This window comes from Anaerovibrio lipolyticus LB2005 (genome assembly GCF_000621545.1).
Classification (GTDB): Bacteria; Bacillota; Negativicutes; order Selenomonadales; family Selenomonadaceae; genus Anaerovibrio; species Anaerovibrio lipolyticus_A.
Genome location: NZ_JHYA01000002.1, coordinates 115343 through 230685, shown reverse-complemented (window position 1 = coordinate 230685; position 115343 = coordinate 115343). Strand labels below are relative to the sequence as shown.

The following is a 115343-nucleotide window of genomic DNA, read 5'->3' as shown; positions in this document are numbered from 1 at the left end:
TCAAGGCCATGAAATTTACAGAAGCAGCCTTAACGCCATTAACCTTATTGGCTGCATCCTCCATCTTAGCAGCACAGTTTGCACAATCCACATCAATTTTATAGGTCTTTTTCATAATAATATTCCTCTCTTTCTTTTCCTGCATACATCCAAATAATTGTCAGTCAATAGTACGGACAATTAAGTAGTTATTTAATCGTTCTCTATGTCTATATATTAAACAATTGCTTAATCGTTGTCAAGTGAATAATTAAACTTTTGCTTAATTGTTAATTTCTGCTATAATTAATTAAAATACAATATATAAGATCGTTATTCCAGCATAAGGAGTGCTTTATCCATGACTACACTTCCCCATAACCACCATAGCCATGAAGAAGAACAATATATAGTTGAAAATATGCCAGCAGAATGTACCATTGCCGCTGTAGCAGAAGCCATGAAGCAGCTTGGTGATCCTACAAGATTACGTATATTTTGGCTGCTTTGTCACACGGAAGAATGTGTGGTGGATATTGCGGCCTTTATGAATATGTCTTCCCCGGCCGTATCTCACCATCTACGGGTTCTTAAAAACACTGGTCTGGTAACCACACGCCGTGAGGGCAAGGAGGTATACTATACCGCTGCTGATACCCCCATGGTGAATAAACTGCACCATACCATTGAGGAAATCGCAGAAATCAACTGCTGCGACCAGTAAAATAATACTTATGAAAAGCAACGACCATGTAAGAGCTTACCTCTCCTACATGGTCGTTTACATTTCAACGAGACTGTATATACCGTTGAACTCTTTACAATATATCAATTATTTCCCCGGCCAGGGCCTTGTTCATGGATCTCACGGCGCAGAATTTTCCGCACATGCTGCAGGTATCTGCATGGTCATCCTCAGGAGCACGGGAGTCGCGGATAGACTTGGCTGTTTCCGGGTCCAGAGCCTCCTTGTACTGGGCATCCCAATCCAGCTTTCGTCTGGCATCTGCCATACGGTCATCCTGATCGCGAGCCCCCGGCAAGCCCTTGGCAATATCTGCCGCATGGGCTGCTATCTTACTGGCAATAATACCTTCCCTTACATCATCCACGTTTGGCAGGGCCAGATGCTCTGCTGGGGTAACATAGCACAAAAAGGCTGCGCCACTCATGGCTGCTATAGCACCACCAATGGCAGCAGTAATATGATCATATCCCGGAGCAATATCCGTAACCAATGGTCCCAAAACGTAGAACGGGGCACCCTTGCATATTGTCTGTTGCACCTTCATATTGGCGGCAATCTGATCCATTGGCACGTGACCCGGCCCCTCCACCATAACCTGTACATCCTTGTCCCAGGCCCGCTGAGTCAGCTCACCCAAGCGAATAAGCTCCTCTATCTGCACTCCATCGGTAGCATCAGCCAGACATCCTGGACGACAGGCATCTCCAAGGCTTACCGTTACATCGTATTCACGGCAAATGTCCAAAATCTCATCATAATATTCGTAGAAAGGATTTTCCTCCCCCGTCATGGACATCCAGGCAAAAACTAGAGAGCCCCCCCGCGAAACGATATTCATCTTCCGCTCACCCTTGCGAATCTGCTCAATAGTCTTTCTGGTAATACCGCAGTGGAGAGTAACAAAATCCACACCATCCTCAGCATGAAGTCTTACAACATCCACAAAATCCTTGGCCGTAAGAGTTGCCAAATCCCTCTGATAGTGAATCACCGCATCATAAACCGGCACAGTCCCCACCATGGCAGGGCATTCCCGGCACAGCTTCTGTCTGAAGGGCTGGGTATTCCCATGGGAGGATAGATCCATAATAGCCTCTGCTCCCAGATTAACGGCGCTCATAACCTTTTGCATTTCTATATCATAGTCCTTGCAGTCCCTTGATACACCAAGATTAACATTTATCTTGGTTTTCAGCATACTGCCTACCCCATTTGGCTCAAGGCTCTTATGATTTACATTGGCAGGAATGGCTACCTTCCCCTGGGCCACCATATCCATAATAAAGGAAATCTCCCTGTTTTCCTTTTTGGCTACAGCCTCAATCTCCGGGGTAACAATTCCCTTTCTGGCCGCCTCCATTTGTGTTGCATACTCTCTTTTCATTTCTTTCTTACCCTCCATAAATAAAGCAAGCAAGATGAAAGCATACTGGCTTTCATCAGCCCTTACACGAAATCTAGAGCTCATCTTCATCTTTCAGATTCGATTCGCTAAGATTTCATAGTAAAAGACAGTGCCCGTTTGGACACTGCCTTACTTGTTTATATATGGATCAGAGCAAGGCCACATCAACCCTATATGCTCTGTAAGCATTCCTACGTTGGCATTATCCAAATCAGGTTCAGTGTCGTGTGTCTTTTCATACACACCTCTCAGCATTTCCGCTCCCCTCGCTATTCTGTTACCTCTTAAATATATCACTGTATATAGATTATGACAATTATTTTTCATAATTAATCATAATTTGCCTTGTTTTTTAAGCCTCATTTGACTGCTTGATATAAGCCTCCATGGTTTTATATGCCTTGCCACTGTCGATCATTTCAGCCGCCAGTTCAATACCAGCCTGCATGGTTGGTGCCTTCTGAGCCACATAAAGGGCCAGTCCCGCATTCATCAGCACAGCATTTCTCTTGGTTCCCTGAATTTTACCAGACAAAACGCCTTTGGTAATCTCAGCATTTTCCTCGGCAGTGCCTCCCACCAGTTCATCCTTGCTTCCACGCACCAGACCGAAATCCTCAGGACAAATCTGGGTAGTACGATAATAGCCATCCTTAAGCTCGCATACAGTGGTGGGAGCACTTGGAGATACCTCATCCAGACGATCCTTACCGTGAACCACCACAGCATTGGCTACACCTAGCTTATCCAAAACCTTGGCTACCGGCTCCACCAAATATTCATCGTAAACACCCAGCAGGAAGTAGTCCGGATTGGCTGGGTTTGTCAATGGACCAAGAATATTAAATACTGTTCTAAAGCCCAGCTCCTTGCGGATAGGACCAACATACTTCATAGCACTATGATATTTCTGGGCAAAAAGGAAGCACATGCCACAGCCGTTAAGCATCTCCAATGCCTTTTCAGGACTCTGCTGAATATTTGCTCCAAGGGCCTCCTGCACATCAGCAGTACCGGATTTGGAGGAAGCCGCCCTATTTCCGTGCTTTGCCACCTTTACCCCAGCTGCAGCAATAACAAAGGCAGAGGTAGTGGAAATATTAAAGGTATTGGAACGGTCACCGCCGGTCCCCACAATTTCCAGTACCTTAAGGCCAGGGTGTGGAACCGGGGTTGCTAGTTCACGCATAGCTGCTGCACAGCCGGAGATTTCCGCTATGGTTTCCGCTCTGGTGCTCTTGGTGGAAAGAGCTGCCAAAAAGGCTGCATTCTGGGTTTGGGAGGTCTGGCCCTTCATAATTTCATTCATTACAGTGTACGCCTCATCATAGGTCAGGTCCTCTTTTCTTACGATTTTTTCAATTGCTTCTCTAATCATTTTTTTGGCTCCTTTCAAACAGCAAAACATTTTTTTGAAAGCTCTTAACTGCTTTCCTTCCAGCAGCCTGACCGAAGTGTGGGCAAATAATAAAAACGCCCTCAACGATAAAAACTATCGTCAAGGGCGAGAATAAACTATTCCCGTGGTGCCACCTAGATTTGCGACTTCACACACTCAGCAGGATACCATCATATCCCCGGCAACTAACGTATGCCTTCACGTCATGAGATACTCTGCCATGTACAAAATCCATTGCATTTCATCATGCCCTCTGTGGTCCATTTACAAATCAGCGTTCTGTCCGGCTCTCAGCTTCCCGGACTCTCTGTGAGTGCCCCTTTTGCTTGATCTCCACATCATAGGTTTGTTCAATATTTTTTTGAACCTGTTAGTATTAAACTGCAAAAATCAAAAAATGTCAAGGTAAATGTTACTTTACATTTTGCTGGTATCGATAGTACAGTCACATTGTCCTTCCACTGTGCACACTGAAAAATACTTTTCCTCCAGGGGAATCCAGCGTGACTCAAACATTTTTGCTCCTTCAGCACCATTTCTCCTAATAATACGCTCCATCTGCTCATCAGGAGACACCGTCATAAATATGCGATAATCATATATATTCACCAGTGAAGGATGGCAGCTATAGGAGCCCTCCACAATGCATAGGTTACCTGGACGGATAATCACCGCTTCCTGCAAGGACTGGCTTTTGCAGTCAAATCTCTGATACGGAAGCTCCAACGCACCTTTTCGCAAAGGCTCAAGTACCTCCGACAGGAACCGTTCATGGTCCACATTTTCCCCTGGCGTACTCAGTCGTGCTGCAGTACGTTGCTCCGGACGCAAAAAAAAGTCATCCATGTGAAAGACCGTGGCCCCGGTCTGTTCCTTCAAATACTGGGCCAATGTAGTTTTTCCGGCACCACATCTGCCATCGATAGCTATAATTACCCGTTTATTCCTGTTCCTCTCCACCAGGGAATAAATTTTATTCAATATGCTTGTTGACGATATACTATATTTTTCTTTCAAAATAAATCCCCCACTTTACTACCCGTATAGTATAACATAAGCGGATGGCAGGTGGGGGAATATTATACTGTTATTGTGCACCCATTACTGCTGTACCTCTCCCAGAGAGAATTTCAATTTCCAGAAATCATCCACTGGGCGATTTTCATTAATGAGCTTTATTACCTTCAGCACCCCGCCATGGGATACCACCACGGAATCACCGTCAAAGGCGTCTATTTTCCGTTCAAGACCCTTCCAGCACCATTCAACACGCTGATAAAATTTCTTGAAGCTCTCTCCCTGAGGAAATCGGAAATTAATCCAATCCTCCTGCCATTCAAGGCATTCCTCCGGATATTTCTCCTTTATTTCCTCGTAATCCATGCCTTCCCAACGGCCAAAATCTATTTCCGTCAGATAAGGCACCACTTCTATTTGGCAGGGAACATCCAGATTTTCCTCCAAAATACAGGCTGTCCTAAAAGCCCGCTGTAAAGGGCTGGTGAAAATGGCCACCTTATGGGCAGAATTATCCTTCAGCAACTCTGAAAGCTCTTGTGCGGCCTCTCTTGCCTGAGCCCTCCCCTGCTCTGTCAATAGGGTATCCAATCTGCCATAGTAACCCCTATGGCAATTTCCCTCAGATTCTCCATGTCTTACCAAATAGGTTGCCATTGTTCTCACCTACTTATCAAATTAATTATTTTTATGACGATTTTGCCCGACAGGCTTCCATAGCTTCAGCCTCCAGATGGGCCATCTGATCAATATGGGCCACTGTATAAAGCATTGTACGCAATATATTCAGCTCCAAAATAGCACCTGTACCCTCACCCAAAGCCAAACCAGCTCTAATAGGCACCTCATCTTCATTAATGCCCCCCAGGGCCAAAGCGTATTTCATCCCCGGCTCCTTGGAAAGATGAGAAGGTATCATTGCACGGGCAACATCAGGATGAATTTTGGCAGCACAGGCAAAGGCCACTGCCGTAATAAAGCCATCCAGTACAAATGGAATACGCAGCTCACCGCAGCGAACCATGGCACCACATAGGGCTGCAATATCGAAGCCACCCACATAACGAATTATATCCTGTGGTGTTCTCAAAAATTCCTTATATTTCCTCACTGCATCAGCTATAACCTGTCGCTTGCGCTGTATAACCTCCGGAAAAGCTGGATTGGCTCCATATCCCACAATAAATTCTGCGGAGATACCAGAAAGGGCATGAAGGACCGCAGAGGAAGTGGTAGTATTTCCTATACCCATTTCCCCAAAGGACAGTATATTGTGTCCCTGTCTTACAGCCTCATCCACCTGTTCATAGCCAACGTCATAGGCTCTTTGAAACTCCTCTGCCGTCATGGCCGGTTCCTTCAGAAAATTTCTCGTTCCCTGACGAACCTTGCGGTTAAGTCCTACAGATTCCTCGCGCTTGATCCCCACATCCACTACCAGCCAAGGAATGTTATTGGACTGGCAAAAACAGCTGATGGTTGACAGCCCCAGCATCATATTTCTGGCCTGCAAATATGTTATGTCCTGAGATTGGCGCACTACACCTTCTTCCACTATACCATTATCTGCCGCAAAAATAAAATGAAAAGGCCTAAGATCAAACTGTATTGTCTTCCAAGCCCGCATCAATTTCTGTATCTGAAGCTCCAACAAGCCCAGACTCTTTTTAGGCACTGCCATCCTTGAGGTTAATCTTGCTGCTTCATCCATCTGTACCATAATTTTGCCTCCTTAGATTTTCAGTTCAACACCACTTTTCTTCTCCCGCATGAGGATTTCCGTCAAATGAACTACCTGGGCTCCGGCCTCAATGGGTGGTATACCATTGCTGTAAATGTTTGATACCACTGTGCGCTGGGATTCTGGCTTCTTTGGACTGGATTCATAAGCCATATATACACTCATGCTTTCCCCAGTGGCCAGTCCCGGTCTTTCCCCAATTAGTTGTATTGTAACCTTGGCTCCCAGGGCCTCACTGATTCTGTCCATGGTGGCTACACGGCTATAGCGGACAAATATGGGGGTTCCTACCTTGTATTTTTTCTCTCTGAAGCCATCCATCATAATGGCATACATATCCTTCAGATTGGCATTTATAGCAAATCCGCTAAGACCATCCGCCACGATTATCTGCACATCAGGCTGGTGAATGCAGTCCCTCTTTATGGCCTCAGTAGTTTCCTCAGAGAAAATACGCCCCAAATCCGGCCTTCTGACATATTCCTCCTTGTTATTGACCATGGTCTGAACCTTGTAAAAGCCCATTTCGTCCACCAGAGATTCATCTATCTCCGTCCAAACTGCATCCTGGGCAATAGCATGGTCGGCCCGAAATTTCAGCAATGTTTCAGTCTTGAAGCGGTCACCAGCTCGCCCTACCCCCAGTCGGGCATTAGTGGTCTTTTTCAGGCGCTTTACCAGCTCCAAGCTTTTCGGGTTATCAATTAACACCTTATCCTTAACCTCCGGCAAGGATACATCAGGTACAAATTCTTCTTTCATCATACGGCACTCCTTAAATGCATTTCCTGCTCTCTGCTGATGAACAATGACGGATCACCGGCGATTTGTGAAAGATTTCCCAGCTCATCAAAAATCCCCAGCTCCTTCATACGCTTCTCAAATGGAGCGATTGTCTGCTTTCCGCTTAATCTGCGTAACGCTGCTGCATCATGGTAGCTGGTGGTCTGATACATGAGCATTACATCGTCCCCTGCTGGTATTCCCATAATGTAGTTGCAGTCAGCCATGGTCAACATCATGGCCAAATTTTCCAAGTCATTCTGGTCTGCCCGCATGTGGTTGGTATAACATACATCACAGCCCATAGGAATACCGGTGAGCTTGCCCATAAAATGATCCTCTAGCCCCGCCCGAATCATCTGACGGCCATCATAGAGATACTCAGGACCAATAAAACCAACCACTGTATTTACCAAAAACGGATTATACCGCTTGGCGAAGGCATAGCAACGGGCCTCCATCACCAGCTGGTCAGCACCATGATGTCCATCAGCCGACAGCTCAGAGCCCTGGCCTGTCTCAAAATACATGAAATTAGGGCCTGTTGAACTTTTTCTTTCCTTCATGATGGCGTAAGCCTCGTCAATCAGGGCAACATTTATGCCAAAGGCACGGCTGGCCACCTCAGAGCCTGCAAGACTTTGAAACATTAAATCCATAGGGGCCAGATTCCTTTCCAGAACCTTCATCTGGGTGGTAACATGAGCCAATACGCAATTCTGGGTTGGAATATCCCATTTATACATGAAATCCTTAAATTCCTTAAGTATATCCGCCACGCTATCTATGGCATCCACTGCCGGATTCAGTCCTATAACCGCATCCCCTACGCCATAGCTGATACCTTCCATAACTGAGGCCATTATTCCAGCCACATCATCGGTGGCATGATTTGGCTGTAATCTGGAGGATAAAGTTCCCGGCTTACCAATAGTAGTATTGCAGGTGGCCTCCACATGCATTTTCTTGGCAGCATATACCAAATCCATATTTGACATGAGCTTAGCCACGGCAGCAACTATTTCAGAAGTCAAAGCCGGACGAATAGCAGCGATTTCCTTCTCCGAGGCTGATAATAAAAATTCCCGGAATTCTCCAACAGTCATTGCCTTAATACGGCCAAAGACCTCCTCATCTACTGAATCCTGATCCACTCTGGTTATGTCATCATCTTCATAGGGAACCACTGGATTATTGCGCAAATCCTCTAAGGTCATATCAGCCAATACTGTCTTGGCGGCAATTCTTTCCACTGTAGACTCCGCAGCCACTCCGGCCAATATATCTCCCGATTTTTCCTCATTTGCTTTGGCCAAAACCTCCTTCACATCCTTAAAGGCATAAGTGTGACCAAATAATGTCGTTTTTAATCTCATATAACTAACCTACCTTCAGCTCTTGAATATCAATGTCTTCACCGCCACAGGAACTATGCCGGATACAGATTTTCCCACATCCACATAATCTCCATCCGCAGCATGAATACGATCCAGGCAAATAACATGATGCTGACTGGCAAACTGTCGAAGCAGCATTCCCAAGGCCTTTGCAAAATCCTGTTCCACAATAACCAGCAGAATATCCCCCTCATTTCTTGTGATATCCGCTAAAGCCTTGGCTACAGCCTTAACTGCACTGTATTCAGGGGATCTTTTCCCTGCAAAGGCTATGGCCACCTGCTGAGACTGAGGATAAAAACGCCTCTTTCTCCTATATTCCTCCTTCAGCTCATGCCCCTGTTCCGTATGGTCAAGATGTAACACCGGGATATTTGTCAATGGCACACAGCCATCATCCATAATCACCGTACTGCCACTAATTCGTACAGAATAACTGCCAGCACCAATGACAGTGGCTCTAATCTTTTCCCGTGGCTCCAATAAAGTTATCCCGCACTCCCGACTGAATATACGGCGAATAGAGGCTCCCAACAAAGGACCAATATCCCCGTATTTATTTACCTCCCGGATATCAACATAGCCTCCATCCCATGAGCTGTCATAAATACATTCAGCCACACCACCGGAAAACATCACCCTTTCAAATTTCTTATACTCTATACCATGATTGATGAATAATTTTTCCTCAACAGCAGTTAATTCCTGTCCCTGACAAATATGCAGAAGTACCATGGCCAATGCATCAGTAAGCTGCCTAAGATAATTCAGCTCCACCTTGTCACCTATTTTCAGGGGCAGGGACATTTCATTAATCAGCGGTATAAGGCGGTCAGAAATATAAGTAATTTTCCCATTCTCATCCAAACGCACCAGGCGTCCACCAATATCCAAAGCAAAGGAATCCTGTATTTCCTCGTTGGAAAATACCGCAGCATTGGTGGTACCTCCACCGATATCAAAATTTATAACCGCTCCTTCCCATACCCTTGAAGCAGCTGCGGCCCCAGAGCCAAAGCCGGCCAAAACAGATTCCAGATCCGGACCGGCCTCGGCCACCACGAAGTCACCTGCCTCTGCTGATAGTCCTTGAAGGGCTTGTCGGGCATTTTCCTTGCGGGAGGTTTCACCAGTTATAATCACGGCTCCCGTGGAAATATCCTGACGCTTTATGCCCGCCAGATGATATTCCTTTTGTAATATAGAAATTAACGCAGGGATATCAATACGGTTATCCTCCATCATAGGTGTAAAGTATATCTTGCTTTTATAAATTATCTCTTTTTCCTTGATACGGATTTCGGGAACCGCCGTATATGATATATTTTCCAGCTTTATGCGGCTGAATATCACCTGTGATGTGGTGGTTCCCAAATCAATACCGGCACTTAGAATTTCCTGCTCCATAATTTATTCCTGATCCAAATCATCCATAACACCAAATTCTTCTTCGTATGGACGGATATGCTTATTGCCATGGATAAAGTAATATGCAATAGCCACTATATAAATACCAGCCACATAAGGAAGAGCAGCACTAGAAGCCATTACCAGACTTACTACACAGAAAATAGCCATTACCATGCTGATAATTGGAATAATAGGATAGGACACACGGAACGGGCGCTTCAGATTTGGTTCCTTGTTACGCAAAATAAACAGGGAAATCAAAGAAGTAACATACATAACAACGGAGCCATAGCAAGCAATGGTGATTACCAAATCAGTAAGACCTGTAAGTGCTGTAAAGAGACATACAATACCTGGCAGGATCAGAGCCCATACAGGGGTATGATGCTTTTCATCAATATGTGCCAGGAACTTTGGCAGATAGCCGGTACGGGCCATAGCATAGGTCTGACGGGAATAGCCCACGATAATACCATGGAGAGATGCAACCAAACCGAAAAGGCCAATACCACTCATGAGAAGAACCGGCATGGAACCATCACCATATACAGAAGCCAAAGCCAATGGCAATGGGAAATCAACAGCAGAAACAGCCTCAACGTTACCAAGGCCGGCGGTAAGGAACAAAGTTAACGCAGCCATAACCAGCAGAGTAGCCATACCACTAAGAAAGCCCTTTGGAAGATCCTTCTGAGGATTTACCATCTCCTCAGCACTCATGGCACCGCCCTCAATGGCCAGATAGAACCAGATTGCAAAAGGAACAGCTGCCATTACACCGCTGAAACCGTTTGGAAGAAGAGGCTCAGCCATTACCAGTGCAGGATCAAAATGAGGAGCTGCCAGGAACCAGTACACCACCAAACCAAGGAGAGCAATTACTGTTACAGCCAGCTCAAAGGTGGCAGAGGTTTTCATTCCCAAATAATTCAGGAAGATGAAGAAGAAAAATGCAGCTACAGTTGCCACCATTGGGTCAATTATCGGAAGCAGGGCATGTACGTAACCACCTACAGCCAAGGCAATAGCCGGTGGAGCAAATACAAACTCTATAAGGCAGCTGATACCATTAAGATAGCCGCCAAACTTACCCAGCGCACGGCGGGCATAGGCTGAAGGACCACCAGCATGTGGAATTGCTGTTGCCAGCTCCGAATATGACAAAATAAAGGTTACATAGAAAATAGTTACCGGTATAAGAGCCAATGCCAGGCCCATAACACCGCCCTCGGCAAAGCCATAGCTCCAGCCGAAGTAATTACCGGATATAACAAGGCCTACTGCCAATGACCACAAATGAATAGGCTTTAATACACGACTTAAATCTTCTTCCTTCTTTGGTACTTCCATTACTGCAGTACCACTATAATTCATGCTCATACATATTCCTCCCTTACTACTTTGCTTTAAACAAAAAAGCCGCCAAAGCTTCTCGTCAGAAACTTCGACGGCCCCATTGCCAAGCATATAAATATAATACCTAGATAACTACACTGACAGAAAAAGCTTCGCCTTACAGTGCCAAGGGCACTGGGGCGAAGCTTCATTGCTAGTCAGTATCAAGTTATGGGCTTAATATAAACTATTATTTTATTTTTGTCAACACTTTAAACAAAAGATAATTTTTATTCTTCATTGTCACTGGCTGCCAGCTTCTCCTGATATGCAGCGATAGCCTTGGACTGTACATCCTCAGGAGCCTGATCGTAGCGGGAGAATTCATAGGAGAAGTCGCCCCGGCCACCAGTCATAGAGCGAAGCACCGTACTGTATCCATAGAGCTCCATCTGCGGAATCTCCGCTTCAATAATCTGCTTACCATTCATCGGGGTCATGCCCATTACACTGCCCCGACGCTTGTTCAGGTCACCAATAACATCACCTATATAGGAATCAGGCACCGTTACCTTCAGCATTACAAATGGCTCCAAAAGGACTGCTCCTGCCTCCATAATCCCCTTCTTGAAGCACTGCTCTGCAGCAATCTTAAAGGAATTCTCTGAGGAATCAACGGAGTGATAAGAACCATCATAAAGGGTGGCATGAACGCCAACTACAGGATAGCCTGCCAATGGTCCCCGCTCACAGCCTGCGGCAATACCCTTTTCAACAGCAGGGAAGAAATTCTTTGGTACTGCACCGCCTACAACCTCTTCATCAAATACATACGGATCATTGGTGCCAGATGGACCAAAGCGCATCTTTACATGACCATACTGGCCGTGTCCACCAGTCTGCTTCTTGTACTTAAACTCCACATCAGAACGCTTCTTTATGGTCTCACGGAAGGCAACCTTCGGTTTCTCTGTCTTAATCTCAGCCTTATACTCATTGAGAAGTCTGGACTGGATAATTTCCAGATGCAGGTCACCCATACCATAAATCAAGGATTGACGGTTGGCATTATCACGTTCAAACTTAAAGGTCTGATCCTCTGCGGCAATCTTCTGCATTGCCATAGCAATCTTATCCACGTCACCCTTCTTAACCGGCTTCCATCTCATGCAGGTATAAGGTGTCGGCAAATCCATCTTGGCATATACCACTGGATTATTCTTTGTAGACAAGGTATCACCAGTCTTAACCGCCGTCTGCTTGGCCAAAGCACCCAAATCGCCAGCATGAAGCTCAGGAACCTCAGTAGCCTTGTTACCACGCAGTACGTACAGCTTACCAATTTTAAACTCATTGCCGGTACGCACATCATACATTATATCATCGGCCTTAACTACACCAGAGCGAATCTTTATCAAGCTGTAAAAACCAATAAATGGATCCGCGATAGTCTTAAACACAAATGCAGTTTTTGGCTTAAGAATATCAAAGTTTGCCTCGAAAATCTCATTTGTCTGGGCATTAATACCAGACATTTTGCGATTATCAGCGGATGGCATATACTTTACAATGTCGTCCAGCAAGGTATACACACCGCGCTGAGCAATACCAGATCCTGACTCCACAGGAATGATGGAACCATCGGAAATAGCACTTCTTACTGCCGCACGAATCTCTGCCTCTGAGAAAGAGTCACCTGACAAATAACGGTCAAGAAATTCTTCAGATGTTTCTGCAACGGCCTCCATCAATGAATCATTATACTGATTGAGGTAGCTTACGGAATAGTCCGGAACCTCCTCCTCCACGGCCTCTTCCCCCTGATAACGGAAGGCCTTTTTCTGAATTACGTTGATATAGCCTGCCAGCTTTTCATCCTCACGCAACGGCATATTGAAAGGTGCAATCTTCTTGCCGAACATAACATTGAGATCATCCAGCACCTGACGATAGGAAACAGAGTCAATATCCATATCTGTAATAAAGAAAATTCTTGGCAGGTGATACTTCTCGCAAAGATCCCACGCACGCTCTGTACCTGCCTCCACTCCGGCCTTACCGGAAACCACAATAATAGCACCGTCCGCTACGCTCATGGCCTCATTGACCTCGCCCTCAAAGTCGAAGAATCCTGGAGTATCAAGAACATTAATCTTAAAATCGTCCCATTCAACAGGAACAACAGAGGTAGATATGGAAATCTGTCTTTTAACTTCTTCCTTCGTACAATCGGAAATAGTGGAACCATCCTCTATCTTGCCCGGTCTTGACACTATACCGCTCAGATAAGCCATTGCTTCAGCCAAGGTTGTCTTTCCGCAGCCACCATGGCCCAGCAAAACCACATTACGAATTTTGTCAGTAGTATAAACCTTCATGTTAACCCCTCCAAATTCTCTTAGAAGCCTCTCTCGATATCTTATTTATGATTCTTTAATTGTTCCCCTAATTATCGAAGCCTCCTCACAAAAAAATCCTATGCTTTTAATATTCTCTAATTATGGTCAAATTCCTCTAATTGGAAATATATTATTAAATTTTAGTCAATAAACTGTGTAAAATTCCCCTTATTTTTTGAATCCAACATCATGCCTACTGCTTAAAAGAGTATTTTTTTACCCATAAATGCGTTATAATTAATACCAAATATAGTACGAGAAGGGTGAACTTACATGGAGAAAACTAGTAAAACCTATCAGGCATATATTGAAATACTCAAGCGGGAGCTGGTGCCAGCCATGGGCTGCACGGAGCCTATTGCCATTGCATATTGCGCTGCCAAGGCCCGTGAAGCGTTGGGAAAGCTGCCGGATAAAATCACAGTAGCTGCCAGCGGAAACATCATAAAGAACGTAAAAAGCGTTATTGTCCCAAATACTGATGGCCGTAAGGGTATCGAAGCCGCAGCAGCCATCGGAGTGCTGGCTGGTGATGCCAATGCCGCGTTGGAGGTAATAGCCCATGTAAAACCGGAGGATAAGGAAAAAATTGGCAGCTACATGGAAAACACCGAAATCCATGTGGATGCCGCCCAATCTGAGCATGTATTGGACATTATCGTTACTGTATGGAGCGGAAGCGATACCGCTGAGGTGCATGTAGTAAATGAACACACCAATATAGTTAAAATTTCCAAAAATGATGCGGTTATATTTGAAAAGGAAATTGTAGACTCCGTTGATACTGGCAAGCCAGATTATGAATGCATGACAATTGAGGATATTTACGATTTTGCCATGACCTGTGATCTTAACGACATCAAAGAAACCATTGATCGTCAGATTGCCTACAACACCGCTATTTCCGACGAGGGACTGAAAAACAACTATGGTGCCAATATAGGGAAAACCCTTCTGAAGGCTTATGGAAATGATGTTCATGTTCGTGCCCGGGCCCGGGCTGCTGCTGGCTCCGATGCCCGCATGAACGGCTGTGAAATGCCAGTGGTTATCAACTCCGGAAGTGGCAATCAGGGGATGACTGTTTCCCTTCCAGTTATTGAATATGCCAAGGAGCTGGGCAACTCTCAGGAGGAGCTGTACCGTGCCCTTCTGCTATCCAATCTTGTCACCCTCCACGAAAAGGAGGGTATTGGCCGTCTTTCTGCCTACTGTGGAGCTGTAAGTGCCGGAGCCGGGGCAGGAGCTGGCATTGCCTGGCTGTGCACCAAGGATTACAGTGCCGTAATCCACACCATCGTCAATGCTCTTGCCATTACCTCCGGTATCGTCTGTGACGGTGCCAAGGCCTCCTGTGCAGCCAAAATATCCGCTGCCGTGGATGCGGGCATTATGGGATTCGAGATGTTCCGCAACGGACAGGAATTTTACGGTGGCGACGGTCTTGTTCTGAAGGGTGTGGAAAACACCATCAGAAACATCAGCCGCCTAGGCCGCATTGGCATGAAGGAAACGGACAAGGAAATAATCAAAATGATGATCGGACAATAAGTCTTTCCCGTAGAAAAGCAGGGCTGTCAATGACAACCCTGCTTTTTTTGTTCCTACACTAAGGCGTTTTTGAGTTTAATATTCCGTTGGTGTTTTCGGGTCAGGCATTCTGCCGCCGTATGTAACTCCCTGGCCACCATTGTATTTCTTCAAAAGCTCATGGGGCAGCTCCCGCCATTTGTGGAAATTATTAATGGCATTTTTCTCCAGAGCAGCAGCGAACTTCTCCCGACTGTGGCCCTTGTAAGACTTGACCAATCCCAAAGATGTTTTCTCCGAATCCTCCACGGCCTTGCTGACCATCGGTGACATAATATTGAAGAACCCCTGATTCAGGGCCATAACCTCGTTGGAGGCCCAATACAGTTTGTCCGGATTGTAGGTATCCCGCAGGGCCTTGTCATAGACCTTTGGAAGCTTGCCCACAGTAAGAGGTATGAATGGATTTTCATACGGAGCATTGGTGGAGAACCATACCACCGGTGATGGCAGGGACTCATTGAGCTGCACAATGTGGGTATAAGACGTCTTGGCGGAAAGAATGGAACGCTGTCCCTCCTCCACCTCATAATGATAAGGTGAACCATAAAGCCCGGACAGAGGGCCCCTGGACTTATCATATTCTGTGCCGGCATAATAGTTGCGATACAAACGGGCCAAATCCTCCACTCCTAATTTCCTCTCAGGATGAATGGACAAAGGATATGTCTTGGCATCCCAGTCCGCCACTCTTGATGGCAGATTACGGGATGGAGCCACATCGTTCATGGCACTCCATACACGGCGCTGGGAATAGTATGGATGGTGGAATTCTCTTGACTCCATGGAGCGTACCCAATCCAGATTTCCATTTTCATCATAGGCTGCCCATTCGGCATCCTTAATCATCTGAGGCAGCTTTGGATTAAAAATCTGGTCAGGATTTCCCTCTTTAATGGCACGAATTCTCAACTGATTGGCGGCAATGAAAAAATCTCCGTCAGGAATCCTCTCCGCAATCCAAAAGCCTCCCTTTCCCCCGGGAGCTGGCTGCATTTCCAACACCCAGCACTCATTTTGGTCAGCCACCGCCAAGGTTTCTGCAGTACCCCATAAACCATACTCATCAATTAGACTGCCCATCAGTTCTATGGCTTCCCGGGAAGTCTTGCACCGTTCCAAAGCAACACGGCTCAGCTCTGCGGCGTAGAAAATACCTTCCCCTTCCCTATAAGGTGCCTCCGGCAAGTGAGCGGACATATCGGTGCATTCACCAAAAATCAGCCCGTGCTCATTGGCCACGCCATAAGCCGCATCCATATAAGCATAGGTGTGCTCCACCTCCGGGATGTAGCCAATAGGCTTTGTCTTTGGACGTCCCGGGTAATTATAGTCATCGCTGCGCTCCGGGGCCACCAGATTTGGCTGGGCAAAGCAGTTGTAGTCCGGCATTTCAGTCAATGCAGCCGCTGATGGATACACTGGCCGCATACTGCCGCGTGGATGGTCCTTGGCTGGTACAAAGGCAAGATTCATATCACTGCCAAAGGCATCATTGGAGTGTGAAACAATCATGCTCCCATCCTCGGAAGCCCCCTTGGTCACCACCATTACCGTACATGCTTCCGTACTGGCTCCCAGAAGCATAAGTGCAGTCATTCCTGCTGCAATAGTCTTTAACAATATGGCCACCTCCCATAAATTTAATCCTAGAAATCCGGGTACATATGCTGTATACGGGTACACTTCTACACGGGAGGTAGTATTCCTGCAATAAAATAAAAAAAGCGTCCTGCTTGCACAGGACGCCATGTTTCAATATTACCAATACATATTTAAGAAATTGCCCATATAAGCATAGCCATTCATGCGTGTCATGGCACTGCTGGTATAAACCTGAGCCGTCTTCAGCTCCTTGCCAAAGAGGGACTCAACAGATGGGAACAGCTGATCCTTCTGGGCATTAGCGGCACTGATGTGTGACTCGGTCTTGCCTGCTAAGCCATCCTTGCCCATGATACGGGATACCTTATCCGGAGAATTGGTAATGGCATTAGCCAGCTTGTCCTCATCTACGGTAAGACTGCCATCCTTGCCAACACTAATACCAATGCTGTTATAATTTGAAGCACGATAAGAAGTATCAGCAAACATCTCACTTACCCGGCCCATACGCTTGGAAATAGCAGCATTGTCCTTCATAAAGCTAACAGTGTCATTGTAGCTGCTTACGAAGTCCTTTACGTTCTTCAGGGCAGTCTTCAGACCATCGCTCATCTCGGTCTGGGTGCTGGTAGTGGTCTTGCCGTCCTTATCAGTGGTGGTAACATCCTTCGTTGTCAAAGCATCCTTACCCACATTAAAATCAGTGGACTTCAGAGTCTTTAAGGACTTGGAAAGGTCATCCATCTTTGAACTGAAGTCCTCGTTGAAATCCTTTCTGGTGCTTTCGTAGGAAGAAAGCAGCTCCCGGGCACTTTCCTTTACGCCATAGATATCAGCAGCATTAAAGCCAACCCCGCTGCTGCTCTGATTATTGGCATAATTGTTCCACATTGTGGAAATGGCATTATTCTGATTTGCAGACTTTTTGCCACCGGAAGAAATGCCATAATTCTGAGTAAATTGGCTAAAACTGTAATTATTGTTAATCATAGAATTAATTGTCATAGCCATAAGTCATCCACCTTTCATCCTTGAAACCTCATACATCCTATATAGCAATAACAAAGCGCACAATTTTCCTATTGTGATTTTATCATATTTTAGCCTTTTTGTCACTGTATTTATATAAGAAGGAAGTGGTCATATTTCTGCCCATTCAGCTTCTTTAAAGCCTACCGACACCTTATCCTCGGCTACTAAAAGAGGACGCTTTACCAGCCTACCATCCGTTGCCAATAATTTTAGCTGTTCCTCCTCACTCATAGAAGGCAACTTATCCTTCAGCTGCATTTCCCTATATATCATGCCACTGGTATTAAAGAATCTCTTTAATGGCAGTCCGCTCTTTTCATGCCACTCCTTAAGCTCATCATAAGTAGGATTGTCAGTAGCAATATTTCTTTCAGTATATTGTATTTTATGTTCCTCCAGCCACTTCCTTGCCCTCTGACAGGTGGTACATTTTGGATAACATATAAATAACATATTTACAGCCCCTTTATGTTATATATCAACATTAAGTCATAATTTGGCCCCTTCTGGTTGGACGTGACCTTTTTTATAATGAACATTTATCATAAATTACATCTTTTTTGACTTATAAATAAACGATCCTACTAAAGCTATTATACCGACACCAAGTATAAAAAACAAAACAGCAAACACATTCTGATGGGTCGAATAAAAATCATCACCATATATTCCAGGTATCATTATGTTAATAAAAAGCAAGAAAGAAAAAACTTCACTAAAGTACCTACGCTTCGTTATTTTTAATCTATGTAACGCAACAACTAACGGAATAAAAAAAGGAACCACTAATGTTAAAGACCCCAAGGCATGAAAAATTAATCGAGCAAAACCTTGAATATTAATAAAAAAATTAACCACAGAAACATTTTTAGGAATCATAGGTATGCACAACAAAGCCGCAGACAAAACGAGCCTGTGAAAAAATCTCTGTAAATAGAGTCTTCTATGGCAATAAAAACTATATATTTCATAATTTTGCTGGAATTGGTTGAAACCGGTTCCAGCATTTTTCTTAGCTGTAATTTTAGACAACTCAATAAACTGAGGACTGGCTCCAGGCCTCAATTTCAATAAAGTTGCAACAAGAAATAGCCTAATATTCAAGCCGATCTTCGTACATAATGCTTAATTCGCCGTATACACGGCCCCAATTACGAATCGGCATAGTCCATTTTTTAGTGGCTTCCAGAGTAGCAAGATATAGTGCCTTCATTAAGGCCTGTGAATCCGGGAAAACGCTGCGCTGGCGGTTAAGACGCCTGTAGCTGGAGTTGAGGCTTTCAATAGCGTTAGTGGTATAAATTACCTTCCTGACCTCCGACGAAAATTTGAAAATTGGCGTTATTACATCCCAATTTGTCTTCCAGCTCTTCATGGCATTAGGATATTTATCCTTCCATTTTTCAGTAACGGCATTGCGGTTTTTTCGGCCCTGTTCTTCGGTAACGGCGTGGTAAATGCTCTTTAAGTCAGTAGCAAATTCCTTACGGTCTTTATCTGCCACATATTTTAATGTGTTGCGTACCTGGTGAACAATGCAGCGCTGGTATTCGGCTTTGGGGAAGGCTGCTACAACAGCCTCCTTCATGCCGGTCAGGCCATCGGCACAGATAATTAAAATATCCCTAAGGCCACGGTTTTTAAGTTCATTGAATAAATTGAGCCAATACTTGGCACTCTCATTTTCACCAATGTAGATGCCCAATACTTCTTTTATGCCGTCTCTGTTTATTCCAAAGATAACATAAGCTGCCATTTTCCTAATGATGCCGTTATCCTTTACAGAGTAATGAATTGCATCAACAAATACCACAGGATAGATGCTGGATAAGGCCCTATTTTGCCAGTCCTGTATTTCAGGCAACAATTTATCCGTAACATCAGAAATAAAGCCTTCAGAAACATCGAAGCCGTAAATGTCCTCTATGGTATCCGAAATCTGTCTGGTGGTCATGCCTTTGGCATACATGGATATAATTTTCTTGTCAATGTCCGAAATGTCCTTCTGGCGCTTTTTGACAACCTGTGGTTCAAAGGTGGACTGCCTGTCCTGGGGAACATCAATCTGAAAACTGCCATAACTGCTGTTGACAGTTTTCGTCTTGTAGCCGTTACGACTATCCTCGTTGTCTGAACGCTCAGATTTCTGGTAGCCAAGATGGCTATCCATTTCCGCCTCCATCATCTCTTTGATGGTTCCACCAAGTAGATCTTTCAAAGCATTCTGAATGTCTTCCGCTGTTTCAATCTCATATTCAGACAAGAGCTGCTGAATGATCTGTCGCTTACCTTCTGTCATCTGAACATGGTGAACAGGTTTCTTTGATTTTTTTGCCATAGTAAAAGGCCTCCTATGATTCTATATTTTACCATAGAAGACCTTAACTGTTGCTGTTGTTATTATTTACAGAAAAACTTTCACACTCTCGACAAAACAGCAACAAAAATGCACTTAGCTAGATGGATTACCACGTCTTTGCCTTTTTCATGATTAAAAGTTTTATTATCAGGACATTCCTGGTGAGTATAAACGATTTTGTTATTATTTTGGACTGTATTACCGGCATAAATTTTATGATTCATTATCATATCTGTTTTATGATTGCAACTTGATGTAGTACGCATACTTGAATCATCTACAGGTAATTTATATCCACACTTTATACAATATACGGAATCATCAGGAAGTTTTGTGCCACATTTCATACAGAACATGATTGCTCAGCTCCTTATTGATATGTAATTATTATTCATAAGTCGGCTTTACACTTTTTATAATTTTATTTGCCAATTCATCTGCCTTCTTATCGGAATCATCATACTCTATGTAAACTAACCACATTTTATTTTGATCGCTGACAACCAGACACTGTATTTTATGTGTTATATTACCTTCTAATGTCTGTCCAATAATTTTACTTCCATCCCAAGTACCGTATTTCTCTGATTCTTTCTTAGTTATCACAAAACTTGGCCTGGTTGTTTTTAATTCTTTTACAAATTCCTCTAAATATTGATTTCTATCCTTTTCACTCAACATGAGAAATACTTCTGTCCAATTTACTTTAAATACAAACCTTTCAGAGGTTCCAGCTTGCCAAAGGGAATAAGCTGTCAGCTGACTAACTCTACTATCTCCAGTCTTACTGCTTTTTTGCTCTAGTTCTTTTAGTTCAACTGGGGACAATACTGTTAATTTTGTATTAGCATATTTAATTGTTGTTTCATGTAAACCATCAGAGGAAAACATAAACCATACAGCAAGAAATAAAAATGCTATTACACCTGCAACTGCAAAACCTTTTATACTAATCCTATTTTTTGCGCTTTGCTTACTATTACAAACTTGTTCACTGACTGCAGTATTAGTTGAATCTTGTAGCACAGGATCAGGTGATTCTGGTGTTTGACTGCAATAATCATCATTTTGACTATTTGTATCTATCCCTTCATTTGCAGTTGGTGACAATATCTCTACTTTTATTCCACATTTTGAGCAAAACGTAGCATACTCTGGTAACTCTTTTCCACATTTTCTGCAAAACATATTTATTCCTCCTAGTATAATAGTCACTCACACGAGAATTCTATACATGGTAATATTATTCCTTTAAATTCGTTAAAAAAATTAAACAAGAATTATATAATGGAGTGGTCTATATGTTTGGAATTGGAGTACCAGAATTAATAATACTATTACTGCACTTGTAACAGGATTACCTATATACCTGGCAACAATAATAGACATTATCAACATATTCCTCTGCTCGCTAATAATCTTGAGCCTTAAAATCTGAGTTTCCTCGCTCAATAATAATTGCCAACCAACTAGTCATACTTGTTTGTTGACGAAGTTGAATAGTGCACTTCAATAACATCCAACAATACTGGGATATTGTTAAAGTTTTCACGAAAGTTGAAACAAATTTAATTTCTATAATGTTCGTATGATGCTAATCAATCCGTGATAAACACAACTTTATATTGGGCAGATATACTTATTCGATATACCACTTTTCTGATATTTTAGCATTATCACTGTCCGTTGTCGGATTAGCCTGTGCAAATTTGGTAAGGGTCGGCAAATTAATTGCACTACCAAACACCAACGCGTTTCCAGTTTGAAGGTAAGTAAGCCTTTCTATCATATTCTGATTAATATACGGCACCATCCTTGAAATATACTGCAAATCGTCAGGATTTTGCACACGATGAACTATAAAATTACTACACTGAGATACAACTGTTTTTGATAATTCGCTGGGACGCTGAGAAGATATTCCTAAAAGCATACCATACTTACGTCCTTCTTTAGCAATTCTCTCAAAAATATTATACCCAACCGCGCCATAATTTGTTTCATTTCTAATGAATCTGTGCGCTTCTTCTATAACAAAATTAATCGGTGTTTCTGCTTTTACTTCCTTTTTCTTCAAATAATCCAATAACAATTTAGCTAATACTTTAGTTACAACTTCAGCGGAAACATCATCTAACGAACTAAGGTCCAAATCAACGATTTGATTTTCACCAAGCAGCATTCTGATGTAATCATCGACATTACTGTAACCTGTTTTAGAAAGAATACGTCCTTGAGGTCCTTCTTGAATGCTTTGTAAACGAGTCATCAATGTTGCAGTATATTCTTGTATTCTCTGAGAACTGACACTTCCTTCATACAAAGTTGCAAATTCAACCGCTTTAGCAAAATCGTCAAGACTATACGGGATCATAGCTCGCGTAGCATTTTCAACAATAGCATCTGGATTTAAATGATTTGTCAGAAATGAAATAACATCTTCCTCATCCGACATTGAGCCATAATTTATAGCTATAGCCTGCCTCAAACGCTTTCCCGTTGATAAAGTAGAATCCATATTAATTTCATTGGTTCCAAATTTAGTGATTATTGCTTTTAACTTGTCCGACTTAGATGGAGACGAATCCGAGCTCTGAATAATTCCTAATAATGTCGAAGCTAATATATGATTCTTTAATTCAGTATTAGACATTTCAGTATTATAAAATACACGCGCTATATCTAGTGCCCGTTTTAATACAGGCATTTGCGTTTTTTCAGATGCGTGCAACAATGTTGCCCAATCATCAACAGATAAAGCCCACACAGGTATTTCAAACTTATTCTGACTATCTTCATCGGTCTCCATAAGTGAATGCTTAATCTGGTGATTAACCTCCTTTAGTTTTGAGAACGCCTTATTATATTCTCCATTGGAATCTATTATCACAAATTTAGCTCCCTTGGCAGAATAATTACTCTTTTCAAAAATATTTTGTAACACTCTAGCAACAGTATTAGATTTTCCTGCACCAGTATTTCCAAATACAGCAAAATGAAATCCAAAGAACTTATCGATATTGATTTTCACATCGTAATCCGGGAAAATAACGGATTTACCTATTGTAAGTAAAACTGCCCGGGTTTTATCAGAATCCTCAGCAACCTTTACCACCTCTTTACCGACTTCAAGCATCGAAACAAGTTCCTTTTGGGAAATCATATACACTGCAGAAAAAATAAGTGGCATCTTCGATACGCCAAAACAAAACTTATCCTCTACTATTTCTCCAATAAGATTTAAGTACACTTGTCTTTTACTATTGGGCTTAACTAATTCATCTGAATTAAAAGGCTGTGTTTTCTCATCGACCCCAACTATTTCAGCAATAACGGTTCTACCGATTTCATAAATAGATACATACGATCCTACTTCTCCCACAAATAAAATCCCATCAATTGTATTTATATAGTTTCCGAGATCAGAATTTACATCCGCAATTACTCCATGAATTCCCACAGATGTGATCTTTCCTATTTCACGACTACTCATTTTTTGCTCCCTCAAATACTTTTATCAAATCAGAGACCATAGGCAACTCTATCTGCTCTTTTATATCAGTCTGAACATCAGGCATTACTTTTTCTACAAAATTTTTGAAATAATGAATCTTATCCTCCGAATTAATAACTATAATGCGTGAATCATTCATTTCAATTAATTTTGATATTGCATCACTTTGGCCAAAAACTACAAGTTTAAATGTCGGTATTGCTAATGAATTTAGGATCAACCTATTAATGTGATCATCACCAAAACTATATCCTAACGTTATTAACACACTATTTTTCTTAAGTAACGCTGTTTCCATTGCTCTAAACAAATCAGAGTACGGCGTCATTAATGTAGTTCTATCTTTTAATGGTGTGGGGTAGATCATTACTGTCTCATCATCATTTATATGCTCACAGTCTATTTCATAAATCTTATTATCTTTTTTTATCCACGAGATAGATCCATGAATCTTGTATAAATTATAGAAATTCGGTACTCTTTCCCATACATTTTTTGAAATGTTCATATTCTCGACGTATGCATATTTATAACTAACCGGATTAAAAGATCTTTTATATTTACCAATGAATCCGTTATTGTATGGAAAAGACAACGAATCTAATGCCTGTTCATTATATAAATCATAGTTAGTTGTAAAGATATTAATAGGATTTTTTCTTCCTCTAGAAACTGTCTTCAAATAAAAGTTATGATAAAATCTTAAAACTTCTGCACCATGCAACCCTTCTGTAATACGTCTCCTAATAAATTTCTGGACCATACAAATCTTATTCTCAATATCTTTCTCGATGGATTTCACTTTTCCCGCAACATAAATTGCCCCCATTGTTTCGAGCATTTTCTCGAGGTTTCCCTCAAAAATATGTTCAACTTCAGATTCAGCTATTGTAAATCCAGGATTTTCTTCAAAAAAACCTTTATATAGAGTTGCCATCCCAGGTATTCCTTGTTCTTTATTATTAACTATATGACTTGAGCAACCTGCGCCCAGAAAAAAATTCAAATTATCCAACTGGAGAAACTGAGCCACCTCATTTTTAAGGCATTCTAAATCTATTATTTTTTTATTTTTTCCTCTAAAATAAGATATATTTTGAAACCTTTCCATCCCTAACTCCTCCCAAGATTATAATTAACATAGCTTATACTTCGCGTATTTTCCGCCGCAATACTTGTATATCTTTCCTGTCTCAACCAGCTTCTTTATTTCGGAATATGCTTGATCTGGTGTTATCTTCAACAATTCAACCACATCTTTCTTTGTGATAATTCCATCTTGTGTACGAGCTAACTTAATAATCATTTCAGGATATGCCACTCTATCTATACCTGTTTGTCTAACATATTGGATGCTTTTATTACTTTCCTTATATACTTTCCCAGATAGAATATATGATCTTGACTTGCCACTTCCGACTCCTTCAACCAGGCCATCCTCAATTAAGTTTTCTAAAGCTCCAAGCAGTTTCCCCTTTGCCAAATGTGTCATTTCTACAATGCGTTCTACCGTAAGTCGTTTCTCATTCTTTAATAACGAGAGAATCATTAGAGCATATATTGACAATGGGCTTCTTCGTCTATTTTGCTCATCTGATATAAATTTCGTAAACATATCATCTGCTTTGGCTCTTTGAATGAACAGCCTAACATTGGTACTTGTAGTGTCAGAATAGTCCGGCCAAGGTCTTCCATAGATTATAGAACCTTCATATATACGATCTATACCGCGCCCTGTTTTCTCTGCAAGTCCTATTCGCTTTAAAGCATCTGCAAGAGCAGGGTTTTTACCATGTGGTTCTACTGTTAGTAGATTATCCAATGTAACCCCATCGATAAAGCCCCCTGGACTACTTATAGTCATTCCTTCATCATCGATTAGTACACGAACCGTACCCAGCATAGTATAATCTCGATGACAAAAAGCATTAATCAATCCTTCACGAAATGCCGCTTTATCAAATTCCGGTACCGCAACCCTAAATAAACCATCTTCCACTTCGCGTTCAGGATTCCAAGCGTCTGCATATGTTTCGAATTTTTCAAATACTTCAAGTAAAGGTGCCGAGGTCTCCGTATTTATTCTAACTTTCGTACCCTCCAATACCTGAAAAGCTGCCTTTACCGTAGGCATCAGCTCAGCAATTCGATTTTCTTTCCCTAAAATAAGCATCCCCGTGACTGTCGGATAAACTTTGCCATCCACTTCTGTAGTAAATCGCAAAGCCTTATCTAACTCTTCATCCGTTAGGCTAAGCAGATTTTTCTCCCCTCCTGGTTTTGTCTGTATAATATTTCTTAATCTAGTTCTTTGATTTGGATCAAAATCATTTACCGTAGCACCTGCGAGCGGTCCTGCTGAAAAGTCCAACAATGCCAATTCTGACAATCTTGTAACAATTTCATACGAAAACATCGGAATAACTTCCGGAGTCCCGTCTGCTTTTAATCTACGCTTTAACATTTTTCCCGATCTTGTTGAAACCACCGTTCTGCTTACAGGAATTTCAATCTTGAGTACATCTTTTTCATCCTCTGTTACTACTTCAGCACGAACAGATACAGATGGTACCGTATTATTTGCAATAAGAGCTGTTACTCCTATTGTATCTTTATGTATTTTGTGAATTCCAGTTATCCGTCCATCATCCTCTACTCCTAAATACAAAGTTCCCCCCTTTGTATTAGCCATACCAACAATTTCATCAATTAATTCGTTATCAGGATACCTTTTTAAATCACTTTTAAATTCAATTATCAAGTCCTCTTTATAGGGAACAGTACGCATTTTTAATCCCTCCCCCACTATATTTTAACTCAATTATAATTCGGTATATTATATTTGTCGAGTTAAAATCGAGTTAAAATCGAGTTAAACCATATAAGTACAACAGAATAAACGCCAATGCCAATAAAAAAATCCCTACAAACCGCTAAAAATCACGTTTTGTAGGAATTTTTGCATTTTATTCAAACTCTATAGTAGCAGGTGGTTTACTGGTGCAATCATACATTACACGGTTTACACCCTTTACCTCGTTTACGATGCGGTTGGTAACCTTGTGAAGAACCTCCCATGGAATCTGTGCGCTTTCAGCGGTCATAAAGTCGCTGGTCATTACAGCTCTAAGGGCAATAGCATAATCGTAGGTTCTGAAGTCACCCATTACGCCTACAGAGCGCATATTGGTGAGTGCTGCAAAATACTGGCCCAAGTTCTTGTCCACCCCAGCCTTTGCAATTTCCTCACGATAAATTGCGTCAGCATCCTGAACGATTTTTACCTTCTCAGCAGTTACCTCGCCAATAATACGGATACCGAGGCCAGGACCTGGGAACGGCTGACGATTTACCAGATATTCTGGAATCTCCAGCTCACGGCCAGCCTTACGAACCTCATCCTTAAAGAGAAGACGAAGTGGCTCCACAATTTCCTTAAAATCTACATAATCTGGCAAACCACCCACATTATGATGGGATTTTATAACAGCAGATTTTCCAAGTCCACTTTCAATTACATCCGGATAAATAGTACCCTGTACCAGGAAGTCAACAGCACCAATTTTCTTGGCCTCTTCCTCAAATACACGGATGAACTCCTCACCGATAATCTTACGCTTTGCCTCTGGCTCAGTTACACCCTTGAGCTTTTCATAGAAGCGCTCCTGGGCATTAACCCGGATAAAGTTCAAATCATAAGGACCATCTGGGCCAAAGACAGCCTCCACCTGATCCCCTTCATCCTTGCGGAGAAGTCCGTGATCTACAAATACGCAGGTAAGCTGCTTGCCAATAGCCTTTGACATGAGAACAGCTGCCACAGAGGAATCTACACCGCCGGAAAGAGCACACAGTGCCTTGCCGCTACCGATCTTCTCCTTCAGCTGCTTAATTGTAGTTGCCACAAAGGAATCCATGCGCCAGTCACCAGCGCATTCACAAACCTTGTAGACAAAGTTACTGAGCATCTTAGAGCCTTCCACGGAATGAAGGACCTCTGGATGGAACTGTACAGCATAAATCTTACGCTTCTCATCCTCCATACCAGCTACAGGGCATACAGGAGTATCAGCAGTAATCTCAAAGCCCTCAGGAGCCTTGGAAATATAATCGGTATGACTCATCCAACAGATAGTCTTGCTGGAAACGCCATCAAATAATTTTGAAGAAGAACTCTTGATAGCAACCTCTGTCTTGCCATACTCACTAACAGGGGCGGTGTCCACCTTGCCTCCAAGAAGATGGGCAATGAGCTGGGAACCATAGCAAATACCCAGAACAGGCACACCCAATTCAAATATTTCAGTGCTAATGGTAGCAGACTCAGGTTTATATACGCTGTTTGGACCGCCAGTAAAAATAATGCCTTTAGGGTTCATTTCCTTAATCTTCTCGATGCTTAAAGTATTAGGGTGAACCTCACAGTATACATTACACTCACGAACACGACGGGCAATCAGCTGATTATACTGACCACCAAAATCCAATACCAGTATCATTTCGTTTGCCAAGAGCTTTAGCCTCCTTCAATTTTAGTCTAGAACATTATACCCCAGTTATACAAATTTTTCCATCCTAAATGGAAAAATAAAGGAGACTGCCTAAGGCAATCCCCTAAAAATCATTATTCATCTTCCTCAGGCCACTCCTGGCGATAATCATCAATGGCATCTCTGGCAGCACTGTAGTCAAATCCCTTGCCATACATATACTGCTGCATTTTCCGAAAATCTGCCCCAGGCTTAAATCTGCTCCTTACTACTCTGCCCGCCTTTTCAAGCTCCCTAGCATATATGTCATCAGGGACACAGGAACGGACCAGGCTACTGTCATAACCCTTTTGCATCAGCTTTGCGCAAATCTGCTTCACACTATAGCTGGAGGACTCATAAAGGTATTCAAAGCGCCTTCTGCAGCCCGCCTCGTCATCTATATAGTGCTTGTCCCGAAGCCACTCTATAGTCTCCTTAATCTCATCCTCACTGTATTCCTTCCTTGTGAGCTTTTCCGTAAGCCGTCTTACGCTTTGATCACTTCTGGAGAGTAAATCCACCGCCTTGGCCTTTGCCGATGGCTTAGGTTTATTTTTACCACGGGAGGTTTTATTAATCATCACTGCCAGCCTTAGACTTCTTGCTTGGTGAAGTCAGCTTCTGCAAAACAGCTTCATCCTTCAGCATTTCATGAACCTTACCTTCTATTTCCTCAAAGAGCTCTGGCTGATTTCTCAAAATCTCCTTAACAGTGTCCTTACCCTGACCCAGGCGAGTATCATTGTAAGAATACCAGGAGCCGCTCTTCTGGAGGATTTCCAAATCAGCTGCGATATCTATAAGGCTGCTTTCACGTGACACACCTTCACCATACATAATATCAAACTCAGCAACCTTAAACGGTGGAGCCACCTTATTCTTTACAACCTTGACTCTGGTTCTGTTTCCCAATACATTGGTTCCCTGCTTGACAGTATCATATTTTCGTACATCAAGACGAACAGAGGCATAGAATTTCAATGCACGACCACCAGTAGTAACCTCAGGGTTACCATACATAACGCCGACCTTCTCACGAATCTGGTTAATGAATATAGCCGTAGTACGGGACTTACTGATAACGCCTGTAAGTTTGCGCATAGCCTGACTCATAAGACGAGCTAAAAGTCCCACATGGGCATCACCCATTTCGCCTTCTATTTCAGCCTTTGGTACCAAAGCCGCTACGGAATCCACTACAATAATGTCAATGGCACCACTGCGAACAAGGGCTTCAGCAATCTCCAGTGCCTGCTCACCAGTATCTGGCTGGGAAATCAGCAGGTTATCGATATCTACCCCCAGCTTCTTGGCATATACAGGGTCCAAGGCATGCTCCGCATCAATAAATGCCGCAATACCACCATTTTTCTGTGCCTCGGCAATCATGTGCAAAGTAACTGTGGTTTTACCAGATGATTCCGGACCATAAATCTCAATGATACGTCCACGAGGAATACCGCCTACACCTAAGGCTATATCTAACGGTAGGATACCTGTAGGAATAACCTCCACGTTCATGTTGTTGGCAGCATCGCCAAGACGCATAATAGCTCCCTTACCATAATCCTTTTCAATCTGCTTCAAAGCACTTTTTAACGCTTCTTCCTTCTCCATTAACACTAAACTCCCTTCTATGTTAACATGATTATTTTTAGAATATCCATTCTATATTTTCGTTTCACTGCTATGTATTATACCAAACAAAAGTTTTTAATACAATACCTATTCTTACACTGGTAAAAATATTATCCACCTATTTATTACCTTTACATTATACCTCTTTATAACTAAAAAATGAAGCTATTTATTAAAAATAGCTTCATTTTATTAAATGGTATTATATTTTATACAAACCTCTTATCATGTTCATTCTTTTTCTTCTTGTTCCAGCCCACCATATCGGCAAACCGAACAGTGATAATGTAGAAGGTTGGAATAATGAAAATACCAATAAAGGTTGCAAATAACATACCACCAACTACGGCAACACCCATACCATTACGAGCCGCTGCACCTGCACCAGAGGCTACTGCCAATGGCAGACAGCCGATGATAAATGCAAAGGAGGTCATGAGAATAGGACGAAGACGGAGTCCGGCGGCTTCAATAGCTGCCTTCAGAGGATTCATACCCATATCAGCACGGGCCTTGGCAAATTCTACGATCAAAATCGCATTTTTGGCCGACAAACCGATGAGCATGATTACGCCGATCTGCATATACACACTATTCTGAAGGCCTGCATTAGGACCCACAGTCAAGGTCTCCAACAAGCTGACAGCCAATTCAGAGAACAGGGCACCAAATATACCTACCGGTACGCAAAGAATAACGGCAAATGGTACGCTCCAGCTTTCATAGAGAGCTGCCAGACAAAGGAATACAAAGACGAGGGCCAATGCCAATACTTTACCAGTGGAATCGCCACTCTTGATTTCCTCACGTGCCTGACCGGACCACTCAATATGATAGCCGTTAGGCGCAACTTCATTTACAATTTCTTCCATTGCAGCAATAGCCTGACCAGAAGAATACCCACTAGCGGCATTACCCTGGAAGGATACAGCCTTGGAAGCATTGAAACGATGTACAATAGAAGGAGCTGTACTCATTCTAGGAGTAAGTAATGACTCCAAAGGAATCATCTCTCCAGAGCTGTTGCGGACAAACATAAACCGCATGTCATCGGCAGCAGTACGATATGCCTTATCCGCCTGCAACATAACCTTGTAGCTTCGACCAAATTCATTAAAGTCATTTATCTGATTACCACCATAGAATACCTGCATGGTATTAAAGATATCAGACAGCTGAACACCAAGGCTCTTGGCTTTATCACGGTCAACATCATACTGTACAATAGGAGAATTAACCTTAAATGTTGAACGGACACCCTGCAACTCGGGACGCTGATTTGCAGCAGCCACGATTTTCTGGGAAACCTCATTTAATTCTTCATCGGTATGTCCAGACAAATCCTGAAGCTCCATCTGCCAACCACCTACGTTACCAAGACCTGGCAACGCCGGCATATTGAATGCTACAACTTGGGCCTCTGGGGCAACCTTAGCACCTACAGCAAAGGTTTTTCCAATAAGGGCATTAATGGACAAATCAGGTGTGGTTCGGTCATCCCAATTTTTCAAGCCGACGAACATAGTTCCGGCATTTGATTTAGTACCAAAGGAGAAAATATCAAAACCAGTGATGGCAATAACATTTTCAATACCATCCATTCCCTTTACTGCAGTGGATACATTATCCATTGTAATGGATGTCTGATTAATAGATGTACCCTCTGGCAGGGTTACGGAAATCGCATAATACCCCTGGTCCTCATCAGGAACGAAGGTACTAGGCACAATCTTATAAAGCAGGCCCGTAAGACCCGTTATAATAACGATTAGTATTACTGCATACTTGGCATTTCCAATGAACCAGCCAACTACCCCCTGATAGCTGATGCGAATTTCATTGAACTTATCATTAAACTTTTTAAAGAACCGGTCTAATACACTGCTATCTCTTTCCTGCTTGGCATCATAATCCACTGGTTTAAGAATCATTGCACATAAGGCCGGTGTAAGAGTCAACGCCACAAAGGCTGACAACGCCATGGAGATAGCAATGGTCAAAGCGAACTGTCGATACAATACACCCATCATGCCACCCAGGAAAGCAACTGGTATGAATACGGCAGCCAATACAAAGGCAATGGCTACTACCGGTCCCTGAACCTCATCCATAGCACGCTCAGTGGCATCAATAGGGGTAAGGCCGGTACTCATGTGATGCTCTACATTCTCGATAACAACGATAGCATCATCAACTACCAGACCTATGGCCAATACCATAGCAAACAGGGTCAGAGTATTAATGGAGAAGCCCAAAATTATAAAGGCAATAAAGGTACCAATAAGAGATACTGGAACAGCCAACAATGGAATCAAGGTTGCCCGCCAGTTCTGAAGGAATATAAATACAACCAATACTACCAGCAAGAGCGCCTCTACGAAGGTCTCAACTACTTCCTTGATGGAGGAACCGATAAAATCTGTCGTATCTACGATATACTGCAGCTTTAAATCAGGAGGGAAGGATTTTTCCGCTTCTTCCAAAATCTCACGTACCTCGGCTACAGTAGTCATGGTATTAGCATCTTCTGTCAGCTGTATACCAAAAGCGACTGTATTAGGAGCACCATTCATTTTGGAGAAAACCGCATACTGCTTGGCACCCTTTTCTACCCTGGCCACATCCTTCAGATGCACCATGGAACCGTTATGATCTCTCTTGATTACAATGTTACCAAATTCTTCAGAGGTAACCAGTCGACCGTCAATTTTACCGGTGAACTGCTTTTCCTGCTGGTCGCGAATTGGCAACGCACCTACGGTACCAGCAGGGGCCTGAAGATTCTGCTCATTAATAGCAGCGGTGATATCGCTTACAGTAAGATTCAGCTCTGCCAAACGATCCGGATTCAACCATATACGCAAGGCATGGTCAGCACCAAAGGCCTGTACCGAACCTACACCATCAACGCGCTTAATTCTATCAATCAAATAGATATCTGAATAGTTTTTTATCCAGGTACTGTCGAAGGTTCCTTCAGGAGATACCAGTGCCGCCATAAGGGCCATGGTATTTGAAGATTTAGATGTTACAACACCTACTGTTTTTACAGTATCTGGCAACGTAGGATTTGCAACAGCTACAGCATTCTGTACCTTAACTGCGTCCATGTCACCATCAGTACCCAACTCAAATACAACAGATAAGGAGTAATAACCGGAGTCAGAAGCATTGGAATTCATATAATCCATCCCCTGAACACCGTTAACCTGCTGCTCAATAATCTGAGCAACAGTTTCATTTACTACCTTGGCATTTGCACCTGTATATGTTGTACTTACAGATATGGTTGGCGGTGCAATCTGCGGATATTGGGCAATAGGAAGCTGAAAAGCAGAAATCAAACCACCAATTACAATAATAAGGGATATAACTATCGCAAATATTGGTCTATGTATGAAAAATTTAGACACCAGTCTACCCCCTTATTCGTGCTTTTCAACAAATGAGAAGCCCATGTCATCTGCAGAAACCGTAGTAACTGCCATCTCTACACCCTCAGTAAGATTTGTAAGTCCCTCAACCACAACCTGCTCGCTGCCGTTGAGACCACTCTTAATTACATAATAACTTCCAACACTTTCGCCAAGTTCTACAGGGACAACAACGGATTTGTTGCCTTCTCCAACAACTATAACAAAGGATTTACCCAAAAGCTGTTGTACGGAACGCTGAGGAACCAAAATGGCATCCTTGATGGTATCACCCACCAAACGGGCACGGGCAAACATGCCTGGAATCAGGACACCCTTGGAATTATCAAACTGTGCCTTAAGCATAAGGGAAGATGTGCTACCCTCCATAGCGCGGTCAACAGCCACAACATTACCAAGGCCTGGATATTCCTTACCATCAGAAAGAACAATGCGAACATTTTTAGTTGGCAGAGCCTGACCTGGAACTACAGAATTATCAACATACTTAAGATATTCAGCCTCGCTGACACTGAACTGTACCATCATAGGATCACTGGTACCAATAGTAACCAGAGCCGTGGTACCAGCAGCCGCATAAGTACCAACTGCCACATCATCAACAGACAGCTTACCGCTCATTGGAGCATAAACTATTGTATCATCAAGATTCTGCTGTGCTGTCTGAACCAATGCCTCCATTGCGGAAACATTTGCTGCAAGGGCATTCACCTGAGCCTGCTGATTAGTCAGGACCTGCTCAGAAATAGCCTCAGCGGCAAAAAGCTGCTGATCTCTGGCCAAATCAACTTTAGCATTATTAAGATTTGCCTGAGCCTGGGCGAGATTAGCCTGAGCATTCAAAAGAGCAGCCTGATATGTTCTGGAATCTATTCTGTACAAAGCCTGACCAGCCTGAACCTGATCACCACCCTTAATGTACTTTTCCACAATAGTACCAGAAACCTTGGAAGTCACCTTAGTGGTGTCCTTGCCAATAACAGTACCCGGATATTCCAGAGTAACAGGGGTATCACGCTTAATAACATTCATCGCCTTAACCTGAGGTGCTCCCCCACCCTGCCGCTGGCCAGCCATCTGTGACATAAGGAACATGTAGCCGCCTATAACTGCTGCAATAACAGCAACGACACATATTACAATACCTTTTTTAGATAACAAGTCATATTCCTCCTCATATAAATAATAAAAAACTTGTGTAACAATATTAAATAAAACGAACTTCCGCTATAATATGCTACAGCAGAAGAAAAACATTGTCAACGCAAACTAGGTACGAACTATACGCTTTTATATAACTCGTACCTAGTCTTACTAGCCTATTATATGTTTTTTCAAAATGTATACGGTTAGAATAAGATTAAATTTTGATTAGAATTCGATAATTTCAAGATCATCAGGAACGAAAACATTGCCATCAAAATACTGCTTTGCCTCTGCCGTATATGCAGCTTTGCGGGTATCGATTGTCTTGTCCTCAGTGTGGTACAGGATCAGATTCTTCACTTCGAGTTTTTGGCCCAGTTCAGCAGCCTCCTTGCAGGTGCTGTGATGCTTCTCATAAGGCTTGAAAATCTCCCTGTCCCCATATTTGCAGAATGCCTCAGATAGCATCCAATCAGCCCCCTTGGCATATTCCTCACAGCCTTCACTAAATGGCTCATCTCCCAGACAGGTCATCATAAGATTATCCTCCTTAAACTGGAGTTGATAGCCAAACTGCTTTGCCTTGGTGGAATAAATATCAAATACATTAATATCAAAATTAGGAAGCTCAATAACCTGACCATCCCAGATCTCATGAATAATAATATCATCACCAATGTGTTCAAAATCCTTGCGCTTCAGCATCATTTCACACATGCTGAGAAGGATGTCCTTCACCTCATCATGGCAATAAACATGAAACTCACCATCATATTTACTGCTGTTCATCAATGAAGCAATCTTTCTGATAACCCAAACTGCCCCCATAATATGATCAGTATGGGCATGAGTAATATACATGTGGTGAAGCTTATTATAGTCCGCCCCTGCCATCTCCAGCTGGCGAAGTATTCCGTTACCGCCACCAGCATCAGTCAAAAACAGCTGCCCATCTGACGTCTCAATCAGAAAACAGGTGTTAAATACCTTGGTAACCATGGCATTACCAGTACCTAAAAAAATAAGCTTCCTCATATTATTACCTCCCATAATGCAATATATTAGAATAATCGCTCATATAGAAATATTTAACCGTGTTCTCTTACCTCTAATAATAAAGGACTGTTGCCAATAACGCAACAGTCCTTTAATTATTTATTCATTTTTTCTAGAGCTTGCTTGGCAGCCTGCTGTTCGGCGGCCTTTTTGCTTGGGCCGGTTCCAATTCCTAAAACTTCATCATTAAGCCTTACTTCAAATTTAAACACTTTGGCGTGATCGGGACCATCTGAGCCAATCATGCAGTAGGAGATTTTATTTTCTCCATGTCGCTGAACCAGCTCCTGAAGCATCGTTTTATAATCCTTCACTGTGGATACACCATTTTCCACCTGTTCAAGGTGTTCCTCCAACTGACGGATGACGTAGGCCTGGGCACAAGCCCATCCCTGGTCCATATAAATTGCCCCAATTACTGCTTCAAAGGCATCCTCCAAAATAGAAGCACGTTTGCGGCCACCGGAGCTTTGTTCTCCGTGACCCAAAAGCAGATAATCACCCAGATTAAGCTCAGCTGCACGACTGGAAAGACTTGCCTCACAAACGACAGCTGCTCTGGATTTAGTAAGATCTCCCTCAGGAAGTTCTGGGAAATGTTTAAAAAGATAGGTGCTGATAGCAAGCTCCAGCACCGCATCTCCTAAAAACTCCAAGCGTTCATTATGCTCTACACGAATGCGAGACTCATTTGCATAAGAGGTGTGGGTAAGGGCCTGATGAAGCCAACCAATGTGCCTAAAGCGCACACCCAGCTGACCTGCAAGTCCTTCCAAGCGCCTCCTGCGTTCTGCAGTCACACGCTCAACCATAATAAATCACTCAACTTCTTACTTAGAATATTTTTTTAATACAATACAAGCGTTATGTCCGCCAAAGCCAAGATTATTGGACAATGCAGCGCGAACAGTCTTTGCCTTTGCCTTGTTAGGTACATAATCGAGATCCAGGCCCTCATCTGGAGTCTCATAATTGATGGTAGGTGGAAGCATATCATTTTCTACAGACAAAGCAGTAGCAATACACTCAATTCCACCGGCAGCACCAAGAAGGTGACCAGTCATGGACTTAATGGAGCTTACGGAAACATCCTTTGCATGCTCGCCCCAAACAGCCTTAATAGCCTGAGTTTCAGTCTCATCATTTAAATGAGTGGAAGTACCATGAGCATTGATGTAATCAACCTCAGCTGCCTCCAAGCCTGCATCAGCAAGAGCCTTAGCCATGCACTTTGCAGCCACTTCACCGTTAGGAGCTGGGGAAGTGATATGATAAGCATCATTGTTGGAAGCATAGCCCACAATCTCAGCATAGATATGAGCACCACGTTTTTCAGCATGCTCAAGGGTCTCCAGTACTACAATACCAGCGCCCTCACCCATGATGAAACCGCTGCGGTTAGCATCAAATGGTCTGGAAGCATGTGCCGGATCATCATTGTGGTCACTACACAGTGCCTTCATGGAGCAGAAACCTGCTACAGCTGCCTCAGAAATACTTGCCTCAGTACCACCAGCTACCATAACATCTGCCTCGCCACGCTGAAGAACGCGGAAAGCATCACCAATGTTATTGGTACCAGTTGCACAAGCAGTTACAACACAGCTGCTTGGGCCGCGTAAACCCAAAGCGATGGAAACATGACCAGAGGCCATGTTGGCAATCATCATTGGAATAAAAAACGGACTAATCTTGCTAGGTCCCTTTTCGAACAATTTCTGATACTGCCCATGCATGGTTTCGATACCACCAATACCACTACCTACGAAGGTACCGATACGGTCGCAATCCTCAGCCTCAAGATCGAGCTTTGCATCCTCTACAGCCATCTTTGCTGCAGCAACTGCAAACTGGGCATAGCGGTCAATGCGCTTAGCCTCTTTCTTATCCATGTAATCAGCTGGATCAAAATCTTTTACCTCGCCAGCAATCTGAGACTTGTACTCAGATGCATCAAAACGAGTAATTTTATCAATTCCGTTTTTGCCTTCCAGCAGGGAATTCCAAAAAACATCCTTGCCAGTACCAACTGGGCTGATTACGCCAAGGCCGGTAATTACAACGCGATTAGACAAAATTAACACCTCACAATTCAATTAATAGCAGCAAGTTCTGCCTTAAGCTGCTGGAAAATTTCTTCTACAGTCAATATTTTATCTATAGTCGGTAAATATTCACCAGTAAACACAAGACCTGTTTCAACATCCCCCTGCTGAGCACGGCTAAGAGCTCTTATAATGCAGAAGTTATGCTTGCAAGCCTTAAGACAGTTATCACATTTAGTTGGCGGTACAGGACCATCCATGATTCTAGCAGCCCATGGATTTCTAACTGCACGGCCTGGCAAGCCTACTGGACTATGGATAACCACAACATCCTCTGGCTTTGCCTTTAAATAATATTCTTTCAAGGCTGGGGCACTGTTAGCCTCAACACTGGCAGCAAAGCGGGAGCCCATCTGGACACCACTTACGCCCATTTTTATTAAATCAGCAATATCCTGGCCATGGAGGACACCACCTGCAGCAATTACAGGAATGTCCACAGCATCAACGATATCAGGAATGATCGTCTTGATAGACTGATCAGTTCCAAGATGACCGCCTGCCTCCTTGCCTTCAACTATAATAGCTGCGGCACCAAGACGCTGAGAAATTTTCGCTAATTTTACTGATGATACAATTGGAACAACTGGAGTTCCAGATTTCTGGCCAAGGCCAAATATATCACGGGAAAAGCCTGCACCAGCAACCACAAGGTCAATACCTTCATCAATAGCAGTGTTTACGATCTCTGCAAATTTCTTTGCGGCAAACATGATATTGATACCGATAATACCCTTTGACAGTGCACGGGCCATCCTGATCTCATAACGAAGCTCATCATTGGTCATGCCAGATGCAGCAATCAGGCCGATACCGCCTTGATTTGCAACGGCTGCAGCCAGTCTGCCAGTAGATAAACGTATCGCCATGCCGCCTTGAATAATTGGCATCTTTGCAATTTTATCGCCAATTTTAAGTTCAGGAAGCTTCAAAATTACTCCTCCATTCATGGGGCGGTACTTACCTTCTTTAGAAAATCCCGCGAAGTAACTTCACGGGACTTTCTTAAAGGTAAGACGCAAAAAGCTTATTTGTTCTGGTCAATGAAAGTTACAACGTCCTGAACGGTCTTAATCTTTTCAGCTGCGCTATCTGGAATTTCGATGCCGAACTCCTCCTCAAAAGCCATGATGAGCTCAACAATATCAAGAGAATCAGCGCCTAAATCATCGATAAAAGTGGACTCGATTGCAACATCATCAGCATCTACACTTAACTGATCAACAACGATATCTCTTACTTTCTCAAAAGTAGACATGTATGGTTCACCTCCTCAAACAAGTTTCATCTATAGACTATGTTACATAACCATGCCGCCATCAACATTGATGACCTGGCCAGTAACATAAGATGCATTATCAGACACCAGGAACAGAACTGCATTGGCAACGTCCTCTGGCGCGCCAACTCTGCCCAGTGGAATACCTGCTACCATAGCCTCACGAACATTCTCTGGAAGTACGGAGGTCATGTCGGTATCTATATAGCCTGGTGCTACCATATTTACGGTAATACCACGGGAAGCAAGCTCCTTTGCCATGGTCTTGGAAAAACCAATAACACCAGCCTTGGCTGCAGAATAGTTCGCCTGACCGGCATTACCAGTAAGACCAACTACAGAAGCCATATTTACAATGCGGCCTGCCCGCTTCTTCATCATGAGCTTGGAAACGGCCTTGGTGCAGTAGAATACGCCCTTAAGGTTAGTATTAATAACTGCATCCCAATCCTCTTCCTTCATTCTCATAAGAAGACCATCACGGGTAATACCAGCATTATTTACAAGAATATCAATGCCACCGAATGTATCAACTACTTCCTTAATCATAGCATCAACGGACTCGCCGTTGGATACATCGGCCTGTACAATCATAGCCTTGCCGCCAGCTGCTTCAATAATGGACTTAACTTCTTCAGCAGCCTTTGCGTTGCCAGCATAATTAATAGCAACTGCAGCACCCTCAGATGCCAGCTTGATTGCAATGGCACGGCCTATACCACGGGAACCGCCCGTAACAAGGGCAGACTTTCCATCTAAAAGCATATTAGCGAACCTCCTTGAAATAGTCAAGCGTTTTTTCTAAGGACTCAACATCTTCAACATTAAGGCTCTTAATGGCCTTATCGATTCTACGATTGAAGCCACAGAGGGTCTTACCAGGGCCTGCCTCCAAGAGGGTATCAGCACCAAATGCCTGCATCTGGGCTACACAATCCTCCCAGAGAACTGGGCTTGCAGCCTGGGCTACCAAAGCTGTCTTAATCTCATCAGCATTGGTAAGAACATGAGCATTAACATTTGCTACTACAGGGATCTTGGCATCAGACATGGTTACCTTATCAAGCTCTACAGCCAGCTTCTCAGCTGCTGGCTTCATAAGTGTGCTGTGGAATGGAGCACTTACTGGCAAAATAACGGCCTTCTTGGCACCAGCTGCCTTCAGCTCCTCAACAGCCTTCTCTACGCCTAAGGTTGCACCAGCAATAACTGTCTGACCAGGGCAGTTCAGATTAACAGCCTGTACAGGGCTCTCAGCATTGATAGCCTCACAGATTTCAATAATCTTGTCACGATCTACGCCAATAATAGCAGCCATGCCGCCTTCACCTACTGGAACAGCCTCCTGCATGAACTCGCCACGCTTATGAACCAAAGCAACCGCATCCTGGAACTTCAGTACACCAGCGGCAACCAAAGCGGAATACTCACCTAAAGAATGACCGCCAGTAATATCAGGCTGAACACCATTTTCCTTCAGAATCTCATTGGCAATACAGCTAATGGTAAGAATTGCTGGCTGAGTATTTGCAGTCAGCTTCAAATCTTCCTCAGGACCCTCGAAGCACATCTTCATTATAGAATATCCAAGTGCCTCATCAGCCTCTTTAAAGAGCTTCTTTGCCACATCGTAGTGATCATAGAAGTCCTTACCCATACCAACCTTCTGTGCGCCCTGTCCAGGGAAAACAAAAGCAAGTTTACTCATTTTATATTCTCCATACTATTATATTATCACATTATTATTTTGAAAAAGCCACAACTCTATCTCTTGCAGCTGCAAGACCGGAAACAAGTTCTTCCATAATAACAGCAACTGGCTTAATTTCATCCAGCATGCCAGAAATCTGACCAATCATAACGGAACCATTTTCAACGTCGCCCTTATGGGTTGCAAGGTTCAGACGGCCAGCACCAAACTTCTCCAGTTCCTCCACAGGAGTCTGCTTAGCCTCAAGCTCCGCGTACTCACGGGTCATCTTATTACTGATTACTCGTACAGGATGACCAGTGGAACGTCCAGTAACAACAGTGGAACGATCCTTTGCCTTCAGCACAAGATTCTTGTAGTTTTCATGAGCAATACACTCCTCAGATACTACAAAACGGGTACCCATCTGAACGCCAGAAGCACCAAGAGCAATCGCTGCTGTAATTCCACGGGAATCACCAATACCACCAGCTGCAATAACTGGTACATCAACAGCATCTACTACCTGTGGAACCAAAGCCATAGTGGTAATATCACCGATGTGGCCACCAGACTCAGTACCCTCGGCAATAACTGCATCAACTCCAGAACGAACCAAACGCTTGGCAAGTGCAACAGATGCAACTACCGGGATAACCTTGGTACCAACCTCTTTAAGAGCTGGCAAATATTCAGCAGGGTTGCCCGCACCAGTTGTTACAACAGCTACACGCTCGTCCACAACTACCTGCATAACCTCCTTAACAAAAGGAGACATGAGCATTATATTTACACCGAATGGCTTGTCAGTCCATTTCTTAGCCTTCTGAATCTCTGCTCTCAAAATATCCGGAGGCATGTGACCTGCGCCAATAATACCAAGACCGCCTGCATTGGATACTGCGGATGCCAGCTCTGCTGTACCAATCCATGCCATGCCGCCCTGAAAAATAGGGTACTTGATATTCAATAACTTACAAATTGGATTTTCCTCAAACATGTTAATCCTCCTTAGACCATCTGATTATGCATGATGCCCAGGTCAGGCCAGCGCCAAAACCAGACAGTGCTATTATATCGCCTTTTTTAAAGCGCTTCTCAGCAGCAGCTTCGGCCAATGCTATTGGAATGCAAGCCGCTGACATATTTCCATATTTCTGAACAGTTAATATCACCTTATCCATAGGCATTGCCAATCTTTTGGCTGCGGACTGAATAATTCTGATATTAGCTTGATGAGGTACCAGCCAATCAATCTGCTCCTGTGGCATATCAATCTTTTCCAGGGAATGCTTCACAGTATTGCCCATAGCCTTAACGGCAAACTTAAAGACTTCCTTGCCATTCATGTGAATCAGATTAAGTCGCTGATCTATTGTTTCCTTGCTGACAGGTAAACGGCTGCCACTGGAAGGAATCTGAATTGCATCCCCGCCGGAGCCATCACTGCCCAGATCAAAGCTAAGAATACCATAACCATCCTCAACTTGTCCCAGGACTGCCGCACCTGCTCCATCACCGAAAAGTACACATGTGTTGCGGTCTTCCCAGTTAATATACTTGGAAAGGGTTTCCGCACCAACAACCAAAGCCTTTTTATAGGCACCAGTCTCGATAAACTGAGCTGCTACACTAAGCCCATAGGCAAAGCCGGAGCAAGCTGCTGATAAATCAAAGGCTGCTGCTTTCTTGGCACCTAAACGTGTCTGGAGCATACAAGCCGTGGACGGAATAATTCTATCGGATGTAAGAGTACATACAATAATAAGATCAAGCTCCTCCGGAGACACTCTGGCATCGGCCAAGGCCTGTTCTGCTGCCTTCATGGACAAATCAGAGGTTGCCTCATCATCAGCTGCTATACGGCGCTCCTTAATACCAGTGCGTTCCGTAATCCATTCATCACTTGTATCTACTATTTTTGATAAATCATCATTAGTTAATATTTTCTCTGGAACATAAAAGCCTGTTCCCAAGATGCCTGCATTATTTTTCTTCATCGTTGTCATTCGCCAGCATCTCCTCCTTCTCTATGCTATCCCTAATGCGGTCAACCACATTATTTTTAACATATTCGTTGGCAACGTTAATTGCACTGCAAATTGACTTTGCATTGGAAGAACCATGGCATATTATACAGCAGCCATTAACACCAAGTAAAGGTGCGCCACCATACTCTGTAACATCAAGTCGTTTTCCCAGCTTTTTTAGTGCAGGCATAACAAGCACCGCACCAAGCTTGGCGAAAATACCACCATTTTTAATGGCATCCTTAATCAAATCCAATAATGTTACTGCCAAACCCTCAGCAAATTTTAACACAATATTTCCAACAAATCCATCGCAAATTACAACATCTGCCATTCCCGTAGGAATATCGCGTCCTTCCACATTTCCGATGAAATTTATGGAGTTCATGCCCTTAAGCATTGGGTATGTAGCCTGGACTTTTTTATTTCCCTTGGTTTCCTCTTCACCAACGTTGAGAAGTCCCACCTTAGGATTATCTATACCATATACATACTGACTATAAATGGAACCCATAAGAGCCATCTCTGTAAGGTCCTTTGGTTTACTGTCAACGATTGCCCCAGAATCCAAGAGGAGAACAAGCCCATCCTTTGTAGGAAGCGGAGTAGCTATAGACGGCTTATCCACGCCCTTAATAGTACGAAGAAACAGGGTAGCTGCTGTAGTTGCAGCACCAGTACTGCCAGCTGACAGTACTCCGTCACATTCACCAGTTTTTACCAGCTTAGTTGCCACCACCAGACTGGAGTCCTTCTTTTTTCTGACAGCCTCCACAGGATGCTCTCCCATTTCAATAACCTCAGTGGTATGGTGAATAGTCAATCTATCGAGATTCTGTGCATTATTTGCCTTTATCTCAGCTTCTATTTTCTCCCGGTCGCCTACCAGGACTATTTCACAGTCATATTTTTTAACGGCCTCAATTGCCCCCATGACTATCTGCTTTGGAGCGTAATCACCGCCCATTGCATCTACTGCAAGTTTCAATTTTGAGCCTCCTATTAATTCTCAGTCAACGAAACCACAATGAATTTTGCCCGAAAAACTTCTTCCCTGTCATTTCTGGTCTTAACCCAGACAAAGAATTTATTGCTGCGCTGACGAATAATTTCCGCTTTGGCCACAAGCATCTCCCCCAGCTTAACAGGGACCTTATGCTTGATGTTAGCCACACCGGTCAACGCCATTGGTGCGTTAATTACAGCCACAGCCAATGAACTAGCTTGGGCAAAGATATAATGCCCCTTGGCAATCTGGTTCTTGGAAAACACCATATCCTCAGTAATCTTCAAAAGAGATATACCGGAACGTCCGGGCTGAAGATCTATGAGTTCACCTACAAGATCATCCTTTTCAATAGTGGTTACTTTTTCACGAGCCTCTTCTGCTACCCTGCGGATGCGCTCACGCACCTCAGGAATGCCCAGCTCCATACGGTCCAGCCTTATAGTCTGGATACTTACCTCTAAAAGTTTGGCCAATTCTTCATCAGTGAGAAAAGGTTTTTCGCTGACCTGACGCATTAAGAGTGTATGTCTTTCTTTCTTTTTTACCCGCGCCATTGTACTCACCTTTAAAACAACATAACCATCATATCACAAAAATCATTTCATTCCAAACAATACAAATTGTCAGGTTAACAAATGAATTAATCCCTAAATACATCAATCCCTTTGGTAATCTGACACTTCATAAACGGTTGAAATAACCGTGGATTACAAAAATTAGTACCAAGTCCTACTAACTGCTTATGATTATATTAATTTTCCAATGAAAAGGCAAGAAAAATATTATCAACTACTAAATGTTTGAATTGTGTGTATAATTAAAACATTTATCAAGAAAAAATTAAAAATGAGCAGGCCCTGAAGCCTGCTCATTCAGCAGTCAATTATTCAGCTGCGGAAATAACTTCCTTGCCATCATAGTAACCACACTCTGTGCAAACATGATGAGGCATCTTTGGCTCGTGGCACTGTGGGCACTCTACGAAACCAGGAACCTCTAACTTCCAGTTGGCACGACGGGAATCACGACGAGCCTTAGACATTTTACGCTTTGGTACTGCCATTTCAGGATACACCTCCTTAACGAAACATTCACTAATGAATAGAATTATTTCTTAATCAATAATTGCTGCAATGCCGCCAGTCTTGGGTCAATAACAGTACGGTCACAGCCACAATCGCCATGATTGAGGTTTGCACCACACTTAAGGCACAGACCGCGACAATCAGCGTTGCATATATTATTTAACGGCTGATCAGACAAAAGTACATCCCTAATCATAGGAGATATATCCACCTGCTCGCCATCAAAATAATTCACATCTTGGTCATCTTCAGCATAACCCTGGCCTCTTCTCTGATAGGCCTCATCAAAATCGTGAACCTGCTGCTGGGAGGACTGCTCCAAACAACGATCACAGACAAATGACTTGGTGCAGGAAATCTGGCCACTTACACGATATCCCCTGCCTGTAGCCACGAACTCACCCTTGACAACGATATCGCCATCAAAACTGTAGTTTTCGTGAACGGCATCCAGCTCCTGAGCATTGGAAACAAACTCAAAAGATACGGGGGAACCAAGGTTTTCATTGGCTTCAATTATATTAATTTTCATCATATAGATATCAACCTCATTTATTATAGCGACAGCTATATTGTTTGTCAAGAGAATTCCCTTGACAAAAAACAATTAAAGATTCTCCAGCATCTCAACAGCCTTTGCTGCAACTTCCGCCTTTGTAGCGTTTACCATTTCACCATTACGGCGAATCTTTAATTCTATGGAATCCTCCTCCACGGATTTTGGACCTACGGTGATACGCAGTGGATAACCAATCAGATCAGCATCCTTGAACTTGACGCCAGCACGATCCTTGCGGTCATCCAGAAGAACATCCACACCCTTAGCCTTCAGTTCCTCGTAAATATCCTCAGCTATCTTTAACTGATCCTCATTCTTGGCATTAATAGGAACAATTACAACCTCAAATGGAGCAATGGCTTTTGGCCAGATGATACCATTTTCGTCGTTATTCTGCTCAATGGCAGCCGCCATAGTACGGCTTACACCAATTCCGTAGCAACCCATAACCAAAGGCTTCTCCTTGCCGTTTTCATCAAGGAAGGTTGCATGCAAGGACTGAGAATACTTAGTCCCTAAGGTAAACACCTGACCAGCCTCGATACCACGGGTCATCTTTACAGGAGCACCGCAATGAGGGCAAGCATCTCCTTCCTTGATCATACGGATATCAGCCACAATGACATCCTTGAAATCGCGCTTAGGATTTACATTAATGTAATGCTTGTCCTTTTCATTTGCACCGGCACAGGCATTGAACATTTCCATAACAGTGGCATCCACCACCACTTTGGTACCTTCCTTTAAGCCAATAGGGCTCATAAAGCCTGGTACACCGCCTGCGGCAATGATGGATTCATCTGTTGCCATGTGAAGCTCAATGGAATCCTCAAAGAGATTTACAACTTTAACATCATTAACATCATGATCACCACGAACGAAGGCCAAAATAAGTTCATCCTTATCATCCTGGAAGGCAACAGCCTTAATGGTCTTGTCCAAAGGAAGATGCAGGCACTCTGCCACAAGCTCAATAGTATGGGCATCAGGAGTGGAAACCTTATCCAGCTCCTTCATGGCTTCCTCAGTCGCCTTAATTACAGTGAGCTCTGCCTTTTCATCAGAGGCGGCATAATCACATTTGGTGCAATATGCGATATTGGACTCACCAGCCTCAGCCAATACAGTGAACTCATGGGAGTGTCCACCGCCAATAGCACCGTTATCAGCCTCTACAGGGCGGAACTCCAACCCCATACGACTAAAGATGCGAGTGTAAGCATCATACATAATCTTATATGACTCATTCATGCCCTCCTCATCCTTATCAAAGGAATAAAGGTCCTTCATGATAAACTCCCGGCCACGCATCAGGCCAAAGCGAGGGCGAATCTCGTCACGGTATTTGTTCTGAATCTGATACAGCATAAGAGGAAGCTGCTTGTAGGAGCGAACCTCATCCCGAATAAGGGTAGTAACCATTTCCTCATGAGTTGGCCCAAGGCAGAACTCCCGGCCATGACGGTCAGAAACTCTGAACATTTCATCCCCATATACTGACCAGCGACCAGTCTCTTTCCAGATTTCAGAAGGCTGTACGATTGGCATGGCAATTTCCTGACCACCGGCTGCATCCATTTCTTCCCGAATAATCTGCATAATTTTCTTAAGACTTCTCCAAGCCAATGGCATGTATGTATAGAGGCCTCCAGCGGCCTTTCTTATCATACCAGCCCTAAGCATAAGCTGATGGCTCTTTACCTCTGCCTCTGCTGGTGTTTCTCTTAATGTTGGTGCATAAAGTCTTGTTGCGCGCACTATCTTAGTCCTCCTGTAAAATATTATCTATTTCTTTGAATAATTCCTCAACAAGTTCAGTTTCCTTTACCTTGCGAATTATTTCACCTTTTCTGAATACCAGGCCTTCGCCGTTACCGCCGGCGATTCCCACGTCAGCACCCTTTGCCTCTCCCGGACCGTTAACCACGCAGCCCATTACAGCCACGGAAATCGGCTTAGTAATTTCTTGCAGTCTTTTATCAACCTCGTCTGCAATACCAGCCAAATCGATGCTGGTGCGTCCACAGGTTGGACAAGAAATAAGTGTTGGACCATATTCTCTCATACCGAGGGATTTAAGGATTTCATTGGCCACCTTAACCTCCACCACTGGATCACCAGTAAGGGAAATGCGGAAGGTATCACCAATGCCCTGAGCCAGCAAAGCGCCAATACCTACGGCTGATTTTATCATGCCAGTACGGGCAGTACCAGCCTCGGTAATTCCCAGGTGTAACGGGTAATCTACAGTTTCCGACATAAGCTGATAAGCAGCTAAAGTCAATGGTACATCATGGGCTTTTAAGGAAATCTTCATATCGTAAAAATCCTGTGCCTCCAAGATGCGGACGTGTTCCATCGCTGATTCGACCAAAGCCTCCGCCGTTACACCACCGTATTTGGTCAACAGCTTTTTATCCAAGGAACCGGCATTGACTCCAATGCGAATTGGAATATTATTCCTTTTAGCTTCAGCTACAACCGCTTTAACATTGGCCTCTCCGCCAATGTTTCCAGGATTCAGCCTAAGGGCTGAAATCCCCTGATTAATTGCTTCCAAAGCCAAACGATAATCAAAATGTATATCCGCCACCAATGGCACATTTACCTTTTTAATTATATTCCCCAGATTGAGGGCTGCATCCATATCAGGCACTGCCAAGCGAACAATATCACAGCCTGCTGCCTGCAGGGCGTTAATCTGCGCCACAGTAGACTCTGTATCCGTGGTTTTTGTATTGGTCATTGACTGCACGGAAATAGGAGCCCCGCCACCAATAGCAACATTGCCAATATGAATCTGTCTTGTTTCTTTACGCTTTATCACTGAAAATCCCTCCGTTATCTGGTTACATCATTGAATGTAGCGAAAATCATAAGACTTATAAGAAGTACCACTCCCACAGTCTGGATGTAATACATTACCTGCTTGCTCATCTGCTTGCCACGTACGGCCTCAATACATAGTGTCACAAAATGACCGCCGTCAAGAGCTGGAACCGGAAGCAAATTAACGATACCAAGATTGAGGCTTAAAAATGCTGCAAAATTAAGTAATGGAATAAATCCATGCTGAGCCACCTCGCCGGCCATCTGAGCAACGCCAATAGGACCGGAGAGCTCTGCAGAAGCCCCCTCCTGAGTGAACAGCAATACAAGAGCGCCTAACATACTCTTTATAATAGTCACTGTTTTTTCCACGGAAAGACTGGCGGCTTCACCAATGGACACATTTTGAGTCACAAGAGTACCCTGAATACCGATTACAACGCGCTTTGTAGCTTCATCCTCCATAGGAATCACAGTGGTTTTTCCGATATCTTCACCACGCTGGTAGGTGACCTCATAGGGCTTGCCTGCTCCATCGCTAAGAAGAGTTGATATATCCTTCCACTCTGTTACCTGCTGTCCATTAATGGTGATAATTTTATCCCCTGCCATCAGTCCTGCTGATTCTGCAGGAGCCCCAGTCATAACTCCTCCCACAATAGGCTCTGTATTAGGAGTCTGAATACCGGCAAAAGCAAAAATCAAAAAAAACAGTACAACAGGCAGCACAAAGTTCATAAATGAGCCAGCCAAAATAACAATCATGCGGGCCCAAACAGGTCGCCTATAATATGCTCTTTCACCAGCATCATTTTCTTCCTCATCAAGGTCCATACCAGCTATTTTGTTATAGCCACCCAAAGGAATTGCCCTAATAGCGTAGAGGGTTTCCCCCTTCCTCCAGTCCAGCAGCTTCGGGCCAAAGCCAATGGCAAACTCATCAACCCGCATACCAGTCATCTTGGCGGTGATAAAATGCCCCCACTCGTGGACCAGCACAAGAAGCCCAAATACAAATACCGCAGATACTATAGTCAATAACATAATGTATACTCCCTTTATAACTTAGAAAGTTCCTGGCGGGTAATCTCACGGGCCCACTTATCAGCCTCAAGAAGCTGCTCCAAAGTAGGATTATAGACAACCTCAGCCTTATTCATGGCATTTTCGATAAGATCATAGATTTTAAGGAAACCAGACTTACCCTTTAAAAAGGCCTCCACAGCTACCTCGTTGGCTGCATTCATAACACAAGGCATGGTACCACCGGTTTTTCCAGCCTCGAAGGCCAGCTTCAAGCCACGGAAAGTATCCATATCAGGCTTTTCAAAGGTGAGCTTCCCCAACTCGTAGAAATCAACCCTTGGAAAACGGGATTCCACTCTTTCAGGATATGTCAAAGCATACTGAATAGGAAGGCGCATATCTGTGCAACCAAGCTGTGCCATTACAGTGCCGTCACGATACTGCACCATAGAATGAACAATACTCTGTGGGTGAACCACCACCTGAATCTGATCGTAAGCTACGCCATAGAGCCACTTAGCCTCAATAACTTCAAGCCCTTTATTCACCAAAGACGCAGAATCAACGGTTATTTTTTGTCCCATATTCCAGGTTGGATGGGCCAATACATCGGATTTAGTAACTTCAGTAAGCTCACTTGCCTGTTTTCCTCTAAATGGACCACCAGAAGCAGTAAGAATCAGCTTTTCCACAGCATTTCGGTCCTGACCCTGTAAACACTGGAACAGAGCGCAGTGCTCACTATCTACTGGCAAAATAGCACAGCCCATTTCCTTGGCCTTGGCCATTACCAGTTCACCGGCTACTACCAGAGTTTCCTTATTGGCAAGAGCAATATTTTTTCTGGCTTCCAAAGCTGCCATAGTAGGCTCAAGGCCTGCAAAGCCCATAAGGGAAGTAACCACTGTATCAGCCTCTTGGAAAACCGCAGCTTCAATAACAGCCTCACGGCCTCCCATTATTTTTGTTTTTCCGGAATATCTGCTTTTTAAACGCTTAGCAGCATCCTCATCAGACAACACAGCCAATTCGGGTTGAAATTCATTTATCTGCTTTTCCAAAAGCTCATCACTGCGATTAGCTACGAGGACAGACACATGAAACAACTCAGGATTATCACGGACCACATCAAGGGTCTGGGTACCGATGGAGCCGGTGGACCCTAAAACAACTAAATTCTTCATACAACATACTCCTTAAAATCCACTTAAAGAGAAATAGGCAATAAAGCATTTTTGCTTTACTGCCACTTTTTACGCCATCAATAATAATTGTGGCAACTTAACCAGCAATTCTTGCACAATACATGAAATAATAGACGAAAGGTACAGTATAGATTACACTATCAAATCTATCCCATATTCCGCCATGGCCGGGAATAATATTTCCGGAATCCTTAATGCCTGTATAACGCTTTACCACAGATTCAACCAAATCCCCCAAGGTGGCTACAATACAGATAAAAAAGCCCAACACAGCCATCACAACCACATCAAAGCCGAAAAATACGCCTAGCCCCGCCACAGACGCGGTGGTTCCAATCAGGCCGCCGATAAAGCCCTCAATGGTTTTCTTTGGACTGATTGCTTCACATAGCTTGTGCTTTCCCAGAAAACAACCAGCAAAATAAGCAAAGGTATCACTGGCCCAAGTTCCAATCAAGGCCACCCACACCAATGCACAGCCCAACTGAAAATCCCCAAGGCTGGTAGAAATATAGGCTTCCTCACCTATAAAACGAAGCATAATCAAGTGAACAAAGGACAAACCTATGTAGAAAATGCCTGCTACTGAAATCACAGCAGATAAAACATCAAATTTTCCGTGATTTAAAACAGTAAGCAGCATAATAACCAATGCTGAAAACATCACCGAACATACAAGCAATCCATTGTTTCCCAAGAAGCCCCCTGCCCACATAATGGAAATCAGCACCATTCCTGTAACCAAAGTCGGCTTGTATCCCTTTTGTTTAAAGGCATTACAATATTCATACCAAGCACCAAAGGCCAGTAACAAAACAGCACCGGCAAACACACTTCCACCAGTCTGAATAACCAGAGCAGCCAGTACTATACCAATGATTCCGGTAATTATTCTAGTAAGCATCCCTTAGTTTCCTCATTTCTTCTTATTTAAACCACCAAACCGTCGGTCCCGCTGACTGAAATCAAGCAAGGCCTTTGCCAGATCATCTTTTGTAAAATCCGGCCAGTTGGTATCCGTAAACCAAAATTCTGCGTATGCCGTTTGCCAAATCAGAAAATTACTGAGACGAATATCGCCACTGGTACGTATTACCAAATCAACTGGTGGCAAATCCTTGGTATCCAACCGTGATTCCAGCAGCTTACTGTCAATATTTTCCGGATCCAGGCTGCCATTCTTTACATCCTGGGCCAAAGACTGAACTGCCCGCACCATTTCGTCCTGCCCACCATAATTAACAGCAACATTAAATTTAACACCAGTATTATTGACAGTCCGCCTACGGGCATCATCTATCTGCTTCTGCAGTGCCGGGGATAAGCCATCCAGCCTGCCTATAAAATCAATACGGACATTTTCACTGTCCATTTCTGCAATTTCTTTTTCAAGATATTCTGAAAACAGCTTCATGAGGAAATCTACCTCTGCTGTTGGTCTTTTCCAGTTTTCTGTTGAAAAGGCATATACCGTCAAAGCCTCCAAATGAAAATCTGAAGCAGCCTTTAAGGTTCTTTTCAAGGCCTTCACGCCAGCCGTATGTCCGGCAGAACGAACCATACCCTTTCCATTGGCCCAACGGCCATTGCCATCCATAATGATAGCCACATGTCGTGGCAAACGGGTTCTATCTATATTTTCAAGCAGGGATGTATACGTATTAGAATTTTCATCTTTAGTATTGCCAAAAATCTTTTTCCACATATCTTACACCTACTCACAAACAAAGAAAATAAGCCCCTCAAATATTGCATATTGAGGGGCCTTTTGACACTTTTATCAGTCACTTACGGCTGCTATGTGTCTTATTCTGGAGCAACAATTGCACCTACAGGGCAGCCTGCTGCACAAGCACCGCACTCAACGCAAACATCTGCATTGATTTCGTACTTGCTGTCGCCCTCGGAAATTGCCTCTACAGGGCAAGTGCCTGCACAAGTACCGCAAGAAATGCAACCATCTTCAATCTTGTAAGCCATTACTAGAAACCTCCTTCAGCAGCCTAGCTGCTATCCTAATGTCTAACGTGCCATCAGAAAGCTGACGCTGTCTGATAACATAATACCCTTCAGGCTCAAGCTTAAAAAAATCCTTAGTCGGTCGGGTTACCGTTACATTATACATTATATGGGCATCATTAAGCAAGGTTTTGGCTAAATGCCAAGGTCTGCCTACAACATCAATTTCCATATTATACTTCCATAATTTCTTTTTCTTTGGCTTCCTTTAATGTATCCACAGTCTTAATGAAGCCGTCAACAATCTTCTGGAACTTTTCCTGTCCCTTCTTGGACTCGTCCTCAGTGATTTCCTTGTCTTTTTCCAGCTTCTTAATATGCTCATTGGCATCACGACGGATATTGCGAATAGCCACCTTGGCCTCCTCTGCCTTCTTGCTGACAGTCTTAACCAGCTCCTTACGACGCTCCTGGGTAAGCTGAGGAATAGACAGGCGAATGGCAGTGCCATCAGAGTTAGGGGAAAGTCCCAGCTCAGACTTCATAATAGCCTTTTCAATTTCATGTAGCATAGTCTTTTCCCAAGGCTGAATCATAATCATACGAGCCTCTGGAACAGAAACCTTTGCCACCTGATTTACAGGAGTTGGGGTGCCATAATAATCTACCATAACCTTATCCAAAAGAGAAGGAGTGGCACGGCCTGCACGTAGGGAACCAAATTCTCTCTTAAGTGCATCAATAGACTTATTCAAACGTTCCTCGCTGGAAGATACAATGTCGTTAATCATGATTATTTACCTCCTACAGTAGTACCAATATCTTCGCCAATGGCTGCACGGTAAATATTCTCAAAATCATCAATCTTGAATACAACCAATGGAATATCGTTATCCATGCACAGACTGGTTGCAGTGGAATCCATTACACTCAGGCTGCGGAGAAGAATCTCTTTGTAGCTGATATTGTCAAATTTCTTGGCATCATCATTCTGATTTGGATCCTTATCGTAGATACCCTCTGTACCCTTCTTGCCCATGAGAATAACATCTGCCTCAATCTCGGCAGCTCTGAGAGCTGCAGTGGTATCAGTGGAGAAATATGGATTGCCGGTACCAGCACCAAAAATTACTACGCGTCCCTTTTCCATGTGACGGGTAGCCTTACGACGAATATAAGGCTCAGCCACCTGACGCATCTCGATAGCAGTCTGTACACGGGCAGGAACATTCTGCTGCTCCAGAGCATCCTGAATTGCCAATGCATTAATAACAGTAGCCAGCATCCCCATATAGTCCGCCTGGGCACGGTCCATACCCTTGGCACTTCCTGCAAGGCCTCTCCAGATATTGCCGCCGCCCACAACGATAGCCACATCAATACCAGCATCATGTACGCGCTTTATCTGCTTTCCGATAGCTTCAACCACAACAGGATTAATGCCAAATCCCTGATCACCTGCCAAAGACTCGCCACTAAGCTTTAGTAGAACGCGCTTGTATTTTCCCACTGTAACAACCTCCAAATCCGAGAATAACTAAATCTTTAATATATTTTTATTTTCAAAAACAATATTTACCATTTATATCTTAAAGAAAAGGGACCGCGTCTGCAAGTCCCTTTTTCTATGAGAATAAAATATTTAATTACTTAATCTGAGCTGCAACCTCTGCTGCGAAGTCCTCGTTCTTCTTCTCAAGGCCCTCACCCATCTCAAAGCGGGTAAAGCGGAGAACCTTAACATCACCGAGGATGTCCTGAATGGTCTCATGATCGGAAGACTTGAAGAATTCCTGCTCAACCAGGCAGATTTCCTTATAGGTTTTATTGAGACGACCCTCAACCATCTTGTCAACGATGTTCTCAGGCTTGCCCTCTTCCAGAGCCTGTGCACGGAGTACAGCACGCTCATGGTCAAGATACTCAGGATCAACGCCACTACGGTCAATGCTCTGTGGCTTCTGAGCAGTAATCTGGAGAGCGATGTCCTGTGCCAGCTCATCGCTGCCGCCGGAAAGCTCTACAACTACACCAATCTTACCACCCATGTGGATGTAAGTAGCCAGCTTGTTCTCGGAAGTATATACAACGAAACGACGGAGGGACAGCTTCTCACCGATGGAAGCAACAGCCTCAGTCATAACATCAGCAACAGTCTTGCCATCCAACATGGAAGCGTTGAGAGCATCAATATCAGCAGGCTTGGTTGCAATGATGTGCTCAGCAATCTTCTTAACCAGTGCCTTAAAGTTATCATTCTTTGCAACGAAGTCAGTCTCGGAGTTAACCTCAACCAAGCAAGCAGTGTTAGAGGCAGCATCGTAAGCAGCAGCTACAACACCCTCGGAAGCAATGCGGCCAGCCTTCTTTGCAGCCTTGGAAATGCCCTTCTCACGGAGGTAATCGATTGCCTTGTCCTTATCGCCATCGCACTCAACGAGAGCCTTCTTGCAGTCCATCATACCAGCGCCAGTAATCTCGCGCAGTTCTTTAACTAATGCAGCAGTAATCTGTGCCATTGTTTATTTCCCCCTATTAATTCGGATATAATTTCAAAAAAACAAGGGATAAGGGATATCCCCTTACCCCTTTTAAGGTTTATATTACTCAGCGTCCTCAGCTGGAGCCTCTGCAGCTTCGCCCTGACGACCCTCGATAACAGCATCTGCAATCTTGCCGGTAATGAGCTTAACGGCACGGATAGCATCGTCGTTACCAGGAATTGGATAATCGATTTCATCTGGATCGCAGTTGGTATCGATAATAGCCACGATAGGAATGTTCAGCTTGTGAGCCTCTGCTACAGCGATTCTTTCCTTGCGTGGGTCAACGATGAACAGAGCACCTGGGAGCTCCTTCATGTCCTTGATACCGCCGAGATACTTCTCGAGCTTCTCCATCTCATGCTTCAGACCCTGTACTTCCTTCTTGGTAAGAACCTCGAAAGTACCGTCCTCTGCCATAGCCTCAAGCTCCTTCAGACGCTTAACGCGAGCCTGAATAGTCTTGAAGTTGGTCATCATACCGCCCAGCCAACGCTCGTTTACGAAATACTGGTCAGCCTTCAGAGCCTCTTCCTTAATAGCCTCCTGAGCCTGCTTCTTGGTACCAACGAAAAGAACGGACTTGCCAGACTCAGCTACGCTGCGTACGAAGTTGTAAGCCTCCTCAGCCTTCTTAACGGTCTTCTGAAGATCAATGATGTAGATACCATTGCGCTCGGTGAAGATGTACTTAGCCATCTTAGGGTTCCATCTTCTGGTCTGATGTCCGAAATGAACACCAGCCTCTAATAACTGTTTCATAGAAACAACTGCCATAGTGGTGCACCTCCTGTTTTTATTTCCTCCGCCAGCCTCATCCGTTTAAACCACCACTTTGGGCACAGGTTAAACGTCCTCTGGCGTGCGTTTTTCTAATTACACCGTGAAATACTATACCATATACAAATACAGAATGCAACTATAAATATTATTATTTTTGTGTAAGGATATAAGTCCCCGGCATTACTTCCCGTGAGGACTCCAAGGAAATGTCTACCCCATATTCGTCCCTAAGCCGTCTAAAGCTGTCCATAGCCTTGATTTCATTGGCCGTCTGGGGATTGAGCTGAAGTATATAGCCATCAGCCGCATGCTTTCTGACTTCTATTCGGCGAATGTTACGGCATACCTTCACTGCCAATGACTCTGGTGACAAAACTCTGCCATTGCCCTCACAAACAGGACACTGGCAATACAGCATACTTTCAATATTTTTCCGTGATTTTCTTCTGGTGATTTCCACCAGCCCCAAAGAGGTAATATCCACTATGTTGGTCTTGGAGCGGTCGCGCACAGCCAGCTGCCGCATTCTCTCTAACAGAGCATCATTTTGCTGCTGTGTTTCCATATCAATGAAATCCACCAGTATTATGCCACCAATATCCCGCAAACGAAGCTGTCGCATAATTTCATCGGCCGCTTCAATATTCAGCTTGTACACCGTATCTGCCAGATTCATATCACCTACGAAGCTGCCAGTATTCACATCAATAACTGTCATGGCCTCGGTCTTATCTATTACAAGGAAGCCACCGGACTTCAGCTGGACCGTGCGGCCCTTCAGCTGCTCCAAAGCCTCGGTAACGCCATTATCCTTGAAAATATTTCTGCCGTCGTACAATTCAATTCGCTGCAAGACATCTGGAGAAGTAACCTTTATAAGGTCACAGACTCTTTTATACATCTTTGGATTGTCAATAACCATCTTGTCCACATCATCAGTGAGATAGTCCCGGACAATCCGAATCACCAAATCTGCATCACGATATAATAGGGAGCTGGTGGCGGACAGCTTTGCCTTGGCCAATATCTCGTCCCATATTTTCATTAGGTATTGAATATCCCTAACAATATTTTCCGCTGGCTGTCCCTGAGCCGCAGTACGTATAATACAGCCCATGTTCTTCGGTACTTCAGCCCGAACAATATCATGGAGACGCTGGCGTTCCTCATTATTCTCTATACGATGGGATGTTCCAATATATGCAGAATTAGGCATCAATACCACATGGCGGCCAGGAATAGACAAATGCATCGTAGCCCGTGGTCCCTTGGTGCCCACCTCATCCTTTATTATCTGGACTATGACATTTTGCCCCACCGTAACATTTTCCCGGGGAGAATTGGCCTGGGCCGTGGAAGCTATTTTGCCATTTCCTACATAAAGGAAGGCATTCTTTGCTTGACCAATATCCACAAAGGAGGCCTGCATACCCTTAAGGACATTCTGAACCTGCCCCTTGTATATGTTGCCTACTAAATGGGCATGGTCCGGTCTTTCCAGCTCCAAAGCCATGAGCTGACCATTCTCAACCACAGCCATACGAGTTTCCTCCGGCATAACATTCACATATATGTTTTTCATTGCAAATCCTCCTTTCTGTGAATATGTAGCATTTAATTTATACTAAATCAATAAGGTCTTTTCCTTGCCCCATGAGCTTGCAGCGATTGATTAATGCCCGGCCCAATGCAACTGGCAGGCCGTATTCATTATATAACAGCTCCAATATTTCCGCTGGCTTTATACTACCGGTCTGGGTAATGGAAATATTCATGGTAAGCTTCACCCAGTCACCACTCATACCAATTTTCACTGGCTCAATCATGTACTGCTTAACCTCAATATCACGGGTCTTTTTAGGGGTAACACGATGATAATTAACCTCTGAGGCAGCATTATATCTTTCCACAGCCTTAACTGCAACATCCCAGTCACCTATAAGAGGTGCTACCACCTCATAGATGCCCTGCTCCACCTCAGCCATCAGTGCCTTATGCTTTTTCCCCTCACAAGGCTTTGGTTCCTTTACTGGCTTTAGCTTGATAAGTCTTATCCCCGGAGGCAGGGCTGCTGACAGCTTATCAAAAATCTCCGGCTGGCAGAGGGGCTTTGTCAGTTCAAAATCCATATACTCCGCGTCACTGGTTACCCCCAAGGACAATGGTGAAGCAAAGGACATCTTCAGATGAGGATTAAATCCCTCAGTATAAGCAGCTGGCAGCTTGGCACGGCGAATAGCCCGCTCCATAACTCCCGCATAATCCAAATGGGAAATATATCTGATTTCATCCCCCTTGGTTAGCTGAGCACGATACTTATACATTTGCCTTCACCTCCCCTTCTTTGCGCTTCCAGTCTACAATATCCACCTTAAGGGATGGGCAGACCCCACAGCCGGAGCACTTACCACGGCGGCAATCCTCTGTCAGCTGCTCCGCAACAGCCTTGTTCCATTCACGCTTAAGGAAATCCTTGGAAACTCCTGGGGTAGTATGCTCCCATGGTAATGGTTCATCGAAATCGCGGGTGCGCTCACTGTATTCCTTCATATCAATGCCGCACTTTCTGAAGGCTTCGTGCCAAACATCTTCCTTAAAGAGGTCTGTCCAGCCATCAAATTTAGCCCCATCCTTCCAGGCCTGATAAATCACCTGGGAAATACGACGGTCTCCACGGGAAATAGCCCCTTCAAGAACGCTGACTCTGGCATCATGGTAATGGAACTTTACAGCTCTTTCAGTAATGCTGTCCTTTAAAAGACGCTGACGACGTTCAAATTCATCCTTTGGTAGCTGACCAAACCACTGAAAAGGAGTATGAGGCTTTGGTACAAAGCAGGATACACTGATGGTTACAGTAACACCCCACTTGCCCTTAACCTCCTTGTACTTTCTGGCTACCTTCTCCGCCAGTCTGGCAATACCCACAATATCCTCGTCAGTTTCCGTAGGCAAGCCCATCATAAAATACAGCTTAACCTGCTTCCAACCCTGTTTAAAGGCGGCTTCCACAGCTGTCATAAGATTTTCCTCAGTAACACCTTTGTTAATAACATCACGAAGGCGCTGAGTTCCAGCCTCCGGGGCAAAGGTAAGACCGCTTTTGCGTACCTGCTGCATCTTGTGGGCCAAATCAATGGAAAAGCTATCTATACGCAATGATGGCAAAGAAAAACTAACCTTTTCTCCTTCAAAATCAGCGAATAAATCATCCACCAGCTCTCCCAGACAGGAATAATCTGCAGAGCTAAGTGAAGTAAGAGACATTTCATTATAACCGGAGGAATCCACCAGCTTACGGGCCAATTCCCGGAGATATTCACGACTTCTCTCGCGTATAGGACGATATGAGGTACCCGCCTGACAAAAACGGCACCCACGGGTACAGCCTCTAAACAGCTCCAGCATAATTCTGTCATGAACTATACCAATATAAGGCATTACAGGCTTTTCCACGAAATGAACACTGTCCAAATCCCTAATCACCCGTTTATAAATCTTGTCCCTTGCCTCAGGCTCTTTTGGTTCTATAGAGGAAAAATACCCTTTTTCGTTATATTTAACGTTATAAAAAGAAGGTACATAAATACCCTCCAGCTTTGCTACTTCCTTCAAAAATCCTTTTCTGCCACCTGGCTTTCCTTCCCTTTTCCATTTCACAAAGGTTTTCGCCACTTCAGAGATAACTTCTTCTCCTTCTCCCAAAATGAAGAAATCAAAAAAATCAGCAATAGGCTCCGTATTATAAACGGTAGGGCCACCGCCTACTATAAAAGTATCCTCATCATTGCGGTCCTTGGTCCAAATTGGAATCCCAGCCAAATCCAGCATATTAAGAATATTGGAATATATCATTTCATACTGGAGAGTAAATCCCAGAAAATCGAAATTCTTAATTTCAGTAAAGCTCTCCAACGAAAATAAAGGTATGCTTCTGTCCCGCATGATTGCTTCCATGTCGGTCCAAGGAGCATACACTCTTTCACAGGCAGTGTCCTGACGGTTATTCAACACCTCATAAAGGATTTTCAGTCCAAGATTGGACATGCCAACCTCATAGGTATCGGCCATGGCCAGGGCGAAGTGGCAATCCACTTCGTCCCAGTCCTTATGTACAGCATTTAACTCATGACCTGTATAACGGGCAGGTTTTTCAACGGCCTGCAGGATTTCAGGTTCTAATTTAATCATTGCTCAAGCTCCTCTATTGATTCAAAACAGAAACCTTAAAATTGGAGTTTTTGGTTTCTCAGATAAATATTAAGTAAAATGGCCACAGCGAACATATTGGTGGTAAGAGCACTGACACCATAGCTCATAAACGGTAGTGGTATACCGGTTACAGGCATTATACCAGCTGTCATGCCCACATTAACCAGCACATGGAAGGCCAGCATGGAGGTTATACCCACAGCCAACAGCATGCCAAAGCTATCCTGGGCCTGCTGTGCTATTTTGATACCCCGCCACAGCACCACAAGATATAACAGAAGTAAAATAGTCGCTCCTATAAAGCCCAATTCTTCTCCTACTACAGCGAAAATAAAATCAGTGTGGTTCTCCGGCAAAAAATTAAGCTGACTCTGGGTTCCTGCAAATAGACCCTTGCCAAATAACATTCCGGAGCCTATAGCAATTTTGGACTGAATAATATGATAGCCCGATCCCAATGGATCCACATTAGGGTCCATAAACACCATAATTCGCATTTTCTGGTATTCCTTCAGCACAAAATGCCACATCAACGGAGCACAGGCCATGGCTACACCAAACATCCAGGCCAATAGCTTCAAATTAACTCCACAGGCAAAAATCATACCAAGAAAAATAGCCATAAACACCAGAGATGTCCCCAAATCCGGCTGCTTCAGTACCAGTAAAAAAGGAAGCCCCACATAGCCAGCCAATGGGAGTAAATCAGACCACTTGTTTATCTGCCCTATCTTATCCTGAAAGACAGAGGCCATACAGATGATCATAATTATCTTTGAAAACTCCGATGGCTGAATGGATATTGGCCCCAACTGAATCCACCGCTGGGCACCAAGAGCAGACTGACCCAAAAACATTACGGCCAGCAGCATAATTATGTTAAAAATATACAGTTTCTTGCCATAAGACTGTAGTGCCTTGTAGTCAAAATTCATAAAGAAGAATATAACTCCCACATTCAGAAGGGTGAATATGCCCTGTCTAAGTACATACCAATATCTATCCTCAGATGGGGTATTTATATGAGTGGCACTACCAATGGTGATAAGGCTCATAATGATTATACCGGCCACCCCGGCAATAAGCTCCACATCTATTTTTCTAAATTTTTTATTTAAAATCAAGGATCCTTCCTCCAAATTTAAATTCTAGTATAGCTTATATATGTTATCACGAACCATGTGAAAGAACAACCAAGTATAGCAAAAAAATACAGTGACACCCACTAGGACCATCACTGTATTTTAAATCATCTTTTAAAAAGTTTGGAAGGGATACATCAGGAACACCCCTTCTTCAGATGAACACTGCCACACTATTATGCAACAGCTTCGTAATTCTTATCTATGATGTCTCATGTTCTGAACCGGAATATTTGCTACCAGTGCTACAGAATCATCAACATTCTCCAGAGAAATTTCCATATCCGTCTTATCTATGATCATATATTTGGATAATACCTGAATGATGTCATCACGAATCATGCCCATCACTTCCGGTGAAACGCTGGCCCTGTCCTGAATGAGCACCATCTGGAGGCGTCTTTTGGCCACCTTGCCAGATTTCTCACTCGAAAAGATGCGCTTTATTGAATCAAGCATTTACAAGTCCCCCTCAAAATTTAAATGCTTTCTTCAATCTCTTGAAGAAGCCTTCTTTCTCAAATTCCATAAACGGGATATCTTCACCCAGGAGACGTCCCACAATATTCTCATAAGCCTTGCCGGCCTGAGAATCACTCTCACCAACAACTGGCTCACCGCGGTTAGCAGAGGTTACAACCTTAATATCATCTGGAACCTGACCAATGCACTTGATGGCAAGTATATCATTGATGTCATCCATATCCATCATCTCACCGCTATCTACCATAGCAGGTCTGATTCTGTTAATGATGAGTTTAATATTATCCTTTTCAGAGCGACCCAGCTCGCCAATAATCTTATCGGCATCACGAACAGCGGAAACCTCCGGCATGGTAACTACAATAGCAGTATCCGCACCAGCAATTGCAGTCTGGAAGCCCTGTTCAATGCCTGCTGGACAGTCAATAATCACAAAATCATATTCCTTGCGAAGCTCATCACAAAGAGCCATCAGATCGGCAGGATTTACCGCAGACTTATCCTTCACCTGAGAAGTAGGCAAAAGCTGCAGATTTTCATATTTCTTGTGACGTACCAGGGCCTTCTTAATTTCTACACGTCCCTCAACCACGTCAATCAAATCGTACATAATGCGATTTTCAAGACCAAGGAGCAAATCCAAATTGCGGAGGCCGGTATCGGTATCAATCAGAACAACCTTCTTGCCTCGCATAGCCAGACCCACACCAAGGTTTGCAGTAGTAGTGGACTTACCTACACCACCCTTACCGGAAGTAACAACAATAACCTCACTCATTCTTATAAATCCTACCTTTCTATCGGTTCAATAATTATTTGTCCATCTTTGATAGATGCCCGTTCAGCAAAATCACTTTTCTCCATTATATCAGGAGAACGGGCAATCATGTTGGCTATACGAATCTGCGTTGGCATAAGCCTGTCAGCAATAACCACGGCACTAATATCACCCCAAGCACCGGCGTGAACCATGCCACGACAGGTTCCCCGCACATCTATACTGCCCCCGGCAATAATCTGAGCACCGGGATTAACATTCCCCATAACCAGCACTGAACCCTGGCTGGTGACCTCCTCACCACCACGGACAGTGTGCTCCACCACAGTCATTTCCTGAGCTTCCACATTTCCATCATGCTGAATAAAATACTGAGGTGGCATCTGTGATTGTTCATCTGATACTGGTGGCGGATCTTTCTTTGCAGACAGCTCCACGCCCAAGCCATGCTGACTTAATATTTGATTAATCCCCTTCTTGACGGAGCGGTCCAAGTCAGCTACCTCCAGCTCAAACTTGGTTCCCTCCGGGAAAAAGCCTGGATTTTCATCGAGCTTCTTTTTAATTTCAGCTTCGATTTCCTCCATGCTGGCTGAACTATCCACCAATAAACGGAAGCCATCCTTGCCCCCTTTTATGGTTACCAAATCCCTGCTCATATTCTCCCCACCTATCTTATATTAAGATAAAATGATAAAATTATCGTTTGCTGTTTGCAGCACCATATTCCTTGCCTGCCACCGGGGCATTATTTACAACAGCGGGCTGCTCCTGGGCCTTGTTATTGGAATTGGAATTATTCTGCTTATTCTTCTGGGCCTGCTCTGCTTGTTTTCTCTGGCGTTCCAGCTCTGCCTGCTTGGCAGGGTCCGGAATATTAAAGGCCGCCTCCAAAATCTTTCTGCCGATTGGAACCGCTGAAGCAGCACCATAACCGCCCTGCTCCACGATAACTGCAACAACAACACTTGGATTATCAAACGGTCCATAGGCCACAAACCAACCATGATCACGTCCATGAGGGTTCTCCGCAGTACCTGTCTTACCAGCTATTTCAATAGGAAAGCCTCTAAAAACAGATGCCGCAGTACCATATTTTGTTACGCCCTTTAAGCCCTGCTGAACCAGTCTTATATGCTGAGGCTCAACTTCCAGTTGCCCCACTACTTCCGGCTTGAATTTCTTTACGGTTTTGCCATCTGGATCCACAATCTTGTCCACCAGATATGGCTTATACCGCTTGCCATCAGCAGCAATTTCGCCCATTACCATGGCCGCCTGAATAGGCGTAACATTGTTAAAGCCCTGTCCAATGGCAGCATCAAAGGTTTCCGCCAAATACCAGTCCTCATCAAATACCTTGCGCTTGTACTCCTGAGACGCCACCAGCCCCTCTGCCTCAAACAGCAGATTTATACCAGTAGGCTTTCCAAGGCCAAACATGCGGGCATATTTTTCAAGGCGATCAATACCGAGACGGTTACCCATCTCATAAAAATATACATTATCGGAGTGGGCCATGGCCTCTTCAAAGTTTATATAACCAAGAGCCTCTCCGTCTGCATTTCCCTTATCTACTATCCAATGCTTACCAGAGTCAAAGATTTTTTCCTCCGGGGTAACCACATGCTCTGCCAGAGCTGCAGTACCAGTGACAATTTTAAAGGTTGAGCCCGGTGGATATTCACCAGTAATAGCCTTATTGTCCATTGGATGATTTGGATTATTATTAATGGCATTCCAATTTTTAGAGGAAATACCACCTACAAACAAATTAGGGTCAAAGGATGGACGGCTGACCATGGCCAGCACCTCTCCAGTCTGTGGATTCATAACCACCACAGCTGCTGCTTTGGCACCTACAGCCACCAGCTGTTCATCCACAGCCTTTTCTGCGGCTGCCTGAATATCCTTGTCAATGGTCAGATAGAGATCAGAACCAGGAACAGGATTTTTCTTACCAAGGATTTCCACAGGCTTACCAGTAACATCTACCTCCACCTGCTCGCCGCCGTCTTCACCGCGCAGCTCCAAATCATATACCCGTTCCAAACCGGCCTTACCAATAATATCTCCCATCTTGTATTTGTGAGGAGAATCTTTTTTGGCCTCCAGCTCAGCATCGTTAATTTCACTAACGTAACCAAATACGTGTACAGCCTGTTCCTTGTAAATATATTCCCGGATTGGCAGAACCTCCACCACTACTCCGGGATAAAGATCCTTCTGCTCAGCGATAATACTGAGAATTTCAGGACCTACATCTGTCTTTATACGAATAGGATCAAAGCCTATATGGGCATCAATCTTTTCATTTATAGTCCCCGTTGGAACCTTCAGAAGCGCTGAAAGGCGATTTATAACCTCATCAGAAATTGGCTCCGTCAATGGCAACAAAGACACTGCAAAACCTGGTCTGTTGGTGACCATCATATTGCCATTTCTGTCATAAAACGTACCACGAGGAGCTACTGCAGGTACTATACGAATGCGATTACCATCTGCAAGGCTTGCATAATAGTCGCCATCATATAGCTGCAAATAACCAATGCGGCCTATCAGCACTGCAATAACCAGCACAATAATATAGCCAATTACCCGCAGGCGGCCGCCAAACTCTATATTATTTGTGTTTGTGTTCACTCAAAAAACTCCCACACTCGTTATTTCTTATCTGCTGTTTTTTTATGCAGCCATCTTACGGCACAATGTATCGGCCAAGCAAACACTAAATTGTAACAAATAAGAGGACCAAGCTTAGTATATAAATGCGTGAATATATTAAACCGGTACCCCAACAGCAGCATTATAGCCTCAGTCATAAGGAAAACTGCCGCCGTATTCAGGACTGATGCCGTAACTGGCAGTCCAAAGCTGTCCTTGAGCACCCTGGTGGAAAAAACGCCACATACATAACCTACAATGAGCTTGGTAAAGGCATTTAATCCAAAAAAAGTCCCTGTGGCCAGATCTTCAAAAAGACCCAGCAGAAAACCAGCAAAGCTGCCTACTTTTTTTCCATTGAGGAAGCCTATAGAGCTGGTCATCAATAATATTAAATCCGGCCCAATACCATAAAAATACACCAATGGCATAAAGGCGGACTGAAATGCATAAACTGCTAAAACAAATAATAGCCAGGCCAGAAAATTCTTCATCACTTTCCATCCCCACCTATTGGATTGCCGTCCTTGTCAGTCTCCGTTCCAGGTGTCTGTTTAGGAGCAGTCAAAGGCTCTGGTGGTGCTTCACGGGAAGCCGTAATGATAAGTACATCCTCCAGCTTCTGGAAATCTACAGCTGTGTAAAGATAAGCTATCTCCAAAAGGCCACCGTCATCATTCTGAATATTGGCTACAGAGCCTATCAGCAATCCCTTTGGATAAACACCGCCAAAGCCTGAGGTAACAATAACATCCCCCTCAATTACATCTGCATTGCGGGGAATGTTAATCATCTGAGGAAGCATAGGGTCACTTGGATTACCCTGAACAATGCCGGCAACCCTGGACTCCGGACGCTGCACCAAGGTACCCACAGATGAGCGTGGATCAAGGATTAACTGAACCTTGGAGGCATTTGGAGACACCTCAGTAATCACACCTACAAGGCCCTTTTCCGTTACCACAGGCATATTTTTTGCTATACCATCAGAGGAGCCACGATTAATTACAATCATACTGGTCCAAGTGGAAGACTCCCGACCAATAACCTTGGCCGGCATCAAATCAAATTGAACAGCTGTAGTCTTGTAATTAAGCATTTCCCTTAGACGCATATTTTCAGCTGCGTATTCATACGCCTGAAGATTCTGCTGGCGAAGGGTAATAACCTCTTCACGCAACTCCTTGTTCTGATAATATACAGTTGCAACTTCCCATACAGTTGTAGCCACACCGTTGACCTGGGACCCAGCCCAGGAAATGGCCCGCTGAAACGGAGCCAAAGCCGAAACTACAGCAGGACTGGTCAAAACAGGTGTCATACGGCCACGGGCGGCGAAAAAAATAATCACAAAAATACTTAGAGCTACCACCACGAGCATCCAAGTTGTCTTCCGTGCATTATTATCCCGTCTAATCCTGCTCATCTTATCTCAACTTCTTTGTAGTCATAACAACACGCTTCAGGAGCTCAATGTTCTCCAGGGAACGGCCAGTACCTTCACCAACACAGGAAAGAGCATCCTCAGATACCAATACCGGCATACCAGTTTCATTGCTAAGGAGCTTATCCAGATTGCTGAGGAGAGCACCGCCACCAGTCATCATAATACCATGATCCATTACGTCTGCTGCCAATTCAGGTGGAGTCTTCTCCAAAGTACCCTTTACAGCATCAATAATCTTGTATACAGGCTCACTGAGAGCATCACGAATTTCACTTGCTCTGATGGTAAGATTCTTAGGAAGACCGCTTACCAAATCACGGCCACGGATATCCATGGTCTTATCAGCATTTGGATTTACGATAGCAGAGCCAATAGTAATCTTGATCTCTTCAGCAGTACGCTCACCAATCATCAGATTATATACGCGCTTGATGTACTGTATAATCGCAGAATCCATCTCGTCACCACCGATACGGATAGAGCAGCTGGTTACAATACCACCAAGGGAAATTACAGCGATTTCAGTAGTACCACCGCCGATATCAACTACCATGGAGCCAGTAGCCTCTTCAACTGGAAGGCCTGCACCAATAGCCGCAGCCATAGGCTCCTCAATCAGATATGCCTCACGGGCACCAGCCTGCTGGGCAGCATCGATTACAGCACGCTTCTCAACCTCAGTAACGCCGGAAGGAACTCCTACAACCACGCGAGGACGAACAAAAGACTTGGTGTTCATTGCCTTGCGGATAAAATATTTCAACATAGCCTGAGTTACATCAAAATCAGCAATAACGCCATCCTTCATAGGACGAATTGCAATGATGCTGCCTGGAGTACGACCCAGCATACGCTTAGCATCATCACCTACTGCCAGTACCTCACCACTATCGCTCTTTATCGCAACAACAGATGGCTCACGAAGAACAATACCCTTGCCCTTAACATGTACCAAGGTGTTTGCAGTACCCAAATCAATACCCATATCATGGGATAAACCACCAAATAAACTCCACATAAATAAATAACTCCCTTCAATATAAGTGGTAGGCATTTCGATTAATTCAAAGGCCTATATATTGTTTCTTTTAATTTGGCCCAAAAATAATGAGCCACATGTCATTGTATCATACCTTCCTCTTTAAGGGAAATATATTTATTATCTCCCAGGACAATATGATCTAGTACAGGTATATCCATTAGCTTTCCAGCCTCCATTAGCTGCCTGGTAATGTTCAAATCCTCCTTGCTAGGAGAGGGATCTCCGCTGGGATGGTTGTGAACCAGTATCATAGCCGCCGCAGAATTTTGGACAGCTGCCTTAAACACCTCCCGTGGATGAACCACTGAAGCTGTCAGACTGCCTATGGATATAATTGGCATGGACAAAATATGATGTTTGATATTCAACAGTATGATAGCAAAATGCTCACGCTGCTGAAAACGCAGCCTGGGCATTGCATAATCCGCCGCATCAGCGGGACAACGCACAACAGGTTTTTGAGCTGTGGTATTTAACCCCAGTCTTTTACCAAGCTCCACCGCTGCAGCCAATAATGTGGCCTTAGCTGAGCCAATACCCTTGTACTCCATCAGCTCCTCTACAGACATTGTAGCCAGAGCCAATACCCCGCTCTCACGATGCTGACTCAGAATATCCTGAGCCAACTGCATTGCCGACTTTTCCTTGGATCCACTTCCTAGCAATATTGCCAGAAGCTCAGCGTTGCTGAGAATTCCCGGGCCATAGGCCATAAGCCTCTCCCGTGGACGGTCATCAACTGGAAGATCCTTCACCATTGTCATATAAATCAATCCCCGCTTTCCGGGCAAGACCATCAAGACAATGGAGCGGCAAACCTACGACATTGGAGTAAGAACCTCTGATTCCGTCTACAAACACAGCCGCCCTGCCTTGAATAGCATAGGCTCCAGCCTTGTCAGCCGGCTCTCCAGTGGCTATGTAAGCATCAATCTGATCTGCGGATAAAGGAGAAAACACAACCTCTGTCGTTTCCCATGCCTGCCAGAACTTACCCTTCCAAGCAAGAACAATACCAGTTATAACCTGATGAGTTCTTCCGGAAAAAGCTTTAAGCATTTCTCTGGCATGCTCCTTATCCCGAGGCTTACCATATATATGTCCATCAAGGCTTACAACTGTATCTGAGCCCAGCACCGGATATTCCGGATGCTCAGCTGCCACAGCTGCTGCCTTTAAATGCGCGTTTTGTACTACCAGCTGGTGAGGCTCCAGACCGGCATCTGTAATTTCATCGGCGTTGCTTGTTATAACCTCAAATTTACAGCCGATTTGCTCCAAAAGCTCCCGCCTGCGGGGAGATGCTGACGCCAATATTATCATCATGCACCTCTTAATAACGGCGGAACAAAATAATAGCAATTACCATACCTAAAATACTCATAAGGTTTGGTGTAAAAGCCAAGCCAACAGTCAGCTTGATCACATAAAGATTCAATGTGGCCGGAGTCATATCCAGCACCGGATATGTATGAACCAGGTACGGCATTACGCCGGACAAGGCATCCACCCCTGTCAGCAAATCGCCAATTATGCCACCAAGAATGGCACCAATTATTACAAACACGATTAACGTGCCATAGCTTCTTTTCATTCTGTTAATAAACCTCCATTACACAATTCTCCGCTAATAATTATACAGAGTAATACAAAGCAAAATCAAGATTTTTCAAAGGTCTGGCCACGTTATTTCTTAATGGCGAAGAACGGAAGAAACATCAGTATTCTGCCTACTACATAGGTAACCACCAAGCCCAATATACAAGCAAAAATGTATTTTACATACACTGGCAAAGCCACCCCCATAAGAGCCCATACCACCAGCATAACCAATCCCATGTGAGCGTAATACATGGTATATGAATTATCACTGACTGCCTTCAAAAATCCATTGGTATAATCCAGCTTGGACTGGAACAATGCCAACAAACCAAATACAGAGGCCATGGCAAACAAGCTATGAAGGGCTGACTTAATCACCATAAATGTTACAGGAGAAGCTGTCAGCTGACCGAACAAGGCATATCCAGTATAAAATACTCCCGTAAAAATAAAGGCCGGTATCCAGACAGTGGGATCCAGTCTGAACCCCTTTTCCGTGAACCACTGCTTTCTCCAGGCATATACGCCGGCAAAGAAATATATTACATAAAGGGAAATCCTTGTGGGCTGATAAAGGAAAATCGGCCATACCTTTGACCAATTATCGTTGTTGCCACCCACCAAATAATAAGCTCCCACTGTCAAGGTATACGACAGTATGGCAATTATCAAAAAGAACGCCTTCCCCGGAGCAGCTGGTGTGAGTTTTTCCTTAATAACTGGCTTGATTTTTGCCACAACAAATAAAAGAATATAGAGATAAAACAGAGTCCCCAAAAACCAATACTGAGTGTGAGAAAAAAGAGGTCCGAAGAAAAACACCTTATTCAAAAATTCCATAAAAGGAAGTGGCACATGTCTGGTCAAAAAGATTAGATACGTAACAGCAGGTGCCAGTATAATAACACCGAGCACCCAAGGAATAAATATCCGCATCAGCTTTGATGTCCAGAATTTTTTTGCTGGTTGTCGGGAAAGGGACATGATGCCAAAATAACCGGAAATAAAAAACATAACCGGCATTATAAAAATGTCCGCCCAGACGACAAACACAGTAAAGGACATTTGTGGATCACTTTTATCCACTGCATACCACCATTCAGGGGCATACTGCATATAGCTCATGGCTATATGAAACACTATCATCAGGCAAATAATAAATGCCTTTAAATTATCCAGAAAAAATATTCTTTTCATGACTCGTATCATTCCTCAACATTCTGCTGTTTTTTCTTGCGCTTTTCATAAAGGAGAAAAGAGCCTACCACCACCACAGCCAGCACAATATTAAATACCAGGCGATATGGATTTTCACTGGCAGTTACCGCATCATGACCAATCATGGCCTCAATGGCAGTGGATGGCAGCTTGCCGATAAGGGCCGCCAGCGTGTAATCCTTCAGGCTCATTTTGCTGAGAGCACCCACTGCATTAAGCAGGCCTGATGGAAGATATGGCACCAAACGGGCAATTAGCATTATTTTAAAGCCCTCCCTGCCACTCATATCATCTATTTTCTTTAAATAGGAATATTTGGCAATAACTTCCTCTGCCGCATCCCTAAATAAAAATCTCAGCAACAAAAAGCTGATGACCACTCCTACTGTTTCAGCCAGCCAGGCCAGAATAATTCCCGGTACTATGCCAAAAATCAGTGCATTAGCCGAAGAAAAAATAATGGCTGGGGGAAATCCTATGGCATTGACGCACAGCACCAACAGAAAGCTGAACACCATGGCCCAGGGGCCAAAGGAATTTATATAATCTGCCACCTGCTTCATATCACCGCTGAGACATACTCCCCACAGCTCATTAAAGAAGGCGGGATTTATCAGGTATATTATCAAAAACAAAACCAGCATTATTAACACTGCACCTATTTTTATAGTGGATGCAGAACGTTTCCTTTGCATAAAATACCTCCTAAACATAACTCAACCGATTTATTATAACGCCATTGTTAAAATTTTGCTACTGGCAAAATATTATTATAAAGCAAACCATTGACGAAAGCCGACTCTGGTAGTAATATTTTAATGGTCTTTAAATATATTAAATATATATCATAAGATTCAAAATAAAATGAAAAGTTGGTGAGGAAAAATGGATACTGATTATCCTAGTCCGGAACCCCCGGGTGAATTAATAAAAAATACTGAGACCGTATCCCTTTTCTCCTGCCATTATTTTATAAAATAACAGTATTCTGCAAGGGCTTATGGTCTCTTTCAAATGGAAAGGAGTACCATAATGCTCAAAATTTACAAATCACACGAGAATGGTCCTCTCACTGAATTAAGTCTGAAAACCTTGGAAAACGGTGCCTGGATTAACATTGTTGCCCCTACACCATACGAGTTGAAAGTGGTAGGCAACCTTACCGAGGTTGAGCCTGATTTTCTCCGTTCAGCACTTGATGATGAGGAACGCTCCCATATTGATATTGAGGACGACAGTGTCATGATTTTGACCAATGTTCCTGTTATTCGGGAAGAAGGCGGCTACGATACTCTGCCTTTGGCCATTATTGTCACTGAAGAATATATCATTACCGTATGTCTGGAAGAAACCCCTGTGCTTTCATATTTCAACGAAAAGAATGCCCGTTTCTTCCGCACCTTCAAAAAGACCCGGTTCCTGTTCCAGATTCTTTATCGGTCTGCTACCTTCTACCTTAGCTATCTGCGTCAGATAAGCAAACAGTCCGATGAGATTGAGCGCAACCTACGTCATTCCATGAGAAATCAGGAAATTCTAAAGCTCCTGGAATTACAAAAATCACTGACATTCTTTAACGCTTCCCTGCGATCCAATGGTGCAGTGCTGGACAAGCTCATGCGCCTAAGGACCAACTCCACCATGCAGCCTATGCTGAAATATTACGAGGAAGACGAGGATTTGCTGGAGGACGTTATCATCGAGAATAAACAGGCCAAGGAAATGGTTGAGATGTACAGCAAAATTCTTGCCCGTCTGGCAGATACCTTCTCCTCTATTATTTCCAACAACCTGAATCAGGTCATGAAATTCTTGGCTGCTGTCACCATTTTGTTGGCAATACCAACGGTTATATCCAGTTTCTTCGGCATGAATGTGCCTGTGCCAATGTCAGAAAGTACTTGGGCTTTCAGCTATATCTTTGGCATTGCCGGTATATTGGTGGTTATCTGTGGCTATTTGCTGTGGAAACGGGATATGTTCTAAAATAAAGGAGGTTCACCATGGCCACAATGACTGAATCACAGCTTAGGGCTGGCGTAATCTTCGGTGACAATGAAACGGCAGAATTCGTCTACATGCCTGCCAGTGAGCTTGGCGTGGAGCATCCCATATGCGTATATGAGTACGAGGCTGTCAGAGAGGATATGGACCTTGAGGAAGCCATCAAAACCATTCGCCTCAGAAGCCTGCGACCTACCAGCCATCCAAGGCTTGGAAAAACCTCATGCTAAAAGGAGGGGTTATATATGATAGCTGTTCCATCATCTGATTTTCTGAAGGAATTTACCATCTATGCTGATAAAGCCACAGATGAAAAAGAAACAATTTTCGTACAGCGCTCCAATGACAAAAATCTGGTGGTTATGTCAATGGATGCCTACAACGAAATACAGAAAAAGCTATATGAAACGCAAAAATAGACTGCAAAAGCAGTCTATTTTTATTGGAATATTTTAATAATATACAGATAAATCTTAAACAAGTAGAGATTTCAGTATAGCAAACAATCTTTCCACATCCACTGGCTTGGCAAGATGCTCATTCATACCACAGGCCAAAGCCGCCTGACGGTCTTCAAAGAAGGCATCCGCTGTCATGGCAATGATAGGCACGTCCTTCTTGCCTTCTTCCTCCATGGCACGAATCTGCCGGGTAGCCTCATAGCCATCCATAATAGGCATCTGAATATCCATAAGGATTATATCATAATGCTTCGGTGGATGATTGGTAACCTTAGTTACTGCCATCTCTCCATTTTCTGCCAAATCTACAAAGAAGCCTGCCTCCTCAAGAATGGTAATGGCAATCTCCTGATTCATCTTATTATCCTCTGCCAGCAGGATACGTCTTCCCATAAACTCTTCCTGGGCAATAGAACGCTCCTCAGTTTCAGTGTCATGAATATTCATGGCACTCTTGATAATTTTCTTCACGTCTGACAGGAAAAGTGGCTTTTCAATAAATGCAGAAACACCAGAACTATACGCTGCCTCCTCTACACCGGAATACATACCATCAGTTAAGAGGAACATCGGCACATCGTTGCCAACCAGCTGACGAAGCTTCTTTACTACCTCAAGGCCACCAACCTTATCATCTATGCGCCAGCTGATAAAGTAAGCATCATATTTCTCCCGCTCAGCCAGAACCAATGCTTTATCTGCAGATAAGGTAAATTCAGTCTTAGAGCCAAGCTTCTCCAAAATCCCCATAAGGCTGTTGCATGTATCATCAGAATCAACGATGATAAGGGCCCTCTTGCCCACAACCTCCGGAAGTTGTTCCACTTCACCATCAACATAAACATCACTTTGCAGCTTCATATCCAGATGCAGCAGCACCTGAGTACCTTCTCCCTGGGTACTGTTAATAACAATATCGCCACCCATGAGATCAATTATATTTTTTGTAATAGCCATACCAAGACCAGTACCCTGAACCACATTACTTGCGGCATTGTTTTCGCGCTCAAAAGGCTCAAAGATATGATCCACAAATTCAGGACTCATACCAATACCGTTATCCCTAATCTCAAAATCAATGGACACATGGCCTTCCTTGCTTGAAGGAACCTCACTGATGGTAACAGTTACATCACCACCCTGGTTGGTATATTTAACAGCATTGCTAATTAAATTCAAAAGCACCTGATTAAACCGCAGCCGATCACAGAAAATCCGCTCATGAACCACACCTGCGGTTTCCATCAAAAAGTTTATTTCCTTGGCAGCAGCCTGATCCTGAATGATATTCTTTATATCATGCATCATATCGCCCAAGGACTGTGGCAGCTCCTCCAAATGAACCCGACCATCCTCAATACGGGTAATATCAAGTACATCATTAAACAGGCTGAGAAGATGCTTACTGGATGCAGTAATCTTATCCAGATAAGCCTGGACACGTTCAAGCTCCTGAAGATGACTTCCTGCCAGAGTTGCAAAGCCGATAATTGCATTCATTGGGGTGCGGATATCATGGGACATATCGGACAGGAACTGCTGTTTCGCCTTATTGGCATTTTCAGTGCGAAGCAAAGCATCCTTCAGATGAACATTTTCAATCTGAAGGGCAAAAATCTTACCTACCTTGGAAAGGGAATTCTTATCCTCATCAGACCAGATACGGTTCGTATTGTGGATATCCATAACGCCAACAAGGCCCCATAGCTCATCCATAACCACAACAGCATAATAGAGAACAGAATTGTTAAAATTCTCCCCTAAAAAGGACAGACCTTCAGTACCAATGGAGTTTTCATCCAAAACCTGAATGAGATTTTTGGCTTCTTGGCTGTCAACCTCAAACTTAGCACCGCTTAGCTTGTCATCGCCGGCCTCAAAGCTCACCTCCGCCACTGAAATACTGTCACCAGCCGAGTTTCTGGTCATCACAAACGCAAGACCACAGTCCATACTTTCCCTTAGAGCTTTTAGCAGCTCCCTGTTGTGGGACTCAGCATTATCCTTTCCTTCGGTAAACCGCCATAAGTATTCTTTTAAGCATGTATCAAGAGCAGATACCCTTTCCGCAACACCCATAAGGCAAGTGCCTCCCCTAAACTAATGTAAATTAAAACATAGTTTTACTCTTATACTATATTTTCCTAAATTTTCTTCCTATAGTCAAGGGAAAATGAAGTGTGATTAAAAAAATAGAGCCCATAAAAAGGCTCTATCTTTCTTATAAAATATCATCGATAGTAATACGTTTCATTTTCTCCCGAGGAATAGGTATACGCTTCGGCATAGTCCGGCTCATAACATATTCACTATCACCAACTGTCACTATAACACCTGGATTTTTTTCCAGCAGCTTATCGATCTTGGCAAAAACATCCAAAATCTCTTGTTTACACCCATACACTCGATTAATCATATAAATAGTTTCAGGCTTTTGAGCATAGAATATATGCCCCTTCTCATCTTCAAGAAGCACTAACAGGCGACGCAAAAAACTTTTTGGAACAGCATTACCTATAGACCGTACATCATAACTATCACGAACAGCATCTGAAATACTGGCAAATGGAAGCAACTCCGTTTTGTGATGAACCTCCTGTAAATACGTATACATACAATCACTCGCTTTCCTTTTCACAAGAAAAATAATATAGCGTTCAAAAGTTATATTATCAATTTATAAATATCAAATTAAAAGAATTATAAAACTTTACATATTTTTTTAAGTATTATACTATATAGTACCTATTATCGTATAGAAAAATTTTATAAAATTTTCTTTGGGACCTTATGCTTACTTCTATTATTTATTATTATTTCATGATATAATACTCAAGGATTGTTTTTTAGGAGTATCAAAATGGCTTTTTATTCAACAGTTGTACTTATTACTATTGTGCTTAGCATAATAATGATTGTACATATCAACAATTCAAATATAGTTACAGAGAATGCACGAAAAGGTTTTTGTATTAGCTTTACCATTATCATCTTCGTTTCTTTTTTGGAATGGCTTACGTATTTTGCTGATGGTAAACCGCTATTTCCTATATGGCTTCATAATCTATTCAGTGCAATAGAATTCAGTCTTGCCCCCAGCCTGGTGGTGTTGTGGGTATATGCCATAGGTAATATAAAGCATAGTCGTATTGTTATTATATTCCTGCTGCTCCATGCATTGATAGAATTTTCCTCTATCTGGACCGGCGCCATCTATTACATTGATGAGGGAAATCATTATTGTCGTGGTGAGTATTACTTCATATATATAATCTGCTACACCACAGCCATTGCAGTAATGTTCTTTGAGGCATACTATTTCTCACGGAAATACCAAAACCGTAATTTCAGTTCTCTCATTGCAGCCTTCAGTTCTCTGTTTATTGGTATTGTTGCCAATACGATGGATGGCGACATAAAAACGGCCTGGCTATCTGTAGCCACCTGTTGCGTTCTGTTTTATATCTACTACATTGAATTAGTGGTTCAAAGTGATGGCCTGACCAGACTGTTAAACCGCCGTTCCTATGAGAATCATTTGGCTAAGCTGAACTATCGTACAGCCGTTATAATCTTTGACATAGACAAATTTAAGAGTGTCAACGATACCTACGGGCATGCCTATGGTGATACAGTATTGAAAAAGATTTCCAAGGCTATTATACGCTGCTACCTGTCCCGAGGATTATGCTACCGTATAGGTGGAGACGAGTTCTGTGTAATTCTGAACAAAAATAGCTTCCAAAGCGAGTCAACTGTCATTAAACTGAATAAACGCTTTAATGCTCTTCTGGATGAGCTACGCCGCAAGGAGCCAAGCCTTCCTACTGTCTCAGTTGGCTATGAAATCTTTAATACTGAAAATGAAGTAGCCGACATCATACATAATGCGGATACCATGATGTATACCAACAAAAACAGCAACCGTTGATATACTTTAGCAACTAAAAATGCGACCCTTCAGGGCCGCATTTTTTATTCTAAAATATAAATCTCAATATCCTGTCTACCAAAAGCCATTGCTTCTGCGTGGGTATCAAATGCAATATCAATAATGTTACCAACTATGTTACCACCACAATCCTCGGCTACAGCCTCACCATAACCAGGAATATACACCTTGGTCCCCATTGGAATAACATTTGGATCCGAAGCAATTATTCCCTTTCTTACCGCGGTGCCCAATGCTGTTACGCCACTGGTTTCCTCGGGACTGTATGCTGTTGCGTGAACAAACACAGCCCGTCCCCCTTCAATGCCCCGTTCAATATCCCTTTCCTGAGCATAAGGGTCCAAACGTTTATAGGTCTGTGGGCCACAAATACCATCTACTACCAGCCCTTCAGATTTCTGAAATGCTTTAATCGCCTTCACTGTTTCCGGTCCACAAACACCGTCTTCTTTACCAGAGAAAAAACCTTTTTCCTTTAACAATGCTTGTACTGTTACCACATCTGCGCCAGTTGAGCCTTCCTTGACTAAAATACCGGATGCCAGAGCTGAAGCACAAAACATCATAACCATTGCACAAATTAATGTGCAAATACTCAGCTTGCCAAATCTCAAAAAATCACCTCTCTTTTCAATTAAAACACAGACTTATTCTATCATATTCCTTATAATTGCGTCAAATTTTCAGACAATTCAAGGCTTCCCAATAAAAGGACCCCCATACCGAAGAATAATCTTCATAATATGGGGGTCATTAAGGTGGTAAAGGACTATTAAATTATATTTTTAACATAAGCATCATAGAGAGACTTAAGCTCCTCGATGCGGTCGTACATTTCCACCTGTAGGCCGGAAGCCATTTCATAATCGCCCTCATTAAGAGCATTAATCAGCAGGGTGAAGAGGGACTTCTCATCAATACTGTCCTTGGCCAAATAATAACGAAGCTCATTAATCTTGTTCCAATTATAAGCATCCTGGTCAGTAACATACTCGGATTTAATCTCCTTGGCAGCGCGAACAATGTCACGGTTCTCAGGAATAATACGGGCAATCAGCTCAGTCTTCCAACGGATAAGAGCACCCTCCTTGAAGGCCTCAATGATTGCATCAGTAAAGGCACCAGAAGAGGTAATTGTATCACGCTTGTCAGTGTACTTGTCGAGAGCAGAAAGGTTGTCCCATACTGTTGCAGGCGGAGCCCCAAAGAGGCGGTTGCGTTCCTCAGCTGTATAATCCTCAAATACGTCCTGCTCAGAACGGTATGCCCTATCCTTTTCCAGATAATCAGCTTCCTGTCCAGCTTCCTTGGAAAGCTCAGCAAGGAGTTCCTTGGTTGTCTTTGTTACAGAATAGCGAACACCATCCAATACTGCAGAATAGATAGCTGACAATACCAAATAAGTATCAGTATAAGGATTGCATGCACGAAGCTCAAAACGGGTAGCTGCCGGATTGGTAACGTCACGAACCAGGCCTGCCAAAATAGTACGATTACGGGATGGAACCTCAGGAGTATGGCCCAGGGAAGTAACGATACATACAGGTGCCTCAAATCCTGGCTTCAAACGGTTAAGGGAATCATTGGTAGCAGAAACAAAAGGATTAATAACCTCATAGTTCTTCAGAAGGCCCATAATAGCGCCATAACCAACAGCACTCATGAAATCAGCTGTCATTTCCTTTGGTGCGAAGAGATTTACGAAGGAACCATCCTCCATAATTGCAGCCAGACCGATATGGGTATGCTCACCGTTACCAGCAACACCAATCATTGGCTTTGCCTTAAAGCTAACCTCCAAGCCGTTGAGACGGAAGGTCTGCTTAATAATTGTACGGGCCAAAAGCTCGTTATCAGCAGCCTGAAGAGCCTCATCAAAGCGCCAATCAACCTCAATCTGCTCACAAACGGAGGTCATATTGCCCCCCTTATCCATCTGGGCCTTGATACCGCCAACTTCCTTATGCCCCATTTCAACCTTCAGGCCATAATCATCAAGGCGCTTAACTGTCTGCTCCAATGCAGTACGAACAATGCCATGAGTTCTCTGCCAATACTGTTCCTGCATAACCTGGGAGGCAAACATTTCATCAACATGAACATGGGAAAGAGGGGTCTTTACCCAAAATTCCAGCTCAGTGGCAGAAGTAAAGCTAATGTCCTTAATCTTGCTGCAATCAATATGCTCCAAGCCGGAAATCTGTGGATGATTGTGGAAAATATTCAGCAATTCCTTTTTTACAAAGGTCAGTGTATCAGCTAAAACTGAACGAGAATCTACGCGCTTGCCATTATGCACCAAGAATGCCGGAATGCGGAGAGTACCTACAGGCAACCCCGTCTTTTCATCGTAATTCTCAAAGTTATAATCCACATACCATTTTACACTTGGATCAATTGGCATATCTACTTTTGCATTGTTTATTGTAGCAATACCGGAAAGAACTACGGAAGAACCATCAGTCTGTACGGCACGACCAGAATAGAAATCATCAATATCCTTCAAGAAAACCCGCATAGGAATTTTCTCATCAGTATCATTACCAGCAAGATCAATACCTACCAAAGATACATACATGATTTCCGGATGAGCCTTTAATGTTGCAATGATTTCTTCCTTCTTGGAATTTGCTGGGATGACAAATAATAAATCTTCCATAACCTTTACCACCTTTTCATAAATTAATATTTACAATAGCCTCAATACAATAGTTATCTGTAAACAAACCAAAAAGCCACACAGACGACAAAATATGTAGTCTGTGTGGCATCATCGCCATAAAATATGCAATTTGTTTACAAGACAGATATTAGCATAATGAAATCATTTTGGCAAGGATTTTTTTGATTTTATTTGCTGAGTCTTAAATCCACATTGTTACCAAAATGAATTCCATCCTTTGCTTCCCGCGGGATAGCTATTTTCACCACGATCTTTCCAGACGGATATGGGCTTGTATAACCTGCTTCACTGTTGGCGGTATTACTATCCTGAGATTCTCCATCCCCCTCCGGAGAAATCACCTCAACAATAGTCCCCTCATATTTCTTTCTATCCACAAAGAAATATGCCAACTGTCCCAAAACAGCATAATCACTTTCATCAGGATTCAGATAAGCCTCAACCCAAATATCATTATCGTTGCCTACGAAGGCGACCACATCTCCGGCCTTTATTTCTGAACCGGTTTCAATGCCATTAAGATACACCACACCATCCACGGGAGCTGTAATCTCTGTAGCACTACTGCTGGTCTTGGCCTGTTCTAAAGCCATACGGGCCTGATTTACCTGAATCTCTGCCCGTCTTACAGCCTCTTCATTTGGTGGCTGATATGAGGATTCGTAAGTAACAGAACTGGAACCGCCACCACGGGACAATACTGCCTGATACTGAGCTGCAGCTTCATCACGCTGAATTCCACTTACAGCCCCCATTTCATAAAGTCTGTTCATCTGATCCAGCTTGTTTTTGGCATTTTCTATTTCAGCAGATGATGCACCGCCGCCTCCTGAATGAACCACCGGACGCTGAATCATAACTCCCTGCTTTATCTGAGCCAAATTCTTTTCTGAGAGCTCCAAGGTCTGTTCCATCTGCCGTATCTGCTCATCAGTAACTGTTACCTCAATGCGGGCAATTACATCTCCAGCCTTTACCGTATCACCATTATGCACCATTACCTCAGTAACACTGCCAGGAGCCCCGGCTCTGGCCCCTACCATATTGCCGGCAATCTTGGCATCATATATATCCAGATTTCCCCAGCAGTACATTATGTACCACACCAAGCTGGAACATAACAGAGCCAGGGCAATAACCCCAGCCAATCCGTATTTAATAACTAATTTTGCTTTATCAGTAACATCTATTTCTGCCAAAACAAACCTCCAAAATAAATGGGAATCTGTGACCATACACAGACTCCCAATATATGTACAAAACTAATATCAAAGGCCCTCAAGCTCACAGCCTATAAGCTGTTTTGCCACATCTGTCCAAGTATTGTTTATGGTCTTATGGCCCATAACAGCCATCACATCAATACCCGATTCCTTGGCCAAACGACTTGCCTTGACTATATCCATAATTTTATACTGCTGCTCAATGAGTGCAGCCACCGAAGCCCTATCAATACCATATCTTTGATTTATTCTGTCAATAAGGGCATTATTACGATATACCCTCACCAAATCATCAGAAATACCCAGAGCTTCAGATACATCAATCCATGTATTATCATTCTTTTTCAAATCAGCAACGCTGTCAAAGGACTTATCCGTCAGCTTAGCCATAAAAGCAATACGACAGGCATCCTCAAGGCATCCGTTCTCATTGCAGTATTTCATCACAGCACCATAAGGCACACCATAGTGGTTAGCTATAGTGGCAGCCAGCTCATTTCTGTCAGCCCAACGCCGTGGCACCTGATAAAGCACCCTGGTCTGAGGCTTTTCTGCATGAACACCCTTACTGTTCGCAGAGGCCTCAGCCTGCTGACAAAAACCTGATGTAAATACCAAAGAACTTACGAGCAATAATCCAGATAAAAACTTAACACCATAATTACGATTCAGCTTTACCATAGGAGTCACCCCTCTACGCCTTTCTTTATATTATACCACGCAGACAGCAATAAGTCCTTAAATAAAAATTAAAAGCTAAAAACTGGATACATTAACTTACATCAAAACAGGAACCGCCTATAAATTCCCTTATAAGAGAGTTACATGGAATATCCCGCTGGTCATATATTGATTTGAAATTACGGCAAAACGCCAAAAGCTCCTGAGCCTTCTCGTAGGATTTTTCCTCCGGAGAAATTTCTGCCAGCATATACATAACATAATGCTTCAAAGCTCCCAGCTCATAAATCAGAGCAGAATTAAACATTACATCCGCATCATCCTGATAAGGAAAAATATATTTCTCCTCCCCGGACCTAACACCCGGCCACAATTCAATGGTATTGTCAGCACTGCGCCCCCGTGTGCGGAAATCACGGACTATGCGACGCAAAAGGCGTACTCTGGATGTGGAAATTCTGGTATTTTCATCCATATTCAGCTGATTTAGTGCGCTGACATAAATTTTAAACTTGTGATCACGAGGAATGGAACTGGTAAGCTTTTCATTAAGTCCATGTATTCCCTCTATGATAATAGGCTGGTTCAATGCTATTTGCCTTACATTAGCCGAGTTCATTTCCCTTATACCTTTTTTGAAATTAAAGGTTGGAATAATTACCTTCTCTCCCTCCATAAGAGAAGTAAGCTGTTTATTAAAGAGCTTTATATCCACAGCATCTATGGACTCAAAATCGTAGGACCCATCTGGCAGCTTAGGGGTATCCTCCCTATTGACAAAATAATTGTCAATGGAAAGGGACACTGGCTCCAGGCCCATTACTCTGAGCTGAACTCTCAGCCGTTGGGCAAAGGAAGTTTTTCCCGAAGATGATGGTCCAGCTATTAAAATAAGCCGATTGTTTTTTAAGTCTCCGGTAATACGGTCTGCAATATTGGCAATTTTCTTTTCATGCAGTGCCTCTGATACGCGAATCAAATCGCTGATACCACCGTTATCAATTATTGAATTTAAATCAGAAACGTAGGAACAATGCAAAATTTTTGCCCATTCCTTTGCTTCCTCCAATACTTCCTTAAACATAACCCCCACCATCCTTTAGTCTATATATACAAGAAAAGTGACCGCTTGCGACAGTCACTTTACATCTTTATTCTCATGCTGACATCATTCAAAAAGGACCATCAACAGGCCATAGCAAATGGCTCCCATGGCAGCTGTACACGGGATAGTAAGCACCCAAGCCATCACCATCTGCTGAGCTACCCCCCAACGGACAGCTTTAATTCTCTTGGCCGCCCCCACACCCATAATAGAGCCTGATACAACGTGGGTTGTACTTACAGGTAAATGAAGCAACGTAGCCGTAAAAATGGTGATAGATGAATTCAAATCTGCCGCAAAGCCGTTTATAGGCTCCAGCTTAATAATCTTACCACCTACAGTTTTAATTATGCTCCAGCCGCCTACGGATGTGCCCACAGCCATGGCGGTGGCACAAAGTACCTTTACAATGAGAGGAACCTCAAACTCCTGCAGTACACCACCGGAAACCAGAGCCAACGTGATAATACCCATTGATTTCTGGGCATCATTGGAGCCATGGGAAAAAGCCATGGTAGCCGCAGTAACAATCTGCATTTTCTTAAACCGATGATTAACCTTTGACGGGCTGGAATTCTGGAAAAACCGGAACATCAGATTCATGATGATATAACCAACCACCATACCCACCAATGGAGATGTCACTAATGCAATAACTATTTTTCCGATGCCAGTAAAATTAAGTCCCTCCATGCCCATATCAGACATGAGGACACCGCCAATAAGTCCACCTACCAACGCATGGGATGAGCTGCTTGGAAGGCCAATCTTCCAGGTCAGCAGATTCCATATAATAGCACCTGTCAGAGAGGCTATTATAATAGGCTGGTCAATATGCCCCACAACAATGTCGCCACCAATGGTCTTGGCTACACCAGTGCTGACCATAGCGCCAAAGAAATTCAACACTGCAGCCATCATAATAGCACGACTTGGTGAAATAGCCCTGGTGGACACAGATGTGGCTATAGCATTTGCCGTATCGTGGAAACCGTTTATAAAGTCAAATGCCAGGGCCAATACTATAACTATAATGATAAAAGGATGTAAATCAAGCATACTTCATTACCACGCCTCTTAGCAAATCTGCCATTTTCTCGCAGTGATCAAGGGTATCCTCCAAATCCTCAAGCAAATCCTTCCACTTGATAAGCTCAATAGGATCCTTTACCTGGGCAAAAAGATACGCCAGCTCACTTCTAAATATATGGTCGCCCTCACTTTCGAGCTTGCTGACTTCACTGGTCAGGCTGAGAAGCTCGTCCTGATTCTTGCTGATTTCCGGCAGCAGCTCAAGCACCCTTATAATTTTCTGGGTACATTCAATAAGGAGCTTTGTCAATCTTATAGCGCCCTCCCGGGCCTCACCAGTATGATAGATAACAATACGCTGAAGAATGCCCTGCAACAGGTCTACTCCATCATCAAGGCCATTGGCAATAGCATAAATATCCTCACGATCAATAGGAGTAATAAAGGTCTGATTCAGCTTGTCAATTATCCGATCATTGACTCTGTCCGCCTTATGCTCAATATCATTTATCTCCTTAACCTTTATATCAGCTTTACGGTGATCCACCATAACCTCATCCATCAAAAGCGAGCCCTGATAGAAAAATTGCGCACTTTCCAGGAAAAGATCATAAAATTCAGAATCACCTTTTCTGTTGAAATTAAACATAGTAACCTCCCTAACCAATCCCAATCTACTATAACTATAACACATAACAGAGCCTTTTAACAATAAATTTTCCCCATAGTAAACTCCGTGCAAAATGATATTTTGCACTACGCCCTTACACGAAATCTAAAGCTCATCTGCATCCTTCGGATTTGATTCACTATGATTTCATAGTAAAAGAGGAGATACCCCATAATATCTCCTCTTTATAAGTGTCATAAACATAGATTATGTTACTATGATTATCCCTCAACAGCCTTTAACGCTTTCAGCACCTTTGCAGCCATTCCGTACATTTTTGCTTTTGGAATGGAGCAAACAGCTATACGAACGCCCTTCTTCAATGGAACAGCAAAAATCAAATCCTCATGCATTTTCTCGCACACAGCAGCAGAATCCTTGGCAGGAACAGAGATAAAGAAGCCAGCCTTATAAGGAAGAGCCTTTAACCCGCATTCCTCGGCTTCCTTCATAAAGATGGCAGCTCTGTCGCGAATTACACTGTAAAGCTCATCACGCTCTTTTTCAAACTGGGCCAGCATTGCACTATCCTGCTGAATGGTGGTGAGCAGGGTCTGGGCACCACGGTTAATATTGGACCAAGTAGCACGACCAGTAAACTTGGTAACGTTCTTAAATTCCTCAATAAGCTCTGCACTTGAAGAAAGTCCAATAAGAGCACCAGTACGCTGACCATACATGGTATAGCCCTTAGACATGGAGAAGGCAAACATTACAAAGATGTTTTCCGGAAGATTGCTGAACTGCTTCATAAAACGACGGGTTTCATTCTTCTCCCCGGCATAATCGATATAGGCGATATCCACCATCAGATTAACCTTCTTGCCCTTGGCAGCCCATGCCTTGGACATATCAATAACCTTGGTCCACTCCTCATCAGTGAGGCTATAGCCAGTTGGGTTGTGGGCAGGAGTATTGATAATCAGCAGCAAGGAATCCTGCTTTGCAAAGAGCTCCTCCACCTTAGCTTCCAAAGCCTTAACATTATAATTCTGATTTTCATCGAATAGCTGGTAGGTAGCCAAAGTACGACCAGCCTCCTGACAAAGAGGATTGTAGGTCCCCCAGAACCAGTCAGATGTCAACACCTGATCACCGATTTCAGAATAATTCTGGATAGCCATATGCAGTGCTCCTGTTCCACCAGAAGTAGCACACGCGGCAATATGGCCCTCAGGCTTATTATCGGCGAAGGTCAGGCCGATAACAGCATCCAGATATGCTGGAAGACCAGCAGGTGGAGCATAAGCAGCTACATCAGAAATCTTCAATCCTCTAAAAGCCTTTTCCATAGTAGGAAGACAGGCCAGCTTGCCATCCTCACCTATTATAGAACCAACAGTGGCATTAGTAACCTTTTCAGCACCATGAACCTTAATAGCTTCGTTGCAGGCACCACTCGCGCCAAAAATAACGTCTACCAGCTTTTTACCAACTCGATGTGAAGCAACCTGTGAACTCATACATTATCAACCTCCTTAAAATAAAAAATATTATTACTCTTTTAAATCATTATACCACTTTTATGCGAATTTTCCTTTATTATATTTAAAATAATATATATTACCTATTAAACATTTTTATACGTAATATGTATCATTTTATATATATGCCATTCGACCCGCAAAAATAGGAGAATGTCCATATAACAGACATCCTCCCTTCTTAAATTCAAAATCGTATTTTATTTACTTCTCAGGAAAAAATTCCTTGTGAATTGCATTGGCTGCTTCGCTCAGCTCGGACCCCTTAATAAGGCAGCTAATGCTGATTTCAGAGGTACTTATGGCATCAATGTTAACATTGGCATCAGCCAGTGCGCCAAACATTCTTGCAGCAATACCTGGGTTACCCAGCATTCCGGCACCAACAATAGATACCTTTGCCACATCCTCCTCAATGAGAACAGCAACTGCATGGAGCTTTTCTGCTACAGCATCCACAGTCTTTTTGGTCTCTGGAAGATCATCAAGAGTGGTGGTAAATACCATATCAGTAACATTTTTCTCAATGTTTCTGATACTCTGAACAATCATGTCTACTGCTATATTTTTGTCTGCCAGAGCAGAGAAAATTTCCTTTGCGATACCTGGATTATTAGGAACGCCAAGAACTGCAATTTTTGCTACGTTTTTATCATGAGCTACGCCACGAATCAAGAAATCCTTCTCTTCCATTGTATATGCCTCCCTAATCATTGTGCCTGGTGTATTTGTAAAGGTTGAACGAACATGAATTGGAATATTAAAGTATTTACCCATTTCCACAGAGCGTGGCTGCATAACGCCAGCTCCTAAACGGGCCATTTCCAACATCTCGTCATAAGTAATTTCCTGCATTTTTCTGGCATCAGGAATAAGACGGGGATCAGCTGAGTAAATACCATCAACATCAGTATATATTTCACAGGAATCTGCCTTCAGGGCACCAGCCAAAGCCACAGCAGAGGTATCAGAGCCGCCACGTCCCAAGGTTACAGGGTCTCCATGCTCATCAACCCCCTGGAAGCCGGCAACGACAACAATATTGCCCTTATCCAGCTCTTTCTTTACTCTGGCAGGCTTAATATCAAGAATCTTGCCCTTGGTATGAACGGAATTTGTTTTCATACCAACCATCTGACCCGTAAGGGAAATAGCCTTCTGTCCCAATGTGCGGAATGCCATGGTAAGAAGGGATATAGAAACCTGTTCACCAGTGGTCAGCAGCATATCCATTTCACGGGTATACTGATATGGATTTGGATTAATCTGTTTTGCCAGTTCAATCAACTCATCTGTAGTATCGCCCATTGCAGAAACTACCATAACAATCTGATCACCCGGCTGTTTTTCGGCGATAATTCTCTTGGCCACATTAAGGATTTTTTCAGTGGTTCCCACTGATGAGCCGCCAAACTTCTTAACAATAAGAGCCATATTTACCTCCTATGATTCAAAGCAAACATCGTAAGTAACGGAATTAGCAAAATCCGCACTAAGTAGACATTTGTTTTGTAAATTCTCATTAATACACTCAAACAACAAGTATTATAATATATTTATGTGTTCCAGTCTACAGAAATCCCCAATAAAAAGTGTATACTTTGTATTTTTTTATGTACAATCCACTATTCTATGTAAACCTAAATTTTATTTCTATAAGTAAAGCTATTTAAAACATGGGAGGTACAAATGGCAACCGCCAAGGCATCTGCCACATCATCCGGTTTTGGTGGCTCGGGAAGATTCAGTAGCTTGGTTACCATATAGATAACCTGTTCCTTGGTGGCCTTACCATATCCCGTTACAGACTGTTTTACCTGAAGCGGTGTACGCTCCACCAGCTCCAAGCCATTCTTGGCAGCCGCCAAAAGCACTACCCCCCTGGCCTGTCCTACTGGAATAGCCGTAGTGACATTGCGATTAAAAAATAACTGTTCCACCCCCATGACATCTGGCTTGTATTTTTTTATCAGCATATCCAGCTCATCATATATCTTTGCCAGTCTGTCCTCAGGTCTGGCCTTGGCACTGGTGGTTATGGCACCATATTCATGGGCGATAAGGCGACTGCCGTTGGATTCCACAAAGCCATAGCCACAAATTGCCGTTCCTGGGTCAATACCCAATGCAAGCATTTTATTTTTCTCCCCTTAATAATATGTAAAAAATAAGCGGCCCGCAGGCCGCCATATTTTTATTCTTCGTCCATTTCGTAGTTGCCATATACTTCCTGTACATCATCATTGTCATCGAAAGCATCCAGCATTTTCTGCATATTTACAACGTTCTCACCCTCAACCTTAACGGTGTTATCAGGTACCATTGTAATTTCTGCAGAAGCAGTTTCAATTCCCTTGTCAGTCAACGCCTGAAGAATATCATCAAAAGCATCAGGCTCGCCAGTGATTTCAAAAGCATCATCTTCAGCCACAAAATCATCCGCACCAGCTTCAAGAACCAGCTCCATGAGAGCATCCTCATCGTCAAAGGCTTCCTTTTCCACTACGAAAACAGCCTTCTTGTTGAACATCCAGGATACACAGCCATTAGCGCCCAAAGAACCGCCATACTTGGAGAAAATATGACGCACATCTGCTGCAGTACGGTTGCGGTTATCGGTGAGGATATCCAGCATGATTGCAGTACCGCCAGGGCCATAACCCTCGTAGGTCATCTCCTCATAGTTGCTGCCATCAGATGCGCCCAGTCCCTTCTGAATTGCACGGTTGATGTTATCCTTAGGAATATTATTGGCCTTAGCCTTGCTCAGTGCCAGCTTAAGACGCATATTACCTGTTGGATCGGAACCACCCATACGAACCGCTATGGTAATCTCACGGCCTATTTTAGTGGTAATCTTACCGCGGATAGCATCGTTGGCACCTTTCTTTCTCTTAATATTAGCCCATTTAGAATGTCCTGACATTACTGAAAACTCCTTTTATTACATTTTCTTGGGGACAGTACCCAAGGTATATTTCACAGATAGATAGTATAACACAAATGGCAAATTTTAGCCACTTTTATACACTGCCATATCGAAGCACAACGGTATACCAACATTATAGGTATTTGCATTACGTTAATAGGACAAGCAGGAGTGCAAAAGGGGACATATTTTGCCTTGGTACTTAGCGAATGCAAGTTGAAACGCGCAGCATGAGCTTAGTACCGCTAGGCAAACTAGAGAGCGCGAGCGTTCCCCGTTGTACTCCTACTTGACCTATTGATTTTTACGCCTTTAACAGACGATAGAATTTCTTCTTGCCTTTTTTAACAATGGCTTCACCTTCGGTGAAGTCACTGTCTGACAGTGTATAATCTGGGTCAGTCACCTTCTCGTCATTGAGAGACAAACCATTCTGCTGGATGAGACGACGTGCTTCACCCTTGGAGCCGAATACCTCAGCTGCCACCAGCACATCCACCAGTTTCTTAGCAGCATCCTCAGCGGTAAGCTCAATAGTAGGCATATTCTCACTGGAGCCTGAGCCGCCAAATACAGCCTCCGCAGCAGCCTTGGCCTTGTCAGCCTCCTCCTGCCCGTGAACCAGCTTGGTTACTTCGTAAGCAAGAACCTTCTTGGCTTCGTTAATCTCCTGCCCCTCAAGAGCGCCAAGACGGTGAACCTCCTCCATAGGAAGGAAGGTCAAAAGCGCCAGACAACGCTCAACATCAGCGTCATCCACATTTCTCCAGTACTGATAGAAGTCATAAGGAGAGGTCTTTTCCTTATCCAGCCACAGAGCACCGCCAGCAGTTTTACCCATCTTCTGGCCATCACTCTTGGTTAACAGGGTGAAGGTAAGACCATATACAGCATCACCAGTTATGCGACGTGTCAGCTCAACACCACCAATGATGTTTGACCACTGGTCATCACCGCCCATTTCCAGCTTAAGATTATAGCGACGATGGAGCTCCAGGAAATCATAGGACTGCATAATCATGTAGTTGAATTCCAGGAAGGTAAGGCCCTTTTCCATGCGGTTCTTGTAGCACTCAGCTGCCAGCATACGATTAACAGTGAAGTGGGCACCAACCTCACGAAGCAGATCAATATAATTCAGCTTGCGGAGCCAGTCACCATTGTTTACCATCAGTGCCTTGCCGTCACTAAAATCAATGAAGCGTGCCATCTGCTTCTTGAACTGATTGCAGTTATACTCAATATCCTCATCGGTGAGCATTTTGCGCATATCACTGCGGCCAGAAGGATCACCTACAGTCCCAGTACCACCACCTACAAGACACACTGGTCTGTGACCAGCCTTCTGAAGATGGGACATAACCATAAGCCCCAGAAAATGGCCTACATGAAGGCTGTCAGCTGTTGGATCAAAACCAATATAGAAGGTAACCTTCTCATTTTCAAACATTGCACGAACTTCATCTTCGTTAGTACACTGGGCGATGTAGCCACGCTCTTTCAGCACATCAAAAACACTTGTTGACATTATTGTATTTCTCTCCTTAAACCTGAATACAGGGTATTTGTATGTTAGATTTTAATTTGCCGTTTTCCCGGCAGGTGCAGTTGGGGAAGGTGCAGGAGTACGGGATGGGGATGGAGCAGGGCTAGGCTTAGGCTTGGTACTTTCAGTATTGGCTGGCTTTTCAGCGCCCTTCTTTTCTGTACCTTTTTTATCCTTGTCCTTAGTTTCCTTCTCCTTGGTATCATCCTTTACAGGGGCTTCCACACTGGTAAGAACAGCACCATCAAACTTCTTGACTGGCATTCCTGCCATAGCCTTGGTCATAAAGGCCTTCCAAATTACCGCAGGAGTGGTACCACCTGTCATGGTGCCCATGCGCTGGTTATCATCTGTACCAACCCAAACGCCTACTACCAAATCAGGGACATAGCCTACAAACCAGGCATCATGGTAATCACTAGTAGTACCAGTCTTTCCAGCTGCGGGGCGGTCAATCTGCGCTGCAGTACCAGTACCACGGACCACAACTCCCATCAGCATACTGGTCAAATCATTGGCTGTAGCTTTCTTGAGGACCTGCTTGCTTTCGGTTCTTTCTTCCTCCAGCACCTTGCCATTGCGGTCAAGGACCTTGATGATAGCTGTATGCTTTACATGAACGCCGTCATTGGCAAAGGTACAGTAAGCACTGGTAAGCTCCAAAGGAGTTACACCACGGGTAAGACCACCAAGGGAAGTTGACAGATTACCATCATTCTGAGGGCCTTCAGTTACGAAGGTGGAAATTCCCATTTCCTTGCCCAAATAAATAACCTTATCAATCCCAACCTCCTGTGCCACGCGGACAGTTGGAACATTTAAAGACTGCTCTGCAACGTAACGCAGGGAAACCTTACCATTAAATTCACGGCTGTAATTCTGAGGTGACCAGCCATTAATATCAAGTGGCTTATCCTCAATAATTGTTGACGGAGTAAAATCAGACTCCAAAGCTGCCGCGAAAACAAAAGGCTTAAAGGCAGAACCAGGCTGTCTTTCCGCCAAAACAGCACGATTAAACTGGTCAGTACCACGACCGCCCACCATGGCTTTAATATAGCCTGTATGTGGATCAATGGCCACCAAGGCCCCCTGTGGCTGCTTAATACCATTGCTTTCGGACATATCAGGAAGATTTTTCATAGCTTCCTCAGCAGCCTTCTGCATATCAATGTCCAAGGTGGTATAAATTTTCAGACCTTCCTTGTATACAGCGTCAGCACCGTATTTTTCAATCATGGTCTGGGTCACATAATCAATAAAGTAGGAAGCCTCTCCCCCTGCCTTGGAGGATGCCTTTACCAGACGCAGCTCCTCGTTCTTTGTTTTGTTTGCAGTAGAAGAACTGATATAGCCATACTTGGCCATCTGGTCCAGCACAGTAGCCTTACGCTGCTGAGCCGCCTGCAAATTATTAGTCGGTGAATAATAGTTAGGACTCTTTGGAATACCAGCCAACATAGCACATTCACTAAGGTCCAGCTCCTCCACATTTTTGCCAAAATATGTCTTGGATGCTGCCTGTACGCCATAAGCACCGTTACCAAAGTAAATCTGATTCAGATAAAGCTCGAGGATTTCCTCCTTGGTATACTGATGCTCAAGCTGAATGGCCAGGAACATCTCCTGTATCTTACGCTTAAATGTACGGTCCTGTGTCAGATAAGCATTTTTAGCCAGCTGCTGAGTAATAGTGGAGCCACCCTCTGCTACCCCCTGGGAAGTAATATTAGACCACATGGCACGCAAAATACCACGAGGGTCAACACCAGAATGCTCATAAAATCTGGCATCCTCAACAGCTACGAAGGCATTTTTCAGATTTTCGGGAATCTGATTCATCTTAACCGGCACCCGATTTTCATCAGCATGTACATTGGCAATCTCATTACCATTTATGTCATAAATCTGCGAAGATGCCGGTGGCCTCACATCAGCAAGGTCAGCCTTTGTATTCAATGTGGCTGTAAGAAATCCGCATCCAACACCAATAATCATTACAACCATTATTGAAGCAAAAATTATCAGGATTCGACTTGCAGTGCTACCGCCAGAGGACTTCTGAGGCTTCTTCGCCTGTCGAGCCCGTTGCTGAGCCGCACCTGTACGTTTTTCCATGATAGACCTCCTTATACACATATACGCTAACATTTTATCATAAATGTTGCGATTTAGCGAAGTTTATTTAAGAGTTACCAAGGTTGCACCAGTGCCACCTTCGCTCATGTCTGCAAAATTGAAGCCTGCCACATTTCTATGATGCTTCAAATACTCATGTACACCCTTTCTAAGGGCTCCCGTCCCCTTACCATGAATAATAAGCACCTGAGACAGGCCCGCCATAATGGAGTCATCGATGAACTTGCCTAAAACGACCTCGGCTTCATCCACCATCATGCCACGAATATCAATATCACGATGGGCCTCCTGGGTTTTGGATATAAAGCTGCTGCCTCCCTTGGATTTTCTGCCGCTTAAAGTGGATGGTTGTTCCTTTTTACCCTTTTCCACAAATTTGCAGGCGGAAGCCTTCATGGTGGTCTTCATAGCCCCCATCTGAATTTCCAATTCTTTGCCGTGAACCCCCAGAACTGTACCCTTCTGGTCCAGCTTGGTCACATAGATTATATCCCCAACCTCGATGGTTTTTAAATCAACAGGCTTTCTAAATGCCTTGGCAGAAACAATACCCGGACGAACCCGGCCAGCTTCCTCGTTTAACTTGTTTCTGGCATCCTGAATAGCCTGCTGGCGCTTCTGAATCCCCATATCATTAAACTGCTCTTTCAGCTGCTTAATGATTTCCTCGGATTCCCTACGGGCGCGACGAACCAGGGCAGAGCCTTCATCCTTGGCCTTACGGATAATATCTGCCTTTTTCTGGGACAGCTCCGTACGCATGGCCTCAGCCTTGGCCTCCATCTTCTGGGCTCTCTGGAGCTTGGCCTCGATGTCAGCATTCATCTGCTCATACATCATCTTTTCTTTTTCCAGCTGATTAATAACCTTCTCAAACTGGGCATGATCCGCCTGTATCAGCTGCTTTGCCCTAATAACCAATGCCTCGCTAAGTCCCAGACGACGGCTGATGGCAAAGGCATTACTTGCCCCCGGAATACCAGTCAGCAATCTATAGGTTGGTCTAAGAGTATTTACATCAAATTCCACGCAGGCATTTTCAATGCCATCACGACTAAAGGCAAAGGTTTTCAGCTCGGAATAATGTGTAGTAGCCATAACAGTAGCCTTAATATTCAAGAGCTGTTCCAGAATAGCCATGGCCAAAGCCGCACCTTCCTCGGGGTCAGTGCCTGCTCCAAGCTCATCCAAAAGCAAGAGATCGTCAGATTCCACCTTGCCCAAGATTTCAACCAAATGGGTCATGTGAGCAGAGAAGGTACTGAGGCTTTGCTCTATGCTCTGCTCATCACCAATATCTGCGTAAATATTATTATACACGGCAATCTGAGAACCATTTTCCACAGGAAGGAACAGTCCCGCCTGAGCCATAAGCACCAAAAGTCCAAGGGTTTTCATACTGACGGTTTTACCACCGGTGTTTGGACCGGTAACCAGCAGCATATTGTAATCAGCTCCAATGGAAATATCTATTGGTACCACCTTATCACTGTCAATAAGTGGATGACGGGCTGACAATAGGGAAGTAGCTCCATCCTCACTGACAACAGGCTCCACAGCCTTCATTTCACGGGCGAGACCAGCCTTGGCAAAGGTGAAATCGATAAAGGCCAAAATATCACAATTTTCCATAAGAATATCATCCTTACGGCGAATCTGGTTAGAAATATCCCTAAGGATACGTTCCACCTCATGCTTTTCCGCTGCCACCAGCTGCTTGATATCATTATTAAGATTAACCACGGCCATTGGCTCCACAAATACGGTGGACCCACTGGCAGACTGGTCGTGGACAATACCTGGAAAATACTGACGGTATTCCTGTTTTATCGGTACCACATAACGGTCACCGCGCATGGTGACAATGGCATCCTGAAAATATTTCTGGTACTCCGCAGAGTGAAGAATGTTATTCAAATGGTCCTTGATACGGGCCTGAGATGTCTTCACCTCGCGACGAATACGCTTTAATTCCACACTGGCATCATCACGGAGATTACCATGCTCATCCACAGTATTTTCCAAATTGCGTTCCAATTCACCCAGGATCTCCAGACCACGAGCCCAATTTTTGAGAATAGGGGCATCCAGCTCCAATTCCTTGAAGAATTTTTTTACCCCCCGCATAGCGTACATGGTAGTGAGCACATCCATGATTTCAGAGGTTTCAATAATGGCACCAATACCAATTTTCTTCATCAACTCACGAATATCACGGATACCACCCAAAGGTGGATTAGCCATTGAAGAAACCATAACTGCCTCTGCAGTCTCCCGCAGCCTTTCCTTGACCTCGTCTATATCGCTACTAGGCTGCAAACCTCCTGCCAGTTCCTTGCCTAAAATAGAGCCCGCCTTATTTTGCAGACGCTCCAATATTTTTTTATATTCTAAAACTTTAAATGAATCCTGTTCCATCTATAACCTCAAAAAATATATTACTCCACACCTCTAAAGTAATGACCTCGAGTGATATTATCCCCCTCAAGGACCTCCGCTGCAGCCTTTTCCCTGTCGCTGAGCTCCCCATCAAAGGCCATATACTTCTTGTAATTGGCAATGGTTTTCTTTAACTGATCAGCACTCATGTAACGCGCCTCTATTCTCAGCTGACTGATACCCATGGCACCAAATTTCATGGCATGAGGCAGCATACTTAGTCTGTTGCCATTCAATACGTGCATGTGGCAATACTGATCCATCACAAGAGGGAACTTAACATCCTTGCGATCCTTTAAAAAGAATTTCTTACCGCTGTTTACACATGGTGCACTGCACTGACCTGTATGAAGTCCCCCAATAAAGCTGCCAGTGGCACAATATTCTGATACCATCAGCTCCATGTTGCCATCCACTATACAGGAAAGAGGCATGTCACTTTCCTTGGCCAGCTTTTCCACCTGAGCCAACGTAAGCTCAGGAGAAAGCGTTACAGCCTCAACTCCCAGCTCCACTAAGTACTGTAATGTCTTAAAGTTATAAGAAACCAAGGAATAGTCTGCGTGAACTGGGATATCAGTAAGCTCTCTTACAGCCGCCAAGGAGCCTATATTATGTACATTAATTGCATCCGGCTTATAAGAAGCCACAGTTCTTAGCCATGTATGGAATCCCTGTAATTCATGGTTTCTTATAATTCTAGGGGTATTAAAGGCAATCTTTGCCCCAGCTTTATGAGCCATATATACAGCCTTTTCGTACTGCATAGGTATAATAGCATCATGATGATAGGATTCACCGCCAAATACAACCCAATCTGCCCCTGCAAACAGTGCGGACTGCAAAAGCTCCATGGTATCCACCACAGCAGTAATGCCAGCCTGAACACGTTTCTTAATCTTGGTCTTATTTAACGCCGCAGTGTTATTGGGAATAGGCTTTCTTTCATATTTGGAAAGCCTTTGATATTCCAGCATTTCCACTGCTTTTCTTCTGGCCTCGTTTATTTCACTTACGGGAACCATAACATTGCCCTTAATGTAACATTCCAAATTTCTTAATTCAAATATGGAGGTACCTAAACGGGACACCTGCTTGTGAATGGTTTCCTCACTTAATGGACGTTTAATGGCCTCCTGACCAATAAAATCTGTCCTGCCTTCCCCTTTATAGCCATCGCCATCTATCATGGAAATGACAAGAGGCTCACCCACAGCAGCACTGACACTTACATCCACTGACACCCTACGTACCGGAGAACCAGTATTGTAAAAGCCCTTAGCCCATTCCATAAGTGGTGCATCATACACTTTAAAGGCTCTGTCATGCTCAAATACCCGGGACTCCACCGGGAAACTCACCACAGATCCTGACTGGGCCTGATCTACGGGAACCATATTGCGGTTTTTGCCGTTCTTTACAATATTAAGTTCCTTAACGGTGGCGGTTACACGGCCCCCCACCTTAACCCAAAAATCTACTTGATCCCCAATAGATAAGCTATCCGACAGCTTCATGGTTACAAAACCAGTAGCACTGTCATATTCCATAACCCTTCCCAGCATTATGCCACGATTATTCGGACGGCGGTCACTCATCATGTTGCGGCCCTGCTTCTTTTCAAGAAAAGCCGTAGTAAAATCACGATTAAAGACCTGAGCCAAGTCGTGCCGCGTCTTATCCGTTACATGGAACTTGCCGGCATAATGGCTGTCAATAACCTGACGATAATTATTTACCACAATGCCTACATACTCCGGACGTTTCATACGGCCCTCAATTTTAAGAGAGGCCACACCAGCATCAATAAGCTGAGGGATTAAATCAATAGCATTCATATCCCTTGGGCTGAGGAGATATTTTCCCGCAGTGTCCTTCAGCATATCGTTGTCGTGCTCATCCACCAAGGTATATGGCAAACGACAAGGCTGGGCACAGCGCCCCCGGTTTCCGGAACGTCCACCGATCATGCTGCTCATAAGGCACTGGCCGGAATAGCAAACACACAAGGCACCGTGGATAAATACCTCTATTTCCACATCACAGTTATCAATTATGTGCTTAATGGCTTCCAGAGAAACCTCACGGGAAAGCACCACGCGGGTAAAGCCCAGCTTCTGGAGGGCCAATACGCCATCAAGATTATGCACCGTCATCTGGGTGCTGGCATGAAGTGGCAAATCTGGTACTATTTCCCGGGCCAGCTTTGCCACGCCTAAATCCTGAACCAAGATAGCGTCTGCACCAGCTTCATATAGAAAACGAAGATAATCTGCCAGCTGTGGCAGCTCCTGATCATCTACAATGGTATTAACGGTAACATTAATAAGGACATTGCGCAAATGGGCTATTCTGATAGCCTCCCGCATGCCTTCTTCGTCAAAATTATCTGCATAGGCTCTGGCTCCAAACATATTGCCAGCAAGGTAAATGGCATTGGCACCACTTTCTATTGCTGCAATGAGGGCCTCCTTACTGCCGGCCGGGGCCAACAATTCAACCATAACTGCATCCTCCAAATCTATGTAAAAAACAACTCAAGCTATAAAATCACATCGTATTATTATACCTTAGTTGTTCCTTTTTTGCCATATATAAATGAGCGTTGGGACAGTGCCTTTCACAATGTCACGATACTAAAATTTTTTGTTGCATTTATATAGTGGAAAAAATCATAACTCGCTTCGCCCAAAAGATTAGCTTGGCTTCGCTCAAACAAATTATTTTTTTCACTAATATTAAGGTAAAGCAACAAAAAATTTCTTAACGTATCGTACCAAACTGTTCAAGGCATCTGTCCCAACACTCCATAAAAAATTAAAAGAACTGCCGGGAAATATTCCCAACAGTTCTTGATGCCCTATTACGCTTTTAGTCGCGCTTTGTAAGAATTGTGGACAGGTAATTCAGCTTCTTGTCCTTGCTGGCTGCCACATCAGTGATAATTTCCTCATCTGGAAGGCCGCAACGGCTTACCAGAGTGGCATTCTTCAGCATAGAGGCTTCATCCAAATTATCGACCACCTGGGAGAAATTCTTGTACACCTTCATAATAACTGCGTTATCACAGGTAGCCAAAGCCTTCTTCAGCTTATCCTCGGAAACAGTGGCTGGAATAATGCTCAAGATGTCATCGCCCTCCACAATGGAACGGCCGAGATAGCTGGCAATGGCACAGAAGGCAGGAATACCAGGAATGGTTTCAATATTGGCCCCCGCTTCCTTAAGGCGATTATATACATATATGTAAGTGCTGTAGAACATTGGATCGCCAAGGGTAAGGAATACAACCTGTTTTCCCTGCTCCAGCATAGCCATAATCTCTGCTTTATTTTTTTCCCAGGCAGAGGTGTCCTCAGAGAACCCCTTAACCATAGGATAAATCTGATATACTATTTCTGTATTTTCGCCAATATAGCAACGGGCAATATCCAACGCTACACTGCCTTCTTTTTTCTCAGTTCTTGGTGCAATAATAACATCTGCACCCTTTATGGCATTAACGGCCTTCACAGTCAAAAGCTCGGAATCCCCAGGACCTACGCCTACACCAAACACTTTACCATTCATGTGTATATCACTCCTTAATGAATCATTCTATTTTCATAATCTCATAGTATATTATACCTAATATTTATCATAACTATAATAACACAAAACACTTTACAAGTAAGAATTTTTTCTTTAAATTAAAACTATAGTGAGAAAAATTTTAATTTGTACATAACTCTAAAGGAGGTAAACAAATATGGCAGAGGTAAAGGTTACCAAGGATAATTTTCAGCAGGAGGTTCTGGAATCTGATATTCCGGTTATTGTGGATTTCTGGGCAGAATGGTGTGGCCCATGCAAAATGATGGCACCTATCCTTAAAGAAATTGCCGATGAAAATGAAGGCTCCATAAAGGTGGCCAAAATTAACGTAGATGAGGAATCCTATCTTTCCTCCCAATATGGTATTGTAAGCATTCCAAGCCTGTACTTCTTCAAAAACGGCAAGGTAGTAAACCAGTACATCGGCTTCGTGCAAAAGGATTTCGTTCTGAAGCTGCTGAATGAATCATAATTTAAAAATAAAAAATTAACACTAAAAAACGCTATTATCTGCTGTGATATTCACACCACTGTGACTCAGCTAATAATAGCGTTTTTTCTTATGTAATTAAATTTTGGTCTGAATAATTGTTTCCAAAGCGATTTTTATCATGTCGTTAAAATTAGTCTGACGCTCTTCTGCAGGGACTGCCTCCTTGGTCAGCAGATGGTCAGATGCAGTAAAGATGCCCAAGCTCTGAACACGATATTTTGCCGCAAGGAGATACAATGCTGCAGTTTCCATTTCTACAGCCAAAATACCATAGCGACGCAGCTTTTCATTATCAATATCATCATCATAGAAACGGTCCACAGTGACGATGTTACCCACCTTAGTTGGAATCTTAAGTGACTGACCAACCTCCATGGCCTTGCTCATCAACTCATAATCCGCCAATGGGGCAAAATTAATCGTAGGTCCAAAAATATTACGGATTATTGAGGAATCTGTGGTAGTTCCCTGAGCAATTACAATATCGCGAAGATTGATATTTTCATGCATGGCACCGCAAGTACCTACACGAATCAGTTTTCTTGCACCATATTCCCTAATAAGCTCGGTAACGTAAATAGAAATGGATGGTATCCCCATACCAGTACCTTGAACAGATACCGGAACCCCCTTATAGGTTCCGGTGTAACCAAAGGCTCCACGGATTTCATTATAGCACTTGGCATCCTCCAGGAAATTCTCTGCAATATGCTTCGCACGAAGAGGGTCACCAGGCAGCAATACTCTTTTGGCGATTTCACCAGCCTGTGCACCAATATGTAAACTCATTATAATCTCCCCTTTCAAATCTGCTTGTATTACACAACTATATCATCGTGGCTTTTTACTATCCTGTCTGCTCCAGATAAGTCCTGTGCTCCTGAATTAGGATTGTAGTAGCCAATACAATGCATTCCCGCCGCTCTGGCTGCAGTAACCCCTGCAAAGGCATCCTCAATAACCGTGCAGTTCTCTGGTTTTACCCCCAGCTTTTCTGCCACCGTAAGGAAAATCAACGGATCCGGTTTGCTCCGTGGCAATTCATCACCACTGACCAACACGCTAAAATAGTCCTTCAGCCCAAACCGGCCCAGCACCAGCTCTATCATTTCCATGGTAGATGAGGAGCCGAGGCCAATAATATAGCCTGCCGCCTTTATGCGCTCCAAAAGCTCCCTAACACCAGGCATAGTCTTTACAGAATCATCCTCCACAAGCATTTTCTTATATAACACATGCTTGCGCCTGGCCAGCTCCTGCCATGAAACAGGACACTGGGGATTTTCCTCCACCATAGTACCATAAAAATCCCTGCTGCTGCGTCCCACAAAGGTGGCTAGTCGCTCATCGGAAATAGTTATACCGCATTCAGCCAGCACCTGCTTTTTGGCCTTGGCATGAATGGGCTCACTATCATAGATTACCCCGTCCATATCAAAAATAAATGCTTTTTGCTCTTTATCCATTCCAGTCAATCTGCTCCTAATATTGATTACCTTAAAAGTATAACATATCCGCCATACAGTTAAAAGGCTGAAACAATTACTGACACATACAAAAGAGCTGCGCCAAAATCTCATCAATTTTGGCACAGCCCTAAAAGTCACATTATGAAATTACGCTACATCTATCAACGTCTCTTGGTACGAAGCAGAGCCCAGATAAGGTTCTTAATATCCTTATCCTTATCGATTTTAACCTGAACAGCCCGTTCATTACCAATAATATTGAAGTTCTCAACCAAGAAGCAATAAATCAGCACACCCATGGAAATAAGACCAACACTTACGATAATTTCGCCAATACCCGGGAAGTAAGAGCCGGACTCATACATGGAGGTAAATACACAATTAAGGCGGTTAAGAATTACACCAAATACCGTAAGAGTAGCATAAGTGAGAAGGCCGCCCCGTTTCTTGCTGAGAGGACTGACAATTATAACCAGAGGAATCAGTATACCAAACAGCATTTCCACGCAATACATATTGCTCTGAAGAGTACCCTGGAATACATAATTCCATTCATGCTTTTCAAAGAGATCATAGAGCTTCAGCAGGAGATACACAAACATCATGCCAGCACCTACACGGGTCAGCTTTAACATAATATTATGTGGAATCTCATGGCCATAAGCTGTCTTTGCCAATGTGGTTTCTATAGTAACCATGGCAGAACCGATAAAGAAGGAAGATAAGAGGAAGTAAAGTGGCAGGAATTCACTCCACCACAGTGGGAACATTCTCTCCTTCATAATCAGGAACAAACCACCCAAGGAGGACTGATGCATTACTGGGAAGATAAGACCGATTACTACAAGAACCGGCAAAATCTTCACGATATAACGATGCAGCTTCTTTCTGAGTATTCGTTCAGTAATAATCTCAAAGAACTCAATGCTCAAAACAGTGGTATAAATGGAAATACACCAAAATACTTCAAAGAGTACCGATGTATAACCCCATGACACGAAAGGCCGCCAAAAGTTAAACCACTGACCGATATCCAGGAACAGACCAGCCATAACCAGGATGTAGCCAAGCAATGATGTAAGCAGGGCGCCGCGAGCCACAACGTGGAATTCCTTATACTGGAATATACTTACCAGCAGGGCTGTGGAGTAGCCACCACCAGCAAGGGCAACGCCACACATTACATCAAAGGCAATCCACATGCCCCATGGAGTCTCATCTGTCAGGTTGGTTACATACTGGAAACCTGTCAGAAGCCTAAGGACAACTGTGGCTACCATTAAGGCTACTAATCCTGTTAGTACAAATCGGACGGGAGTTATAGTGAAGTCCCAGCCCAAAATTCTAAAACACTTATATACCTTCATGCTCAGCCCTCCTTATCCTGATCGTCATTATCGTGAGGATCGTGAATCTGATTTCTATTCTTGTCCACACGATAATTGTAGAATGCGATTCCTGACAGGAACAATGCCCAGCAAGCGGCAAGGCCAGGAACCTTGGAGAGATAGCTCTTGGTATAGCTGGTAACAGGTACATTGGAGACATCCTTGAAGCCCAATTCCTCAAACGGAACATCTGAGATATAGAGCCACTCGGCGCCACCAACCTCATGCTCACCATATACATGGTTAATATAACGACTATCAGAATTGATAATCTCATGGGCCTTTTTAAGCAGCTCATCCCTATCCCCTGACATAAGGGCACCAGTGGTGCAAGCAGATACACAGGCAGGAGCATCCCCCTTGCTTACCCGCTCCGAACACATCTGGCATTTTGATACCTGTGGGAACTGCTCGTTCCATTGATACTTAGGAATAGAATATGGACAAGCCACCAGACAATAACGACAACCTACGCACAAATCCGGATAATAAACAACAGCTCCTGTTTTTTCATCCTTCTGAATCGCCTTGGAGAAACAAGCTGATGCACAGGCAGGCTCCTTACAATGGAGGCACTGCTTCTTAACGAATCTCAGCTTATCATTTTTTTCACCGTGGAACTCCTGAATAACAGTCCAACGATTGTCATCCAGCTCCACATTGCCGTCATCCTTTACATTTCTTGGCTTTGCCTTGAAATTCAAATTGTTATATCGCTTGCAGGCAACAGTACAGCCTTCACAACCAATACATTTGGTAATATCTACTAATACAGCCATCTATCTCACCCCTCCTCAATCAAACAACCGGTCGTGCCGATTGACAAAGGTTGTATGCAAGTATTTCTCTGCCTTTTCGCTGAGAGGCTTGCCGAAGAAGTCCTTATAGATGGACTGAATTTCTGCATTATCATGGCTACAACGCTTTGCGGCCCCAGTGTCTTCCTTGTAGATGGCCTCAATGCGTTTTTTCTTGGCTTCCACTGCATCCATGGATTTTGGCTGACCACCGCCACCAATGCAACCGCCTGGGCAAGCCATGAACTCAATAAACTGCCACTTGCTACTGCCCGTGGCCTTGATGCCCTCGAGAAGCTGACGAGCATTTTCCAGGCCATGACATACTGCAATATTAACGGCGCCTACCCCCGGGATACTGGCAACGGCTTCCTTAACAGACTGCATACCACGAATAGGCTTCCAATCCAGCAAATCAGCTGGTGGATTAGAACCAGTTGCCAAATAATAAGCTGTACGAACTGCGGCCTCAGTAACACCACCGGTGGCACCGAAAATACGACCTGCACCAGTGGACTCACCGAGAACAGAATCATATTCCGCCTCAGCTACAGTATTTAAATCAATTCCCTTATGCTTCAATAATACTGCCAGCTCTCTGGTAGTGAGAACATAATCCATATCCTGCTGGCCATCAACCTCCAGCTCCTCACGGCCCACCTCAAACTTCTTGGCAGTACATGGCATTATTGAAACATTTACAATATTTGAAGGATTAATGCCCATCTTATCCGCATAGAATGACTTAATGGTTGCCCCCAGCATATTTTGCGGTGACTTACAGGTGGACAGATTGTGCATTAATTCAGGATAGAAATACTCACAGTATTTTACCCATCCAGGACAACAGGAGGTAAGATGCGGTATCTCATCCTTTTTCTTGGTGAGACGATGCACAAATTCAGAAGCCTCCTCCATAATGGTCAAATCTGCAGCAAAACAGGTATCAAATACTGAATCGAAGCCTGCTGCCTTTAAGGCGCCTGCCATCTTCTTGCCCACACTGGTTCCCTGTGGCATACCGAATTCTTCACCCAAGGAAACCTTTGTGGCTGGAGCAGTCTGAACTACTACGTGCTTGGTATCATCATCAAGAGCGTCCAGTACCTTGCGCACATGGCTCTTTTCCGTAATTGCACCAGATGGACATTGCATAACGCACTGACCACAGCCGACGCAGGCAATCTCCTGCTTCAGTGGCAATGGATAGTTTCCATATACACCCATCACATTTTTGCAGGCATCTACGCACTGACCACATAAAATGCATTTTTCGTCATCACGTTCAATGGACGGATTGGTTGCACTGATGGCCACGCGCCCCTTTAAGTTGACAGGGAAATCGCCTTTTCCCTCATACTGGCTGGACACCCAACCATCGCCCCCGGAGGGCTTCCCTTTACAGCCAGAAGCCATTACTCCAAATCCCAGGACGCCTGATCCGGCCACAACCTTTAAAAATTTGCGCCGCGACATCTTGTTACTCATACATATACTCCCCTAACGTCTACTCCACAAAAACATGTACACAATCGACACAAAATTCGCACAATAATCTATATTTATTATTTTACCACGTAATTATAAAGAAAAAAATACTTAGTTTTTATGGAATTATTAAATATTTATATACTAACAACCTACATAACAATCTTATCCAAAATACCAGTAAGATGTGCAATAGCCACACCATAGTTGGTCATTGGCACAGATACCATTCTTGCCTTATCAATTCTTGACAGTATATACCGTCGGTTAAACATACAGCCCCCGCACTGAATAACCAGATCGTACTTTGTAAGAACATCTGGAAAATCCGTACCACTGACCACGTCCACCTGCAAGCCTTCCCCAAAGCGTTTGCGAAGGAGACGTGGTATCTTCACCCTGCCTATATCCTCAGTAAGAGGTGCATGGGTACAGCACTCAGCAATCAGGACTCGGGATTTTTCATTAAGGCTGTCAATAAATCGAGCCCCCTCAACATAATATTTTAAATCCCCTTTATAAGCTGCAAAGAGCACGGAAAAAGAGGTCAGTCTGCTATTCTTTGGCTTATGCTCATAAACGTATTTAAAGGCCTGGGAATCAGTAATAATTAGCTGAGGTGCCTCATTTAATCGGGACAATGTGACTTCCAGCTTATCTGTTGTAGTGGAAACCACAGTACATTTTCTGTCAAGAAGCTCTCTTATAGTCTGAACCTGAGGAAGAATTAAGCGTCGTTTAGGAGCCTGAATATCCTGAGGCATTACCAACAGCACAAGATCATCTTCCCTTACCAGACCACCTGTAATAAATTCTTCATCATAATCCTCTGGCATCAATTTGGACAAGGCCCCTATGATGTTGCTTCGATTATCGGCCCCACCAGCTTCACTACAATCTGCCACCAGAAGTGCATTGCTGTCGCCATGAAGCCTTTCGGATATTGTATCCTTTAACTTGTCTTCCCCCAAAATCTTCCCAAAGGAATTAACAAGACATAGGACAGGCACTTTTTTCTTTTGAAAAATTTCCAGCAGCTTATATTCTTCCTCAAAATTGCCTTGGAAATTAGCCGCAAAAACCAGAATTGCCACGTCCGTCTTTTCCATGGCCAGCTTGGTCTTCACCAAACGCTGTGCTCCTAAAGAGGAATTATCCTCTATACCCGGAGTGTCGATGATAACACAGGCTCCCAAAGGGCTTATTTCCATGGCCTTATAGACCGGGTCTGTGGTAGTACCTGCCACCTCAGACACAATAGATGTTTTTTGCCCCGTCAGAAGATTTATCAAAGAAGATTTACCACTATTTGTTCTACCAAAGATTCCTATGTGAAGTCTATTGGCATTTGGTGTTGAATTTAACTCTGCCATATTAAAACCTAAAGTCCCTCTTACCTTCACTTATTTCGGCTAAATGCTGGGCTGCAATCTGACGAACCTTTTCATTTGGAATTTTCTTCAGCTCCGACTCAATCATTGCCATGCCCTTTTTCTTGGTATCCTCACTAGCATAATCCTCCAAATACTCCTTTAAGGTCATAAGGGCATTTGGATGACAGCAATTCAATATCTGTTTGCTCTTACAGAGGGACATGAACCGATCGCCAGTACGTCCCTCCCGATAACATGCAGTGCAGAAGCTTGGCACATAGCCAAGGGTAATAAGCCAGTTCAACACCTCATCCAGAGTACGTCGGTCACTTACATCAAACTGAGCAGAGTTATCATCCTCCGGCTCCTCCTCTACATAACCGCCAACACTGGTACGGGATCCACCACTTATCTGGGAAATCCCCAGCTCCAATGCCTTTTCACGGACAGTCTTGCCTTCACGGGTGGAAATAATCATTCCCGTATAAGGCACTGCCACACGAATGAGGGCAATAATCTTCTCAAAGATTTCATCACTGATACCGTTATCAAAGGCTTCCGGATCAATGTCATCTGCCTTCTTAACCCTTGGTACACTAATGGTATGCGGCCCAACGCCATGAACTGCCTCCAAATGCTCTGCGTGCATCAAAAGTCCCGCAAACTCATAACGATATCCCTCAAGCCCAAAGAGGACGCCTAAGCCCACATCATCAATTCCGCCCTCCTGGGCTCTGTCCATGGCCTCAGTATGATATGCGTAATCATGCTTTGGTCCCGTTGGATGAAGCTCCTCATAAGACTTTTTGTTATAAGTCTCCTGAAAAAGTATATATGTGCCAATTCCCGCATCATGGAGCTTTTTGTAATTCTCCACAGTGGTTGCCGCAATATTAACATTAACACGGCGTATAGCACCATTCTTGTGCTTGATATTGTAAATGGTATTAATAGACTCCAGTACATATTCAATAGGATTATTTACAGGATCCTCACCAAGTTCAATTGCCAGACGCTTATGTCCCATATCCTGCAAAGCCATTACCTCACGACGTATTTCATCCTGAGTCAGCTTCTTGCGGCTGATATGTTTATTCTTTGCGTGGTATGGACAATAAAGACAGCCATTTACACAATAATTGGACAAATATAAGGGAGCAAATAATACTATACGGTTACCGTAATAATCCTCCTTAATCTGTCTTGCCAAATCATAGATCTCCTGGAGCTTTTCCTCATTGTCACAGGCCAAAAGCACAGATGCCTCACGATGGCTGAGGCCCTTCCCCAATTTTGCCTTGGCAATAATGGCATCAAGGACCTCCATATTATCTTTGTTTTCGTCAGCATACCTTAGAGTTGCCTGAATTTCCTCATCGGAAATAAACTCCTCAGCCTTCATAGATTTCATATCATACATTTGAATCACCTATAATCTCCCCGGTCACACACAACACTGCAACCGATTTTATTTACCCTTCTTTTAAGACACTCTATACATTCTGCCGCCTCTTCCCCGGTACAGATTTTCTTGTCATACAGAGCGTATTTCTCTCTAACCCTCTTTGGCGAAAGATTTGGCATCACCACATTGGCTCCTGCCATAAGGCCCTTCTCCCGCCCAACTGGGTCAATTGTACCCAAAGCTGTAGTTGCGGGCAATAAAACCCGTGGCAGCAATAGCCTTATAACAGCCAACAAGGTTACCGTCATATCCACTGTTCCCGTCTTCTCCGCAGCAAATGGGGTATCATGCTGGGGAATAAAGGGACCTATACCCACCATGTGAGGATTTAGTTCACGTAGAAACTGCAAATCATCACATAGTGTTTGTGTTGTCTGGCCTGGGGACCCCACCATAAATCCTGCTCCCACCTGATAGCCTATATCCTTAAGATTATTTAGACATCCCTTGCGGTTAGCCAAGGATAATTCAGATGGATGAAGCCTTTGGTAATGGGCATCATTGGCAGTTTCATGGCGAAGAAGGTATCTGTCTGCCCCAGCCTCAAAAAAAGCCTTATAGCTCTCTCTCGTTTTCTCTCCTATAGAAAGGGTGACAGCACAATCCGGAAAGCTGCCCTTTATGGATGATACTATGTGGCAAATTTTCTCATCCGTAAAAAATCCATCCTCGCCTCCCTGAAGTACAAAGGTACGAAAGCCCAGACGATATCCTTCTGTGCAGCACTCCATTATTTCCCCTTCTGAAAGACGGTACCTGTCAACATTCTGGTTATCACGACGAATACCACAATAATAACAGTTATTCCGGCAATAATTTGTAAATTCAATCAATCCCCGAATAAACACCTCATTGCCATAATGCTCCCGCCGTACTGCCAGAGCCCGCTCTTTAAGGTAAGCAGCCTCATTTCCATCAAGGAGATATTGAAGCTGTTTCAAAGTTATATTCTTTTTTGCCTCAACTTCATCTACGACAGAAATAAAACCACCCCAATATTTTAGCTAGTTATACATATATTATGGTATAACTTTTGGTTTATTTTATCAATATAAAGACTTTTATTATTTGTCTGACATTTTTCGCCAATATGGTGATTTTGAAGTAAATTGAAGTTTGTTTGAAGTTGTATTGAAGTAACTAAAAAGAGAAGCCCGTCAACTCCTCTTTTTTCAATACATAACAACTATTTATTGTTGTGCAGACATTGCTTCTTTTGGAAACTTACTTATAGTTTTGAGATAAGCTTCAGCAGTGGCATCCATATCACGGCGCCCCTGTTCCCAATTTCTTAGTGTAGCCAAAGGAATACCAAAATTCCTTGAAAATTCTGATTGGGACATATTTAAATTTTCCCGTACAGCCCTTGCACTTATACGATAAACTACAGTTTTATGGAGTTTTTCAGCCTTTTCTCCCTTTACATCTTCTAAAACCTCTTTTAAGCCATTCATTATTCCAGCAGCAACGGAAGACATCTCTTTATCCATATTATTCACCCCTTCTACTTCTAATAGCTTGTTTTATTTCGTCAACAACAGAGGCGAGAACCTTCTTTTCAGCTTCGCTAATATTAACCTGAACATTTTTGGGATAAGCATACAACAAATATAACGGATTATTTTCGTCATATATATAGTAAATAACTCTGGCCCCTCCACGCTTACCATGTCCAGATGCTTGCCAACGTATTTTTCTAATACCACCTGTACCCGGAATCACAACTCCAGCATAGGGATTCGAACCAATATAATTTTTAAATTCTGTCTGCTCATCTTCGTCCCAAATATCATTCACAGCTTTTCTGTATGCATTTGTTTCTAGCAGAACCTGTGGAACTATAAATTCAATATTCATAGTTCCATTATACGCCATTGGCATACTAACAACAAGAAGAAATTATGTTTTAAAAACAACTATGGAACATTCATGCAAAAAACAAAATGAGGCCTCACAAAAATGCAAAGCCTCATAATCACCAACTATTAACGTTTCATGTTTACAGCTGTTTATATAAATTATTAGTTTTGTTAAAGAACAACAATCATTTAATCACGGATATAGAGCTCATCCTTCTGGCCCTTTACATACCCTGATGGTAAATCCGCATCAAGCTGATAACTTACCATATGATCATCACATGACGTTCTTTCATTACAATGCTTTACGCAATGACGATGGCTTTTACCAAATACACTTTCCATACGAATTTCATCCTGCCGTCTGGCACAGTATGGATTATCACAAACTGAATACTTGCCTATTGGCATATGATCAAAGCTCTTTATCATGGCATCAATAAGAGATTTTCTCATTGCCCGTCGCCAGCTAGGACCTGGGCCTAAATTGCCAATAATTGGCAATGATAGGTTGGCACTGGACGAAGTTCCTCTTGATAAATATTCTCCACGATCAATATAACGTCCAGTAGCTACGTCAATTGCACGAACTGACAATCTAAAGTCACTTTGACGGGTAGAGCCAAACAATTTCCCCTTAACCACACTCTTTAGTGGCTTAATATTAAACATTATAAGGTAATCATAACCACCTAATCCTTCTTCCTCCAATTCACGGGCAAACTGTACATAGTCATCCTTTGGAAGAGTTGTAAGATGTGGTGTAAAGTCATAGGAATTATCAGCACCTAAGGAATCGTAATCTTCTATAACATCATCATGTCTGGTAATTTCCCTATCTCCAGTACCAAAATGTATGCCCTTTGCAGTAATATCTTCATCTATATGCGTTCCCTCAACACCGCTAAGAGAACCATTAGCTGAAATTGCACTGTTCCCGCTACCTGATGAAGAGCCTGTAGTATTGCTACCAAAAGCACCAGTAGTATCATTATAAGCACCACTTGTTGAAGAGGAATTAGTAGAAGATCCAGAACCACTAATTGTTCCATTTAATACACCATTAAGAATCCCACTACGCACCACATTCCCTCTATCATTTATTTTTGAAATCCCAATATCCACACCATTTGATTTTTCATTAATAGTGCTATCACTGGAAATTGTACGCCTTGGAATCCTCTGATACATATTCTCCAATTTTTCAAATTCCAAAGCCAATACGTCATGGGCTTCACTTAAGATAAAGGTATCTCCAGTATTGCGACGTCCCATATGGATATGTCCATCAATATTCTCCATTCTTTCCATTGGGTAACGGGCTCCTGGGAACTTAGTATGGAGAACACGACGAATATACCCCATAGTATTATCATCCAACAAGGCCTCATAATCACCGGTAATAATATACCCTACCTTTATGCCTTGCTGTGGCTCATATTCAAAATCCACCTTTTTAGACTGGGTATCAGCCACCCGGTAATACGCCACATCATCTCTATCTAGATTCACCGATGTTGCAGCAACAGCCATGGTTGGCAGGCCAACCATCACACCCGTACACAAAAGAAAAGCTGCTATCCCTGCTGAAATATGATGTTTAAACATATCCCATTTCCTCCCCTCAACTAAAGAACGGTATTATAAAAATATTAAAAATTAAACATTTTTAAAAATCACATGCTTAATATGGGTATATATCTACCCATGTAAATATTATCATAATATCTTATCCATTACAATTAGACGATAAAAAGAATAAAATATATATTGAGATGTTTCAGGCTTGTTTTAGGTGAATGATTATGAAAGAAATAAACTACGGGAGAATAAATATAAAACTAGATAGTATACTTCAAACACAAAATATTAGTATCAACAAATTGGCATTTCGAGCTGAATTACAGCGGTCCCAAGTCAGAGGTTATTGTAAAAATACAATACAACGTCTTGACACAGCGGTCTTAGCCAGACTATGTTACGCCCTTGACTGCGATATTACTGATTTAATTGAATATATTCCACCGGAGAATGATTAAAAACAAAAAGGCCAGCCCATTTTGGGCTGGCTTTTATAGTTCATATAAGTATTATATTAATCAATCTAAAATAACTAGCTGTTTTATACTAACATCAGCTTATTTCCATACATCAGACATTTCTTCTGCCTGATAGAGTCCCCGTCTATCACAATATACCTGTATAGCCGTCCGATACTTTTCTTCACCAATGGACTCTGGAAAAACAACCTCATAATCATTCTCCAACGGATTATCGGTTATGGTCTTACTTTCCTCACTGTCGCCCATTATATTGTATTTAGCAACGGCCAACAAACACCCTTTGGCCGTACCGCGAGCTAGGTTTCCTTTATACGCCCATTTCTCTATGGAGTAAGAGCCATCCTCCATCTCTACACGCCACCAGGATACCAATGCCTTCCCAGATTTAGGAAAATCCACAATGCTGGTCCGGAAATTATCTATGCTGTATACATCACCCCTATAGGTAAATGCCTTATTCCATACAGAGGCCTCACCAGTAGCTGCATCCATATTGCCAGCTAAAAATAATATCATTACTACAACAACAAGCCTACAAAGCATCAGCAGCTGTTTTCTAATCATACTAACCCATCTCCTCAAATAACTGTAGTCTCCCTTGAGTATAGCACAAAATTCAAAAGCCAAAAAGAACTCCTTCTGGCATTCAATATTTTAATAATGATTTTGCTATTTATTCACCTTAACCTCATCAATCTTCGTTCCATCAGGTAAGAAGCAGCGAATAGTGATTACATTTCCTTCTACATCCATGGTCATATAATTATCTGTTTCCGGCTGTGGTGCCACCACCTCATCCAAAGCATGATCAGTCCACAGACGATCATATCGTACATTACCGGATAAGCCACACAAAATATACAATGGACCATTAGGGTCGTGCTTTCCTTGTACAATATGTCCACGATTTCTATAGGTATGAAGATGCCCTGTTAATACAATATCTACATTATATTTTTCAAAAATAGGCATGAATAGCTGCCCTTCCTCTGAAAAGCCTTCCTTACGTTCTGGCATTCTGGCAATACGATATTGAAGAACATCCTTATGCATCAGGACAATTTTCCATGGCTTGGTTGTACGCTGCAAATCCTTTTCCAGCCAATCCGCCTGCTCATCCATTAATCCTGATTTAAAATTCTTAATCTCCTTTTCCACTGTTCCCAATACAGCAAAATGAACCTGCCCATAATCGAAGGAATAGTAGTAGCGATTGAAGTCCTTACTGTTATTCTCAGGAACATTGAAAAAGCGCAAATAAGCCATAGGAAGCTGTTCCTTCCAATCACGGTTATAGCATTCATGGTTGCCCACGACAGGTGCAAATGGAATTTGGTCAATAATGCCATCAAGAGCACCAAACCAAGCTCGCCATTGGCTGCTATCCTCTCCGTTATCCACTAAATCTCCCAGATTAGTGAAAATCTCCGCGTCTGGATGACGTTTAATGGCATTTTGGGCCACATTTCTCCAGTCACTGTAATCGCTGGACTGGGAGTCCGTGAAGATCAGCATAGAAAACCTATCTTTATTATCTGTGGCAGTCTGCACCGGAAACCATTTACTGGCCTTACTGCCGTCTTCCACAGCAAATTCATATTTAGTACCTGGTTCTAATCTATCCAGCAGGGCGGAATATTGAATGTGATTTTCTCCATCATCAAAAAAGGAATCATCCTGAGCAGGAATAACCATTTCACGTTTAGTATCATTTTGCAGACGCAGACGGATTTGAGGATTGCTCATATATTCCGAAGCCTGCCACATTATTCTGCGACTCCTTGTATTATCGGATGTCACCATCTGACGAAGGTATTGAAACTGTTTATCCTGTAAAAGCTCCCGGGCCTGATTTTCTATATCGCGGCCAAGGGAGGTTTTTCTCAAAGTAAAAATACCGCCACCAGCAGCCAATACACCAATTCCGGCCATGACCTTTATGAAATTCCGGCGTGAAATTTTGTTCTTTTCTGTCATTTTTCATCAATCCTATTTTGCATTACAATTTCTATCGTTTTCCTATTTTAACAGTTAGAGTAAGATATAAGTCAAGTCTTTTTATAAATTTTTTGCATTTAAAAAGCCAGCTGGAATTCTGGGCACATATCCCTCCAACTGGCTTTATATGATTTATTTTACTTTTGTTTACCCAGCTTATAGGACTCTGCCAAAAGCTGTATTGGATGATAAACTACCTGTGGCATTTTGTTCTGAACGATACCATCTGTTATATGCATACGACAGCTTGGGCAGCTGGCACATACATAGTCTGCATTGGTAGCCTTGATATTTTCACACTTCCTGTCATTAATCTGGCGTGACAGCTCATAATGAGCCAAGCTAAAGGAACCACCAGAGCCGCAGCAACGATCATGCTCCTTCATTTCTACGAAATTAAGGCCAGGAATGGACTTCAGAATCTCTCTAGGCTGCTCCGTAACATGAATACCACGAACCATATGACAAGGATCATGCATGGTTACGGTCTTGTTAATGGCACCTAAATTGTCTGTCTTATAGCCAGTCTCCACCAGGAACTGGCTGATTTCCCGAACCTTATCGGCTATATTCTGAGCTCGTGCCGCCCAATCCGGCTCATCCTCCAACCATTTTGGATAGTCAAGCAATGCTTCCACACAGGAACCGCAGGCACCTACGATGTAGTCGCATTCATAACGTTCAAACACTTCAATGTTATGCTTGGCCATTTCGTTAGCCAGCTCAAAGGCGCCGGATACATGAACAGGGGTACCACAGCAATGCTGAGCTCCCGGCAGTATAACCTCATGACCATTTTCCTTTAACACTTCAATAACTGCTTTACCCATATCAGTATACATGAAGTTGATGGTACAGCCAGTGAAGAAAGCAACCTTATATCTAGGATTATCCACCTTGATTACTGGTGGGTACTCCGCTCTCAATGGTGTAGAAGCCAATGGTGCCGTTGCTCTGTTAGGATCCATACCAGGCATTGGCAAGCGTGAAAGTACCGCATTTTTATCCGGAATATCCTTAAAGGTAAGCCAGCCAAACATACCGCCCATGCGCAATACTGTATTAAACAGCGGACGATTGGACAATAAGCTGAATACAGTCTTTTTTATTGGATTAAGACCACGGGCCTTAATAGTGGCATGTCTGCCACGAAGAATCAGCTCATCTGCCTTTACACCGCAAGGACAGTTGGCAGCACAGGTCTTACAGGTAAGACACTGAGCCATCATAGAGTCAAACTCCTTGGTAATTTCCAGCTTGCCACTAAGGATGGCCTGCATCAGGGAAATCTTGCCTCGGGCAACGGAGAATTCCTTGCGGGTTTCCCTATAAATTGGGCACCCGGCCTGACAGTTACCGCATTTCATGCAGTTGGCCAACGCATCATCTATATCCTTAAGCAATGTGGCATCGTGCTTATTTATTTCCTCTGCTGTGATTTCATTAGCCATATTAACACTCTCCTATCAGCTTGCCAGGGTTCAAAATCAGATTAGGATCAAGAGCCCGCTTGATAGCCTTCATGGCATTCATACCTTCCTTGCCGTGCTGGAGTTCCATCCAAGGGAGCTTACCAAGGCCAATGCCATGCTCTCCAGAAAGTGTACCGCCCAATTCAACAGCACCACGGAAGATAACGTCCATAGCCTTATGAACCCGCTCCATTTCCTCCTTATCACGAAGGTCACACACAATAGTAGGATGCATATTGCCGTCTCCAGCATGACCAAAGGTACCAATAGTTACATTGTAATCCTTGGCAGCCTTGGTAACAATCTTAAGGAACTGGGTCAGCTTGCTTCTAGGAACTGTGGCATCCTCAACAAAGGTAGTAGGACGGAGCTTGGCCAGACAAGGAAGTGCCATACGGCGTGCAGTCCAAAGCTGTTCCTTGTGTTCAGGAGACTTTGCCAGGGTAACCTCAGCAGCATTGTTTTTCTTCAATACCTCAAGGACCTTTTCCTTTTCGTCAGCCACGATAACTGGATGACCGTCAACCTCCAGAAGCAAAATAGCAGCCGCATCCGTTGGCAAACCTACATGCATAAAGTCCTCAACTGTACGGATGGAGGAATTGTCAAGAATTTCCATTGTTGCAGGAATAATCTTGGCAGCAATGATATCAGATACTGCATTACCAGCATCCTCCAAAGTATTAAATACAGCTATCATACTGGCCTGAGCCTCAGGCTTTGGAACCAGCTTAAGATATGCCTTGGTGATAATACCCAGGGTACCCTCGGAGCCTGTAAAGAGCTTAGTCATATCATAACCAGAAACATCCTTTACATTCTTGCCACCTGTATGAATAATGTCACCATTGGCCAAAACTACTTCCAGCCCCTGAACATAATTCTTGGTAATACCATATTTCAGGCCACGAAGGCCACCGGAATTTTCACAGATAGTACCACCAAGGCTGGCAGTCTTTACAGTACCAGGATCAGGTGGATAAATAAGACCATGTGGTGCCACATAATCATTAATATCCTGAACCACAACGCCAACCTCAACCTCAGCAATAAGGTTCTCCAAATCCAGATCAAGAATTTTGTTAAAACGAAGCATCAACAGAACGATACCGCCCTTAAGAGGTGCCGTACCAGCTGAAAGATTAGTGCCAGAGCCTCTAGGATAAACCGGAATTTTGTGCTCGTTGGCAAACTTCATAATAGCGGATACTTCTTGTACATTGCCAGGAGAAACCACCACATCAGGCATATAAATATGACCTGGTGTCGCATCATAAGAATATGCGTAAAGGGCTTCCTTGGAATGAAGAACATTTTCTTCCCCGAC

106 protein-coding genes, 1 pseudogene and 1 riboswitch (2 of these 108 running past the window's edge) are annotated in these 115343 nt (G+C 43.4%); of the genes and pseudogenes, 8 read left to right on the top strand and 99 right to left on the bottom strand.

Annotated elements, in window-relative coordinates; all coding sequences use genetic code 11:
- Nucleotides 1-115, bottom strand: partial view of a cation transporter gene (locus T355_RS0102825; protein ID WP_027396432.1) — the 5' portion only. Its footprint begins 107 nt before the window's first position; only the first 115 of its 222 coding nucleotides appear in the window; the start codon lies at nucleotides 113-115; its stop codon lies beyond the left edge, outside the window.
- Nucleotides 116-340: 225 nt separating this feature from the next.
- Between T355_RS0102825 and T355_RS0102820 the strand changes: the two genes are divergently transcribed.
- Entirely contained in the window at nucleotides 341-703 is a 363-nt protein-coding gene (locus T355_RS0102820) for an ArsR/SmtB family transcription factor (RefSeq protein WP_027396431.1), read from the top strand.
- Between the two features lie 94 nt (nucleotides 704-797).
- Here T355_RS0102820 and thiC read toward each other — a convergent pair whose 3' ends face one another.
- The 10 genes from thiC to T355_RS0102765 all read right to left on the bottom strand — a co-directional run bounded on the left by thiC (nucleotide 798) and on the right by T355_RS0102765 (nucleotide 13592).
- Nucleotides 798-2111, bottom strand: a complete 1314-nt coding sequence (gene thiC, locus T355_RS0102815; protein WP_027396430.1) for a phosphomethylpyrimidine synthase ThiC — start codon at nucleotides 2109-2111, stop codon at nucleotides 798-800.
- A gap of 192 nt (nucleotides 2112-2303) precedes the next feature.
- A riboswitch (TPP riboswitch) is annotated at nucleotides 2304-2409 on the bottom strand.
- Nucleotides 2410-2484: 75 nt separating this feature from the next.
- A complete protein-coding gene (gene trpD, locus T355_RS0102805; RefSeq protein ID WP_027396429.1) occupies nucleotides 2485-3510 on the bottom strand; it encodes an anthranilate phosphoribosyltransferase in 1026 nt (341 codons plus the stop codon).
- Nucleotides 3511-3948: 438 nt separating this feature from the next.
- A complete protein-coding gene (locus tag T355_RS0102800) occupies nucleotides 3949-4548 on the bottom strand; it encodes a uridine kinase family protein (protein WP_051555328.1) in 600 nt (199 codons plus the stop codon).
- 84 nt (nucleotides 4549-4632) lie between these two features.
- A complete protein-coding gene (locus T355_RS13300; RefSeq protein ID WP_051555327.1) occupies nucleotides 4633-5205 on the bottom strand; it encodes a histidine phosphatase family protein in 573 nt (190 codons plus the stop codon).
- A gap of 31 nt (nucleotides 5206-5236) precedes the next feature.
- On the bottom strand, nucleotides 5237-6268 hold the full coding sequence (locus T355_RS0102790) for a nicotinate-nucleotide--dimethylbenzimidazole phosphoribosyltransferase (RefSeq protein ID WP_231482969.1): 1032 nt from the start codon (nucleotides 6266-6268) through the stop codon (nucleotides 5237-5239).
- Nucleotides 6269-6280: 12 nt separating this feature from the next.
- Nucleotides 6281-7054 (bottom strand): ethanolamine ammonia-lyase subunit EutC, encoded by a 774-nt coding sequence (eutC, locus tag T355_RS13295; RefSeq protein WP_231482968.1) that lies wholly within the window; start codon nucleotides 7052-7054, stop codon nucleotides 6281-6283.
- On the bottom strand, nucleotides 7051-8448 hold the full coding sequence (locus T355_RS0102780; protein ID WP_027396426.1) for an ethanolamine ammonia-lyase subunit EutB: 1398 nt from the start codon (nucleotides 8446-8448) through the stop codon (nucleotides 7051-7053). Before T355_RS0102780 ends, eutC begins: the two co-directional genes overlap by 4 nt.
- Before the next feature lie 15 nt (nucleotides 8449-8463).
- On the bottom strand, nucleotides 8464-9876 hold the full coding sequence (locus tag T355_RS0102775) for an ethanolamine ammonia-lyase reactivating factor EutA (RefSeq protein ID WP_027396425.1): 1413 nt from the start codon (nucleotides 9874-9876) through the stop codon (nucleotides 8464-8466).
- 3 nt (nucleotides 9877-9879) lie between these two features.
- On the bottom strand, nucleotides 9880-11259 hold the full coding sequence (gene eat, locus T355_RS0102770; protein ID WP_081777589.1) for an ethanolamine permease: 1380 nt from the start codon (nucleotides 11257-11259) through the stop codon (nucleotides 9880-9882).
- A gap of 245 nt (nucleotides 11260-11504) precedes the next feature.
- A complete protein-coding gene (locus T355_RS0102765) occupies nucleotides 11505-13592 on the bottom strand; it encodes an elongation factor G (protein ID WP_027396423.1) in 2088 nt (695 codons plus the stop codon).
- 294 nt (nucleotides 13593-13886) lie between these two features.
- On the opposite strand from T355_RS0102765, the gene T355_RS0102760 reads away from it, so the two are divergent.
- Nucleotides 13887-15164: a serine dehydratase subunit alpha family protein gene (locus T355_RS0102760; protein ID WP_027396422.1), complete on the top strand. Its 1278-nt coding sequence runs from the start codon at nucleotides 13887-13889 to the stop codon at nucleotides 15162-15164.
- A gap of 75 nt (nucleotides 15165-15239) precedes the next feature.
- On the opposite strand, the gene T355_RS13290 is transcribed toward T355_RS0102760, so the two are convergent.
- The 55 genes and pseudogenes from T355_RS13290 to T355_RS0102480 all read right to left on the bottom strand — a co-directional run bounded on the left by T355_RS13290 (nucleotide 15240) and on the right by T355_RS0102480 (nucleotide 70904).
- Nucleotides 15240-16826, bottom strand: coding sequence for a C69 family dipeptidase (locus tag T355_RS13290; RefSeq protein ID WP_051555325.1), 1587 nt, complete (start codon nucleotides 16824-16826; stop codon nucleotides 15240-15242).
- Nucleotides 16827-16964: 138 nt separating this feature from the next.
- Nucleotides 16965-17819 (bottom strand): flagellar filament capping protein FliD, encoded by an 855-nt coding sequence (fliD, locus tag T355_RS0102750; protein ID WP_027396421.1) that lies wholly within the window; start codon nucleotides 17817-17819, stop codon nucleotides 16965-16967.
- Nucleotides 17820-17948: 129 nt separating this feature from the next.
- A complete protein-coding gene (locus T355_RS0102745; protein WP_027396420.1) occupies nucleotides 17949-18293 on the bottom strand; it encodes an arsenate reductase family protein in 345 nt (114 codons plus the stop codon).
- A gap of 96 nt (nucleotides 18294-18389) precedes the next feature.
- Nucleotides 18390-18944 (bottom strand): hypothetical protein, encoded by a 555-nt coding sequence (locus T355_RS0102740; protein WP_027396419.1) that lies wholly within the window; start codon nucleotides 18942-18944, stop codon nucleotides 18390-18392.
- Complete coding sequence (locus tag T355_RS0102735; RefSeq protein ID WP_197019542.1) at nucleotides 18934-20139, bottom strand: IS256 family transposase; 1206 nt, start codon at nucleotides 20137-20139, stop codon at nucleotides 18934-18936. The genes T355_RS0102740 and T355_RS0102735 overlap by 11 nt, the downstream gene beginning before the upstream one ends.
- Nucleotides 20140-20258: 119 nt before the next feature.
- Nucleotides 20259-20546, bottom strand: coding sequence for a zinc-ribbon domain-containing protein (locus T355_RS15590; protein ID WP_419670091.1), 288 nt, complete (start codon nucleotides 20544-20546; stop codon nucleotides 20259-20261).
- Nucleotides 20547-20586: 40 nt separating this feature from the next.
- Complete coding sequence (locus T355_RS0102725) at nucleotides 20587-21387, bottom strand: zinc ribbon domain-containing protein (protein WP_027396417.1); 801 nt, start codon at nucleotides 21385-21387, stop codon at nucleotides 20587-20589.
- A 451-nt stretch (nucleotides 21388-21838) separates the two neighbouring features.
- Nucleotides 21839-23692: an ATP-binding protein gene (locus T355_RS0102720; protein ID WP_027396416.1), complete on the bottom strand. Its 1854-nt coding sequence runs from the start codon at nucleotides 23690-23692 to the stop codon at nucleotides 21839-21841.
- Nucleotides 23685-24824, bottom strand: a complete 1140-nt coding sequence (locus tag T355_RS0102715; protein ID WP_027396415.1) for an SIR2 family protein — start codon at nucleotides 24822-24824, stop codon at nucleotides 23685-23687. The genes T355_RS0102720 and T355_RS0102715 overlap by 8 nt, the downstream gene beginning before the upstream one ends.
- 24 nt (nucleotides 24825-24848) lie before the next feature.
- The gene (locus tag T355_RS0102710) at nucleotides 24849-26501 is read right to left on the bottom strand and encodes an RNA-binding domain-containing protein (protein WP_027396414.1); all 1653 of its coding nucleotides are present in this window, start codon (nucleotides 26499-26501) and stop codon (nucleotides 24849-24851) included.
- Between the two features lie 178 nt (nucleotides 26502-26679).
- Entirely contained in the window at nucleotides 26680-28212 is a 1533-nt protein-coding gene (guaA, locus tag T355_RS0102705) for a glutamine-hydrolyzing GMP synthase (protein WP_027396413.1), read from the bottom strand.
- Between the two features lie 125 nt (nucleotides 28213-28337).
- Nucleotides 28338-28826 carry a regulatory protein RecX gene (locus tag T355_RS0102700; protein ID WP_027396412.1) on the bottom strand — a complete coding sequence of 163 codons (489 nt, stop codon included), beginning with the start codon at nucleotides 28824-28826 and terminating at the stop codon, nucleotides 28338-28340.
- A complete protein-coding gene (gene recA / locus T355_RS0102695; protein WP_027396411.1) occupies nucleotides 28819-29862 on the bottom strand; it encodes a recombinase RecA in 1044 nt (347 codons plus the stop codon). The genes T355_RS0102700 and recA overlap by 8 nt, the downstream gene beginning before the upstream one ends.
- Nucleotides 29863-30092: 230 nt before the next feature.
- Nucleotides 30093-33296, bottom strand: a complete 3204-nt coding sequence (locus tag T355_RS0102690; RefSeq protein WP_027396410.1) for an efflux RND transporter permease subunit — start codon at nucleotides 33294-33296, stop codon at nucleotides 30093-30095.
- 12 nt (nucleotides 33297-33308) lie between these two features.
- Complete coding sequence (locus T355_RS13280) at nucleotides 33309-34478, bottom strand: efflux RND transporter periplasmic adaptor subunit (protein WP_231482967.1); 1170 nt, start codon at nucleotides 34476-34478, stop codon at nucleotides 33309-33311.
- 210 nt (nucleotides 34479-34688) lie between these two features.
- Nucleotides 34689-35498 (bottom strand): MBL fold metallo-hydrolase, encoded by an 810-nt coding sequence (locus T355_RS0102680; RefSeq protein WP_027396409.1) that lies wholly within the window; start codon nucleotides 35496-35498, stop codon nucleotides 34689-34691.
- A 116-nt stretch (nucleotides 35499-35614) separates the two neighbouring features.
- Entirely contained in the window at nucleotides 35615-36331 is a 717-nt protein-coding gene (gene rnc / locus T355_RS0102675; protein WP_027396408.1) for a ribonuclease III, read from the bottom strand.
- Between the two features lie 18 nt (nucleotides 36332-36349).
- Nucleotides 36350-37594: a beta-ketoacyl-ACP synthase II gene (fabF, locus tag T355_RS0102670; protein WP_027396407.1), complete on the bottom strand. Its 1245-nt coding sequence runs from the start codon at nucleotides 37592-37594 to the stop codon at nucleotides 36350-36352.
- A 17-nt stretch (nucleotides 37595-37611) separates the two neighbouring features.
- Nucleotides 37612-38556 carry an NAD(P)H-dependent flavin oxidoreductase gene (locus T355_RS0102665; protein ID WP_027396406.1) on the bottom strand — a complete coding sequence of 315 codons (945 nt, stop codon included), beginning with the start codon at nucleotides 38554-38556 and terminating at the stop codon, nucleotides 37612-37614.
- A gap of 95 nt (nucleotides 38557-38651) precedes the next feature.
- The gene (locus tag T355_RS0102660) at nucleotides 38652-38882 is read right to left on the bottom strand and encodes an acyl carrier protein (protein ID WP_027396405.1); all 231 of its coding nucleotides are present in this window, start codon (nucleotides 38880-38882) and stop codon (nucleotides 38652-38654) included.
- A 42-nt stretch (nucleotides 38883-38924) separates the two neighbouring features.
- Nucleotides 38925-39668 (bottom strand): 3-oxoacyl-[acyl-carrier-protein] reductase, encoded by a 744-nt coding sequence (fabG, locus tag T355_RS0102655; RefSeq protein ID WP_027396404.1) that lies wholly within the window; start codon nucleotides 39666-39668, stop codon nucleotides 38925-38927.
- 1 nt (nucleotide 39669) lies between these two features.
- Nucleotides 39670-40611, bottom strand: coding sequence for an ACP S-malonyltransferase (gene fabD, locus T355_RS0102650; protein ID WP_027396403.1), 942 nt, complete (start codon nucleotides 40609-40611; stop codon nucleotides 39670-39672).
- 34 nt (nucleotides 40612-40645) lie between these two features.
- On the bottom strand, nucleotides 40646-41593 hold the full coding sequence (fabK, locus tag T355_RS0102645; RefSeq protein WP_027396402.1) for an enoyl-[acyl-carrier-protein] reductase FabK: 948 nt from the start codon (nucleotides 41591-41593) through the stop codon (nucleotides 40646-40648).
- A gap of 1 nt (nucleotide 41594) precedes the next feature.
- On the bottom strand, nucleotides 41595-42593 hold the full coding sequence (locus tag T355_RS0102640; RefSeq protein WP_027396401.1) for a beta-ketoacyl-ACP synthase III: 999 nt from the start codon (nucleotides 42591-42593) through the stop codon (nucleotides 41595-41597).
- The gene (gene plsX / locus T355_RS0102635) at nucleotides 42580-43611 is read right to left on the bottom strand and encodes a phosphate acyltransferase PlsX (protein ID WP_027396400.1); all 1032 of its coding nucleotides are present in this window, start codon (nucleotides 43609-43611) and stop codon (nucleotides 42580-42582) included. The genes T355_RS0102640 and plsX overlap by 14 nt, the downstream gene beginning before the upstream one ends.
- 14 nt (nucleotides 43612-43625) lie before the next feature.
- On the bottom strand, nucleotides 43626-44186 hold the full coding sequence (gene fapR, locus T355_RS0102630; protein WP_027396399.1) for a transcription factor FapR: 561 nt from the start codon (nucleotides 44184-44186) through the stop codon (nucleotides 43626-43628).
- A gap of 329 nt (nucleotides 44187-44515) precedes the next feature.
- Nucleotides 44516-44695 (bottom strand): 50S ribosomal protein L32, encoded by a 180-nt coding sequence (rpmF, locus tag T355_RS0102625; protein WP_027396398.1) that lies wholly within the window; start codon nucleotides 44693-44695, stop codon nucleotides 44516-44518.
- A gap of 44 nt (nucleotides 44696-44739) precedes the next feature.
- Entirely contained in the window at nucleotides 44740-45252 is a 513-nt protein-coding gene (locus T355_RS0102620) for a YceD family protein (protein WP_027396397.1), read from the bottom strand.
- Nucleotides 45253-45324: 72 nt separating this feature from the next.
- On the bottom strand, nucleotides 45325-47034 hold the full coding sequence (locus tag T355_RS0102615) for a proline--tRNA ligase (protein WP_027396396.1): 1710 nt from the start codon (nucleotides 47032-47034) through the stop codon (nucleotides 45325-45327).
- Nucleotides 47035-47038: 4 nt separating this feature from the next.
- Nucleotides 47039-48103, bottom strand: a complete 1065-nt coding sequence (gene ispG, locus T355_RS0102610) for a flavodoxin-dependent (E)-4-hydroxy-3-methylbut-2-enyl-diphosphate synthase (RefSeq protein ID WP_027396395.1) — start codon at nucleotides 48101-48103, stop codon at nucleotides 47039-47041.
- Between the two features lie 14 nt (nucleotides 48104-48117).
- Nucleotides 48118-49149: an RIP metalloprotease RseP gene (gene rseP, locus T355_RS0102605; protein WP_027396394.1), complete on the bottom strand. Its 1032-nt coding sequence runs from the start codon at nucleotides 49147-49149 to the stop codon at nucleotides 48118-48120.
- 14 nt (nucleotides 49150-49163) lie between these two features.
- Nucleotides 49164-50315: a 1-deoxy-D-xylulose-5-phosphate reductoisomerase gene (locus T355_RS0102600; protein WP_027396393.1), complete on the bottom strand. Its 1152-nt coding sequence runs from the start codon at nucleotides 50313-50315 to the stop codon at nucleotides 49164-49166.
- Between the two features lie 97 nt (nucleotides 50316-50412).
- Nucleotides 50413-51240, bottom strand: coding sequence for a phosphatidate cytidylyltransferase (locus T355_RS0102595; protein WP_027396392.1), 828 nt, complete (start codon nucleotides 51238-51240; stop codon nucleotides 50413-50415).
- A 12-nt stretch (nucleotides 51241-51252) separates the two neighbouring features.
- Complete coding sequence (locus T355_RS0102590) at nucleotides 51253-52041, bottom strand: isoprenyl transferase (RefSeq protein ID WP_027396391.1); 789 nt, start codon at nucleotides 52039-52041, stop codon at nucleotides 51253-51255.
- A 101-nt stretch (nucleotides 52042-52142) separates the two neighbouring features.
- Complete coding sequence (locus T355_RS0102585; protein ID WP_027396390.1) at nucleotides 52143-52316, bottom strand: DUF362 domain-containing protein; 174 nt, start codon at nucleotides 52314-52316, stop codon at nucleotides 52143-52145.
- Nucleotides 52300-52527 carry a hypothetical protein gene (locus tag T355_RS0102580; protein ID WP_027396389.1) on the bottom strand — a complete coding sequence of 76 codons (228 nt, stop codon included), beginning with the start codon at nucleotides 52525-52527 and terminating at the stop codon, nucleotides 52300-52302. Before T355_RS0102580 ends, T355_RS0102585 begins: the two co-directional genes overlap by 17 nt.
- Nucleotide 52528: 1 nt before the next feature.
- Nucleotides 52529-53086 (bottom strand): ribosome recycling factor, encoded by a 558-nt coding sequence (gene frr, locus T355_RS0102575; protein WP_027396388.1) that lies wholly within the window; start codon nucleotides 53084-53086, stop codon nucleotides 52529-52531.
- 2 nt (nucleotides 53087-53088) lie between these two features.
- Complete coding sequence (gene pyrH / locus T355_RS0102570) at nucleotides 53089-53805, bottom strand: UMP kinase (RefSeq protein ID WP_037324744.1); 717 nt, start codon at nucleotides 53803-53805, stop codon at nucleotides 53089-53091.
- Between the two features lie 136 nt (nucleotides 53806-53941).
- Entirely contained in the window at nucleotides 53942-54814 is an 873-nt protein-coding gene (gene tsf, locus T355_RS0102565; RefSeq protein ID WP_027396386.1) for a translation elongation factor Ts, read from the bottom strand.
- 84 nt (nucleotides 54815-54898) lie between these two features.
- Nucleotides 54899-55615, bottom strand: a complete 717-nt coding sequence (gene rpsB, locus T355_RS0102560; protein ID WP_027396385.1) for a 30S ribosomal protein S2 — start codon at nucleotides 55613-55615, stop codon at nucleotides 54899-54901.
- Between the two features lie 154 nt (nucleotides 55616-55769).
- Nucleotides 55770-57203, bottom strand: a complete 1434-nt coding sequence (locus tag T355_RS0102555) for an Rne/Rng family ribonuclease (protein WP_027396384.1) — start codon at nucleotides 57201-57203, stop codon at nucleotides 55770-55772.
- A 37-nt stretch (nucleotides 57204-57240) separates the two neighbouring features.
- Nucleotides 57241-59812, bottom strand: a pseudogene (locus T355_RS0102545) (TIGR03960 family B12-binding radical SAM protein).
- A 35-nt stretch (nucleotides 59813-59847) separates the two neighbouring features.
- On the bottom strand, nucleotides 59848-60957 hold the full coding sequence (gene rodA / locus T355_RS0102540) for a rod shape-determining protein RodA (protein ID WP_027396381.1): 1110 nt from the start codon (nucleotides 60955-60957) through the stop codon (nucleotides 59848-59850).
- Between the two features lie 216 nt (nucleotides 60958-61173).
- The gene (gene minE, locus T355_RS0102535; RefSeq protein WP_027396380.1) at nucleotides 61174-61434 is read right to left on the bottom strand and encodes a cell division topological specificity factor MinE; all 261 of its coding nucleotides are present in this window, start codon (nucleotides 61432-61434) and stop codon (nucleotides 61174-61176) included.
- 13 nt (nucleotides 61435-61447) lie between these two features.
- Complete coding sequence (minD, locus tag T355_RS0102530) at nucleotides 61448-62236, bottom strand: septum site-determining protein MinD (RefSeq protein ID WP_027396379.1); 789 nt, start codon at nucleotides 62234-62236, stop codon at nucleotides 61448-61450.
- A gap of 11 nt (nucleotides 62237-62247) precedes the next feature.
- A complete protein-coding gene (gene minC / locus T355_RS0102525; protein WP_027396378.1) occupies nucleotides 62248-62895 on the bottom strand; it encodes a septum site-determining protein MinC in 648 nt (215 codons plus the stop codon).
- 40 nt (nucleotides 62896-62935) lie between these two features.
- The gene (mrdA, locus tag T355_RS13275; RefSeq protein WP_231482966.1) at nucleotides 62936-64879 is read right to left on the bottom strand and encodes a penicillin-binding protein 2; all 1944 of its coding nucleotides are present in this window, start codon (nucleotides 64877-64879) and stop codon (nucleotides 62936-62938) included.
- Between the two features lie 20 nt (nucleotides 64880-64899).
- A complete protein-coding gene (gene mreD, locus T355_RS0102515) occupies nucleotides 64900-65394 on the bottom strand; it encodes a rod shape-determining protein MreD (protein WP_027396377.1) in 495 nt (164 codons plus the stop codon).
- The gene (gene mreC / locus T355_RS13270) at nucleotides 65394-66326 is read right to left on the bottom strand and encodes a rod shape-determining protein MreC (RefSeq protein ID WP_051555324.1); all 933 of its coding nucleotides are present in this window, start codon (nucleotides 66324-66326) and stop codon (nucleotides 65394-65396) included. The genes mreD and mreC overlap by 1 nt, the downstream gene beginning before the upstream one ends.
- Nucleotide 66327: 1 nt before the next feature.
- Nucleotides 66328-67365 carry a rod shape-determining protein gene (locus T355_RS0102505; RefSeq protein WP_027396376.1) on the bottom strand — a complete coding sequence of 346 codons (1038 nt, stop codon included), beginning with the start codon at nucleotides 67363-67365 and terminating at the stop codon, nucleotides 66328-66330.
- A 101-nt stretch (nucleotides 67366-67466) separates the two neighbouring features.
- Entirely contained in the window at nucleotides 67467-68153 is a 687-nt protein-coding gene (gene radC / locus T355_RS0102500) for a RadC family protein (RefSeq protein ID WP_027396375.1), read from the bottom strand.
- Nucleotides 68125-68712, bottom strand: coding sequence for a Maf family protein (locus T355_RS0102495; protein ID WP_027396374.1), 588 nt, complete (start codon nucleotides 68710-68712; stop codon nucleotides 68125-68127). Before T355_RS0102495 ends, radC begins: the two co-directional genes overlap by 29 nt.
- Nucleotides 68713-68722: 10 nt before the next feature.
- A complete protein-coding gene (locus T355_RS0102490) occupies nucleotides 68723-68983 on the bottom strand; it encodes a DUF4321 domain-containing protein (RefSeq protein WP_027396373.1) in 261 nt (86 codons plus the stop codon).
- 92 nt (nucleotides 68984-69075) lie between these two features.
- Nucleotides 69076-70188 (bottom strand): acyltransferase family protein, encoded by a 1113-nt coding sequence (locus T355_RS0102485; protein ID WP_027396372.1) that lies wholly within the window; start codon nucleotides 70186-70188, stop codon nucleotides 69076-69078.
- An 8-nt stretch (nucleotides 70189-70196) separates the two neighbouring features.
- Complete coding sequence (locus T355_RS0102480; RefSeq protein ID WP_027396371.1) at nucleotides 70197-70904, bottom strand: TVP38/TMEM64 family protein; 708 nt, start codon at nucleotides 70902-70904, stop codon at nucleotides 70197-70199.
- Nucleotides 70905-71241: 337 nt separating this feature from the next.
- On the opposite strand from T355_RS0102480, the gene T355_RS0102475 reads away from it, so the two are divergent.
- Genes T355_RS0102475 through T355_RS0102465 form a run of 3 tightly spaced genes read left to right on the top strand, consistent with a single transcriptional unit; the run spans nucleotide 71242 to nucleotide 72632 of the window.
- The gene (locus tag T355_RS0102475; RefSeq protein ID WP_027396370.1) at nucleotides 71242-72195 is read left to right on the top strand and encodes a magnesium transporter CorA family protein; all 954 of its coding nucleotides are present in this window, start codon (nucleotides 71242-71244) and stop codon (nucleotides 72193-72195) included.
- Nucleotides 72196-72212: 17 nt separating this feature from the next.
- Entirely contained in the window at nucleotides 72213-72443 is a 231-nt protein-coding gene (locus T355_RS0102470; protein WP_027396369.1) for a hypothetical protein, read from the top strand.
- Between the two features lie 15 nt (nucleotides 72444-72458).
- Nucleotides 72459-72632, top strand: coding sequence for a prevent-host-death family protein (locus T355_RS0102465; protein WP_027396368.1), 174 nt, complete (start codon nucleotides 72459-72461; stop codon nucleotides 72630-72632).
- 54 nt (nucleotides 72633-72686) lie between these two features.
- Here the strand turns inward: T355_RS0102465 and T355_RS13265 are convergent, their stop codons facing one another.
- Both T355_RS13265 and T355_RS0102455 read right to left on the bottom strand, forming a co-directional pair.
- Entirely contained in the window at nucleotides 72687-74753 is a 2067-nt protein-coding gene (locus T355_RS13265) for a hybrid sensor histidine kinase/response regulator (RefSeq protein ID WP_051555323.1), read from the bottom strand.
- Nucleotides 74754-74895: 142 nt separating this feature from the next.
- On the bottom strand, nucleotides 74896-75288 hold the full coding sequence (locus tag T355_RS0102455) for a hypothetical protein (protein ID WP_027396367.1): 393 nt from the start codon (nucleotides 75286-75288) through the stop codon (nucleotides 74896-74898).
- A 246-nt stretch (nucleotides 75289-75534) separates the two neighbouring features.
- Between T355_RS0102455 and T355_RS14610 the strand changes: the two genes are divergently transcribed.
- Nucleotides 75535-76605: a GGDEF domain-containing protein gene (locus T355_RS14610; protein WP_051555322.1), complete on the top strand. Its 1071-nt coding sequence runs from the start codon at nucleotides 75535-75537 to the stop codon at nucleotides 76603-76605.
- 44 nt (nucleotides 76606-76649) lie between these two features.
- Here the strand turns inward: T355_RS14610 and T355_RS0102445 are convergent, their stop codons facing one another.
- The 16 genes from T355_RS0102445 to cobI all read right to left on the bottom strand — a co-directional run bounded on the left by T355_RS0102445 (nucleotide 76650) and on the right by cobI (nucleotide 98127).
- Nucleotides 76650-77240, bottom strand: coding sequence for a peptidoglycan-binding protein (locus T355_RS0102445; protein ID WP_231482965.1), 591 nt, complete (start codon nucleotides 77238-77240; stop codon nucleotides 76650-76652).
- A 158-nt stretch (nucleotides 77241-77398) separates the two neighbouring features.
- A complete protein-coding gene (locus tag T355_RS0102440) occupies nucleotides 77399-79285 on the bottom strand; it encodes a glutamine synthetase (protein ID WP_027396365.1) in 1887 nt (628 codons plus the stop codon).
- A gap of 191 nt (nucleotides 79286-79476) precedes the next feature.
- Nucleotides 79477-80508, bottom strand: a complete 1032-nt coding sequence (locus tag T355_RS0102435) for an HlyD family secretion protein (protein ID WP_027396364.1) — start codon at nucleotides 80506-80508, stop codon at nucleotides 79477-79479.
- A 69-nt stretch (nucleotides 80509-80577) separates the two neighbouring features.
- Nucleotides 80578-81213, bottom strand: a complete 636-nt coding sequence (locus T355_RS0102430; protein ID WP_027396363.1) for a hypothetical protein — start codon at nucleotides 81211-81213, stop codon at nucleotides 80578-80580.
- 91 nt (nucleotides 81214-81304) lie between these two features.
- Nucleotides 81305-82297 carry a nucleoside kinase gene (locus tag T355_RS13255; RefSeq protein ID WP_051555321.1) on the bottom strand — a complete coding sequence of 331 codons (993 nt, stop codon included), beginning with the start codon at nucleotides 82295-82297 and terminating at the stop codon, nucleotides 81305-81307.
- A gap of 84 nt (nucleotides 82298-82381) precedes the next feature.
- Complete coding sequence (locus tag T355_RS0102420; RefSeq protein ID WP_027396362.1) at nucleotides 82382-83377, bottom strand: inorganic phosphate transporter; 996 nt, start codon at nucleotides 83375-83377, stop codon at nucleotides 82382-82384.
- Nucleotides 83370-83999, bottom strand: a complete 630-nt coding sequence (locus T355_RS0102415) for a DUF47 domain-containing protein (protein ID WP_027396361.1) — start codon at nucleotides 83997-83999, stop codon at nucleotides 83370-83372. The genes T355_RS0102420 and T355_RS0102415 overlap by 8 nt, the downstream gene beginning before the upstream one ends.
- A 242-nt stretch (nucleotides 84000-84241) precedes the next feature.
- Nucleotides 84242-85483 (bottom strand): pyridoxal phosphate-dependent aminotransferase, encoded by a 1242-nt coding sequence (locus tag T355_RS0102410; protein WP_027396360.1) that lies wholly within the window; start codon nucleotides 85481-85483, stop codon nucleotides 84242-84244.
- Between the two features lie 225 nt (nucleotides 85484-85708).
- Nucleotides 85709-86938, bottom strand: a complete 1230-nt coding sequence (locus tag T355_RS0102405) for an aspartate kinase (protein ID WP_027396359.1) — start codon at nucleotides 86936-86938, stop codon at nucleotides 85709-85711.
- A gap of 206 nt (nucleotides 86939-87144) precedes the next feature.
- Nucleotides 87145-87639 carry a crossover junction endodeoxyribonuclease RuvC gene (gene ruvC / locus T355_RS0102400; protein WP_027396358.1) on the bottom strand — a complete coding sequence of 165 codons (495 nt, stop codon included), beginning with the start codon at nucleotides 87637-87639 and terminating at the stop codon, nucleotides 87145-87147.
- A gap of 59 nt (nucleotides 87640-87698) precedes the next feature.
- Nucleotides 87699-88430, bottom strand: a complete 732-nt coding sequence (locus T355_RS0102395; protein WP_027396357.1) for a YebC/PmpR family DNA-binding transcriptional regulator — start codon at nucleotides 88428-88430, stop codon at nucleotides 87699-87701.
- Between the two features lie 307 nt (nucleotides 88431-88737).
- Nucleotides 88738-89961: a tyrosine--tRNA ligase gene (gene tyrS, locus T355_RS0102390; protein ID WP_027396356.1), complete on the bottom strand. Its 1224-nt coding sequence runs from the start codon at nucleotides 89959-89961 to the stop codon at nucleotides 88738-88740.
- A 51-nt stretch (nucleotides 89962-90012) separates the two neighbouring features.
- Complete coding sequence (locus T355_RS0102385; protein WP_027396355.1) at nucleotides 90013-92097, bottom strand: transglycosylase domain-containing protein; 2085 nt, start codon at nucleotides 92095-92097, stop codon at nucleotides 90013-90015.
- 63 nt (nucleotides 92098-92160) lie between these two features.
- Nucleotides 92161-94536, bottom strand: coding sequence for an endonuclease MutS2 (locus T355_RS0102380; protein WP_027396354.1), 2376 nt, complete (start codon nucleotides 94534-94536; stop codon nucleotides 92161-92163).
- A gap of 20 nt (nucleotides 94537-94556) precedes the next feature.
- Nucleotides 94557-97061: a DUF3656 domain-containing U32 family peptidase gene (locus T355_RS0102375; protein ID WP_027396353.1), complete on the bottom strand. Its 2505-nt coding sequence runs from the start codon at nucleotides 97059-97061 to the stop codon at nucleotides 94557-94559.
- Between the two features lie 367 nt (nucleotides 97062-97428).
- Nucleotides 97429-98127: a precorrin-2 C(20)-methyltransferase gene (gene cobI, locus T355_RS0102370; protein WP_027396352.1), complete on the bottom strand. Its 699-nt coding sequence runs from the start codon at nucleotides 98125-98127 to the stop codon at nucleotides 97429-97431.
- A gap of 178 nt (nucleotides 98128-98305) precedes the next feature.
- Between cobI and trxA the strand changes: the two genes are divergently transcribed.
- A complete protein-coding gene (gene trxA, locus T355_RS0102365) occupies nucleotides 98306-98623 on the top strand; it encodes a thioredoxin (protein ID WP_027396351.1) in 318 nt (105 codons plus the stop codon).
- Nucleotides 98624-98719: 96 nt separating this feature from the next.
- Here trxA and deoD read toward each other — a convergent pair whose 3' ends face one another.
- The 11 genes from deoD to T355_RS0102310 all read right to left on the bottom strand — a co-directional run bounded on the left by deoD (nucleotide 98720) and on the right by T355_RS0102310 (nucleotide 110091).
- Nucleotides 98720-99436, bottom strand: coding sequence for a purine-nucleoside phosphorylase (gene deoD / locus T355_RS0102360; protein WP_027396350.1), 717 nt, complete (start codon nucleotides 99434-99436; stop codon nucleotides 98720-98722).
- Between the two features lie 26 nt (nucleotides 99437-99462).
- Nucleotides 99463-100110 (bottom strand): HAD family hydrolase, encoded by a 648-nt coding sequence (locus T355_RS0102355; protein WP_027396349.1) that lies wholly within the window; start codon nucleotides 100108-100110, stop codon nucleotides 99463-99465.
- A 164-nt stretch (nucleotides 100111-100274) separates the two neighbouring features.
- On the bottom strand, nucleotides 100275-101480 hold the full coding sequence (gene nrfD / locus T355_RS0102350) for an NrfD/PsrC family molybdoenzyme membrane anchor subunit (protein ID WP_027396348.1): 1206 nt from the start codon (nucleotides 101478-101480) through the stop codon (nucleotides 100275-100277).
- Nucleotides 101481-101482: 2 nt separating this feature from the next.
- Entirely contained in the window at nucleotides 101483-102280 is a 798-nt protein-coding gene (locus tag T355_RS0102345; RefSeq protein WP_027396347.1) for a 4Fe-4S dicluster domain-containing protein, read from the bottom strand.
- Nucleotides 102281-102295: 15 nt separating this feature from the next.
- Nucleotides 102296-103786, bottom strand: a complete 1491-nt coding sequence (locus T355_RS0102340) for a [FeFe] hydrogenase, group A (protein WP_027396346.1) — start codon at nucleotides 103784-103786, stop codon at nucleotides 102296-102298.
- 152 nt (nucleotides 103787-103938) lie between these two features.
- Nucleotides 103939-105159, bottom strand: a complete 1221-nt coding sequence (gene hydF, locus T355_RS0102335; protein ID WP_027396345.1) for a [FeFe] hydrogenase H-cluster maturation GTPase HydF — start codon at nucleotides 105157-105159, stop codon at nucleotides 103939-103941.
- Nucleotide 105160: 1 nt separating this feature from the next.
- Nucleotides 105161-106579, bottom strand: a complete 1419-nt coding sequence (hydG, locus tag T355_RS0102330; protein WP_027396344.1) for a [FeFe] hydrogenase H-cluster radical SAM maturase HydG — start codon at nucleotides 106577-106579, stop codon at nucleotides 105161-105163.
- A 5-nt stretch (nucleotides 106580-106584) separates the two neighbouring features.
- On the bottom strand, nucleotides 106585-107607 hold the full coding sequence (gene hydE / locus T355_RS0102325) for a [FeFe] hydrogenase H-cluster radical SAM maturase HydE (RefSeq protein WP_027396343.1): 1023 nt from the start codon (nucleotides 107605-107607) through the stop codon (nucleotides 106585-106587).
- A gap of 207 nt (nucleotides 107608-107814) precedes the next feature.
- Nucleotides 107815-108114, bottom strand: coding sequence for a helix-turn-helix domain-containing protein (locus T355_RS0102320; RefSeq protein WP_027396342.1), 300 nt, complete (start codon nucleotides 108112-108114; stop codon nucleotides 107815-107817).
- Between the two features lies 1 nt (nucleotide 108115).
- Nucleotides 108116-108481: a type II toxin-antitoxin system RelE/ParE family toxin gene (locus T355_RS0102315; protein ID WP_037329694.1), complete on the bottom strand. Its 366-nt coding sequence runs from the start codon at nucleotides 108479-108481 to the stop codon at nucleotides 108116-108118.
- Nucleotides 108482-108672: 191 nt separating this feature from the next.
- Nucleotides 108673-110091: a hypothetical protein gene (locus tag T355_RS0102310; protein WP_027396340.1), complete on the bottom strand. Its 1419-nt coding sequence runs from the start codon at nucleotides 110089-110091 to the stop codon at nucleotides 108673-108675.
- 191 nt (nucleotides 110092-110282) lie between these two features.
- Between T355_RS0102310 and T355_RS15585 the strand changes: the two genes are divergently transcribed.
- Nucleotides 110283-110522 (top strand): helix-turn-helix domain-containing protein, encoded by a 240-nt coding sequence (locus T355_RS15585; RefSeq protein ID WP_419670090.1) that lies wholly within the window; start codon nucleotides 110283-110285, stop codon nucleotides 110520-110522.
- Between the two features lie 99 nt (nucleotides 110523-110621).
- Here T355_RS15585 and T355_RS0102300 read toward each other — a convergent pair whose 3' ends face one another.
- From T355_RS0102300 to T355_RS0102285, 4 genes are all read right to left on the bottom strand, one after another.
- On the bottom strand, nucleotides 110622-111110 hold the full coding sequence (locus T355_RS0102300) for a hypothetical protein (RefSeq protein ID WP_027396338.1): 489 nt from the start codon (nucleotides 111108-111110) through the stop codon (nucleotides 110622-110624).
- 105 nt (nucleotides 111111-111215) lie between these two features.
- Nucleotides 111216-112523 (bottom strand): purple acid phosphatase family protein, encoded by a 1308-nt coding sequence (locus T355_RS0102295; protein ID WP_027396337.1) that lies wholly within the window; start codon nucleotides 112521-112523, stop codon nucleotides 111216-111218.
- A 158-nt stretch (nucleotides 112524-112681) separates the two neighbouring features.
- Nucleotides 112682-113995: a (Fe-S)-binding protein gene (locus T355_RS0102290; RefSeq protein ID WP_027396336.1), complete on the bottom strand. Its 1314-nt coding sequence runs from the start codon at nucleotides 113993-113995 to the stop codon at nucleotides 112682-112684.
- Between the two features lies 1 nt (nucleotide 113996).
- On the bottom strand, nucleotides 113997-115343 hold the 3' portion of the coding sequence (locus tag T355_RS0102285) for an FAD-binding oxidoreductase (protein ID WP_027396335.1). Its footprint extends 39 nt past the window's final position; only the last 1347 of its 1386 coding nucleotides appear in the window; its start codon lies off the right edge, out of view — the gene reads right to left on this strand; the stop codon is at nucleotides 113997-113999.

Excerpts from the sequence above, each read along its gene's own strand:
- T355_RS0102820 (WP_027396431.1), top strand. The coding sequence starts at position 341 with ATGACTACACTTCCCCATAACCACCATAGCCATGAAGAAGAACAATAT.
- thiC (WP_027396430.1), bottom strand. The coding sequence starts at position 2,111 with ATGAAAAGAGAGTATGCAACACAAATGGAGGCGGCCAGAAAGGGAATT.
- trpD (WP_027396429.1), bottom strand. The coding sequence starts at position 3,510 with ATGATTAGAGAAGCAATTGAAAAAATCGTAAGAAAAGAGGACCTGACC.
- T355_RS13300 (WP_051555327.1), bottom strand. The coding sequence starts at position 5,205 with ATGGCAACCTATTTGGTAAGACATGGAGAATCTGAGGGAAATTGCCAT.
- T355_RS0102790 (WP_231482969.1), bottom strand. The coding sequence starts at position 6,268 with ATGGTACAGATGGATGAAGCAGCAAGATTAACCTCAAGGATGGCAGTG.
- eutC (WP_231482968.1), bottom strand. The coding sequence starts at position 7,054 with ATGATGAAAGAAGAATTTGTACCTGATGTATCCTTGCCGGAGGTTAAG.
- T355_RS0102780 (WP_027396426.1), bottom strand. The coding sequence starts at position 8,448 with ATGAGATTAAAAACGACATTATTTGGTCACACTTATGCCTTTAAGGAT.
- T355_RS0102775 (WP_027396425.1), bottom strand. The coding sequence starts at position 9,876 with ATGGAGCAGGAAATTCTAAGTGCCGGTATTGATTTGGGAACCACCACA.
- eat (WP_081777589.1), bottom strand. The coding sequence starts at position 11,259 with ATGAGCATGAATTATAGTGGTACTGCAGTAATGGAAGTACCAAAGAAG.
- T355_RS0102765 (WP_027396423.1), bottom strand. The coding sequence starts at position 13,592 with ATGAAGGTTTATACTACTGACAAAATTCGTAATGTGGTTTTGCTGGGC.
- T355_RS0102760 (WP_027396422.1), top strand. The coding sequence starts at position 13,887 with ATGGAGAAAACTAGTAAAACCTATCAGGCATATATTGAAATACTCAAG.
- fliD (WP_027396421.1), bottom strand. The coding sequence starts at position 17,819 with ATGGCTATGACAATTAATTCTATGATTAACAATAATTACAGTTTTAGC.
- T355_RS0102745 (WP_027396420.1), bottom strand. The coding sequence starts at position 18,293 with ATGTTATTTATATGTTATCCAAAATGTACCACCTGTCAGAGGGCAAGG.
- T355_RS0102735 (WP_197019542.1), bottom strand. The coding sequence starts at position 20,139 with ATGACAGAAGGTAAGCGACAGATCATTCAGCAGCTCTTGTCTGAATAT.
- T355_RS15590 (WP_419670091.1), bottom strand. The coding sequence starts at position 20,546 with ATGAAATGTGGCACAAAACTTCCTGATGATTCCGTATATTGTATAAAG.
- T355_RS0102725 (WP_027396417.1), bottom strand. The coding sequence starts at position 21,387 with ATGTTTTGCAGAAAATGTGGAAAAGAGTTACCAGAGTATGCTACGTTT.
- T355_RS0102720 (WP_027396416.1), bottom strand. The coding sequence starts at position 23,692 with ATGAGTAGTCGTGAAATAGGAAAGATCACATCTGTGGGAATTCATGGA.
- T355_RS0102715 (WP_027396415.1), bottom strand. The coding sequence starts at position 24,824 with ATGGAAAGGTTTCAAAATATATCTTATTTTAGAGGAAAAAATAAAAAA.
- T355_RS0102710 (WP_027396414.1), bottom strand. The coding sequence starts at position 26,501 with ATGCGTACTGTTCCCTATAAAGAGGACTTGATAATTGAATTTAAAAGT.
- guaA (WP_027396413.1), bottom strand. The coding sequence starts at position 28,212 with ATGATACTGGTATTGGATTTTGGTGGTCAGTATAATCAGCTGATTGCC.
- T355_RS0102700 (WP_027396412.1), bottom strand. The coding sequence starts at position 28,826 with ATGATTAATAAAACCTCCCGTGGTAAAAATAAACCTAAGCCATCGGCA.
- recA (WP_027396411.1), bottom strand. The coding sequence starts at position 29,862 with ATGGAGAAGGAAGAAGCGTTAAAAAGTGCTTTGAAGCAGATTGAAAAG.
- T355_RS0102680 (WP_027396409.1), bottom strand. The coding sequence starts at position 35,498 with ATGAGGAAGCTTATTTTTTTAGGTACTGGTAATGCCATGGTTACCAAG.
- rnc (WP_027396408.1), bottom strand. The coding sequence starts at position 36,331 with ATGGTTGAGCGTGTGACTGCAGAACGCAGGAGGCGCTTGGAAGGACTT.
- T355_RS0102660 (WP_027396405.1), bottom strand. The coding sequence starts at position 38,882 with ATGTCTACTTTTGAGAAAGTAAGAGATATCGTTGTTGATCAGTTAAGT.
- fabG (WP_027396404.1), bottom strand. The coding sequence starts at position 39,668 with ATGCTTTTAGATGGAAAGTCTGCCCTTGTTACGGGCGGTTCCCGTGGT.
- fabD (WP_027396403.1), bottom strand. The coding sequence starts at position 40,611 with ATGAGTAAACTTGCTTTTGTTTTCCCTGGACAGGGCGCACAGAAGGTT.
- fabK (WP_027396402.1), bottom strand. The coding sequence starts at position 41,593 with ATGTTTGAGGAAAATCCAATTTGTAAGTTATTGAATATCAAGTACCCT.
- T355_RS0102640 (WP_027396401.1), bottom strand. The coding sequence starts at position 42,593 with ATGAAGAAAAATAATGCAGGCATCTTGGGAACAGGCTTTTATGTTCCA.
- fapR (WP_027396399.1), bottom strand. The coding sequence starts at position 44,186 with ATGGCGCGGGTAAAAAAGAAAGAAAGACATACACTCTTAATGCGTCAG.
- rpmF (WP_027396398.1), bottom strand. The coding sequence starts at position 44,695 with ATGGCAGTACCAAAGCGTAAAATGTCTAAGGCTCGTCGTGATTCCCGT.
- T355_RS0102620 (WP_027396397.1), bottom strand. The coding sequence starts at position 45,252 with ATGATGAAAATTAATATAATTGAAGCCAATGAAAACCTTGGTTCCCCC.
- rseP (WP_027396394.1), bottom strand. The coding sequence starts at position 49,149 with ATGTTATTGACTATAGTATCTGCGGTATTTGTATTTGGGCTTCTTGTG.
- T355_RS0102600 (WP_027396393.1), bottom strand. The coding sequence starts at position 50,315 with ATGAAGAATTTAGTTGTTTTAGGGTCCACCGGCTCCATCGGTACCCAG.
- T355_RS0102595 (WP_027396392.1), bottom strand. The coding sequence starts at position 51,240 with ATGCTTACTAGAATAATTACCGGAATCATTGGTATAGTACTGGCTGCT.
- T355_RS0102590 (WP_027396391.1), bottom strand. The coding sequence starts at position 52,041 with ATGTGGAAAAAGATTTTTGGCAATACTAAAGATGAAAATTCTAATACG.
- T355_RS0102585 (WP_027396390.1), bottom strand. The coding sequence starts at position 52,316 with ATGGCTTACAAGATTGAAGATGGTTGCATTTCTTGCGGTACTTGTGCA.
- T355_RS0102580 (WP_027396389.1), bottom strand. The coding sequence starts at position 52,527 with ATGGAAATTGATGTTGTAGGCAGACCTTGGCATTTAGCCAAAACCTTG.
- frr (WP_027396388.1), bottom strand. The coding sequence starts at position 53,086 with ATGATTAACGACATTGTATCTTCCAGCGAGGAACGTTTGAATAAGTCT.
- tsf (WP_027396386.1), bottom strand. The coding sequence starts at position 54,814 with ATGGCACAGATTACTGCTGCATTAGTTAAAGAACTGCGCGAGATTACT.
- rpsB (WP_027396385.1), bottom strand. The coding sequence starts at position 55,615 with ATGGCAGTTGTTTCTATGAAACAGTTATTAGAGGCTGGTGTTCATTTC.
- T355_RS0102555 (WP_027396384.1), bottom strand. The coding sequence starts at position 57,203 with ATGAAAAACATATATGTGAATGTTATGCCGGAGGAAACTCGTATGGCT.
- minE (WP_027396380.1), bottom strand. The coding sequence starts at position 61,434 with ATGCTTGATTCAATAAAGCGCATCTTTTCGAGTGAGAAATCTGGCAAG.
- minD (WP_027396379.1), bottom strand. The coding sequence starts at position 62,236 with ATGAGTGAGGTTATTGTTGTTACTTCCGGTAAGGGTGGTGTAGGTAAG.
- minC (WP_027396378.1), bottom strand. The coding sequence starts at position 62,895 with ATGAGCAGGGATTTGGTAACCATAAAAGGGGGCAAGGATGGCTTCCGT.
- mreD (WP_027396377.1), bottom strand. The coding sequence starts at position 65,394 with ATGAAGAATTTTCTGGCCTGGCTATTATTTGTTTTAGCAGTTTATGCA.
- mreC (WP_051555324.1), bottom strand. The coding sequence starts at position 66,326 with ATGAGCAGGATTAGACGGGATAATAATGCACGGAAGACAACTTGGATG.
- T355_RS0102505 (WP_027396376.1), bottom strand. The coding sequence starts at position 67,365 with ATGTGGAGTTTATTTGGTGGTTTATCCCATGATATGGGTATTGATTTG.
- radC (WP_027396375.1), bottom strand. The coding sequence starts at position 68,153 with ATGACAATGGTGAAGGATCTTCCAGTTGATGACCGTCCACGGGAGAGG.
- T355_RS0102495 (WP_027396374.1), bottom strand. The coding sequence starts at position 68,712 with ATGATAATATTGGCGTCAGCATCTCCCCGCAGGCGGGAGCTTTTGGAG.
- T355_RS0102490 (WP_027396373.1), bottom strand. The coding sequence starts at position 68,983 with ATGAAAAGAAGCTATGGCACGTTAATCGTGTTTGTAATAATTGGTGCC.
- T355_RS0102485 (WP_027396372.1), bottom strand. The coding sequence starts at position 70,188 with ATGAAAAGAATATTTTTTCTGGATAATTTAAAGGCATTTATTATTTGC.
- T355_RS0102480 (WP_027396371.1), bottom strand. The coding sequence starts at position 70,904 with ATGCAAAGGAAACGTTCTGCATCCACTATAAAAATAGGTGCAGTGTTA.
- T355_RS0102475 (WP_027396370.1), top strand. The coding sequence starts at position 71,242 with ATGCTCAAAATTTACAAATCACACGAGAATGGTCCTCTCACTGAATTA.
- T355_RS0102470 (WP_027396369.1), top strand. The coding sequence starts at position 72,213 with ATGGCCACAATGACTGAATCACAGCTTAGGGCTGGCGTAATCTTCGGT.
- T355_RS0102465 (WP_027396368.1), top strand. The coding sequence starts at position 72,459 with ATGATAGCTGTTCCATCATCTGATTTTCTGAAGGAATTTACCATCTAT.
- T355_RS13265 (WP_051555323.1), bottom strand. The coding sequence starts at position 74,753 with ATGGGTGTTGCGGAAAGGGTATCTGCTCTTGATACATGCTTAAAAGAA.
- T355_RS0102455 (WP_027396367.1), bottom strand. The coding sequence starts at position 75,288 with ATGTATACGTATTTACAGGAGGTTCATCACAAAACGGAGTTGCTTCCA.
- T355_RS14610 (WP_051555322.1), top strand. The coding sequence starts at position 75,535 with ATGGCTTTTTATTCAACAGTTGTACTTATTACTATTGTGCTTAGCATA.
- T355_RS0102440 (WP_027396365.1), bottom strand. The coding sequence starts at position 79,285 with ATGGAAGATTTATTATTTGTCATCCCAGCAAATTCCAAGAAGGAAGAA.
- T355_RS0102430 (WP_027396363.1), bottom strand. The coding sequence starts at position 81,213 with ATGGTAAAGCTGAATCGTAATTATGGTGTTAAGTTTTTATCTGGATTA.
- T355_RS13255 (WP_051555321.1), bottom strand. The coding sequence starts at position 82,297 with ATGTTTAAGGAAGTATTGGAGGAAGCAAAGGAATGGGCAAAAATTTTG.
- T355_RS0102420 (WP_027396362.1), bottom strand. The coding sequence starts at position 83,377 with ATGCTTGATTTACATCCTTTTATCATTATAGTTATAGTATTGGCCCTG.
- T355_RS0102415 (WP_027396361.1), bottom strand. The coding sequence starts at position 83,999 with ATGTTTAATTTCAACAGAAAAGGTGATTCTGAATTTTATGATCTTTTC.
- T355_RS0102410 (WP_027396360.1), bottom strand. The coding sequence starts at position 85,483 with ATGAGTTCACAGGTTGCTTCACATCGAGTTGGTAAAAAGCTGGTAGAC.
- T355_RS0102405 (WP_027396359.1), bottom strand. The coding sequence starts at position 86,938 with ATGGCTCTTATTGTTAAGAAGTTTGGCGGCTCATCAGTGGGAACCACT.
- ruvC (WP_027396358.1), bottom strand. The coding sequence starts at position 87,639 with ATGCTTGCATTGGGTATTGACCCAGGAACGGCAATTTGTGGCTATGGC.
- T355_RS0102395 (WP_027396357.1), bottom strand. The coding sequence starts at position 88,430 with ATGTCAGGACATTCTAAATGGGCTAATATTAAGAGAAAGAAAGGTGCC.
- tyrS (WP_027396356.1), bottom strand. The coding sequence starts at position 89,961 with ATGTCAACAAGTGTTTTTGATGTGCTGAAAGAGCGTGGCTACATCGCC.
- T355_RS0102385 (WP_027396355.1), bottom strand. The coding sequence starts at position 92,097 with ATGGAAAAACGTACAGGTGCGGCTCAGCAACGGGCTCGACAGGCGAAG.
- T355_RS0102380 (WP_027396354.1), bottom strand. The coding sequence starts at position 94,536 with ATGGAACAGGATTCATTTAAAGTTTTAGAATATAAAAAAATATTGGAG.
- T355_RS0102375 (WP_027396353.1), bottom strand. The coding sequence starts at position 97,061 with ATGGTTGAATTGTTGGCCCCGGCCGGCAGTAAGGAGGCCCTCATTGCA.
- cobI (WP_027396352.1), bottom strand. The coding sequence starts at position 98,127 with ATGAATGGTAAAGTGTTTGGTGTAGGCGTAGGTCCTGGGGATTCCGAG.
- trxA (WP_027396351.1), top strand. The coding sequence starts at position 98,306 with ATGGCAGAGGTAAAGGTTACCAAGGATAATTTTCAGCAGGAGGTTCTG.
- T355_RS0102355 (WP_027396349.1), bottom strand. The coding sequence starts at position 100,110 with ATGGATAAAGAGCAAAAAGCATTTATTTTTGATATGGACGGGGTAATC.
- nrfD (WP_027396348.1), bottom strand. The coding sequence starts at position 101,480 with ATGAAGGTATATAAGTGTTTTAGAATTTTGGGCTGGGACTTCACTATA.
- T355_RS0102345 (WP_027396347.1), bottom strand. The coding sequence starts at position 102,280 with ATGGCTGTATTAGTAGATATTACCAAATGTATTGGTTGTGAAGGCTGT.
- T355_RS0102340 (WP_027396346.1), bottom strand. The coding sequence starts at position 103,786 with ATGAGTAACAAGATGTCGCGGCGCAAATTTTTAAAGGTTGTGGCCGGA.
- hydF (WP_027396345.1), bottom strand. The coding sequence starts at position 105,159 with ATGGCAGAGTTAAATTCAACACCAAATGCCAATAGACTTCACATAGGA.
- hydG (WP_027396344.1), bottom strand. The coding sequence starts at position 106,579 with ATGTATGATATGAAATCTATGAAGGCTGAGGAGTTTATTTCCGATGAG.
- T355_RS0102320 (WP_027396342.1), bottom strand. The coding sequence starts at position 108,114 with ATGGATAAAGAGATGTCTTCCGTTGCTGCTGGAATAATGAATGGCTTA.
- T355_RS0102315 (WP_037329694.1), bottom strand. The coding sequence starts at position 108,481 with ATGAATATTGAATTTATAGTTCCACAGGTTCTGCTAGAAACAAATGCA.
- T355_RS0102310 (WP_027396340.1), bottom strand. The coding sequence starts at position 110,091 with ATGTTTAAACATCATATTTCAGCAGGGATAGCAGCTTTTCTTTTGTGT.
- T355_RS15585 (WP_419670090.1), top strand. The coding sequence starts at position 110,283 with ATGATTATGAAAGAAATAAACTACGGGAGAATAAATATAAAACTAGAT.
- T355_RS0102300 (WP_027396338.1), bottom strand. The coding sequence starts at position 111,110 with ATGATTAGAAAACAGCTGCTGATGCTTTGTAGGCTTGTTGTTGTAGTA.
- T355_RS0102295 (WP_027396337.1), bottom strand. The coding sequence starts at position 112,523 with ATGACAGAAAAGAACAAAATTTCACGCCGGAATTTCATAAAGGTCATG.
- T355_RS0102290 (WP_027396336.1), bottom strand. The coding sequence starts at position 113,995 with ATGGCTAATGAAATCACAGCAGAGGAAATAAATAAGCACGATGCCACA.